The organism is Bacteroides sp. MSK.20.82 (genome assembly GCF_019052485.1).
Taxonomy (GTDB): Bacteria; Bacteroidota; Bacteroidia; order Bacteroidales; family Bacteroidaceae; genus Bacteroides; species Bacteroides thetaiotaomicron.
In genome coordinates this window covers 1-101,878 of record NZ_JAHQUN010000019.1, presented here as the reverse complement: position 1 = coordinate 101,878, position 101,878 = coordinate 1, and the positions used below count along the sequence as shown (strand labels likewise).

The following is a 101,878-nucleotide window of genomic DNA, read 5'->3' as shown; positions in this document are numbered from 1 at the left end:
TTAAGCCTCGTCACGCCGATGGTACTGCGTAACAGTGGGAGAGTAGGTAGCCGCCGTTTTTAGAGAAGCCCTTCAGGTAGAAATACCAGAAGGGCTTTATTGTTTTTTGTCCTTCTGAAATTTGTGACATCATTTTTAACAGCAATAATCCTCATAATACCTATTAAAAAAGTGAATATTTACTGGTAATTTGTATGTTATGAGGATATTTATTTGTATCTTTGTCGCCCGAATTGTAATCTAACGATTTAAAAAAGAGAGAAGCTTTGGGAAAGTTTGATAAATACAAAATTGATTTGAAAGGCATGCAAACAGACTCTGCTAAGTATGAGTTTGTTTTGGATAACCTTTACTTCGCCCACATTGATGGTCCTGAAGTTCAGAAAGGAAAAGTAAATGTTACTTTGACTGTGAAAAGAACCTCTCGTGCTTTCGAACTGAGCTTTCAGACAGACGGTATAGTATGGGTACCATGCGACCGTTGCCTGGACGAAATGGAGCTACAGATCACTTCGTCTGACAAACTGATGGTGAAGTTTGGACATGAATATGCAGAGGAAGGCGACAACCTGATTGTGATCCCTGAAGAAGAGGGAGAAATCAATGTTGCATGGTTCATGTATGAATTCGTTGCACTCTCTATCCCAATGAAGCATGTACACGCTCCGGGTAAGTGCAACAAAGCTGTTACTAGCAAGTTGAGCAAGCATCTCAAAACAGATGCTAATGAAGATAGCGATGAAGTCTTCGACACAGGTGGAGATGATATCGTAGTTGCGGAGGAAATGGAGGAACAAATTGATCCCCGTTGGAATGAATTAAAAAAAATATTAGATAATAATTAAAGTTTTAAGAAAATGGCACATCCTAAGAGAAGACAATCAAAAACAAGAACAGCAAAGAGAAGAACTCATGATAAGGCAGTAGCTCCTACATTGGCTATTTGTCCGAATTGCGGAGAATGGCATGTTTATCACACTGTATGTGGCGCATGTGGTTACTACAGAGGTAAGCTCGCTATCGAAAAAGAAGCAGCTGTATAATTAGTACAGTATACTCAAGACAGCCGAGGGGGAAAACTCTCCGGCTGCTTTAAGTATTATAGTATCGCTAATTTAAAATAGGTTTGATGGAAAAAATAAATGCAGTAATCACAGGAGTTGGAGGATATGTACCCGATTATATCTTGACTAATGAAGAGATATCAAAAATGGTAGATACCAACGATGAATGGATTATGACTCGTATTGGAGTAAAGGAAAGACATATTCTGAATGAGGAAGGATTAGGTAGCTCATACATGGCACGCAAAGCTGCCAAGCAGTTGATGAAGAAGACTGGAGCCAATCCTGACGATATCGATTTGGTTATTGTTGCTACTACTACTCCTGACTATCACTTCCCTTCTACAGCTTCTATTCTTTGCGATAAACTCGGACTGAAAAACGCATTTGCTTTCGATTTGCAGGCCGCTTGTTGCGGTTTCCTGTATTTGATGGAAACAGCTGCTAATTTCATTCGTTCGGGAAGATATAAGAAAATTATCATTGTCGGTGCCGATAAGATGTCGTCAATGGTTAACTATACAGATCGTGCTACATGCCCTATCTTTGGTGACGGCGCCGCTGCTTTTATGATGGAGCCCACTACGGAAGATTTAGGTGTTATGGATTCGATACTGAGAACTGATGGTAAAGGCTTGCCTTTCCTCCATATGAAAGCTGGTGGTTCGGTTTGTCCTCCGTCTTATTTCACTGTAGACAATAAAATGCACTATCTGCACCAGGAAGGAAGAACAGTGTTCAAATACGCGGTTTCAAGTATGTCGGATGTATCGGCTGCAATTGCAGAAAAGAATGGTCTGACCAAAGATACTATTAACTGGGTGGTTCCCCACCAGGCAAATGTACGTATCATTGAAGCTGTGGCTCATCGCATGGAACTCCCGATGGATAAAGTGCTGGTGAACATTGAACATTATGGTAACACAAGTGCCGCTACGCTTCCTCTGTGTATCTGGGATTTTGAAGATAAACTAAAGAAAGGTGATAACATTATATTTACAGCATTCGGCGCCGGATTTACATGGGGTGCGGTTTATGTAAAATGGGGTTATGACGGAAAAAAGGAATCGTAACGTAAGTTACTGAATTATAACACAAAAAACGCATCCTATTTCGATTCGATGCGTTTTTTTGTCTCAACCAATAAAATAAAGAGAAATGCATAAAGCAGGTTTTGTAAACATCGTAGGGAATCCGAATGTCGGAAAGTCGACATTGATGAATGCTTTGGTGGGAGAACGTATATCAATTGCTACCTTCAAAGCGCAGACTACCCGTCACCGAATTATGGGAATTTATAATACGGATGATATGCAGATTGTTTTTTCTGACACTCCGGGAGTATTGAAACCTAACTATAAGTTGCAGGAGTCGATGCTGAACTTCTCAACTTCTGCACTGACAGATGCGGATGTACTGCTTTATGTGACTGACGTGGTGGAGACGCCCGATAAGAATAATGAGTTTATGGGAAAGGTGCGTCAGATGACGGTTCCTGTCCTGTTGCTTATCAACAAAATAGACCTTACGGATCAGGAGAAGCTGATCAAACTGGTCGAAGAGTGGAAGGAACTGCTTCCGCAGGCTGAGATTATTCCTATTTCTGCCGCATCTAAGTTTAATGTAGACTATGTGATGAAGCGTATTCAGGAACTGTTGCCTGATTCTCCTCCTTATTTCGGCAAAGATCAGTGGACGGATAAGCCTGCCCGCTTCTTTGTGAATGAGATTATCCGTGAAAAGATTCTGCTATATTATGATAAGGAAATCCCCTATTCGGTGGAAGTAGTAGTGGAAGAATTTAAAGAGGAAGCGAAAAAAATACATATCCGGGCAGTGATTTATGTGGAACGTGATTCACAAAAAGGAATCATTATCGGCAAGCAGGGAAAAGCATTGAAAAAAGTAGCTACCGAAGCACGCCGGGAATTGGAACGTTTCTTTGGAAAGACGATTTTCCTGGAAACTTATGTGAAGGTTGATAAAGATTGGCGTAGTTCGGATAAGGAACTGCGGAACTTTGGTTATCAGTTAGATTAAGAGTATTCATGCGACTGGGATAGTCGTGAAAAAACAAGGTATTGAGCTATGAATAATTTAGTTGCAATTGTAGGACGCCCTAATGTGGGCAAGTCTACCTTATTTAACCGTCTGACGAAAACTCGTCAGGCAATTGTGAATGAAGAAGCGGGTACAACCCGTGACAGACAGTATGGCAAGTCCGAATGGCTGGGCCGTGAGTTCTCCGTGGTAGATACCGGCGGATGGGTAGTGAACTCTGACGATATCTTTGAAGAGGAAATCCGGAAGCAAGTATTGCTGGCTGTGGAGGAAGCAGACGTTATTCTGTTTGTAGTGGATGTGATGAACGGAGTGACTGACCTGGATATGCAGGTTGCGACTATCTTGCGACGTGCTAACAGCCCGGTGATTATGGTTGCCAATAAGACAGATAATAATGAATTACAATATAACGCTCCTGAGTTTTATAAATTAGGATTGGGCGATCCGTATTGTATCTCTGCTATCACCGGAAGTGGTACAGGTGATTTGATGGACTTGATCGTCAGCAAATTCAATAAAGAGACTTCGGAAATTCTGGATGATGATATTCCCCGCTTTGCTGTGGTAGGACGCCCGAATGCGGGAAAATCCTCTATCGTAAACGCGTTTATCGGAGAAGACCGTAACATTGTAACGGAGATCGCCGGAACAACCCGTGACTCTATTTATACTCGTTACAATAAATTCGGATTTGATTTTTATCTGGTAGATACAGCCGGTATCCGTAAAAAGAATAAGGTGAACGAGGATCTGGAATACTATTCGGTAGTCCGTTCGATTCGTTCGATTGAAAATGCGGATGTCTGTATTTTGATGCTCGATGCTACAAGAGGCGTTGAAAGTCAGGATTTGAATATTCTTTCTTTGATTCAGAAAAATCAGAAGGGACTGGTAGTCGTGATTAATAAGTGGGACCTGATAGAGGATAAAACAGCGAAAATGATGAAGGAGTTTGAAGCGACTATCCGTTCACGTTTTGCTCCCTTTGTGGATTTCCCGATTATATTTGCTTCTGCATTGACCAAACAGCGTATCCTGAAAGTGCTTGAAGAAGCCCGCAACGTGTATGAAAACCGTACGACGAAGATACCGACTGCCCGTCTGAACGAAGAGATGCTTCCGCTGATTGAGGCATATCCGCCTCCATCCAATAAAGGTAAATATATCAAGATTAAATATATCACGCAGTTGCCGAATACACAAGTGCCTTCATTTGTGTACTTCGCCAATTTGCCGCAGTATGTGAAGGAACCGTACAAACGTTTCCTGGAAAACAAAATGCGTGAGAAGTGGAACCTGACCGGTACACCGATCAATATTTATATCCGACAGAAGTAAAAGGTATATTCGTATGAATAAAAAGAAATCGCCCGGCAATATTCCATTGCCGGGCGATTTCTTTTTATTTAAGAGGATTATTCGTCTTTATTTAACTGGAAGTCCTTACGGCGCAAAACGAAACTGTTACTCAGGTATTTTTCACGCACAATCTTGTTTTCTGCCAATTCTTCCGGTGTTCCCTGAAACAGGATCTTGCCTTCGAACAGCAGATAAGCGCGGTCAGTGATACTTAATGTTTCCTGCACATTGTGGTCGGTAATCAGGATACCGATGTTTTTATCCTTCAGCTTCCACACAATCTGCTGAATATCTTCTACTGCGATAGGGTCGACTCCGGCAAACGGTTCATCGAGCATAATGAACTTCGGGTCGATGGCAAGACAACGGGCGATTTCAGTACGACGGCGTTCACCTCCGGACAACTGGTTACCCTTGTTCTTGCGTACCTTCTGAAGGCGGAACTCGGCAATCAGACTTTCGAGCTTGTCTTTTTGATAATCTTTGGGCTTATTGGTCATTTCGAGTACGGAAGCGATATTGTCTTCTACACTCATCTGACGGAATACGGAGGCTTCCTGTGCAAGGTATCCGATACCTGTCTGCGCCCGTTTGTATACTGGAAACTTGGTTATCTCAAGGTCGTCGAGAAAGATTCGTCCTTCATTAGGAGTAATCAGTCCTACGGTCATATAGAATGAAGTCGTCTTACCGGCACCGTTCGGTCCCAGCAAACCCACAATTTCACCTTGCTTCACGTCGATGGATACATGGCTTACAACGGTTCGTTTACCGTACTTTTTAACCAGGTCTTCCGTGCGAAGCACCATCTTGCTTTCTTCCATATTCTAGTTATTTTGCGGCAAATGTAGTAAAAATAAGCTGAAATAATGTACATTTGCAGACAAATAGTGTGAGTTATGATAAAAGCATTGAGAACTGTCGGACGATATATCATACTGATGGGACGTACTTTTTCCCGTCCCGAGCGTATGCGTATGTTTTTCCGGCAATACCTTAACGAGATGGAGCAACTGGGTGTGAACTCCATCGGCATCGTGTTGTTGATTTCGTTTTTCATCGGCGCGGTGATTACTATTCAGATTAAATTGAATATTGAAAGTCCATGGATGCCTCGCTGGACAGTGGGATATGTGACACGTGAAATTATGTTGCTGGAGTTCTCCTCTTCTATTATGTGTTTGATTCTGGCGGGAAAGGTCGGCTCGAACATTGCTTCGGAACTGGGAACAATGCGGGTGACGCAGCAGATTGACGCACTCGAAATAATGGGTATTAATTCCGCCAATTATCTGATACTACCCAAAATAACGGCCATGGTAACTGTGATCCCTGTGTTGGTGACGTTTAGTATTTTTGCCGGTATTATCGGTGCTTTTTGTACCTGTTGGTTTGCCGGTGTGATGAATGCGGTCGATCTGGAATATGGACTGCAGTATATGTTTGTCGAATGGTTTATCTGGGCGGGTATCATAAAATCCCTTTTCTTTGCCTTTATTATTGCAAGTGTTTCTGCCTTTTTCGGCTATACGGTAGATGGTGGTTCCATTGCTGTAGGAAAGGCTTCTACGGATGCTGTGGTAAGCAGTAGTGTGTTGATTCTGTTTGCAGATTTGGTATTAACTAAACTTTTGATGGGATGATTGATATTAGAGGACTTTATAAATCATTTGAAGATAAAACGGTATTGAGTAATATCAATGCGTCTTTTGAGAATGGAAAGACAAACCTGATTATCGGTCAGAGCGGCTCTGGTAAAACGGTCTTGATGAAATGTATCGTAGGCTTGCTTACTCCCGAAAAAGGAGAAGTGCTGTATGACGGACGTAACCTTGTCTTGATGGGGAAGAAGGAGAAAAAGATGCTTCGCAAGGAGATGGGGATGATTTTCCAGAGTGCGGCGCTTTTTGACTCCATGTCGGTGCTGGATAATGTAATGTTCCCGCTGAATATGTTTAGCAACGATACACTGCGTGACCGTACCAAGCGTGCCATGTTCTGTCTGGAACGTGTGAATCTGACTGAGGCGAAAGATAAATTTCCGGGTGAAATCAGTGGCGGTATGCAGAAGCGTGTGGCTATTGCCCGTGCTATCGCATTGAATCCGCAGTACCTGTTCTGTGATGAACCGAACTCCGGGCTGGACCCCAAAACGTCATTAGTTATTGATGACCTGATTCATGACATCACTCAGGAGTATAATATGACGACTATTATCAATACCCATGACATGAACTCTGTGCTGGGAATCGGTGAGAAAGTGATTTATATTTATGAAGGACATAAGGAATGGGAAGGGACGAAAGATGATATTTTCACTTCTACCAATGAACGGCTGAATAACTTTATCTTTGCTTCGGACCTGCTTCGTAAAGTGAAGGATATGGAAGTGCAGAATATGGAAGGCTGACGGAAAAGTAAATAGAAGGACATAAAAAAACTTCTGTCATCAGGTGGCAGAAGTTTCTTTTTTTTCTTAGCTATATTAGCGTCGGCAATTAAGCTCTGGGTCTAGCTTCTTTAACTACCATTGTACGGCCCATGTACTCTGCACCGTTCAATTCTGCGATTGCTTTAGCAGCTGCTGCATCGTCTTCCATTTCGATGAAAGCAAATCCTTTGGATTTACCGGTTTCACGATCCATAACTACTTTAACTGATGATACTGCTCCGTAATCTTCCATCACTTGTTGCAGATCTCCTTCCTTAACACGGTAGTTAAGGTTTCCAACATAAATGTTCATAATGAAAATGATAAAAAAATAAATAAATGAATAAAACTCTCTGGATAGATGGTTACTAATAAAAAGATTAAAACGACAGAGAGTTTACAAATGCGTTTTCGAAACAGAAGTAAAAACCTTGTAATCAAATCGAGAAACTAATGGTCCATCAATCCGCAGCAAAGAAAAGAATAATTTTTGGATTGACCATCTTTTTCTTACTTTTATTTGCAGGCAACGAGAAAAAAACAAGGATGCGTGGCTAGTGAACCGCTGCCTGTCATGCAATTGTCATTTGTATATTCCAAAATAGATGCGAAATAAATCTGCAATGTCTTTTGAAAATTGAAAGATTAGCACTAATTTTGCACCCTCGTTTGAGTTAGAACAAAGTATAAATCAAATAAATAATTGTCAGAATGAACGTTTCATTACAAAACATTGACAAAGTAAGCGCACAGCTTACTGTGAAGCTTGAGAAAGCCGACTATCAGGAAAAAGTAGACAAATCGTTGAAATCATTCCGTCAGAAGGCACAGATGCCGGGATTCCGTAAAGGAATGGTTCCGATGAGCCTGGTTAAGAAGATGTATGGTAAATCAGTGATTGCAGAAGAAGTGAATAAGGTACTGCAAGAAGCTGTTTACAACTATATTAAAGAAAATAAGGTGAACATGCTGGGCGAACCGTTGCCTAACGAAGAAAAACAGCAGGTTATCGACTTCGATACAATGGAAGAATTCGAGTTTGTGTTCGATATCGCTCTGGCACCTGAATTCAAAGCTGAAGTAAGCGCTAAAGATAAAGTAGATTACTATACGATCGAAGTATCGGATGAAATGATCGAAAACCAGGTGAAGATGTATACTCAGCGCACCGGTAAATACGACAAAGTAGACGTTTACGAAGATAACGACATGCTGAAAGGTCTGTTGGCTCAGCTGGACGAAGAAGGTAATACGAAAGAAGGCGGTATTCAGGTAGAAGGTGCTGTATTAATGCCTTCTTATATGAAGAACGACGATCAGAAAGCTATCTTTGCTAATGCAAAAGTAAATGACGTATTGGTATTCAACCCGAATGTTGCTTACGACGGACACGCTGCTGAACTCGGCTCTCTGTTGAAGATCGACAAGGAAATCGCTAAGGATGTGAAGTCTGACTTCAGCTTCCAGGTAGAAGAAATCACTCGTTTCGTACCGGGTGAACTGACTCAGGAAGTATTTGACCAGGCATTTGGTGAAGGTGTAGTGAAGACTGAAGAAGAATTCCGCGCTAAGATCAAAGAAGAAATCGCAGCAAGATTTGTTGCTGACAGCGATTATAAATTCCTGATCGACATTCGTAAAGTGATGATGGACAAAGTAGGTAAGCTGGAATTCTCTGATGCATTGCTGAAACGTATCATGTTGCTGAACAACGAAGAAAAAGGCGAAGAATATGTAGCCGAAAACTACGATAAGAGCATTGAAGAACTGACTTGGCACCTGATCAAGGAACAGCTGGTAGAGGCAAACGATATTAAGGTAGAGCAGGAAGATGTGCTGAAGATGGCGAAAGAAACTACCAAAGCACAGTTCGCTCAATACGGAATGTTGTCTGTACCCGAAGATGTGCTTGATAACTATGCACAGGAAATGTTGAAGAAGAAAGATACTATCAACAACCTGGTAAGCCGCGTAGTGGAAGTGAAGCTGGCTGCAGCTTTGAAAGCTCAGGTAACTTTGGAGAACAAGAACGTTTCTATGGAAGAATTCAATAAAATGTTTGAATAATCGTTCGGTTGAATAGAACATAAAGTCACAGAAACACAGAGTTTTTATAAAATTATAACTCTGTGTTTTTTTGTGTCTCTGTGTTCTTTTTCGTTTCTTTGCACTTACGTTTATTATAAATTTAATTAGAAAGGAACAATAACATGGATGATTTTAGAAAATACGCAACCAAGCATTTAGGAATGAATGGCATGGTGCTGGACGATGTGATTAAATCGCAAGCCGGGTATTTGAATCCCTATATTCTCGAAGAGAGACAGCTGAATGTAACTCAGCTCGATGTATTCTCCCGACTGATGATGGATCGCATTATTTTTCTGGGTACACAAGTAGATGACTATACGGCAAACACGCTTCAGGCGCAGCTGCTCTATCTGGACTCTGTAGACCCGGGCAAGGATATCTCTATCTATATCAATTCTCCGGGCGGTAGTGTGTATGCCGGACTGGGTATTTACGATACCATGCAGTTTATTTCAAGTGATGTTGCTACTATCTGTACAGGTATGGCTGCTTCGATGGCTGCCGTATTGCTGGTAGCCGGTGCCGAAGGCAAACGCTCTGCATTGCCGCATTCACGCGTGATGATTCACCAACCGATGGGCGGTGCGCAGGGACAGGCTTCGGATATTGAAATCACAGCCCGTGAAATTCAGAAATTGAAGAAAGAACTTTATACGATCATCGCCGATCATTCGCACACTGACTTTGATAAGGTATGGGCCGATTCGGACCGTGATTACTGGATGACAGCTCAGGAAGCGAAAGAATACGGAATGATTGATGAAGTATTGATTAAAAAATAAAAATGGCTGATTCAAAGACAAAGAAAAAGTGTAGCTTCTGTGGTCGGTCGGAGAATGAAGTAGGATTCCTGATCACAGGAATGAACGGCTATATCTGCGACAGCTGCGCTACTCAGGCTTATGAGATTACTCAGGAAGCCCTGGGCGAAGGCAGAAAAAGGGCGGGAGCTACCAAACTCAACTTAAAAGAACTGCCCAAACCGGTAGAAATAAAGAAATTCCTCGACCAGTACGTAATCGGACAGGACGATGCGAAACGCTTTCTTTCTGTATCAGTTTACAACCATTACAAGCGTCTTTTGCAGAAAGACAGCGGTGATGATGTGGAAATTGAAAAATCAAACATTATCATGGTGGGTAGTACCGGAACCGGAAAAACATTGCTGGCACGTACTATTGCCAAGTTGCTTCATGTCCCGTTTACGATTGTAGACGCTACGGTATTGACGGAAGCCGGTTATGTCGGTGAAGATATTGAAAGTATTCTGACCCGTTTGCTTCAGGTGGCAGATTATAATGTGCCGGAGGCTGAGCAAGGAATTGTGTTTATCGATGAGATAGACAAGATTGCCCGCAAAGGAGACAATCCTTCTATCACCCGCGACGTAAGTGGAGAGGGTGTGCAGCAAGGTTTGCTGAAATTGCTTGAGGGATCGGTGGTGAACGTTCCTCCCCAGGGAGGCCGTAAGCATCCCGACCAGAAAATGATTCCGGTGAATACCAAGAATATTCTCTTTATCTGTGGTGGTGCTTTCGATGGTATTGAAAAGAAAATCGCCCAACGGCTGAATACGCATGTGGTAGGATATACCGCATCGCAGAAAACAGCAGTGATCGATAAGAATAATATGATGCAGTACATTGCTCCTCAGGATTTGAAGTCATTCGGCCTGATTCCCGAAATAATCGGTCGTCTTCCGGTGCTGACTTATCTGAATCCGCTGGACCGCAATGCACTCCGTGCTATTCTTACCGAGCCGAAAAACTCTATCATCAAGCAATATATCAAGTTGTTTGAAATGGATGGTATCAAGCTGACATTTGAAGATTCTGTTTTCGAATATATCGTTGACAAGGCTGTAGAATATAAGTTAGGTGCCCGTGGATTGCGTTCTATTGTGGAAACAATCATGATGGATGTCATGTTTGAAATCCCTTCAGAGAGCAAAAAAGAGTATAAGGTAACGCTGGATTATGCAAAACAACAGCTGGAAAAAGCGAATATGGCAAGGCTGCAAATTGCTTAATATCAAATAGTAAGGCTACTGAAAATGATTGTTTCTGTTTTTTCTTGAAAATATTAGTCGTATTTTGCTTGGTAATTACGAAGTTGTTTATAACTTTGTTTGGCTCTCTTGCAATGGAGGGCTTTACTTAAAGTTAAACCATGAACTGAATAAAACAACCTAAGTTAAGATGGCAGGGAAGATTAATTTAACAGATGAACTGAAAAAGTATTTCGGATTTAATAAGTTCAAGGGAAACCAGGAAGCAATCATTCAGAACTTGCTTGATGGTAAAGATACCTTTGTGCTAATGCCTACCGGTGGCGGAAAATCTTTATGCTATCAGTTACCTTCGCTCTTGATGGAAGGTACGGCAATTGTTATTTCTCCGCTCATTGCGTTGATGAAGAATCAGGTGGATGCAATGCGTAATTTCAGTGAAGAGGATGGCATCGCCCATTTTATAAATTCTTCATTAAATAAAGGCGCAATAGACCAAGTAAGGTCTGACATCCTTGCCGGAAAAACAAAATTGCTATATGTGGCTCCTGAGTCATTGACAAAGGAAGAAAACGTAGATTTTTTGCGTTCGGTGAAAATTTCGTTCTATGCGGTAGACGAAGCTCATTGTATTTCCGAATGGGGGCATGACTTCCGTCCGGAGTATCGGCGAATTCGTCCGATCATTAACGAAATAGGGAAAGCTCCCTTGATTGCGCTTACTGCAACAGCAACACCGAAGGTACAGCACGATATCCAGAAAAATCTGGGGATGGTGGATGCACAGGTTTTCAAATCCTCGTTCAACCGTCCGAATCTTTATTATGAGGTACGCGCAAAGACCAATAATATTGATAAAGATATTATCAAGTTCATCAAGAACAATTCGGAAAAGTCGGGCATTATCTATTGCCTGAGCCGGAAGAAAGTAGAGGAACTTGCTGAAATTCTTCAGGCAAACGGAATAAACGCGCGTCCTTATCATGCAGGTATGGACTCAATGACGAGAACGAAAAACCAGGATGATTTCCTGATGGAAAAGGTGGAAGTGATTGTGGCTACCATCGCTTTTGGTATGGGAATTGACAAGCCGGATGTACGGTTTGTGATCCATTATGATATCCCGAAGAGTCTGGAAGGGTATTATCAGGAGACAGGACGTGCCGGCAGAGACGGCGGCGAAGGCCAGTGCCTGACCTTTTATACAAACAAAGACTTGCAGAAACTGGAAAAGTTCATGCAAGGAAAACCTGTGGCAGAACAGGAAATTGGCAAGCAGCTTCTGTTGGAAACCGCTGCTTATGCCGAATCTTCCGTGTGTCGGCGTAAGACATTGCTGCACTATTTCGGTGAAGAATATACGGAAGAAAATTGTGGAAATTGTGACAACTGTTTAAACCCTAAAAAACAAGTGGAGGCTCAAGAGTTATTATGTGCCGTGATTGAAGCGATTATCGCGGTGAAAGAAAATTTTAAGGCAGATTATATCATAGACATACTACAAGGTAGAGAAACGTCGGAAGTACAGGCTCACCTACACGAAGATCTCGAAGTGTTCGGTTCGGGTATGGGAGAAGAAGACAAAACATGGAATGCAGTGATCCGACAAGCTTTGATTGGCGGTTACTTGAGCAAAGATGTGGAGAATTATGGTCTCCTGAAAGTGACGGAAGAAGGGCATAAGTTCCTGAAGAAGCCAAAATCGTTCAAGATTACTGAAGATAATGATTTTGAAGAAACGGAAGAAGAAGTACCTGCACGTGGCGGTGGCTCTTGTGCGGTAGACCCGGCTCTTTATTCAATGCTGAAGGACCTACGGAAGAAGCTGTCCAAGAAACTGGAAGTTCCTCCTTATGTCATTTTCCAGGATCCGTCTTTGGAAGCGATGGCTACCATCTATCCGGTGACATTGGATGAACTGCAGAATATTCCGGGCGTAGGTGCCGGAAAGGCGAAACGCTATGGTGAAGAGTTCTGTAAGCTGATCAAACGTCATTGCGAAGAGAATGAAATCGAACGTCCGGAAGATTTACGTGTACGTACGGTTGCCAATAAATCAAAGATGAAAGTGGCTATTATTCAGGCTATCGACCGTAAAGTGGCGCTGGACGATATCGCTCTTTCCAAAGGAATCGAGTTTGGTGAACTGCTGGATGAAGTGGAAGCAATCGTTTACTCCGGAACTAAACTGAATATCGACTACTTCCTGGAAGAAATTATGGATGAAGATCATATGCTCGATATCTATGATTACTTCAAGGAATCTACGACAGACAAGATTGATGATGCTCTTGACGAACTGGGCGATGAATTTACCGAAGAGGAAGTCCGACTGGTGAGAATCAAGTTCATCTCTGAAATGGCTAATTAAAAAAGCGAAAAAAATAGGCGTGCAGGTATGCTGTTTTGAATAAAAACCGTATATTTGCACGCAATAAATTTTTAAACGCACAGCCCTATGTCATTTATTGCTGATAAGATTGTAATGGATGGGTTAACTTACGATGACGTATTGTTGATCCCCGCTTATTCTGAAGTTTTACCGCGCACTGTCGATCTCTCGACAAAGTTTTCAAGAAACATTGAGTTAAAAATTCCTTTTGTGACGGCTGCCATGGATACGGTTACCGAAGCGAAAATGGCTATTGCCATTGCCCGTGAAGGTGGTATCGGTGTGATTCACAAAAATATGTCTATTGAGGAGCAGGCAAGACAAGTTGCCATTGTAAAGCGTGCTGAAAATGGTATGATTTACGATCCTGTTACTATCAAGAGAGGTTCTACTGTCAGCGACGCTTTGGGAATTATGGCTGAATATAAAATCGGTGGTATTCCTGTAGTGGATGATGAAGGTTATCTGGTAGGTATCGTTACTAACAGAGATTTGCGTTTCGAAAGAGACATGACAAAGCATATTGATCTTGTTATGACTCCTAAAGAAAGATTGGTTACTACTAATCAGTCTACCGATCTGGAATCTGCTGCACAGATTCTTCAAAAACATAAGATTGAAAAGTTGCCGATTGTAGGAATGGATGGCAAACTGATCGGTCTTGTTACATATAAAGATATTACAAAGGCAAAAGATAAGCCGATGGCTTGTAAAGATGCCAAAGGTCGTCTGCGGGTAGCTGCAGGTGTCGGCGTTACTGCTGATACGCTGGATCGTATGCAGGCATTGGTGGATGCCGGTGCAGATGCTATCGTAATCGATACGGCTCACGGACATTCTATGTACGTTATTGAAAAACTAAAAGAAGCAAAGAAACGCTTCCCGAATATTGATATCGTGGTAGGTAACATTGCTACCGGAGAAGCTGCGAAGGCTTTGGCAGAAGCTGGTGCTGATGCAGTGAAAGTAGGTATCGGTCCGGGTTCTATCTGTACGACTCGTGTTGTTGCAGGTGTAGGTGTTCCTCAGTTGTCGGCTGTATATGATGTAGCCAAGGCACTGAAAGGTACAGGTGTTCCTCTGATTGCTGATGGTGGTTTGCGCTATTCCGGTGATGTGGTAAAAGCATTGGCTGCCGGCGGATATTGTGTGATGATCGGATCATTGGTTGCCGGAACAGAAGAGTCTCCGGGTGATACTATCATCTTTAACGGACGTAAATTCAAATCATATCGCGGTATGGGTTCATTGGAAGCAATGGAGAATGGCTCTAAAGACCGTTATTTCCAGAGCGGAACTGCCGATGTGAAGAAATTGGTTCCGGAAGGTATTGCTGCTCGTGTTCCTTATAAAGGTACACTTTACGAAGTAGTTTATCAGTTGTCCGGTGGTCTTCGTGCAGGTATGGGATATTGCGGTGCTGCTAATATTGAAAAACTTCATGATGCGAAGTTTACTCGTATTACAAATGCCGGAGTGATGGAAAGTCACCCGCATGACGTGACGATTACCAGTGAATCGCCTAACTATAGCCGTCCGGAATAATTTATATAAACGGTAAACGATTAGCGGTGAACGGTGAACAGGCTGTATGGCATATGTTCGTTGTTCACCGTTTGTCGTTTTTAAATAAAAATCAATGATGAAAAGAAATCTGCTTTTAGGATGGATAAGTCTCTTCGGAGTATTAGCTTTCGCTCAGGAAGATCCCGTAGTGATGCGGATTAATGGGAAAGACATACCTCGTTCGGAGTTTGAATACTCCTATCGCCGGCATGCGGACGGTAATGGTATGAAATTGTCTCCTAAAGAATATGCGGAGTTTTTCATTCAGTCTAAGTTGAAAGTGGAAGCAGCCAGAGCGGCCGGACTCGACACAACTTCGGCTTTTCGCAAGCAACAGGAGGCTTATCGGACAAATTTGCTGAGATCATACCTGCTGGATGATCAGGAAATGGATGGCAATGCCCGTATTCTATATCAGAAGATGAAGGAAAATGTACGTGGCGGACAAGTGCAGATACAGCAAATTTACAAATATCTGCCTCAGACCATTACATCCCGGCATTTACAGGAGGAACAGGCTCGCATGGACTCTATTTATCAGGTGATACAAAATCAGCCGGGTGTGGATTTTGCCCGTTTGGTGGATCGGTTTTCGGATGATAAACGTTGTCGGTGGATAGAAAGTTTGCAGACAACCTCGGAGTTTGAGGAAGCAGCTTTCTCTTTAGCAAAAGGTGAAATATCCAAACCTTTTTTTACTCCGGAAGGGATTCATATTCTGAAAGTCATAGATCGAAAAGAAGTGCCTGCATATGAAGTCGTTAGTGACAGCCTTCTAAATCGTTTAAGGCGTCAGCCGTTGGATAAAGGAACGGAAGCCATCGTAGAACAACTGAAAAAGGAATACCAGTATATTCCGAATATGGAGTCTTTGGAGGAAGTATTGCAGAAAGGTGGAACGGAGCGGACTTTGTTTACCATCGACGGGCAGGCATATACAGGGGAAATGTTTAAGCGGTTTGCTGCATCCCATCCTCAGGCTGTAAAACGACAGTTGAATGGCTTTATAGCAAAATCTCTGTTGGATTATGAGAGTCAGCATATGGAAAGAAAGCATCCGGAACTTCGTTATACTTTGCAGGAATATGCAGAGAAATGTTTGGCTGAGGAAATCGTGCATCAGAAAGTAGATTTACCGGCTGTTAACGACCGGGTGGGATTGGCTACGTATTTTAAGTTTCATTCATCGGATTACCGATGGGAGCATCCCCGATACAAAGGAGTAGTGTTGCATTGTGCAGATAAAAAGACTGCTAAACAGGCTAAAAAGCTACTGAAAAAAGTTCCGGAGAATGAATGGGAGGATATGCTTCGCAAAACATTTAATACATCCGGTGCTGAAATAATTAAAATTGAACAGGGTGTTTTTGCCGACGGAGATAATAAATATATAGATAAATTGGTCTTTAAGAAGGGCGCTTTTGATCCTGTAGTGTCTTATCCTTTTACTATTGCTGTAGGCAAAAAACAGAAGGGACCGGAGGATTACAGAGAGGTAATTGATCAGGTGAGAAAAGATTATAGAAACTATCTTAACGCATATTGGGAGCGGGAATTGAGGGAGTCCGGTAAGGTTGAAATAAACCAAGAGGTTTTAAAAACAGTTAATAATAACTGATGTAACCGATTATTCACTATCTTCGTACCTTAAATAAGTAGATTTGAATTGACAATGCGAATATTAGTCCTCTTACTAATTACCCTTCTCTGTTGTGGAGCGTGCAAAGAGCAGTACGACCACAAAGGCAAGACTGCATTGGTGGAGGTAGATGGTAACTTTTTGTATAAAGAAGATTTGATGTCTGTACTACCGGTCGGATTGTCAAAAGATGATAGTATTCTTTTCGCTGAGCATTACATTCGTAGTTGGGCGGAAGAGATTTTGTTGTATGAAAAAGCAGCGAATAATATTCCGGATAATGTGGATGTAGATAAGCTGGTGGAGAATTACAGGAAAGCTTTGATTATGCATACCTATCAGCAGGAATTGATAAATCAAAAACTGACGAATGATATTTCGGAACAGGAAATAGCGGATTATTATGAGAAAAACAAGGAATTGTTTAAATTGGAATCTCCGCTGATCAAGGGATTGTTTATTAAAGTACCGTTGACGGCACCTCAGCTGAACAATGTTCGCAGATGGTACAAGACGGAAAAACAGGATGCTGTGGAAAGTCTGGAAAAATATAGTTTGCAGAATGCGGTGAAGTATGAATACTTTTACAATAAATGGGTTCCGGTTACGGATGTTCTGGACTTGATTCCATTGAAAGAGGCGTCACCGGAGCAGTATGTAGACAAGCACCGACATGTGGAACTGAAAGATACGGCATTTTACTATTTCCTCAATGTGAGCGATTATCGCGGGGCAGGTGAAGAGAAACCGTATGAGTTTGCCCGGTCGGAAGTGAAGGATTTACTGGTCAATCAGAAACGGGTGAACTTTATGGAACAAGTGAAGAATGACCTGTATCAGCAGGCTGTAAACAAGAAGAAGATTATATACAATTATTAAATACAAAGAATGAAGAAGTTTGTGAACTTTAGATTTATTGTTACCCTTGTCCTGGCAGTATTTGCCAACGTGGTAACTTATGCACAGGACAATGTAATTGATGAGGTAGTTTGGGTAGTAGGTGACGAAGCTATTTTGAAATCAGATGTAGAAGAGGCCCGTATGGATGCCTTGTACAATGGACGCAGATTTGAAGGCGATCCTTATTGTGTAATACCCGAAGAAATCGCTGTGCAGAAGTTATTCCTGCACCAGGCAAAGTTGGATAGTATCGAAGTTTCCGAAGCGGAAATCATTCAGCGTGTAGATATGATGACCAATATGTATATCCAGCAGATTGGTTCTAAGGAGAAAATGGAGGAATACTTCAATAAGACTGCTACTCAAATTCGTGAAACGTTGCGCGAAAATGCCCGTGACGGACTGACAGTACAGAAGATGCAGCAGAAACTGGTAGGAGATATCAAGGTAACTCCGGCAGAAGTACGCCGCTATTTCAAGGATCTTCCTCAGGACAGTATCCCTTATATTCCGACTCAGGTAGAGGTGCAGATTATTACACTGCAACCTAAAATTCCTATTGCTGAAATTGAAGATGTAAAGAGACGTCTGCGTGATTATACAGACCGTGTGACAAAGGGTGAAATTGATTTTTCTACACTGGCACGTCTGTATTCCGAAGATAAGGCTTCTGCTATCAAAGGTGGTGAACTTGATTTTATGGGACGTGGTATGCTGGATCCGGCTTATGCCAATGTAGCATTCAGTCTTCAGGATCCGAAGAAAGTTTCTAAGATCGTAGAATCTGAATTTGGTTATCATATTATCCAGCTTATCGAGAAACGTGGCGACCGTGTGAATACCCGTCACATTCTGTTGCGTCCGAAAGTATCTGAAAAGGAGTTGACTGAGGCTTGTGCCCGTCTGGATTCTATTGGCGATGATATCCGTCAGAATAAGTTTACATTTGATGAGGCTGCCTCTGTGATTTCACAGGATAAGGATACTCGTAATAATCACGGTCTTATGGTGAATACGAATGAGCGTACAGGTATCACTACTTCTAAGTTCCAGATGCAGGATTTGCCTCAGGATGTTGCGAAAGTGGTGGATAAGATGAATGTAGGCGAAATTTCCAGAGCCTTTACGATGATTAACGAGAAGGATGGAAAAGAAGTTTGTGCCATTGTAAAACTGAAAGCAAAGATCAACGGTCATAAAGCTACCATTGCAGAAGACTATCAGGACCTGAAAGAAATCGTGATGGATAAGCGCCGGGAAGAAATGTTGCAGAAGTGGATTCTGAACAAACAAAAACATACGTATGTACGTATTGACCCGAATTGGCAGAAGTGTGACTTCAAGTATCCGGGTTGGGTAAGGAACGATTGATGTTTAAACAGCTTGACTTTATATGCTGAAACAAAACAAAAAAGATAAACAGCAAGACGGGCATAGATGGCTTCTTATAGGCTTTCTATGCCTGTTTGCCGTATGCCTTGTGGCGCAGGTGAAGCCTACCGGACAGACTAAAAAGGCTGAGACTCCGGCTGCGAAAACTCCAAATGGAACGAAGCAAACTGATAAAGATATCAAGAAAGAGCCCGAAAATAAGAAGACGAAAGTATATTTGCTTCATGCCAATCAGGGACAGGCCGACAAGCTTGCCCGACCGGATGTTCAGGTACTGATTGGGAATGTAAAGCTGCGTCACGACAGTATGTATATGTTTTGTGACAGTGCTTTGATTTACGAGAAAACCAATTCGGTAGAAGCATTCAGCAATGTACGTATGGAGCAGGGGGATACCTTGTTTATTTACGGTGATTATCTTTACTACGACGGGATGACACAGATTGCGCAGATTCGTGAGAACGTAAAGATGATCAACCGGAACACGACGCTTCTGACCGATAGTCTGAATTATGACCGTCTTTATGATCTCGGTTATTATTTCGAGGGCGGTACTTTGATGGATGAAGAGAATGTGTTGACCTCGGATTGGGGAGAATACAGTCCGGCTACCAAACAGTCGGTATTCAATCATGATGTGAAATTGGTGAATCCCAAGTTTGTCCTGACGTCGGATACACTGAAATATAATACTTTTTCCAAGATTGCTACCATTCTCGGTCCTTCGAATATCGTAAGTGACAATAATCACATCTATTCGGAACGAGGCTTCTATAATACACTCAGCGAACAGGCTGAATTGTTGGACCGTTCTATCCTGACGAATGAGGGAAAGAAGTTGATTGGTGACAGTTTGTTTTATGACCGGAAAGTGGGATACGGTGAAGCGTTCGATAATATACGAATGACGGATACCATTAACAAGAATATGTTGACCGGCGATTATTGTTTCTATAACGAATTGGCCGACTCTGCTTTTGCTACCAAACGTGCAGTTGCTATTGACTATTCACAAGGAGACAGTCTCTTTATGCATGGAGATACGTTGCAGCTTATTTCCTATAATCTGAATACGGACTCTGTTTTCCGCCTGATGAAAGCTTATCATAAGGTACGTATGTACCGGACGGATGTACAGGGAGTTTGTGACTCACTGGTTTATAATTCAAAAGACTCTTGTCTGACCATGTATACCGATCCGATTCTTTGGAATGAAGGTCAGCAACTGCTTGGCGAGGAGATCAAGATTTATATGAATGACAGTACCATTAACTGGGCCCACATTATCAATCAGGCACTGACGGTGGAGATGAAAGATTCTGTTCATTATAACCAAGTGTCCGGTAAAGAGATGAAAGCCTATTTCGAAAATGGTGATATGCGTCATATTGAAGTGATAGGTAATGTGATGACCGCTTTCTACCCGGAAGAAAAAGACAGTACGATGACCGGATTTAATAATATGGAGGGGAGTGTGCTCCATCTTTATATGAAAGAGAAGAAGATGGAAAAAGGGATGTTCGTAGGTAAGTCCAACGGAACATTATATCCGATGGATCAGATCCCTCCCGACAAGTTGCGGCTATCTACATTTGCCTGGTTTGACTATGTCCGCCCTTTAAATAAAGAAGATATATTCAACTGGAGAGGCAAGAAGGAAGGAGAGACACTGAAACCAACCACCGACCGGAAGCCAAAGACAGATAAGCGAAGTTTAATTAATATGAAGTAATATGGGAATGTTTTTCAATTCGATGAGAAAACCTCGAGGCTTTAATCATCAATACATTTACGTAAACGAGCGGAAAGAAAAGCTTGAGAAGATGGAGGAGAAGGCGAAACGCGAGTTGGGAATGCTTCCGGATAAAGAATTCAGTCCCGAAGATATCCGTGGTAAGTTTGTCGAAGGTACGACGCACCTGAAGCGCAGAAAGGCAAGTGGCCGTAAGCCTGTATCTTTTGGAATCATATTGATTATCATAGCTTTCCTTTTATATTTGTGGCATTATTTAGCGACGGGAAGCTGGTCATTTTAACTACTAAATAAACTATGAGCGATATAATTCATTTGTTGCCTGATTCGGTAGCTAATCAGATTGCTGCCGGTGAAGTGATACAACGTCCGGCATCTGTTATTAAAGAGCTAGTGGAGAATGCGATCGATGCAGATGCTCAAAATATACATGTGTTAGTTACGGATGCCGGTAAGACCTGCATCCAGATTATAGACGATGGAAAGGGAATGTCCGAAACGGACGCGCGACTTTCCTTTGAACGCCATGCGACTTCTAAGATTCGGGAAGCAGCGGATTTGTTTGCTTTGCGTACGATGGGGTTTCGTGGAGAAGCACTGGCTTCCATTGCAGCTGTGGCGCAGGTTGAACTGAAAACACGGTTGGAATCGGAAGAACTGGGAACAAAACTGGTGATTGCAGGCTCCAAAGTCGAAAGTCAGGAAGCTGTTTCCTGTTCCAAGGGAAGTAACTTCTCTGTGAAGAATCTGTTCTTCAACGTGCCCGCCCGTCGCAAGTTCCTGAAAGCAAATTCAACAGAACTAAGTAATATTCTGGCAGAGTTTGAACGTATTGCTTTGGTTCATCCCGAAGTAGCCTTTTCGCTTTACAGCAATGATTCCGAACTGTTTAATCTGCCTGTATCTCCTTTGCGGCAACGTATTCTTGCTATCTTCGGCAAGAAGCTGAATCAACAGTTGCTGAATATAGAGGTGAATACTACGATGGTGAAAATCTCAGGCTACATAGCGAAGCCGGAAACTGCCCGTAAGAAAGGTGCTCACCAATATTTCTTTGTCAACGGGCGTTATATGCGCCATCCTTATTTTCATAAGGCAGTGATGGAGGCTTATGAACAGTTGATTCCCGTTGGCGAGCAAGTTTCCTACTTTATTTATTTTGAAGTGGATCCGGCTAATATCGATGTGAATATTCATCCCACTAAGACAGAAATCAAGTTTGAGAATGAACAGGCTATTTGGCAAATACTTTCGGCATCAGTAAAGGAGTCGTTGGGCAAGTTCAGCGCCATTCCTTCCATTGATTTCGATACGGAAGATATGCCGGATATTCCTGCATTTGAGCAGAACCTGCCTCCTGCACCTCCGAAGATTCATTATAATTCGGATTTCAATCCGTTCAAAGTATCTTCCGGTGGAAGTGGCGGCGGATCATATAGCCGTCCGAAGGTGGAATGGGAAGGACTGTATGGTGGATTGACCAAGGCAAGTAAGATGAATGAGCCTCAGCAGGAACCGGAAATGGATTGGGAAAATTCTCCTTTCGAGGAAGAACCGATGGTTGCTGAAGAGAAAACTATTTCGGCGGTATCTGCCGCTTCCTCCACTTTCTCATCGGCTTCCTCTACTTTATATGCCAATGAATCGGTGATTGAGAAAGGGAATCTGCATTTGCAGTTCAAAGGTCGTTTTATTCTGACTTCGGTGAAATCCGGATTGATGTTGATCGACCAGCATCGTGCGCATATCCGCGTACTTTTTGATCGGTATATGGTGCAGATAAAACAAAAACAAGGTGTTTCGCAGGGAGTGCTTTTCCCCGAGATATTACAGCTGCCTGCTTCAGAAGCGGCTGTCCTGCAAGGAATCATGGATGATTTGTCGGCGGTAGGTTTCGATCTGAGTGATTTGGGTGGCGGTAGTTATGCCATCAATGGCATTCCTTCGGGAATAGAAGGATTGAATCCGGTTGAGTTGGTACGGAATATGCTACATACAGCTATGGAAAAAGGGAATGATGTGAAGGAGGAAATCCAGAATATCTTAGCTTTAACACTGGCGCGTGCAGCGGCTATTGTCTATGGTCAGGTGTTGAGTAATGAGGAAATGGTAAGTCTTGTAGACAGTCTTTTTGCCTGTCCTTCACCAAATTACACTCCGGATGGCAAAACAGTCTTGACAACAATCAAGGAAGAGGACATCGAGAAATTATTCAAATAAAACAAATAAAATCATCATTTCTTAAAACCTTTTAGTTCAGTTCGTGTTATTTAAATAGTTCAACAAAGAAAAGATTATAATAACCACTTAACTATTAGGTATATGAAAAAGATTCTAATGTTGCTGGCTTTTGCCGGCGTTGCGTCTGTCGCTTCTGCGCAGCAAACCGTGACTGTAACTGAATACGATGTTATTCAGGTACAAGATAAACATCAAGTAATAACTAACCCATTCTGGAGCAACTGGTTCTTCTCTGTAGGAGGCGGTGCACAGGTATTATTTGGTAATAACGACCATATCGGAAAATTCAGAGATCGTATTGCTCCGACATTGAATGTGTCAGTTGGTAAATGGGTAACACCCGGTTTCGGATTGCGTATGCAATATAGCGGACTGCAATCCAAAGGATTCACCACCAATGAATCTGCAAACTATGTAGTCGGTGGTCCGAGAGAAGATGGCTCCTACAAACAGAGATGGGACTATATGAATCTTCATGGTGACTTGCTGATTAATCTGAATGCACTTTTCGGTGGTTACAATCCGGATCGCGTATATGAAATTATTCCGTATATCGGTGCCGGTTGGGCTCATTCTTATTCTAAGCCTCATACAAACGCTGCTACCTTCAATGCAGGTATTATCAACCGTTTCCGTTTGTCAAACGCTGTAGATTTGAACCTTGAACTGAGTGCAACAGGTCTGGAAGGTAAATTTGACGGTGAACACGGTGGTAAACCCGATTATGATGGTATCTTAGGTGCTACTCTCGGTGTGACTTATTATTTCCCGACCCGTGGATTCCAACGTCCTGTTCCACAGATTATCTCCGAACTGGAATTGAGACAAATGCGTGATCAGATGAATGCTATGGCAGCCGCAAATATGCAGTTGCAGCAACAGTTGGCCAATGCACAGCAGCCTGTAGTGGAAGAAGCAGAAGAAGTCGTTGTAACAGATGCCAACATTGCACCGCGTACCGTATTCTTCAAGATTGGTTCAGACAAATTGTCTCCACAAGAAGAAATGAACTTGTCATATCTTGCCAGCAAGATGAAAGAATTCCCGAACATGACCTATACAATCAACGGATATGCAGACTCTGCAACCGGTACTCCTTCTATCAACCAGAAGTTAAGTCTGGAACGTGCACAAGCTGTTAAGGACCTGTTGGTTAAGAAATATGGCATCTCTGCAGACAGACTGTCTGTTGCAGCAGGTGGTGGTGTCGACAAGTTCGGTCAACCGATTCTGAATCGTGTTGTATTGGTAGAATCAGCTCAATAATACATTTGATATTGTAATATAGATACGGCTGTTAAGTGGGCCGTATTTATGAAAGGAAAGACTTGCTCAGGTAAAGATATCCCTCGGATACTTTACTTGGGCGAGTCTTTTTGTTTCCGATGATTTGCATATCCTATAATTTTTTGCGAATATTGCAATCAAATGCATTGGTCTTAGACATAAGTTTCTTACTTTTGAACAAGGATTCCGGTTTTTATGATTGTTACTATGAAATGTAGATACCTTCTATCTTTAGTCTTTTTATTGCATATATGGGTATGCAAGAGTAATGTTATAGATAATAGTGTCTATGATTATGGTCTCACGTTTCTGGCTCATTCTACCAATCAGGATCAGCGGACCAATCTGGATCTTACTCCTGCGGCTTCTTTGTCTTTTCCCGAGGACGGTTTCTCGGTGGGATTCGATATAAAGTTGAGAAATGAGCTGTATACTTATGGTTATGTTGTACGGGTCATAGCAGATGATTCTTCTTGCTTTGATTTTATCTCCTACCTGCTTTATTCCCGGTTTAATATTGTATTGACTGACAAAGACCGGGTGATCAAGAATACAGAGATTGCAGATTCGGTAAAGATTGTAGCAGATAGATGGATACACGTCAATCTGCAATTTACCAAAGACCGGATTCATATTGCTGCAGACGGTATCCAGGCGGAAATCAATCATTCCCTGAGCAACTTTAAGGATATCAAGATCTATTTCGGAGGCAGCAAGCATCCCCGTTTCTTCTCTACAGATGTACCTCCTATGACCATTCGTAATATAGAACTTGCTGATATTCAAGGTAAACTACTTTATAAATGGGAATTGGCTGCTCATGATAAAGATGTGACTTACGATAGTGTCAGAAATAAACAGGCTTTTGTACGTAATGGCGTCTGGGAGATAGATAAACATACTAAATGGGCGGCATTAGCTTCGTTGAATGTGCACCATATTAATCCGCAGGTGGCTTATGACGATGTGTCGGGACGTTTTTTCATAGCAGGAGGCGGTCAGTTATTTGTTTACGATGTGAAGGCGAATCGTATTGATTCGATTGCTTATAAAGGACATCCTTATATAGGAGCTTCCAGCCAGATGATTTTTGATGCCAAACGAAACAGGCTCTTGTCTTATACACCGGATTTCAACAATTTGAATGTCTATGAGTTTGACCGGAAATGCTGGACATTAGAAACTCCGGTAATGATTGATACCCGCCAGCATCATAATCGTATTATCAATCAGAAAAGAGATGAACTGATTGTTTTTGGTGGCTATGGAAATCACCGCTATAATTCACAGTTGAGCAGAATAAACCTGTCTGATCCGCAGGGGTGGTCGATCAGTTCCCTTGATTCCTGTCTGTTTCCCCGCTATTTAAGTGCGATGGGGGCGGAGAATGAGGACTACTTATTGATCATGGGTGGTTATGGCAACCAGTCGGGTAAGCAGGAAGAATCTCCGGGAAACTTTTATGATCTTTACCGGTTGAATTTGAAAACAGGTAAATGCGCTAAGTTATGGGAGTTTGTGAATGACAGGCAGCACTTTACTTTCGGTAATTCAATGATTATCGATACACCGTCGAATAGTGTATATGCTTTGACATATAATAATGACCGGTATAATACTTTTGTTTATTTGAGCCGGTTTGATATACATACCAGACAACCGGTTCAGGAAGTGATGAGTGATTCCATTGTTTATAACTTCCTCGATATTCATTCTTATTGTGATATGTTTCTACATAAAGAGACATCTTCTATTTATGCCGTGGTGTTGCAGGAAAAAGAGCCCGGAATATCTAAAGTCGAATTTTATAAACTGGCATTTCCACCTTTGTCCAAGGAAGATATTTTGCCTCATCAGACTGGCGGAATGAAGCCGGTGGTATTGATATCTGGTATTTTGGCAGGACTACTGTGCCTGATAGGAGGAAGTATATGGTTATTGCATAGTAAGAGAAAGAGAAAAGTGAATGTGTCAGTCGGTCCGGTTGCTACGGAAGAAGTAAAAGACAGATTGGTCGAAGAAGAACCGACTGAACAAAAAGTATCTTCGGTTTTATTACTGGGCGGATTTCAGGTCTTTGATAAGCAAGGCGGTAACATCACGGGAGATTTTACGCCTACTCTTAAGCAATTATTCTTGTTTTTACTGCTGAATACCATCAAGAACGGAAAGGGAACGACTTCTCAATGCCTGGATGAAACCTTCTGGTTCGATATGAGTAAGTCCAGTGCATCGAATAACAGAAACGTGAATATCAGAAAGCTAAGGCTGATCATAGAGAAAATCGGAGATATCAATATTGCCAATAAGAACGGCTATTGGTATCTGAATCTGGGGAAAGACGTGACCTGCGATTATCAGGAAGTGATGAGATTGCTGGATCAGATAAAAGATACCATTACGGACAAAAAGATAATCAATAAAATCATATCCCTGGCGAGTGCCGGCGCATTGCTCCCTAACGTCAGTGCCGAATGGATTGACGAATATAAGTCAGCCTACTACGTTCTGTTGACGGAAATACTGCTTTCTGTGGTCAACCGTCCCGATATAAAAGAAGATTCCAGGCTTTTGCTGAAAATATCAGATGTAATTCTGCTTGTTGATAATATAGACGAAGACGCTATCCGCACTAAATGCAGAGTCTTGTATCAGATGGGGCAGAAAGGTTTGTCCAAGCAAAGTTTCGATAAGTTCTGTATTGAATATGAACGTTTGCTGAATGCCAAGCCTGATTTCTCTTACGATGATATTATAAATTCACTCTAAATTAATCCTCTATTAATAATTTTCCGCTACTTCCTGTTGGTCGGTGGCGAGGTATGCCTTCATCGGTGCCGGAGCCTGTTCTCATCGGTGCCGGAAGTAGGTCTCATCGGTGCCCGAAATAAATCCTTGCGGAGTAAGGCACTCATTATACCATCAAATAATAATTGTTTTTTTATCATGAAAACATCATTGATAACTAGATACTTATGCGAAAAGGATGAAATGCTTTATCGCTATTAATCTAAAATTAATATGGCATTAAGGACTGGAATTCTATATTTGCTTCAGAAACGGACGGGATATCCTCCACTATGTTTCTGATGACTTGAGCGGATCAAACTATAACCTTATAAAATGATGGAAATATGAAAAACGACACTTCTTAATTACTGCTTGGACTTACTTGTCAGAGAAAGTTTTCTTGAGATGAAAACGGTTTGAATTAATTAATGTTAATCTATAAATTATGAAAACAGGAAAGAGCAAAGATCATTTGCAAAGAGTTTTTTTAAGGTTCCTTTATTTGATAATGGGGAGCATCCTTTCTTTGGATTCTGTTATGGCGCAGGAAAAACTGAAAGTTTCCGGGCAGGTGACAGACAATAAAGGAGAAGCCATTATCGGAGCCTCAGTGAAAGTACTGAAAACGGGTACGGGGACTATTTCTGATATGGATGGTAAGTTTACTATTCAGGTTCCTGTGGGAGCTGAACTGGAGATAGGATATGTCGGCTATAATCCGAAGAGAGTGAAAGTGGTGAATAAAAACTTCGTAACGGTAGTTCTTGAGGAGAATGTGGTAGCATTGGGCGATGTAGTTGTTGTCGGATATGGCATTCAGAAAAAGGAAAGTCTGACGGGAGCTATCGGAAACCTGAAAGTAAATGATATCGTAAAGACCAAGGCACCTAGTTTGGCACAGGCTATTCAAGGAAAAGTAGCCGGTCTGCGGATCAGACAGGAAAATGGAGAGCCGGGTAAGTTCAGTTCCAATATCAATGTCCGTGGCTTCGGAACTCCTTTGTTTGTGATTGACGGAGTGGTGAGAGACGGTTCCAGCGAATTTCAACGGTTGAATCCGGAAGATATTGAAAGCATATCTTTTCTGAAAGATGCTACTGCCTCTATCTATGGTATGAATTCGGCGAATGGTGCCGTGATTGTTACCACCAAGAAAGGGGCTACAGGCAAACCGCGTATTACGTTGAACGCCAATGTCGGCATTACTTCTCCTACCAATGTGCCGGAGATGGCCAACGCCAGACAATATATGACCATGCGAAATGAGGCGGAAATCAATGCAGGCAGACCGGCTTATATCACAAAGGACGAATTGACCAAATGGCAGCAAGGTGCTCCCGGTTATGAGAGTGTAGACTTGTATGATGCCGTTTTCAATAAGCACGCCACACAGTTCCAGACGACTCTGTCCCTGGAAGGTGGTACCGACAAAGTAAGTTATTACGGTAGTTTCGGTTATGCCACCGATAACAGCTTGTTGAAGAATAACGCATTGACTTATGATAAATATACATTCCGTTCCAATGTCAGTCTGAAGATTACCAAAGACCTGACAGCCAGTATCAATCTTGGCGGACGTTATGATACCACCAACCGTCCCTGGTTTCCTTTCTATGATATATTTAAGAGTACGCGTGTAAATCCGCCGACTACTTCTATCTATGCCAATGACAATCCGGATTATTATAATAACTTCTCTTATGTTCCTAATCCGGCAGCTATGATCGATGCCGATTATACCGGCAGCGCTAAAGAGCGGAATAAGAACTTGCAGACACAGTTTGCATTAGAGTATAATATTCCTTATGTAAAGGGGCTGAAGGTGAAAGGTACTTTTATCTACGATTACAATAACTACGGATATAAGGCTACGCGGAAAGGTTTTAAGACATATACCTATGGCGAATATACGGGCGAGTATACAGCGGCAGATGCCAACTATCCGGCTTTGCTTCAGGATAATCGCAGAGAATCGGAACGGGTGGATATGCAGTTTCAGACAAACTATAACAGAACGTTCGGCAACCATACCATCGGAGCTACTTATGTCTTCGAAAGACGCGAAGAGAAAGCAAACTGGATGAATGGTGAGCGCAAGTTTGACTTTTTCACAATCGGTGAACTGGACAATGCACGCGAATCTGACCAGAAAGTATCCGGTTCCTCGGAACACCAGGCTTATCTTTCTCATATCGGGCGTCTGACCTATGATTATAAAGGCAAATATCTGGCAGAGCTTGCTTGCAGATACGACGGTTCTTATCGATATGCTCCGGGCAGCAGATGGGCATTCTTTCCGTCCGCTTCCGTAGGATGGAGAATTTCGGAAGAGAGCTTTATCAAAGACAACTTCAAGTTTGTCGATAATCTGAAACTTCGTTTCTCTGCCGGTCGTTCGGGGCAAGATGCCGGTGATCCGTTCCAATACTTCTCCGGTTACACGTTGAACAGTGGCGGATATGTATTCAGCCAGGGAAATTATACCAATGGAGTAGCTTCTCCTGTGATGATCAATAAGAATCTGACCTGGATTAAAGTGAATATGTATAATATTGGTATTGACTTTTCAATCTTTAACCGGCTGATCGCAGTAGAGTTTGATATTTATCAGCGTGACCGCAGCGGCCTGTTGGCCGACCGTTACGGTTCTCTTCCCAATACGTTCGGTTCCAAGTTGCCACAGGAAAACCTGAACGGCGACCGTACGAGGGGTATTGAATTTACATTGACTCATACCAACAAAATCGGTGATTTCCACTACAGTGTATCCGGTAACTTTAACTTGGCGCGTACCCAACGCCGTTATATAGAGAGCGGTCCTTACAAGAGCAGTATGGAAAGATGGAGAAACCAGTCATCCAACCGCTGGGGAGATTTTATCTGGGGGTATCAGACGGACGGACGTTTCCAGAACTTTGACGAGATTAATACATATCCGATTCAGAATGGGGATAACGGAAATTCCAAGGAACTTCCCGGTGACTACATCCTGAAAGACGTAAACGGTGACGGAGTGGTGAATGATCTGGACAAGACCCCTTTATTCTGGTCCGGCAGCCCGTTGATTCACTATGGTTTCAATGTGGAAGCATCCTGGAAGAACTTCGACTTCTATGCTCTTTTTCAAGGTTCTGCCCTGTACACGGTGCAGTTTGACGAGGTATACGCAAAGATGCTCTGTTTCAAGGGTGGCAATACCCCCGAATACTTCTACGACCGTTGGCATCTGTCCGACCCGTATGATGCGAACAGTGAATGGGTACCGGGAGAATGGCCGGCCATCCGTCTGGAGCAGGACATGGGATCGTTCTATACGAGGGATTCGCAGATATGGCGTAAGAACGCTTCTTATCTGAGACTGAAAACAATTGAGATCGGCTACACCTTCAGTCCCCGACTGATGCATAAACTGGGTATCGGTAGTTTAAGAATCTATGCGAACGGAAATAACCTGTTTACTGTCTGTGACCCGTTTGTAAAGGCATTCGATCCGGAAAAGATTGAAGGAGACTATAGTGCCGGCTTGAATTATCCTCTGAATAAGAGCTTTAACTTTGGATTGACCTTGAACTTTTAAAGAAGATGATTATGAAAATATATAGTTATTTATTATTGGGAGCTATGTTCCTGCTGGGCGGATGTAGCGATTTGCTTGATATCGATCCGAAGAATAAAATTCCGGCGGATGAATTGTTCTCTACTCCGGAAGGAGTACAGGCACATATGGCCAATCTGTACGGTCGTTTGCCTATCGAAGATTTTACCTATTCACCGAATCGCGGCTTCAATGTGGGAGTCGGTACGGATGTGAATAATGCCGGTTTTATGGCTGCTCATTTCTGTGATGAGGCTATCCATCCGGAGTACAATGACTTTGGAGAAGAGTGGTTCGATTATTGGGAAGACGGTTATAAACTCATTCGTGATTTAAACAGTCTGTTGGTTACTATTCCTACATTGACCAGTATTACCGAACAGCAAAAGAATGAGATCAATGCGGAAACTCATTTCCTGAGAGCTTATACCTATTTTGCCTTAGCCAAAAGATACGGTGGGGTACCTATCATTAAAGAACCGCAGGAGTATAACGGTAATATCGAAGAACTGCGTGTCCCCAGAAATACGGAGAAAGATACTTGGGACTTTGTCTTGGAAGAATGTGACCAGGCAGTATCGCTTTTTGGAGATGCGAATGAAAATGATGTGCTGAGAGCGAACAAATGGGTAGCATTGGCACTGAAGTCAAGAGCAGCTCTGTATGCAGCTTCCGTTGCCAAGTTTACTCATCAGCCTTATGTCTCTTTCTCTGGTCCGGCTGTTGACCAGAAGCTGGTAGGTATAGAAGTTATATCGGCTGATCATTATTATGATGAATGTATATCAGCTTCACAGGAAATCATGAATAGTGGTAAGTTCGGTCTTTACAAACCTTCCCCCGCTACTCCGGAAGAAGCGACAACCAACTATCAAAAGTTATTTGAACAACCTTTCCAATGTCTGGACGGATTGAAAGAGCCTATCTTCATGAAGGCCTATGCTGCAAATACCATTCTGGCACATAACTATGATGTCTGGTTCAGCCCCCGTCAGATGATCCTCGACCCGAATCTCTATCCCGGTCGTATGAATCCGACACTGGATTTTGTCGACTCTTTCGAAGATTATACGGATGACGGAACCGGAACACCCAAGCCGATCAGCACTCGTGTGGATGGAAATGAAAGTGATTATAATGGATTTAACTTATCCACCCGATACCTGTCTTTCCCGATAGATAAACCTTACCAGGCATTTGCCGGTCGTGATGCCCGTTTGAGTGCCATGGTGTTATTCCCGGGACAGAACTTCGGAAGTACGAAGATCATTATCCAGGGTGGTCTGGTGAAAGCTGACGGTTCCGGTTATCATTATAGGACTCAGGCTTCGGAGAAGGGACAGGATGGTCTGATCTATTATACTTACGGAGCGGAGAAAAGCACGGAATATTCAGGATTCGATCCGACTTTGGGACATTATACCCGCAGCGGATTCCTGTTTAAGAAGTTCTTGCAGATAGAAAGTCCGGTTGAGCAGGCATGGAGTAAAGGTACACAGCCTTGGATCGATTTCCGTTATGGGGAAATTCTTCTCAACTATGCAGAAGCTGTTATCGAAAAGACAACCTCTACTTCTGCTGAAAAACAGGCTGCACAAGACGCTTTGAATGCGGTCCGCAAAAGAGCGGCTCACAAAGATGACATTGCATTGACTCAGGCGAATGTTCGCAAAGAACGTTTTGTCGAGCTGGCATTTGAAAACAAACGCAGATGGGATTTGTCGCGCTGGAGAACTTTCCATAAGGAATTTGAAAACCGGGTGAGAAAGGGACTTGTACCTTTCCTTGACCTGCGGACAAATCCTGCGCATTATGTATTTGTACGTGTCAATCCGTTGGGCATTGAATCAAAGACCTTTGATTATAGCTGGTATTATAAGAGTATTCCGGGTACGGGGGCTAATGGTCTGGTACAGAATCCTTAATTAGTATATTCTAAAATATAGATTAGATATGAAAAAGCTTCTATTTTTATTATGCGTTGTAGTAGCAGGCAGTATGTTTTACTCTTGTGAAAAAGATAATCTCGAAGGGCCGGATGCAATCTTTGCCGGCGAACTGAGAGACCGGAAGACCGGAGAACTCATTCAACAGGAGATATCGGACGGTTCCCGCGTTTATTTCATCGAACAGGGGTGGGGAGATAATCCTCCTGTTCAGAATATGGTCGTTAAAAAAGACGGAACGTTTTATAACGGTATGATTTTCTCCGGTGACTATAAAATCATCCTGAATCGTGGGAACTACGTTCCTTTGGATACTCTGGATATGAAAATAAAGCCGGGAAAGAATTATCAGGTCTTCGAAGTGAATCCTTATCTGCGGATCATTGAACCGGAAATATCTGTGATCGGAAGAAAGGTAGTGGCGAAATTCAAACTGGAGCAGGTGACCAGTAACGAGGTCTATCGTATTTCGTTGTTTGCACACTCTCACATCGATGTATCCAACAAACTGAATATTGTCAACCGGACAGAAGAACTAAACCGTTCCATTACTGATGGTGAGGCTTTCGAATTGTCTATCAATCTGGAAGACTACACTTCCACGCTGGTTCCGGGCAAGAGTTATTATTTCCGGATCGGTGCACAGTCTCACGGAAGTGAGACAAAGTACAATTATTCGGCATCTGTACAGTTGGATATTTAGCATAAAAACGGAAAAGCCATGAGAAAGTATTTACAGTTGGTATTCCTTGCGGTCTCTGTCTTTTGTTCAGAGATATTGTTGGCAGAATCTCGTGATCCGGTCCGGATACTGGATTTGAGAACGCTCAATGAACTTGATCTGAAAGAACAGGAGAAGGCGGAGCAACTATGGGACATTATGCATACGACAGCTACCTTGCAAGGCATTGTGAATCGGAATAGTCCGAGATTGTACATTCGCTATGTCAAGAACGGGCAGGGAGAGAATGTCGATGATTATTGGTGGAATAAATACCGTCAGGCAGGACAGTGGCTGGCGGGACGTGATACGATAGCTTACACGGAACTGTCGGATGTCGTGACCGTTTTCAGAAAAGAAATACGCGGAGTGGTTGTTTATGACTCAAAAGTAGCATCTACCAGTAATATTGCTTCATCTGTGGCAGGAATCGAGAATCTGATAGCTGTGCGCTATGACATATCTCCCAATAGTCTCTATACCCGTTTGGTACTGCAAGGACCGAAGCTGGCTGTGAAATGCTGGCTGGTGAACAAAGATGGTTCTTCTCTTTTCACGGGCAAAGGAAGGATTGCCGGAACCGGTCAACCTTCGACAGGATCTCTGAAAATCGATCCCTATGTATGGTTTATAGAGAAATACCTGAAGAAAGGGTTATGCAATACGGAGTACGCCGCTTATTACATCGACCAGTTCTGGCGTACCGATCCTACCCGGACGGTAACGAACCATCACCAATTGACCAATCATGACTTTTTTGTCAGCAAGAAAGCTTTTTTCTTTGACCTTTCTCCTTGGGGAGACGAGCCGGCAACGGATGATCCGACACAAGAAGAAGGACTGGACTTGCAGATACTGAAAACTTTTCTGCAAGAAGCCTATAAGCAAAATAAAGGAGAGAAATTCTGCTATATCGGAGGTTTCCCGAGCTGGATTTATAAATATACGCAGCATGCTGGAGGAAAGCATGAAGATGTAGCTACCGAGTGGGAATTTTCCCGTATTATCAGTGCTTATAATGCCTTTAAGGATGCCGATGCCATCGGACTGGGAGCATTGGCTAACTCCTCCTTCTGGCAACATTTTCCTCTTCAGGAAAAGTATCCCCAAAAGTGGGTGACACATCAGGAACTGATGGACAGAGGCTATCTGAACCGTGACGGAACAATCAACTTTCAGGGACGGAACTTTATCCTCTTCTATGTAGGCGATTATGATTCCTCCTCCTGGATTGCTCAGACTACCCCTTTCCTGTGGGACGAACCTAGCCGGGGAGAAGTGCCTTTGATGTGGTCTGTCAGTCCTGTACTTGCAGAACGCGTTCCGATGGTGATGCATAATTATCGGGTGACGGCTACTCCGAATGATTATTTTGCCGCTGCTGACAATGGTGCCGGATATTTAATGCCGGGTATGTTGCAAGAGCCTCGCTCGGTGTCCGGATTGAAAAGCGGATTGAGTGCATGGGCAAAGCATTGCAGCAAATATTATCAGAAGTGGGGATTGACCATTACAGGATTTGTGATTGACGGCGAAGCCCCCGGACTGGATTCAGACGGATTGGACTGTTACGCATCGTTCAGTCCGAATGGAATAGTTCCGCAGAAGATGCCTTTGACATTGCTGCACAATGATATGCCGGTGATCCGGGCAGATTATGATATTGTAGATCATGATTACCGCAGGGCAACGGATGTGATTGTGGAAAGAGTGGAGAAACGTCCGGTTCCTTTCCATTGGTTCAGAGCCATATTGAAGTCACCTTCCTGGTATAAAGGGATTTGTGATGAGTTGAAACAGCGGCATACGAATATTGAATTGCTGGATGCACCGACATTTTTTGAACTCTATCGTATCTATCTGAAGCAGCATCCGGATGCTGCTGCCGGAAAGATAACGATGAACTAACCTGATTAATGAACAGACATATTCATATAGAATGATGATGAACAGATTGAATATAAAAAGAACAGTCGGCTCCTGTTTGATGGCGATGGCGTTTTTTTCGTGTACCCATACGGATCAGACGCCCACGAAAGACTTTGTCGATTATGTAAATCCATATATCGGCAATATCAGCCATCTGCTGGTGCCTACTTACCCAACCGTACATCTGCCGAACTCGATGCTCAGGGTCTATCCGGAAAGGGGAGACTATACATCGGACAGGGTAAACGGCCTTCCGGTCGTGGTGACCAGTCATAGAGGCAGCTCGGCTTTTAACCTGAGTCCGGTGCAGGGAGAGGTATCCCGACCGATTGTATCTTACTCCTATGATTTGGAGAATATTACCCCCTATAGTTATTCCGTATACCTGGATGAGGCTGATATACAGGTTGAGTATGCCCCTTCACATCAGGCTGGTATTTATCATATCAGTTTTGGGACGGAAGGTGATAATGCTCTGGTGGTGAATACGAAGAACGGAAAGCTGGTCGCTGAAGAAAAAGGAGTCAGTGGCTATCAGGTTATTGACAACACTCCTACCAAAATCTATCTGTATCTCGAAACCAGTCAACTACCTTTACGCAAAGGGGTACTGGCAGATGGAAAAGTTGATATGGAAAGTAAGGAAGGCAGTGCCATCGCTTTGTATTATGGAAGCGAGAAGAACCTGAATCTACGTTACGGAATTTCCTTTATCAGTGCCGAGCAGGCAAAGAAGAATCTGCAACGTGACATCACCACCTATGATGTAAAGGCGGTGGCGGATGCCGGACGCAGGATATGGAACAAGACATTGGGCAAGATTGTGATAGAAGGCGGTTCGGAAGACGAAAAAGAAATCTTCTACACTTCCCTTTATCGTACCTACGAACGCATGATCAATCTTTCGGAGGACGGGAAATATTACAGTGCTTTCGATGGCAAGATTCATGAAGATGGCGGAGTACCTTTTTATACAGATGACTGGATATGGGATACTTACCGGGCTACACATCCGTTGCGTATCTTGATAGAACCGCAGAAGGAACTCGATATGATTCGTTCATATATACGGATGGCAGAACAGTCGGACAGAAGATGGATGCCTACCTTCCCCGAGGTGACCGGAGACAGTCACCGGATGAATGGCAATCATGCAGTGGCAGTTATCTGGGATGCTTATTGCAAAGGATTGAAAGACTTTGATCTGGAGGCTGCTTATGAAGCCTGCAAAGGAGCGATTACAGAAAAAACGTTGTTGCCCTGGCTGAGATGTCCGTTGACGGAGCTCGATAAGTTCTATCAGGAAAAAGGATTTTTCCCTGCACTGAACCCTGGCGAAGAAGAAACTTGCAAGGCTGTTCATTCGTTCGAGAGACGACAAGCGGTTGCGGTTATGTTGGGTAACTGTTACGATAATTGGTGTCTGGCACAGATAGCCAGAACATTAAACAAGACCGATGACTATAAGAAGTTTATGAGGATGTCTTATACGTACCGGAATGTTTATAATGCGGAAACGGGTTTCTTTCATCCCAAGAACAAGGACGGAAAGTTTATCGAACCGTTTGACTATCGTTATTCGGGAGGACAGGGGGCACGTGGCTATTATGGTGAAAACAACGGTTGGATCTATCGTTGGGATGTGCAGCACAATCCGGCGGATTTGATTGCCTTGATGGGTGGACAGGCTTCATTTATCGAGAGATTGAATCAGACATTCAATGAACCGTTGGGGCGGAGCAAGTTTGATTTCTATCATCAGTTGCCGGACCATACCGGTAATGTCGGCCAGTTCTCTATGGCAAATGAACCTTGTCTGCATATTCCTTATTTGTATAACTATGCCGGTCAGCCGTGGATGACACAAAAAAGGATTCGCGTTTTGCTGAACCAGTGGTTCCGTAATGACTTGATGGGCGTTCCCGGTGATGAAGACGGAGGTGGAATGACCGCATTTGTGGTATTCTCCATGATGGGCTTTTATCCGGTAACTCCCGGTTCTCCAACTTATAATATCGGCAGTCCGGTATTCCAATCCGCAAAGATGGAGGTAGGTGACGGACATTATTTTGAGATCATAGCGGAGAATTATGCGCCGGACCATAAGTACATCCAGTCGGCTACCTTGAATGGAAAGCCGTGGAATAAGCCGTGGTTCAGCCATGCGGATATTCAAAACGGCGGACGTCTGGTTTTGCAGATGGGAGATAAGCCCAATAAGAAGTGGGGGATAGCTTCGGATGCCGTGCCGCCCTCTTCAGAGAGTTTGCCGGAATAAAGTCAGAATAATAATATTAAAATCTAAAATATAACACAATGAAAAAGATGATTGTACTCACCAGTCTATGGTCGTTTTTATTTATCTTTTCCTTTTCAATGTTCGGTTGCAGCGAGGATGACGATGAATTTGGAACAACGGCCGAAAGAGGAAATGAAGTCCGTACTCCCCGTGTGGAGGAGATCAATGGAAAAGCAGTGGTCACCTGGATTGATCCTTATATTACGGATATCAAGGAGGTGCAGGTAAAGGATTTGCAGACTAATGAGCAACAGACGGTTGCCAAAGGAGTGCAGAGCGCGGAATTTGCGATTACGGACAATAGCCTGTTGTCTTACCGATATGAAATGAAAGTTGTCAGAACGACCGGAGAGATGTCTGCCGGAGTGACTGCCCGTCTGGTGAAGAACTGGGCGCAAAAGCTGCATCCTTTGATGGATTATCATAGTGATGCGACTCCTCAAAGTGGTATGTTCTTTAAGAATCAGCCGGTGGCGAAAGTGAATGTATTCGATATTCGTGATGACGAAAATATATCGAAGCTGACCACTGCTGTCATGCAGGGAGTGATTAACCAGGAACAGGCACTGACTTATCTGATCTGGTTACAGCAGGATTTGACGCAGCTGGATGATGCCGAAGTGCAGTATGAGATGCAGCCTTTGGCGAATACTTCCCGCAACAGAGGCTTTGCGGCATTATATAATATGTATAAAGACCGCTTCAACTGCCTGGTAGTCTGGGATGAGAATCAGCCTTGGTCATGGAGTATGGCACAGATGATTTCGTCACAGGAGAAAGGCATTCCGGTTACGGAATCCATGAGAAAGTTTATAGAGGACGAGCTGGGAATAGGAAATCTGGAAGTTAGGGATATACGTAACCAATGGTCGTCAAAGGCAGAAGCTTATGGCTGGGCGATAGCGCACTATGCCGACAAATGCCATCCGAAGCTAACTTTCTCCGGTGGATTGCGGAGTGATTATAAAGATAATCCGTGGAGAATGTACGATTACGTAGCTGCTTCTAAAGGCTTTGTCTTCTGGTTGGACGACTCTAATGGAGATGACAAACAGATCATGGATAATATCTTCAATAGCGGATCTTATCCGGTGGGTTCTTCGGTATTTGGTTATGGAATGAATGCCAATGGCGACGAACTGAACAAGATTACCAACATCCATAATGCAGGATTTGTAGTGAGTGACTATTATGCGAATGGCAGTTATTGGTGCAGTTTCCCGAGCAAAGCCTTCCAGCAGCGTAAAGGGATAGCCGGAGAAGTGAAGCCGGGTAAGATATATGTCGCTATCAGTCTGAGTGACGGAGACAATATTCAGTTTGATGCAAATTCTCTTTATCAGATATTCAAGGAAGGAAAGCGCAGAGGCGAAGTTCCCGTAGGAGTGACTTTGGCGGCAGGCTTACAGGAATTGAATCCGAAGCTACTTGAATTTTACTATAAGAATATGACTCCGAACGATGAATTGACGGCAGGGCCTTCCGGTTTCCAGTTTATCTATGGTGATTATTATGCGCAGAGCGGTAAATATGCGGAATGGCTGGAAATGAACAAGAAGTGGTTATCCACTGCCGGTTTCCACACGGCGCATCTCTGGAATACAGACGAGCAGATGTATTTCGAACAATACATGAAGAGCAAGGCTGTCGATGCGATTATGGACGGATCTAACCGGACACATACCACAGGCTCATCTTACAAATTGGTAGATGGCGTGGTGCGTATTGATCAGGGGACTATGTGCCGCAATAATGGAGACGTATACCGTGATCTGATGTCTGTATCTCCCAGCCCGCGGCGTCCTTTATTCCGGCATGTCTATCTGTTGACCAACTATTACGGATTTGAAGGAAATAAAGTGGTAGTGTACGAGAGACTGATCAAGGAACTCGAACGGGTTGAACAGGATTGTCCGGATACGTATGAATTTATGCTCCCGATGGATTTGGCCGCTTCTATCAGGAAGTACATAGAAGAAGGCGGTATTTATTAAAGGAATTATAAACGAATCTAAAACAAATGAGATATGAAAAATAGATATAGTATCCGGTTACTGGTTATAGTCTTTCTTTCGGCTTTCGCTATGGGTATCTGCTACTCATGTTCGGATGATGACGGAGAAGGAGTGAAGGTATATGAGTATCGTGAACAGATAGGCAAGAAGATAAAAGTGTTGACCGACCTGCAGGCTGAATCCCAGTTCGGGCTTCGGGAAGGAATGTATCCTGAAACAAGCCGGGCGATTCTGGAAGATGCGATAGCCAAGCTGAAAGATTTCCTTCAGACGATAAAAGAAGCGGGAGTGGCGGAAGCTCAGATTCCCGAAGAGACAGCCAGACTGCTGAAAGAATCGGACGAAAAGATAGCTGAGTTTAAAGCGACTGTCCGGACGGAAGACTTACTGGTTCCGGCAGAGCTGGAAGTAAGCGGAAAGAATGGCGGATATATTGACTTTGGCGCTCATCCGGAGTATTCCACATTCGGTGAAGTTGGCAAGCAGGCATTTACTGTTGAGTTTTGGGTAAAGCTGAAGGATGTAGAAGGCTTCTTCTATCTGATCTCTACCTTTACGGATGATGATACGAACAATCACGAGCGCAAAGGCTGGTGCGTGAATAGCTACAACTATGGTGGCAACAACATGCGTATGACATACGGAATGGGCTTTAATGACCTGATGGAACCTGCCTTCGGATTTACCACCATTAATGAGTGGGTACACTTGGCTGTGGTGACGGATGAAACCGGAGTAGACGGCGAGATGAATGGAGGCAGACCTGTCATGACCAAAATGTATATGAACGGTGAACTGAAACTGTCGACCACTTCTCATCAGGATGCTTCCAAACCATACGCTTCTAACGACAGCAATGTCCCGATGGTGGCATTTGGCGGCATGAGTGCTACAGGCAACCGTATCGGTGATAAAGGTGCTAACGGAAGTATGAAACATCTGCATATCTGGCGTGCCGCCAAGACTCAGGATGAAATCCGCCGGTTGATGGAGCATCCGGAGAATGTGACGGGCGAAGAGGACGATTTGGTTTGCGGATGGACTTTCGCGAAGATGGCGCTTGACGACCAGGAAATTAAAGACTTGACCGGAAAGTATACGGCAAAGCTGGTCGGAGACTATAAGTGGATTGAATTAGAATGATACGAAACAGAAAATACAGGATAGATATGAAAAATAACTATTTATATAATTGGGTAGTGATAGTGTTTATGATGCTTCAGATGCTGGCATTTACTTCTTGTTCTGATGATGATGACAATAGCGGCTGGCCGACGGAAACGGACAAGACCGAAATCTTCATAGAGCGCTTCAGTACATTGGTGACTAACCTGACTGCGCTGCGGGATGGAGCTACATATGGCGAACTGAAAGATAACTATCCGGTATCCAGTAAAGCCATGCTGGATGATGAGATTGCTTATCTGGAGGAAACGATCGCTAAACTGAAAGAAGGAAACAAAAAGTTGGCTGACAGTGAAGCCGACCGCATTATCCGTGAAGCTAACCAGATAGAGAAGAACTTCAGAGCGACCAGACGTACCGAAGACTTTTTACCGATTTCCGCTGAACTGTTGGTCAACGGAAAGAATGGCGGATACATTGATTTTGGTGTTCATCTGGAGTATTCAGCTTTCGGCGAGCAGGGGCAACAAGCATTCACAGTCGAGTTCTGGGTGAAGCTGACAGATGTGGACGAATATCTCAATAGCTTTGTATTCTTGCTTTCCACCTTTACGGATGATGATACGAAAGATCACGAGCGTAAAGGATGGGCGGTAAACAGTCACTTCGGCAGATTACGTATGACGTATGGTATAGGCTATAGTGACTTGTTTGAACCGGGCTTCTCGTTCAGCACACTAAATCAGTGGGTTCATGTGGCAGTTGTCACTAACGAGAACGGAGTGGACGGAGAAATCAGAGACGGAATCCCGGTGATGACTAAGATTTACGTCAACGGTCAGTTGATGTTGTCGGAAAGAGGCCGGGATGACCGTTTGCCATATACTTCGAATGATAAGGAAGTGGCTATGGTTGCCTTTACCGGACTTAGCGCAACAGCCAACCGTATCGGAGAAAAGAGCACCAATGGATGTATGCGTCATCTGCATATCTGGAAATCGGCGAAGACACAGGCCGAAATACAACATCTGATGGATACTCCGGAATCCGTGACTGGAAGCGAATCGGATCTGGTATGCGGATGGACATTGAATAAGACTGTTTCGGATAACAATAACATCAAAGATCTGACGGGCAAATTCTCAGCCAGGCTGATCGGAGATTTTCAATGGGTAGAGAATAGATAATTGTTTTACGAACCGGGTAGTTCCCAAGGCCGTCGGATAGCTGGCTTTGGGACTACTTTCTTAAACAAACGAACATGAGGAAAGAACTTGTTTTTGTTTTATTGGCATTATTTCTGTGTGCCGGCTGTAACGGTAACAAAAAGAAAATGAACGGTGAACACGATTTGGATGCGGCAAACATTACGTTGGATGACCATACGATCAGTTTTTATTATAATTGGTATGGAAATCCGTCAGTGGATGGAGAAATGAAGCACTGGATGCACCCGATAGCCCTTGCTCCGGGACATTCGGGAGATGTCGGTGCCATATCCGGACTTAATGATGACATCGCCTGTAATTTTTATCCGGAGCTCGGAACGTACAGCAGCAATGATCCTGAAATCATTCGGAAACATATCCGGATGCATATAAAAGCGAATGTCGGTGTACTGTCTGTCACTTGGTGGGGAGAAAGCGATTATGGCAACCAAAGTGTGTCTCTCCTGCTGGATGAGGCTGCAAAAGTAGGGGCAAAGGTGTGCTTTCATATAGAGCCTTTTAATGGACGCAGCCCGCAAACGGTAAGGGAGAATATTCAATATATAGTGGATACTTATGGTGATCACCCGGCTTTTTACCGTACGCACGGCAAACCTCTTTTCTTTATCTATGATTCTTATCTGATCAAACCTGCCGAGTGGGCGAAGTTGTTTGCTGCCGGGGGAGAGATAAGTGTGCGTAATACCAAGTACGACGGTCTTTTTATTGGTCTGACATTGAAGGAAAGCGAGTTGCCCGACATTGAGACAGCGTGCATGGATGGCTTTTACACTTACTTTGCCGCAACAGGTTTCACAAATGCTTCTACTCCGGCCAACTGGAAATCCATGCAGCAATGGGCAAAGGCACATAATAAATTGTTTATTCCGAGTGTCGGTCCGGGATATATTGATACCCGGATTCGTCCTTGGAACGGAAGTACCACCCGAGACCGTGAGAATGGAAAATATTACGATGATATGTATAAAGCTGCCATAGAAAGCGGTGCTTCTTATATTTCGATTACGTCTTTCAATGAATGGCATGAAGGAACTCAGATAGAGCCGGCTGTCTCAAAGAAGTGCGATGCTTTTGAATATTTGGATTATAAACCATTGGCTGATGATTACTATTTGATAAGAACTGCCTATTGGGTAGATGAATTCCGGAAAGCAAGATCTGCTTCGGAAGATGTTCAATAATATGCTATATCTTGTCGGTTTTGCCCATTTGTAATTAAAATGTTCTATATTTGTGATACATAACTCAAATATAGAACATTATGGGTGAACTTTATGGCACATGTGCATTGCTTGCTGCAGTGTTGTTTTTTGTTCTGCTGCAAAAGTTTGAAAGCCGGTTCGGCAAGGTAGACAAAGAGCTTGGCGAGATAAAGAAACGAATGGACGACCTGCTCAAAGCTCAGGAGAAAATGGCTTCCGGCCCTGTAAGGGCCAAAGAGGATGTAACGGCAGAGACTTTGGACAATACGGATATACTGCCTTATGTAACAGAAGAATTGCCCGATTCGACAGTGACAGCCTTGAAGGAAGAGAAAGCTGTCGAAGAAAAAGCTGTTGAAGGCATACAGCCCATTATGGCGGAAACTACACCGCAGAAATTAAACGCTTCCCTTGAAAAAGAATCTGCTGAGGCCACTTTGCAGGAAACTTCTCCAGAGGCTCCTCTCGAAATACCGTCTGTTTCCAAACGGAAGCAGGTTAATTATGAAAAGTTTATCGGTGAAAATCTTTTCGGTAAGATTGGTATTCTTGTATTCGTCATCGGAGTCGGCTTCTTCGTAAAATATGCCATTGATAAAGACTGGATTAACGAAACATTGCGTACCGTACTTGGTTTCCTGACCGGCTCCGCATTGCTGGTGGTTGCCGAACGCCTGCAAAAGAAGTACCGCACATTCAGTTCCTTGCTTGCGGGTGGCGCCTTTGCCGTTTTCTATCTCACAGTCGCCATTGCCTTTCATTTTTATCACCTTTTTCCTCAGACGGTTGCTTTTACTATTCTGATAGCTATAACGCTGTTCATGTCTATCCTGTCCATTCTGTATGACAGGCGCGAACTGGCTATCATCTCACTTGTCGGGGGATTTCTGGCACCTTTCCTTGTTAGCACCGGGAATGGTAACTACTTGGTACTGTTCACTTATATGAGTATCTTGAATCTTGGAATGTTCGGACTGTCCATCTATATGAAATGGGGAGAACTTCCGGTGATTGCATTTGTTTTTACTTATGTGGTAATGGGAATCTTCCTGTTGACAGGCTTTACTACAGGATCGACACATATTTCCGTCCATCTCTTCATCTTTGCGACGCTGTTTTATTTCATCTTCCTCCTGCCGATATTATCGATACTCCGGATAGAAGCCGTGAAAAAGAACAGGGGATTGCTGCTGGTCATCATAACCAACAATTTCATTTATCTGTTATTAGGAATCCTGTTCCTGCGTAATATGGGACTGCCGTTTAAATCGGAAGGATTACTGAGTTTATTGATCGCTATCATCAATTTAGTTTTAGTCATCTGGCTACGGATGAGCAAGAAAGATTATAAGTTCCTCATTTATGCGATGTTGGGACTGGTACTGACATTTGTCTCCATCACTATACCTATTCAGCTGGATGGAAATTATATCACGCTGTTCTGGGCAGCGGAAATGGTGCTGCTGTTATGGCTTTACGTAAAATCGAAGATTGGAGTATACGAACGTGCAACACAGGTATTGATGGGACTGACCCTTGTTTCATATCTGATGGATATATATAATGTACTGATGACCTCTTCCTCCTCCGAAACCATTTTCCTGAACAGTTCTTTTGCTACTTCCCTGTTTGTCGGTCTGGCCACCGGAGCATTCGCTTTACTGATGGGGCGTTACCGTTCTCTCTTTACCGAAGCCCGTTATCTGAGATACACTCCCTGGAATTCGATCATGCTTCTTGCTGCTGCCGCCATCCTCTATTATACATTTATGGCAGAGTTTGCCTTGCACTTGGCAGGAGCTACAAGAAGCGGAATGATGCTGGCGTTTACTTCTGCTGCCATCTTTATCCTTAGCTATACTTTCAAAAAGCGCTTCCCGATAAAACAATACACAATCCCTTATCTGACAGCTATGGGAATGAACGTGCTGATCTATGTGATCAATATATGGGGAGACCAGTGGGTATACACGAGCCTGACTCCTGCTTTGCTCCGATGGTTTGCGGCAGCGTTTGTTATAGCTAATCTGTACTACGTTGCCCGTCAATACTATACATTAATAGGATTGAAAACTCCTTTCACCGTTTATCTGAATGTCTTGGCGCTCTTCCTTTGGCTGACGATGGCACGTTCTTTCCTCCTGCAAGCAGGAGTAGAAGATTTCGATGCCGGCTTCTCCGTTTCACTGAGTATCGCAGGATTTATTCAAATGGCACTGGGTATGCGTCTGCATCAGAAAGTACTGCGAATCATCAGTCTTTCAACTTTTGGAATCGTCCTGTTGAAGCTGATTCTGAAAGACTTATGGGCAATGCCAACAATCGGTAAGATCATTGTATTTATCATTTTAGGATTGATCCTGCTGATCCTCTCATTCCTTTATCAGAAACTAAAAGACGTACTCTTTAAAAATGATGAAGATGAAACTGATTGAGCAGACTATATAATAAAGTAAAGGCTGCCTGTTCGAAAGTGGACGGCAGCCTTTACTTTATTATATTCGTCTTTATTATCTTTATTCCTGTGAAGCCGCGAAGCGTTTCACCTGCTCTTCAATCAGTTCTTTGTCATCGAAATAGTTGATCTTCATAGCCTTCTTCACATCCGCCAATGTTTCGGCAGCGGCAGCTCTGGCTACTTCGCATCCTTTTTGTAGCATCTCGTAAACGGCAGGAATATCCTTGCTGAACTCTTTACGACGATTGCGGATCGGTTCCAGTGTTTCCTGCATGATAGCGTTCAGGAAGCGTTTTACCTTCACATCACCCAGTCCACCGCGTTGATAATGCGCTTTCAGTTCATCCAGATTCGGATAATCCGGCAGATAGCGTTCGAAGTGTTCCGGACGGCAGAAAGCATCCAGGTATGTAAATACGGTATTACCTTCAATCTTGCCCGGATCCTGTACGCGGAGGTGTCCCGGATCGGTATACATACTCATGATTTTCTTCTGAATTTCTTCCGGTTCTTCCGACAGGTAGATACAGTTGCCGAGTGATTTACTCATCTTGGCTTTGCCGTCCGTTCCCGGCAGACGCAGGCAGGCAGCGTTGTCCGGCAACAGGATTTCCGGTTCTACCAGCGTTTCGCCATAGATATAGTTGAAACGGCGGACGATTTCACGAGCCTGTTCGAGCATCGGTTCCTGGTCTTCACCGACGGGGACGGTGGTTGCCCGGAAGGCAGTAATGTCCGCAGCCTGACTGATAGGATAAGTGAAGAACCCTACAGGGATGCTTGCCTCAAAGTTACGCATCTGTATTTCTGATTTCACAGTCGGGTTACGTTGTAAGCGGGATACGCTTACGAGGTCCATATAGTAGAAACTAAGTTCGCAAAGTTCCGGAATCTGTGACTGGATGAAGATGGTAGCCTTGGACGGGTCTATTCCACATGCCAGATAGTCAAGAGCAACCTCAATTACATTTTGACGTACCTTCTCCGGATTATCTATATTGTCCGTCAACGCTTGTGAATCGGCAATAAAGATAAACATCTTACTATAATCACCTGCATCTTGCAGGTCAACTCTGCGCTTCAATGAACCTACATAGTGTCCGATATGAAGTCTCCCGGTAGGGCGGTCACCGGTGAGTATGATTTTTTCTTTTCCCATTGTTGTTACCTTATTATAATAGATTTAGCGACAAAGATAAGGATAAAAAATGAAAGATGCGTCAAAATGGAGCTACTTCGTTACTAATGCTTACTATTGCTGGCTTTTGGTATCAGATGGCAGGGGGACGGTGCCTGTTTTCACAGCAACAAAGCAAATAAAAGAGAATATTCTTCTTCAAATTCTTTGTAGTTTTAGAAATATGTCGTTACTTTGCACAAATTTTGAAATCGACAATGAATCAACAAGAAATAAGAAGTAAGTATTATCTACATTCGGATGTTTTCCACCCGGAATCAACAACCTTCTTCTTTTTTCTCCAAAAACGATATTTTAGTTCTTTGGTAATGCGTTAATCCTTTTACGAGGGTAACGCATTTTTTTTATTGGCAAAACTTAGAAATAACAACTTACTATAACAACAAAAGAAATGGAAAAGGAAATCAAGAAAGTTCTCGTTTTGGGTTCTGGAGCACTCAAAATCGGACAAGCCGGAGAATTTGACTACTCAGGCTCACAAGCACTGAAAGCTTTGAAAGAAGAAGGTATCAGCTCAGTATTGGTAAACCCGAACATCGCAACCATTCAGACTTCTGAAGGAATTGCCGATAAAGTGTATTTCCTTCCCGTAACTACTTATTTCGTAGAAGAGATTATCAAGAAAGAACGTCCCGACGGCATCCTGCTGGCATTTGGCGGACAGACTGCATTGAACTGCGGCGCCGAACTGTACACACAAGGTATTCTTGATAAATATGGAGTGAAAGTACTCGGTACATCGGTAGAAGCTATCATGTACACGGAAGACCGTGACCTGTTCGTGAAGAAACTGGATGAAATCAATATGAAGACTCCGGTAAGTCAGGCGGTAGAAAGCATGGAGGATGCCATCGCTGCTGCCCGCAAGATCGGTTATCCGGTGATGGTACGTTCGGCTTACGCGTTGGGAGGTCTGGGTAGCGGTATCTGCGCTAACGAAGAAGAATTCCTGAAACTGGCCGAAAGCTCTTTCGCCTTCTCCAAGCAGATCCTGGTAGAAGAATCTCTGAAAGGCTGGAAAGAAATCGAGTTCGAAGTGATCCGCGACGCGAACGACCACTGCTTCACTGTAGCCAGCATGGAAAACTTCGACCCGCTGGGTATCCACACCGGTGAATCTATTGTAGTAGCTCCGACTTGCTCATTGGACGACAAAGAACTGAAACTGTTGCAGGAACTGTCTACGAAATGTATCCGTCACCTCGGCATCGTAGGTGAATGTAACATCCAGTATGCGTTCAACTCAGATACGGACGACTACCGTGTGATCGAAGTAAATGCTCGTCTGAGTCGTTCTTCCGCGCTGGCATCCAAGGCTACCGGTTATCCGCTGGCATTCGTTGCCGCCAAGATCGCATTGGGTTACTCACTCGACCAGATCGGTGAAATGGGCACTCCGAACTCTGCATATCTTGCTCCGCAACTGGACTACTATATCTGTAAAATCCCTCGTTGGGACTTGACGAAATTCGCCGGTGTATCCCGCGAAATCGGTTCAAGCATGAAGTCGGTAGGTGAAATCATGTCTATCGGCCGCTCTTTCGAAGAAATCATCCAGAAAGGTCTTCGTATGATCGGACAAGGCATGCACGGTTTTGTCGGTAATGACGATGTACACTTCGACGACCTTGACAAAGAACTTTCACGTCCGACAGACTTGCGTATCTTCTCTATCGCACAAGCTATGGAAGAAGGATATTCCATCGACCGCATCCACGAACTGACTAAGATCGATCCTTGGTTCCTCGGCAAGCTGAAGAACATTGTTGACTACAAGGCAAAACTGTCTACATATAATAAGGTGGAAGATATTCCGGCTGACGTGATGCGCGAAGCTAAAATTCTTGGTTTCTCTGACTTCCAGATTGCCCGCTTCGTACTGAACCCGACCGGCAACATGGAAAAGGAAAATCTGGCAGTACGCGCTCACCGTAAAGCCCTGGGCATCCTTCCGGCAGTAAAACGTATCAATACGGTTGCTTCCGAACATCCGGAACTGACTAACTACCTGTATATGACTTATGCAGTAGAAGGTTATGATGTAAACTATTATAAGAATGAGAAATCAGTAGTCGTACTGGGTTCGGGCGCTTACCGTATCGGTAGCTCGGTTGAATTTGACTGGTGCTCGGTGAACGCCGTTCAGACTGCCCGCAAACTGGGTTACAAGTCTATCATGATCAACTACAACCCCGAAACGGTTTCTACTGACTACGATATGTGCGACCGTCTGTACTTCGACGAACTCTCTTTCGAACGTGTACTTGACGTGATCGACCTTGAACAACCGCGCGGTGTGATCGTATCCGTAGGCGGACAGATTCCGAACAATCTGGCTATGAAGTTGTATCGCCAGTCAGTTCCTGTACTGGGTACTTCTCCGGTTTCCATCGACCGTGCCGAAAACCGTAACAAGTTCTCGGCAATGCTCGACCAGCTTGGCATCGACCAGCCGGCTTGGATGGAACTGACCAGCCTTGAAGAAGTGAAGGGATTTGTAGAAAAAGTAGGTTATCCGGTATTGGTTCGTCCTTCTTACGTACTCTCGGGTGCGGCTATGAACGTTTGCTACGATGACGAAGAGCTGGAAAACTTCCTGAAGATGGCTGCCGAAGTATCTAAAGAATATCCGGTAGTTGTTTCTCAGTTCCTCGAAAATACAAAGGAAATTGAGTTCGACGCGGTAGCTCAGAACGGTGAAGTGGTTGAATACGCTATTTCCGAGCACGTAGAATTTGCCGGTGTACACTCCGGTGACGCTACACTGGTATTCCCAGCACAGAAGATTTACTTTGCAACTGCCCGCCGCATCAAGAAGATCAGCCGTCAGATTGCTAAAGAACTGAATATCTCCGGTCCGTTCAACATCCAGTTCCTTGCCCGCAACAACGAGGTGAAGGTAATTGAATGTAACCTGCGTGCTTCCCGTAGCTTCCCGTTCGTATCTAAGGTGCTGAAACGCAACTTTATCGAAACAGCTACCCGCATCATGCTGGATGCTCCGTACAGCCAGCCGGACAAGACTGCGTTCGACATCGATTGGATCGGTGTGAAAGCTTCTCAGTTCTCTTTCTCCCGTCTTCACAAGGCTGACCCTGTTTTGGGCGTGGATATGTCTTCTACCGGTGAAGTAGGTTGTATCGGCGACGATTTCTCTGAAGCATTGCTGAACGCAATGATCGCTACAGGATTCAAGATTCCGGAAAAGGCGGTGATGTTCTCTTCCGGTGCTATGAAGTCTAAAGTAGATTTGCTGGATGCGAGCCGTATGTTGTTTGCCAAGGGATATCAGATTTATGCTACTGCCGGAACGGCTGCATTCCTAAATGCTCACGGTGTAGAAACGACTCCGGTTTACTGGCCGGATGAAAAACCGGGTGCTGAAAACAACGTGATGAAGATGATCGCTGACCATAAGTTCGACTTGATCGTCAACATTCCGAAGAACCACAGCAAACGTGAGTTGACGAATGGTTACCGTATCCGTCGTGGTGCTATCGACCATAACATTCCGTTGATCACCAATGCCCGTCTGGCAAGTGCTTTCATCGAAGCATTCTGTGAACTGAAACTGAGTGATATTCAGATTAAGAGCTGGCAGGAATATAAATAAACTGCTTTAGCTGTATATATATTGAGGAGACTCTCTCTTTGGCATACCAAAGAGGGAGTCTCTTCTTTTGTAGATATGACTCTTCTTTTTGTTTGTTGTCTGCGGTGTAATGAGTCGTAAGATAGTGCTAATGTTCTCTTCAGCTCCTTATATACTTGCTTTTTCCTATAAGGAAAGTAGGAATAGAGTGCCGTTCTCTTTAGCTCTTCACGGCCGTGAACAGGTCTGCTCATGTCCGTGATCAACTCTTGTCACGACTGTGAACAATGCTTGCCACGGCCGTGAACAACTAAAGAGATCGGTGTCTTAATGAAACAATAAAGGCACTATAAGAGAAAGATACCGGTAGTATACGGTATTTGTTGCATAGGATCAGGACTCGGATGAAGTAGGCTTGATGGGGAGATAGCAGTAGGTGAGATGAACAGTGAGATTGGGAGGGAAGTGACAATAAAATGTATGAATGCAGCTATTGTCACCGTATTATCACCGCTTATTATCACCGATGATATGTTTATAATCAGTTAGTTAACTTCGAAAAGTGATAAGTGACAATAAAAAAGCGTTTTATTGCTTAGGGAAGAAACGTTTGTGTAGCTTTTGGTTATACAGGTTTGAATTGATTCGTAACGGTTCAAAAATGAATGAAACAGTAGTATCTCCATTGGGGGCACCCCCATTTTAAGATACTATTACTATCATTTTGCTCAAATCCGTACGTAAATGAAATGAATGATTGTGCTTCTTCCAGAAGCGGATTACACAGATTGATACGGTTTTTGGTAGATTGTACCGCTAAAAAAATGTGAAATCTGTGTAATCCGTATCTAAATCTTATGGTTTGCTTACGCAATAATTGTATACTTTCAGATTCTGTACCTTACTATTAAAGTTTCCTGCTTTCTCCAGCGGGAAAACTAGTGTACGTACATAGTTCATTGAATCTTTTCCCGCATTAAAGTAAAGTTTCTGCGTATTCATTTCATCAACCACTTTACCGTTGACTCTCAGCGTTGTACTGCAATTGTCTCCTTCTATCTGAATTGTTGCTTTTTCTCCTGGATTCACTTTGTAGGGGAAGGTATTCAGATAGCCGTCGCGTGCAAATCCCATCATCCCCCGAATAGGGTCTGACAGATAGAATACGGCGTTAGGCGAACGGAACAATTCGGTTCCTTCACTTTCTTTTGCTCCGGTAATGTCGAAACTGACAGTGTAATTATAGCCAATTTCCGGATAATCGGAAGTGCTGCCGGGAGCGACTGTGGAACGTTCGTATACCAATTCCGGCTTTTTGCCGATTCTTGCCAGTTGGTTGACTCCGGGCGCTTCGCTGAGGAGGGCACGTTTTTCATTGAATGTTTCATAAGGAATGCCTGTTTGAGCGCCTGTCCACATCTTTACAGAGAGTGTTTGCAGGGGCGAGAATATACGGTGATGGATGTCTTTCACCGAGATACCGTTGCCGACATGGTCGTTCCAGATGGCAAACATACCGCCAAGAATGGAAGGATGTTTTTCGTCGAATACAGCTTTGCCGATATGGGCGGGTGTCCACTCCTTATATAAGTATGGTTCGTTGAGGTAATCATAATAGTAGCCGGCTTTCGGAACGATATATACCAGTCCGTCCGGAATACTGATCAGTTGATATCCGTCTTTGATCATGGTTGCCGGATCGGCGTATCCGTTGTACCAAGCATTCATGACGACATTTTCTGATTTGACGGGCGTATCGCCTTTGGCATGGCTGAGCGCGCCCCATACAACTGCTTGCTTGCCGAAACCTTCCACAAAACGGATGTAATGGTCGGTGAAAGCACGGAATTTTTCTACCACGTCTTTCTTCGCGTTCGAGTATTCGTCTGTACCGATATGTACACGCTTGCCTACGAATACCGGATTGTCGCCCTCCAGATATTCTTTGAACAGAGCATCTACGAATTCGTAAGTTTCCGGCTTGAATAAGTCGAGGTGATCCATGCCGTACTCCTTGCTTCCGATTTCCGGTTTGTAATGGGTGAGAGCCAGTGAGTGGGCGGGAACGTCAATTTCCGGAATGATTTCCACGAAGTTGGATACCGCCTGTTTCTGGAAGTCGATAAATTCTTTCTTGGAGTACGAGCCGTCACGGGCTGTCAATCCCGGATAAGTCTCTGATTCCAGCCGGAAGGCAGCGTAAGTCTTGTCCCAGTTGTGTTCGAAGTATTGCTTGAATCCATTATCGTTCAGATGGACTTGCAGGGTGTTCATTTTGTAGTAAGCCATGATTTTCACCAAGTCCTGCAGATAAGCCATCGGAATGAACTTACGGCCACAGTCTATCATGAAACCGCGAAGCGGATAATCGGGATAATCACGAATCGTTCCTTGCGGGAGTGAGCGTTCCTGATTTTGTTCCGCCAGTTGCAGGAGTGTGCGTGTGCTCCAGTAAAGACCGGTCGGGGTGGGAGCGGAGATGGCTACACGGTCGGTTATCTTGATGGCGTAACCTTCCTCACCGAGCTTCTTGTCTGCCGACAAGGATAGGACGAAATCGCCGGGCGTGGCTTTGCCTTGTGCTACGCTTAATGTCTGCCCGAACATCTGTTGATAATCGTCGGCAAACATCCGGGCTATTCTCAGTAATTCGGGATTTTGGGAAGTGCAGACGATTCGGGCGTCTTTTCCCGGGGTGAAGTTACCGTCTTTTCCCGTCCATTGTTTGAGTTCGGGGACAACAAACGGTTTCGGGTTGACAGCGGCACGGGTTAAGCTACCCGTCAGACAAAAGATGACCAATAAGGCCAGAACTTTCAAAGATACAAACTTGTTTCTCATAAGGGGGATTTTTGTGTTTTTGTTAATTAATAAATGATTATAGTTAATTATTGGCTGAAAGTAGGCATAATTTGGATATCTGTCAACAAGTGAAGCTATTTATTTTTTATTTTTGTGTTTTTCAAAATGATTAAACCCGATTCAGAATGTTAGTACTTCTATCTTGTGCCAAGACGATGAGTGCGGTGTCGAAGGTGAAAGTCCCTTTGACTACGATCCCCCGTTTTCAGAAGGAAGCGGCGGAAATAGCGTTGCAGATGTCCCAGTTTTCTGTAGACGAATTAGAACGTCTGCTGCGTGTAAACGCAAAGATTGCTGTGGAGAATTATAAACGTTATCAGGCTTTTCATGCGGAAACCACTCCGGAATTGCCTGCTTTGCTGGCGTATACCGGCATTGTATTCAAACGGCTGAATCCGAAGGACTTCTCTGCAGAAGATTTCGGGTATGCGCAGGAACATTTGCGGCTGACTTCTTTCTGTTACGGTCTGTTGCGTCCTTTGGACGTGATTCGTGCTTATCGGCTGGAGGGGGATGTCGTATTGCCGGAATTGGGGAATCAGACTTTGTTTTCTTATTGGCGGTCGCGTCTGACGGATACGTTCATAGAGGACATCCGATCGGCAGGAGGAATCTTGTGTAATCTTGCCAGTGACGAGATGAAAAGCCTGTTTGACTGGAAGCGGGTGGAGAGCGAAGTCCGTGTGGTCACTCCCGAATTTCATGTCTGGAAGAATGGAAAGCTGGCTACGATAGTGGTGTATACCAAGATGTCCCGTGGCGAGATGACACGTTTCATATTGAAAAATAAGATCGGAAATCCGGAGGAACTGAAAGGATTCTCGTGGGAAGGGTTCGAGTTTGACGAATCGCTTTCGGATGAAAGGAAATTGGTATTTATTAATGGGATGGGAGAATAAGGAATATGACAGAAGTAGAGAAGATGCGTAGCAGCCAGTTGGCTGATATGTCCGCGCCGGAGTTGCAGGTGCGTTTTGAGCATGCCAAGAAGTTGCTGGCGATCATGCGCGGGTTGAGCACGTACGATGACGGGTACAGAGAATTGTTGGAAGAACTGGTGCCGGGTATTCCTGAAACTTCGGTGATCTGTCCTCCTTTCCATTGCGATCACGGAGACGGGATAAAGTTGGGCGAACACGTGTTTGTCAATGCCAACTGTACTTTTCTGGACGGAGGGTATATCACAATCGGTGCCCATACGCTAGTCGGTCCTTGCGTACAGATTTATACACCGCATCATCCGATGAATTATCTGGAGCGTCGCGGTTCGAAAGAGTATGCTTATCCGGTTACGATCGGCGAGGATTGCTGGATTGGCGGCGGTGCTGTCATTTGTCCCGGTGTGACGATTGGCAACCGTTGTGTGATAGGAGCGGGAAGCGTCGTGACGAAAGATATTCCTGACGACAGTGTTGCAGTCGGGAATCCGGCGCGCCTTATCCGTAAGCAGGCTTGACCGGGAATCTTATTTCCCGGATTTGAGTGTTCCCACATTGTTGGCTTTATCTTGTTCTGTTTAGTGGACAGGCTTGGAGAAGGGAAAGTTGCATGAAAAAAACTTTTTTCATTATTTGCTGATAATCAGTTGGTTTTTATTTTTGATAAAAAGTTTCTTGAAAAATAATATGCAAAATGTTTGGAGGTTTCAAAAAAAGCCGTACCTTTGCATCGCTTTTGAAACGGAAGTGTACGGGCGCTTAGCTCAGCTGGTTCAGAGCATCTGGTTTACACCCAGAGGGTCGGGGGTTCGAATCCCTCAGCGCCCACAAAGAATACCGAAACACTTCCGTCAACAAAAGGGCGCTTAGCTCAGCTGGTTCAGAGCATCTGGTTTACACCCAGAGGGTCGGGGGTTCGAATCCCTCAGCGCCCACGAAATAGAAGTCTTACGAAGAAATTCGTGAGACTTTTTTTATTTCTTACCGCTTTTATACAAACTTTCTTTATCCTTTTGCCTTATAACTCAGGAAAAAGAGTTAATTTTGCAGTCTGATAATTATCTAAGAAAACGTATGGAACTTGATGTATTAACGGCCATATCTCCGATTGATGGTCGATATAGAGGCAAAACTAAAGCTTTGGCAGCTTATTTCTCTGAATTTGCACTGATTAAATACCGTGTACAGGTAGAGGTGGAATACTTTATCACCTTGTGCGAACTTCCTTTGCCGCAGTTGAAAGGAATCGATAGCAGCGTGTTTGAAACTTTACGGAATATCTACCGTAACTTCTCGGAAGCAGATGCGCAACGCATTAAAGATATCGAAAGTGTAACCAACCATGATGTAAAAGCCGTAGAATATTTCCTGAAAGAAGAATTCGATAAGCTGGGTGGAATGGATGACTATAAAGAATTCATTCACTTCGGACTGACTTCTCAAGACATTAATAATACGTCTGTGCCTCTTTCTATCAAGGAAGCTTTGGATAAAGTCTATTATCCGCTGATCGAAGAACTGATTGCACAACTGAAAACGTATGCAACAGAATGGGCTGAAATCCCGATGCTTGCCAAAACTCATGGGCAACCGGCTTCTCCGACTCGTTTGGGTAAGGAAGTGATGGTATTCGTTTACCGCCTGGAACGTCAGCTGGCTATGCTGAAAGCATGTCCGATCACTGCAAAATTCGGTGGCGCTACCGGAAATTACAATGCTCATCATGTAGCATATCCTCAATATGACTGGAAACAATTCGGTAATCGGTTTGTTGCAGAGAAACTGGGACTGGAGCGCGAAGAATATACCACTCAGATTTCGAACTACGATAACTTGTCTGCTGTCTTTGACGCGATGAAACGTATCAACACCATAATGGTGGATATGAACCGTGACTTCTGGCAGTATATTTCTATGGAATACTTCAAGCAGAAGATCAAAGCCGGTGAGGTAGGATCAAGCGCGATGCCGCATAAAGTGAATCCGATCGACTTTGAAAATGCGGAAGGTAATTTGGGTATCGCAACTTCTATTCTGGAACACCTGGCTGTGAAACTGCCTGTTTCCCGTTTGCAGCGTGACCTGACAGACTCTACGGTGCTCCGTAATGTAGGCGTGCCTTTCGGTCATATCGTGATTGCTATTCAGAGTTCACTGAAAGGACTTCGCAAACTGTTGCTGAACGAACCGGCTATTTACCGTGATTTGGACAACTGCTGGAGCGTAGTGGCTGAGGCAATCCAGACGATTTTACGCCGCGAGGCTTACCCGCGTCCGTATGAAGCATTGAAAGCTTTGACCCGGACCAACCAGGCTATTACAGAAAGTTCTATTAAAGAGTTTATCGAAGGCTTGAACGTAAGCGAAGATATTAAAAAAGAGTTAAGAGCAATTACTCCGCATACATATACGGGACTTTAATTGTTTACTTATACAATAAACGTGTTTTTTTAATAGGCCGTGAGGCCAAAGTCTAATTTTATTCGAATAAAAAAATGAGCACAGAAAACGAAGAATGGCGCGAAAATTCTTACAATGAGGAGAATACAGGTGCCGGCCGTGATGGTAACAAGTCTTACAACAGAGAAGGTGGAGAACGTCCGTATCGTCCTTCTTACAACCGTGAAGGTGGGGATCGTCCGTATCGCCCGCGATTTAATCCGAATAGTGAAGGTGGAGAGCGCCCACAGCGTTCTTATGGTGAACGTTCTTATGATCGCCCCCAACGTCCTTCTTACAATCGTGAAGGTGGAGACCGTCCGTATCGTCCTCGCTTCAATAGCAACAATGAAGGAGGCGAACGTCCGCAACGTCCTTACAACCGCGAAGGTGGTGAACAACGTTCTTATGATCGTCCTCAACGCCCTTCTTACAACCGTGAAGGTGGAGACCGTCCGTATCGTCCGAGATTTAATCCGAACGGCGAAGGTGGCGATCGTCCGCAGCGTCCTTACAATCGTGAAGGTGGCGAGCAACGCTCTTATGGCGACCGTCCGTACCGTCCCCGTTTTAACAGTGGCGAAGGTGGCGACCGTCCTCAGCGTCCTTATAACCGCGAAGGTGGTGATCGTCCATATCGTCCCCGCTTCAACAGTGGTGAAGGTGGTGGCTACCGTAATAACAACGGTGGTGGCTATCGTCCGAGATTTAACAATGACCGTTCGCAGGGTGGCTATCGTCCGCGTCCGCGTACCAGTGATTACGATCCGAATGCTAAGTATAGCATCAAGAAGCAGATTGAGTACAAGGAACAGTTTGTTGATCCGAACGAACCGATTCGTCTGAATAAGTTCTTGGCTAATGCCGGTGTTTGCTCACGTCGCGAAGCTGATGAGTTTATCACAGCAGGTGTGGTTTCTGTAAACGGTGAAGTAGTAACTGAATTGGGTACAAAGATCAAACGCTCGGATGTGGTGAAGTTCCACGATGAACCGGTAAGCATCGAACGTAAGGTATACGTACTGTTGAATAAGCCGAAAGATACGGTTACTACATCGGATGATCCGCAGGAACGCCGCACGGTAATGGATCTGGTAAAAGGCGCTTGCAACGAACGCATTTATCCGGTAGGGCGTCTTGACCGCAACACGACTGGTGTACTTCTGTTGACAAATGACGGTGACCTGGCTTCCAAGCTGACACACCCGAAATTCTTGAAAAAGAAAATATATCATGTTCATCTGGACAAGAACCTGACAAAAGCAGATATGGATCAGATTGCAGCCGGCGTACAGTTGGAAGACGGTGAAATCCATGCAGATGCTATCAGCTACACAGATGATTTCAAGAAAGACCAGGTAGGTATCGAGATTCACTCCGGCAAGAACCGTATCGTTCGCCGTATTTTCGAATCACTGGGATATAAAGTAGTAAAACTCGACCGTGTATTCTTTGCCGGACTGACCAAAAAAGGTCTGCGCCGCGGAGACTGGCGTTACCTGTCGGAAGCAGAAGTAAACTACCTCCGCATGGGGTCGTTTGAGTAATATATAATATTGTATTAAAAAAGTTTTATGGAAAAGATTGGTAGAACAAAAATTGTTGATCTGTTGAAGCGCGAAGATATTGGCGCTATGGTCAATGTGAAAGGATGGGTTCGCACCCGCAGAGGTAGCAAACAAGTTAACTTTATCGCACTGAATGACGGTTCTACAATAAATAATGTGCAGATCGTAGTAGATCTGGCTAATTTCGATGAAGAGATGCTGAAACTGATTACTACCGGGGCTTGTATTAGCGTGAACGGAGTAATGGTGGAATCTGTGGGTTCCGGTCAGAAGGTGGAAGTGCAGGCTAAAGAAATCGAAGTGCTGGGTACTTGCGACAATACATATCCATTGCAGAAAAAAGGTCACTCCATGGAATTCTTGCGCGAGATCGCTCACTTGCGTCCGCGTACCAATACCTTTGGTGCAGTGTTCCGCATTCGTCACAACATGGCGATTGCTATTCACAAGTTTTTCCATGAAAAGGGATTTTTCTATTTCCATACACCGATTATTACAGGTTCCGACTGTGAAGGTGCCGGACAGATGTTTCAGGTAACTACCATGAATCTGTATGACTTGAAGAAAGACGAAAGAGGTTCTATCTCTTATGATGACGACTTCTTCGGCAAGCAGGCAAGTTTGACAGTATCCGGTCAGTTGGAAGGTGAATTGGCTGCCACTGCTTTGGGCGCTATCTACACATTCGGTCCTACTTTCCGTGCCGAAAACTCCAATACTCCCCGCCATTTGGCAGAGTTCTGGATGATTGAGCCGGAAGTTGCGTTCAACGACATTGCCGATAATATGGACCTGGCAGAAGAGTTTATCAAATATTGTGTGAAATGGGCGTTGGATAACTGTGCGGATGATGTGAAGTTCCTGAACGATATGTTCGATAAGGGCTTGATTGAACGTCTGCAAGGTGTATTGAAGGATGATTTCGTTCGTTTGCCTTATACGGATGGTATCAAGATTCTGGAAGATGCCGTTGCGAAAGGTCACAAGTTCGAATTCCCTGTTTACTGGGGGGTAGACTTGGCTTCCGAGCACGAACGTTATCTGGTGGAAGAACACTTCAAACGTCCGGTGATTCTGACTGATTATCCGAAGGAAATCAAAGCCTTCTATATGAAGCAGAACGAGGATGGGAAGACAGTACGTGCAATGGACGTTCTTTTCCCGAAGATCGGTGAGATCATTGGTGGTTCTGAACGTGAAGCGGATTATAACAAGTTGATGACTCGTATTGAAGAAATGCATATCCCGATGAAGGATATGTGGTGGTATCTGGATACCCGTAAGTTCGGTACTTGTCCTCACTCCGGTTTCGGACTCGGTTTTGAACGTCTGTTGCTGTTTGTAACAGGTATGTCAAATATCCGTGACGTGATACCGTTCCCGCGTACACCGAGAAATGCTGATTTCTAATATTTCGGTATATTTATGTAAAACTCGCATAATCTTTTGATTGTGCGAGTTTTTTTATGCATTTGATTGTTACTTTCTCAAAATAAATCTTTATATTTGGACATGCGCATTCAAGAGTGTTAACTAAAATCATATTGTCATGAAAAAACTCTATTTCTTTACCATGCTTTCAATCATGTTGTTAGCGGTAACAGGTGCGACGGCCCAAAAGAAAACCAAATTCAAACCGGCCGATTTGAAAGGGATCTGGCAGTTGTGCCATTATGTATCAGAATCTCCCGATGTTCCGGGATCGTTGAAACCCAGTAATACATTTAAGGTATTGAGTGATGACGGCAGAATCGTGAATTTTACCATTATTCCCGGTTCTGATGCGATTATCACAGGATATGGTACATATAAACAGTTGACCGATGATTCTTATAAGGAGAGTATCGAGAAGAATATCCACCTTCCGATGCTCGATAATCAGGATAATATTCTGGAGTTTGAAATAAAGGATAATGATTATTTGCATTTGAAATACTTCATCAAGAATGATCTGAACGGAAACGAACTGAATGCCTGGTATTATGAGACCTGGAAACGGGTGGAGATGCCGGCTAAGTTTCCGGAAGATATTGTGCGATAAATGAGATTGCAATATAGATTCTTTGTTGTTTTTTGACCTCCCCGGTGTAAATCCGGAGGAGGCCTTTTTATTTTCTGTTCCTTATTTGTAAATATAGTAAGTTCCCCTTGTCATACAACCCGATAAATCCAAAAAAAACTGGAAATAGTTTGCCAATTCAAAGAAAAGCCGTACTTTTGCAAGCCGATTATTATCACAAAATGATAAGAGATTAATTCATAGCAAGTTAGTCCTCCTTTGTCCGGGGAAGGCTGATATGTGGTGAAGAAAATTTTTAGTAGTAACATTTAAAAAACAAAATTAGAGTGGATACTTTAAGTTACAAGACCATTTCTGCAAACAAAGCGACCGTAACCAAAGAATGGGTTATCGTTGACGCTACAGACCAAACTTTAGGTCGTCTGGGAGCAAAAGTTGCAAAATTGCTGAGAGGAAAGTACAAACCAAACTTTACTCCTCACGTAGACTGCGGTGATAACGTTATTATCATCAATGCAGACAAAGTAAAACTGACTGGTAACAAATGGAATGACAGAGTATATTTGTCATATACAGGCTACCCTGGTGGTCAGAGAGAAATGACTCCTGCCCGTTTGATCACTAAACCGAACGGTGAAGAGAGATTACTGAAAAAAGTAGTGAAAGGTATGCTTCCTAAGAATATCCTGGGAGCTAAATTGCTGGGTAACCTGTATGTATACGCTGGTAGCGAACACAAACATGAAGCTCAGAGCCCGAAAATGATTGATATTAATTCATATAAATAAGATATAATGGAAGTAGTAAATGCATTAGGCAGACGTAAACGTGCAATTGCACGTGTATTCGTAAGCGAAGGTACAGGAAAGATTACTATTAACAAGAGAGACCTTGCAGAGTACTTTCCATCAACTATACTTCAGTATGTTGTAAAACAACCATTGAACAAGCTGGGTGCTGCTGAGAAGTATGACATCAAAGTAAACTTGTGTGGTGGTGGCTTCACTGGCCAGTCTCAGGCATTGCGTTTGGCAATCGCTCGCGCATTGGTTAAGATGAACGCTGAAGATAAGGCTGCACTTCGTGCTGAAGGCTTCATGACTCGTGACCCACGTTCTGTAGAGCGTAAGAAACCGGGACAGCCGAAAGCTCGTAGAAGATTCCAGTTCAGCAAGCGTTAATGTGCTGCCTGACCGAGGAATATGTTTAGTATCTAAACTACTGGGACTCTGCTCATAGACTACCCAGCGGTTGGTTTAGAAAAAACAAAAAAGAAAGTAAACGATTTAAAGAAAAAACAAGATGTCAAGAACAAATTTTGATACTTTATTGGAAGCCGGTTGCCACTTCGGACACCTTAAGAGAAAGTGGAACCCTGCAATGGCTCCTTATATTTTCATGGAACGCAATGGTATTCACATCATTGACCTCCACAAAACAGTTGCAAAAGTAGACGAAGCTGCTGAAGCTTTGAAACAGATTGCCAAATCAGGCAAGAAAGTTCTTTTTGTTGCTACTAAAAAACAAGCAAAGCAGGTTGTAGCTGAGAAAGCTCAGTCTGTTAATATGCCTTATGTAATCGAGCGCTGGCCGGGTGGTATGTTGACCAACTTCCCGACTATCCGTAAGGCTGTGAAGAAGATGGCTACTATCGATAAATTGACTAACGATGGTACATATTCTAACCTTTCTAAGAGAGAAGTTCTTCAGATCTCTCGTCAACGTGCAAAATTGGACAAGACTTTGGGTTCTATCGCTGACTTGACTCGTCTGCCGTCTGCATTGTTCGTTATCGACGTAATGAAAGAAAATATCGCAGTTCGTGAAGCTAACCGTCTGGGTATCCCTGTATTCGGTATCGTTGATACTAACTCTGATCCTACAAACGTTGACTTCGTAATTCCTGCTAACGATGACGCTACTAAATCAGTAGAAGTTATCCTGGATGCTTGCTGTGCTGCAATGATCGAAGGTTTGGAAGAAAGAAAAGCTGAAAAGATCGATATGGAAGCTGCTGGTGAAGCTCCTGCAAACAAAGGCAAGAAGAAATCAGTAAAAGCAAGACTCGACAAGTCTGATGAAGAAGCTATCAATGCAGCGAAAGCTGCTGCCTTCATCAAGGAAGACGAAGAGGCTTAAATATATAAATGTGCCAATTTGCTAGCGTGCAGGCGTGTGGTAGTTACCTCATCCTGCATTGTATTGGCAGATTGGCACATTTTTTGTTTTGAAAATTATTATTCATTTAAATAAAGGAAATTATTATGGCTGTAACTATGGCTGATATTACCAAGCTGCGCAAAATGACCGGAGCTGGTATGATGGATTGCAAGAATGCATTAACAGAAGCTGAAGGCGATTACGACAAGGCAATGGAAATTATCCGTAAGAAAGGACAAGCTGTTGCTGCTAAGCGTTCAGAACGTGATGCTTCTGAAGGTTGCGTTTTGGCTAAGACTACCGGTGACTATGCCGTTGTCATTGCTCTGAAGTGTGAAACTGACTTTGTGGCTCAGAATGCTGATTTTGTGAAACTGACTCAGGATATTCTTGATCTTGCTGTGGCTAACAAATGCAAGACATTGGACGAAGTAAAAGCTTTGCCGATGGGTAACGGTACTGTACAGGATGCAGTGGTTGACCGTAGCGGTATCACAGGTGAGAAAATGGAGCTTGATGGTTACATGACTGTAGAAGGAACAAGCACTGCTGTTTACAATCACATGAACAGAAACGGTCTTTGCACCATTGTTGCTTTTAACAAGAACGTTGACGACCAGTTGGCTAAGCAAGTAGCTATGCAGATTGCTGCCATGAATCCGATTGCTATTGATGAAGATGGCGTTTCTGAAGAAGTAAAGGAAAAGGAAATTGCTGTTGCTATCGAGAAAACAAAAGCTGAACAGGTACAGAAAGCTGTAGAAGCTGCTTTGAAGAAAGCTAACATCAACCCTGCTCATGTAGATAGCGAAGAGCACATGGAAAGCAATATGGCTAAGGGCTGGATTACAGCTGAAGATATAGCTAAGGCAAAGGAAATTATTGCTACCGTTTCTGCTGAAAAGGCTGCACATCTGCCGGAACAAATGATTCAGAACATCGCTAAGGGTCGTCTGGGCAAGTTCTTGAAAGAAGTTTGTCTGCTGAATCAGGAAGATATTATGGACGCTAAGAAGACTGTAAGAGAAGTATTGGCAGCTGCTGATCCTGAACTGAAGGTTCTTGACTTTAAGCGCTTCACTCTGAAAGCTGAATAATTTATCTCAAAAAGATAATAGAGAAGGGCGGAACTTTGATGGTTTCCGCCCTTTTTCATTATCCTCCGACCCCTTTGGTCTTTGTATATCCTTCTTTTATCAGCAGGTCTATCACTTTCTGCTTGAAATCTCCCTGTACGATGATTTCTCCGTCTTTGGCCGAACCTCCGACTCCGCATTTACTTTTTAGCATTTTTCCGAGTTCTTTTTGGTCATTCTCTGTTCCAACGAATCCGGTGATGAGTGTAACTACTTTGCCGCCACGGTTTTTTCGGTCGAGAGAAACCCGAAGGTTCTGTTTGCTCTTGTCCAGCGTCACTTGTTCCTGATCGTCATCCATGTCATAGTTGAAATCAGGATTTGTAGAGTAGACCACGTTCAATCTATCTTTCCAATCATTATTTTTCATATACTTCAACTTTTATTGTGTCAAAAGTAATATTTTGTGGGGAACTTTGCAATCTTTTGTTTACTTTGGCGTCTAATAATAAAACGAAATAAGACTAATAAACAGAAAATGATGAAACAATCCATAGCGTTTGCTCTCATATGTTCTTTTACTATTTCTCTTTGGGCACAAACATTTAAAGGCAGAGTAGTTGATCTTGCAGGAAATCCGATCCCCTATGCGGCACTCTATCTGAAAGAACTTAAAACAGGCTTCACTACCGATGATAACGGCTGTTTTCAGACCTCGCTCCCGGCGGGACAATATACCTGTGAGGTTTCTTCTTTAGGTTTCGCCGGACAAACATTCTCCTTTTCCATATCTGCCGGAGATGTGGAAAAGAATATTGTGCTCTCCGAACAAATATATAGTCTGCGGGAAGTGAATGTGGTGAAAGGTGCGGAAGATCCGGCCTATTCCGTAATGCGTAAGGCGATTGCGAATGCTCCTTATTACCGGACACAGGTGAAGGGATTTAGAGCCGGAACCTATCTGAAAGGCACAGGAAAAATGAAGACTATTCCCGCAATTCTAAAGCTGTCGAAGGAAGTCAGGAAAGAGTCGAAAGAGTTTCTGGGCAAGTTGTTTGTGATGGAGGAACAGCGAGTGGTGACTTTCAAGGCACCCTCTACTTGGGAAAATCAGGTGAAGGCCTATTCCAATTCATTTCCCGAGGAGATGGAGGTCAGAATCGGTCTGACCACTATTAACTTTTACGAACCTACTATCTTCGATAAAGTATCACCGCTAAGTGCCGGAGCATTCTCTTATTACCGTTTTAAACTGGAAGGTTGCTATAGTGAAGGCAACCATCTGATCAATAAAATAAAAGTCATCCCCAAGCAAGACAGTCCGCGTCTGGTGTCCGGAGATTTGTATATTGTGGAAGATCTCTGGTGCGTCTCTGCGGCTGAATTTTCTATCCGTATGAGTGGCCTGAAAGCTACGGTCAAGGCAACTTGTAAAGAAGTTCAGCCTTCTGTTTTCCTGGCTACCTCCACAAGTATGTCCTGTGAAATCAAAATGATGGGATTTTCTGCAGAGGCTTCCTATCTGGCAGCAGTACATTATACGAATGTGGAAATAGCAGACCGTCAGCAAGTGATGAATGGGGCTTCTGATGCCTCACCGAAACAAAACAGGAAGCAGCAGAAGCTTGTAAAGCAGATAGAAGAACTGTCGACGAAGGAGGACTTGACTTTGAGTGAAGCCTATAAGCTATCTAAGCTGATGGAAAAGAACATTGCCGAATCCGATACTGCACGTTCTCCGCATAAATATGAACGTAAAGTGAGAAAGAGAGAAGTGAATATAAAGACCGATTCGCTGGCGGACAAAAAGGATTCGCTTTATTGGGCAGCTGTCAGAAGTGTTCCTTTGCGTCCGGAAGAAATACAGAGTTATATTCATAAAGAAAAGTTATCCCTCTCCAAAGACTCCCTTCAGGAGAATGATTCGGCTAAAACAACAGTTGGGAAAAAGATCATTCAAACATTCCTGATGGGTGAAACCTATCGTACTTCAGACAAGAAAGCATGGATTGGCTGGAAAGGCTTGCCTTCCTATGTGCCTGAGTATAATTTTGTAGATGGCTTCTGGCTGGGAGCTAAGTTTGAAACAGGGTTGAAATTATCGGAGGTCTCTACTTTGCAATTCACTCCTTCTGCTTATTATGCCACTGCCCGTAAAGCGGTAGCAGGGCAAAGTGAACTCTCCTTGAGTTATGCTCCGAGGCGACGGGGATATCTGGAACTGTCCGGCGGAGTTCTTTCTGCCGATTATAATGGAGAAAGTGGAGAATCCCGTCTGATAAATACCGTTGCCTCTTCTTTCTTCGGGCGGAATGATGTGAAACTCTATGAGAAGCGTTTCCTGTCTTTCCAAAATAAGATCGAACTGGCGAATAGTTTGTTGCTTTCTACCTCGCTTTCCTGGCAGCGACGACAGATGCTGGAGAATCATATACACCGGAGCTGGTTCAAGAAAGAAGCGGAGTCGAATATTCCGGACAGCCGGGCATTCTATCCGATGCCGGAAAATGAATTATTGAAAGCTTCCTTTGCCTTGGAATATACACCGGCTCATTATTACCGGATGTACAGAGGAAAGAAAGTATATGAAGAATCCAAATGCCCTACCTTTACATTGCGTTATGACCGTGCTTTCCCGTTGAAAGGGGCTTTGCCTTCTCCGTCCTATCACTTGGCGGAGTTTTCGGCCAGGCAGAGCATAGAGTTCGGAATGTTTAATACACTAGACTGGGCTGTTAATGCCGGAACATTCTGGAATAAGAGCGGTATGCAATTCCCCGATTTCAAGCATTTTGCGACCACAGGTTTGCCGGTGACGGAACGCTCGTTTGATACAGGATTCTCTTTGCTGGATAATTATGCATACTCTACCAATACCCGTTGGGTACAAGCTAATATTTCCTGGTACACACCCTGTCTGTTGCTGAAATTTCTTCCTTTTCTGAAAAAGAAGAACCTCGATGAAGCGCTGCATCTCCGTACACTTGTGGAATACGACCGCCGTCCCTATTCGGAAATCGGTTACTCCATCGGATTCATGAAACTGGCACGGTTAGGCGTCTTCCTTGGCTTCGACAGTTTGAAATACCGCTCGGCGGGAGTTTCCGTCAGCATTCCGTTGTCAACGTTTGCGGGAGAATAGCACCTGTGTAGAAATAGTATGAATCATTCTTGCAATTCCGAAAAAAAACGTATTTTTGTCAATCTTATAACCTGAATAAATAAAAGAAATGGCCGAGAACCAAAAGATACAGCAGATAGATTGTACGAAAGTGCCGGAGCCTACTTTGCGCAGACTGCCTTGGTACTTGTCGAATGTCAAGTTGCTGAAGCAAAGAGGCGAACGTTTTGTCTCTTCTACGCAGATATCTAAGGAAATAAATATTGACGCTTCACAGATAGCAAAAGACTTGTCGTATGTGAATATCTCCGGGCGTACACGTGTAGGGTACGAGGTCGATGCGCTCATTGAGGTTTTAGAGCACTTCCTGGGGTTTACGGAGATACATAAGGCTTTTCTTTTTGGAGTCGGCAGTCTGGGAGGCGCACTTTTGCAGGACTCCGGTCTGAAGCATTTCGGGCTTGAGATTGTGGCTGCTTTTGATGTAGACCCGACTTTGGTCGGCACTAACCTCAACGGGATTCCTATCTACCATTCGGACGACTTTCTGAAGAAGATGGAAGAATATGACGTGCAGATTGGCGTGCTGACCGTTCCTATCGAGATTGCCCAGTGCATCACAGATATGATGGTGGACGGGGGAATCAAGGCAGTCTGGAACTTTACCCCGTTCCGTATCCGTGTACCTGAGGACATCGTGGTACAGAATACATCCCTTTACGCTCATCTGGCGGTGATGTTCAACCGCCTTAATTTTAATGAAATCAAATAATGAAGATTATTGCCGTAGGAATGAACTATGCCCTGCACAATCAGGAGCTGGGACATACATCCGTAAATAAAGAACCGGTTATTTTCATGAAGCCCGATTCGGCTATTCTGAAAGATGGCAAACCGTTCTTTATCCCCGATTTTTCGAATGAAGTACATTATGAGACGGAGCTTGTAGTACGCATCAACCGTTTGGGAAAGAATATTTCTCCCCGTTTTGCCAGTCGTTATTATGATGCATTGACGGTAGGCATTGACTTTACCGCCCGTGACCTGCAACGGAAATTCCGCGAAGCGGGCAATCCGTGGGAACTTTGCAAAGGTTTCGACTCTTCTGCCGCTATCGGCACCTTTGTTCCGGTAGACCGCTACAAAGATATCCAGTCTCTGAATTTCAATCTGATGATTGACGGCAAGGAAGTGCAGCGCGGCTGTACAGCCGATATGCTTTTCAAAGTTGATGGCATCATTGCCTACGTCAGTAAGTTTGTGACTTTGAAGATTGGCGATTTACTATTTACGGGCACGCCTGCCGGAGTAGGGCCGGTCAGTATCGGTCAGCACTTGCAGGGATATCTTGAAGGAGAAAAGCTGCTTGACTTCTACATACGTTGACCCGTGTATTCTTTATTTGACTCATTTATTAAATAGCTTATGAAAATAAGAGTAGGTTTTGGCTTCGACGTACATCAGTTGGTCGAAGGTCGTGAATTGTGGCTGGGCGGTATCCGTCTGGAACATTCCAAAGGGTTGTTGGGACATTCGGATGCTGACGTATTGCTGCATACGGTTTGCGATGCCTTGTTGGGAGCCGCCAATATGCGCGATATCGGTTATCATTTTCCGGATACTGCCGGAGAGTACAAGAATATCGACAGCAAGATTCTTTTGAAAAAGACAGTGGAACTGATTGCGACCAAAGGATACCGTGTCGGGAATATCGATGCGACTATTTGCGCGGAGCGTCCCAAACTGAAAGCCCATATCCCTTTGATGCAGGAAACGATGGCAGCCGTCATGGGAATCGATGCGGAAGATATCTCGATCAAGGCAACTACGACGGAGAAACTCGGTTTTACCGGACGGGAAGAAGGCATTTCCGCTTATGCTACTGTGTTGATAGAGAAGGACTGACAAAGCAGATTACTAACCCCCTTAAACAATAAATAGTATGAATCGAACTTTAAAATTATTCTTAGCACTGGTCTCTTTGTGTATGACCGTCTTCTGCTTCGCCCAAAAGAGCGAATTACGCTTCAATAAAGACGGTAAATTTAAAATCGTACAGTTCACCGACGTCCATTTCAAGTATAAGAATCCCGCTTCCGACATAGCATTGGAACGTATTAATCAGGTACTCGACGAAGAACAACCTGATTTTGTAATCTTCACCGGAGATGTCGTTTATTCTGCTCCGGCAGATAAAGGTATGTTGCAGGTGCTGGAACAGGTATCGAAGCGTAAGCTGCCGTTTGTTGTCACTTTCGGCAATCATGATAATGAACAGGGAATGACGCGGGAACAGCTATATGACATCATCCGTCAGGTACCCGGCAATCTGATGCCGGATCGTGGCTCGGTCCTTTCTCCGGATTATGTCTTGACCGTGAAAGCCTCTTCCGATGCGAAGAAGGATGCAGCCGTCCTGTATTGCATGGACTCTCATTCTTACTCCCCGCTGAAGGATGTGAAAGGTTACGCATGGCTCACGTTCGATCAGGTCAACTGGTATCGTCAGCAGAGCGCAGCCTATACAGCACAGAACGGCGGGAAGCCATTGCCGGCACTTGCTTTCTTCCACATTCCTGTGCCGGAATACAATGAAGCAGCTTCCGACGAAAATGCCATCCTGCGCGGAACCCGCATGGAAGAAGCCTGTGCTCCGAAACTGAATACAGGCATGTTTGCTGCCATGAAAGAGTCCGGAGATGTGATGGGAATATTCGTGGGACATGATCATGACAATGATTATGCAGTGATGTGGAAAGGAATCCTGTTGGCTTACGGTCGTTTCACAGGCGGAAATACAGAATACAATCACCTGCCGAACGGTGCCCGTATCATCGTGCTTGATGAAGGCGCCCGCACGTTCACTTCCTGGATTCGTCAGAAAGACGGTATTGTCGACAAAGTGACCTATCCGGCAAGTTTCGTCAAAGACGACTGGACCAAGCGTTAACTATTGCCAGCTTCACATTGCTGAGGCGGGTATATTTGGAACCGTAGCTTTCGAACAGGCGTGACACCCGCGCCGATGCTACATATATAATTTCTCCCGGGCGATATTCATGCTCTATTCCGGATAGAGTGCATGATACCGTACTGGGAGTTTTTGATGGGATGCTCATCGTCACCAGGTTGCCGCTGGCGTCGTTCAGAGTCAGTATCTGCTTGACGAAAAATTGCGGAGTCGTTCCGTATACTCTTGTTTTATACGGATCGTCTTCCAGGCGTACCCGCATGACTTTCAACTTTAAGTCCGTCAGCTTCTCGTTCACTTCTCCTAGATAGCGGCTTTTTCGGCGTACCTCTTTGCTCTTCCGCAGCATCACGTCCAGATGTACCGAATGATATGCCTGCGCTATTTTGACGAAACGCTCCTGTTTGGGAATCTTCGGAGTAAACTTATAGGCGATCCAGCTTAGATAGGCAGGATCGACTTTGAGGATTTCGTGCAGGAAGTGTCCCCTGTATTTGCCGAAAAAGATGAGGTCGTCACCGTTGCTCTGCATTCTCTTCTCGTTGTAATCCATCAGGATGAGGCACCGTCGCGAATAATAAAACATGGTGCTTGCTATCCGCAGGGACTCGTTGATATCCGGAGATAAATCGTGTATATAGAGAATCGATTGCTTTTCGGGCAGGGGAGAGTAGAGCCAAAGGGAATAGTTGGGCTTTCCCGGTCGGGGCAACACCACCAGATAAACCCCTGCCTCTTTAAAGGAGGCTCTGCCTCGGTTGTATTCATTCAGTTTGGCATACAATAAGGCTTGCTCGCTTTCGGAAATTCCCGGTAATTTTGGATTAGCCATAATTGTTCTCGCTTTTGGTATAATTCAAATATACTGATTTTCTTTCAGAAAAGCAAGCCTTGGCGGGAGTTTCTTCGAATAAAGCCTGTTGGTGAAGTTAACTCGTTTCCGATTCAGATTTGAATCAACCGCTGATTCGCATTAATAGCTAATAAAGCGAAAATAAAAATTAAGTCCGAAGATTATTCTTCTCATAACATCATAAGGTGTTCAGATCAATGACACAAAAAGAGAAAGGTAGTATTGTAGCAATAATTCATCGATTTACCTAGAAAATAAAGAATCTTTCAAAATCAGCACCCACATCTATACGAAAGACTTTGACTAATTATGCGGTAACAGCCAATCATTTATTAATAAATTCTTTCATCGTTTATTATAAACGTCCTCCAAGTTTATTATAAACTCTAATTTCGTTATTCCTGCAATAAACATCCATTTTAAGCAACAAAAAGGGCTGCAATTCCCATAAGGAATCGCAGCCCTTAGCTTGTATCAGACTATCCAACAAGCATTACCCGGAGTGGGAATGCCTGCAATCTGTTATTATATAATACTTATTATTGCTCATTTTTCGTCTATATTATCAATGTTATTGAATTTGCTTCCGGTTTACACTTACAAAGATACAACATTAAAAGCGGTTTGTCAAGTCCTCCATGCTTCTTTCATACATCTGATTACAAATCATACGGATTTGCGCCGAATGATAGTCAGTAGTATCTTGAATCATTTTTAAACCGTTTTGAATAATTAAAGAGACAGTAGGAAATGATTGTCTGATGATGGCAATGGGGCTGTTGCCTGTTCATTCATTAGGGGACACAAACTTTTCATTTCCTTTTTTATGGCTGTCTGACTATAATCTTGTACTTTTGTATTCTTCTAATGATTGGAAATTCGGATGAAAGAACGAAATAAAAGAGTATTGGTTGGCATGAGTGGCGGTATAGACAGTACCGCTACCTGTCTGATGCTACAAGAGCAGGGATATGAAATAGTAGGAGTCACGATGCGTGTTTGGGGAGACGAGCCTCAGGATGCCCGCGAACTGGCTGCACGAATGGGAATTGAACATTATGTGGCTGACGAGCGTATACCTTTTAAGGAGACCATCGTGAAGAACTTTATCGATGAGTACAAGCAAGGACGTACCCCGAATCCGTGCGTGATGTGCAACCCCTTATTTAAATTCCGTGTACTGGCGGAATGGGCCGACAAGCTGGACTGCGCCTACATTGCGACCGGACATTACTCCCGGCTGGAAGAGCGGAGCGGGCACATCTATATTGTAGCGGGAGATGATGATAAAAAAGATCAGTCCTACTTCCTATGGCGGCTGGGGCAGGATATACTGAAGCGGTGTATCTTCCCGTTGGGCGACTATACGAAAATAAAGGTGCGTGAGTACTTGGCGGAGAAAGGATATGAAGCTAAGTCTAAGGAAGGCGAAAGTATGGAAGTCTGTTTCATTCAGGGAGATTACCGTGATTTTCTGCGCGAGCAATGTCCGGAACTGGATACGGAGATCGGTCCGGGATGGTTTGTCAACTCCGAAGGAGTGAAGTTGGGACAGCATAAGGGAGCACCTTATTATACCATCGGTCAGCGGAAAGGACTGGAGATAGCCTTGGGAAAGCCCGCTTATGTGCTGAAAATCAATCCGCAGAAGAATACAGTGATGCTGGGAGATGCCGAACAACTGCAGACGGAATATATGCTGGCGGAACAAGACCGGATAGTAGATGAGCAAGAATTGTTCTCTTGTGAGAATCTTGCGGTGAGAATCCGTTACCGCAGCCGACCGATACCTTGTCGGGTGAAACGCCTCGAAGACGGACGCTTGTTGGTGCGTTTCCTTGAGACGGCTTCGGCTGTTGCCCCCGGTCAGTCTGCCGTGTTCTACGATGGACGGCGGGTACTTGGCGGTGCGTTTATCGCTTCGCAGCGGGGGATCGGACTGGTGATCATAGAGAATAAAGACAAATTGTAGAATAAAATAAATAGAGAGATTTAGATGAAAAGATTAGTATTAGCGGCATTGATCCTGACTACAGCGGTGGGAGCATCTGCTCAATTTACCTCTACCGATACCTTGAAATATCGGATCAGCCTCACAGATAAGGCTGCAACCACTTATTCCATCCAGCAACCGGAGGAGTTCCTTTCCAGAAAATCCATCGACCGCAGGTTGAGACAGAAGCTGGCTATCGACTCTACCGACTTGCCGGTATGCAAGAAGTATGTAGATGCCATACGAAAGAAAGGCGTCCATGTGCTTGTCACCGGAAAATGGGATAATTTCGTTACAGTCTCCTGCAATGACAGTATGCTGATCGATGAAATAGCCAAACTGCCTTTTGTCCGTTCCACCGAGAAAGTGTGGCAGGGAAAAGTGTCGGCAGTTACCAAAAGAGATTCGCTGATCAATGATCCGCAGCGTTCGGACAGCCTGTATGGGCCCGCTATCACTCAGATTGAAATGAGCCGAGCCAACCTTCTCCACGATGCCGGATTCAAGGGACAGGGCATGACGATTGCCGTTATCGACGCCGGATTTCATAATGCGGACAGAATCGAAGCGATGAAGAATATCCGCATACTCGGGACACGCGACTTTGTGAACCCCGAAGCGGACATCTATGCCGAAAGCAACCACGGTATGTCAGTACTGTCTTGTATGGCAATGAATCAGCCGAATGTCATGGTCGGCACCGCACCGGAAGCCTCCTACTGGTTGCTTCGCAGTGAGGATGAGGCTTCCGAGCATTTGGTAGAGCAGGATTACTGGGCGGCAGCCATCGAATTTGCCGATAGTGTGGGCGTGGATGTTGTGAATACCTCACTGGGTTATTATACCTTTGACGACCCGACCAAGAACTATCGTTACCGTGACCTGAACGGACACTATGCACTGATGTCAAGGGAGGCTTCGAAGGCGGCAGATAAGGGTATGGTCCTCGTTTGCAGTGCCGGTAACTCTGGCAGCGGCTCATGGAAGAAAATCACTCCTCCGGGCGATGCCGAGAATGTACTGACTGTGGGTGCTATTGATAAGAAGAAGTTACTGGCCCCGTTCTCTTCTGTCGGCAATACTGCCGACGGACGTGTGAAACCGGATGTCGTAGCAGTCGGCCTCAAGGCGGATATAGTGGGCACAGACGGTAATCTTCGTCTGGCCAACGGAACCTCTTTCTCTTCTCCTATCATGTGCGGAATGGTAGCTTGCCTGTGGCAGGCCTGCCCGAGGTTGACCGCCAAAGAAGTGATCGAACTGGTGCGCAGCGTAGGCGACAGATCCGATTTTCCGGACAACATCTACGGTTATGGCATTCCGGATCTCTGGAAAGCATACCAAATGAGCAAAGAATAACGAACGGTCCGCTATTCTTCGTTGTTAGGCTATATCAAATTCGCATCTCATTATAGAAATGTGTCATTCATTTATCGTTAATTATGCCTATGGATTCTCTTTCCCTACTAGAGCTAAACGCGCTTGTCCGGCGAAGTCTGGAGCAATGCCTGCCCGATGAATATTGGATACAGGCAGAACTGAGCGATGTCCGTTCCAACACTACCGGACACTGCTATCTGGAGTTTGTGCAGAAAGACCCGCGCAGCAACAATCTCGTAGCCAAGGCACGGGGTATGATCTGGAGTAATATCTACCGCTTGCTGAAACCTTACTTTGAGGAAACTACTGGACAGTTATTTGCTTCCGGCATCAAAGTCCTGGTGAAAGTAACAGTCCAGTTTCACGAACTCTACGGTTACAGTCTGACTGTTCTCGATATCGACCCTGCCTATACGCTGGGCGATATGGCCCGCCGCCGTCGTGAGATACTCATGCAACTCGAAGAAGAAGGAGTACTGACTTTGAATAAAGAATTGGAAATGCCGGTTCTTCCTCAACGTATAGCGGTCATTTCCTCTGCCACCGCAGCCGGATACGGAGATTTCTGTCATCAGTTGCAGCACAATTCTGGCGGATTCTTTTTCTATACCGAACTGTTTCCGGCGTTGATGCAGGGCAATCAGGTGGAAGAGTCCGTATTGGCTGCATTGGATCGCATCAATGACCGGGTGAACGAGTTTGATGTAGTGGTTATCATACGAGGCGGAGGGGCGACTTCGGATTTATCCGGTTTTGATACGTACCTCTTGGCGGCCGCTTGTGCCCAGTTCCCGTTGCCCGTCATCACCGGTATCGGTCACGAGCGGGACGATACGGTGCTCGACTCTGTGGCACATACCCGGGTGAAGACTCCGACGGCTGCTGCCGAACTTCTGATTCACCGGATCACCGAATCGGCAGATCATCTGGAAGAGTTATCCGCCCGTCTGCAACAAGGGGCGTATGCCCTGCTCGAACAGGAAGGACGGAGGCTGGAAATGATTCAGACCCGCATCCCGAACCTTGTTCACCGAAAACTTACAGATGCCCGCTTTGCCTTGCTGGCAGCCGGAAAAGACTTGGCGCAAGCCACTCAGACCCTGTTGTCCCGTCATCGTCACCGACTGGAACTTTTGCGGCAACGTGTGGCGGATGCTTCTCCCGACAAACTGCTGAGTCGTGGATATAGCATCACGCTGAAAGACGGAAAAGCGGTCACGGATGCCGCTTCGCTGAACCCCGGAGACCAGTTAGTGACCCGTCTGGCTAAGGGAAGTTTCACTTCCGAAGTCCGGCTCGATGAGCATTATTATTCATCTTAAATACAATAAATATGGCAGCTAAAAAAGAAACATACTCTCAGGCAATGGAGCGTCTTGAGAAGATAGTCCGTCAGATAGACAACAACGAACTGGATATCGACACTTTGAGCGAAAAAATAAAAGAAGCCAATGAAATTATTGCCTTTTGCACCGAGAAACTGACAAAAGCGGATCGGGAAGTCGAAAAATTGTTGCAAGAAAGGCGGCAGTCTGAATAATAAAAGTTATTTTTGCGAATCAAAGCGTAAAATAAACTAATACATAACGATATGAAAGAAATAGACTGGGCGAATCTGTCGTTCGGATACATGAAGACAGATTACAATGTGAGAATCAATTTCCGTAACGGCGCATGGGGCGAACTGGAAGTCAGCAGTGATGAACATCTCAATCTGCACATGGCAGCTACTTGTCTGCACTATGGTCAGGAAGCTTTTGAAGGTTTGAAGGCTTTCCGCGGCAAAGACGGTAAAGTACGTATCTTCCGTCTGGAAGAAAATGCGGCACGTCTGCAATCTACTTGTCAGGGCATTCTGATGGCCGAACTGCCGACCGAACGTTTCAAGGAAGCGATTCTGAAAGTTGTAAAGCTGAACGAACGTTTCATTCCGCCTTATGAAACCGGTGCTTCTCTATACATTCGTCCGTTACTGATCGGAACAAGTGCCCAGGTAGGCGTACATCCTGCCGAAGAATATATGTTCGTGGTATTTGTAACTCCGGTAGGGCCTTACTTCAAAGGTGGTTTCTCTACCAATCCGTATGTGATTATCCGCGAGTTCGACCGTGCCGCTCCTCATGGAACTGGTATCTACAAGGTAGGCGGTAACTATGCGGCCAGTCTGCGTGCCAACAAGAAAGCGCACGATCTGGGCTATTCCTGCGAGTTCTATCTGGATGCAAAAGAAAAGAAATATATCGACGAGTGCGGCGCAGCCAACTTCTTCGGAATTAAAGATAATACGTACATTACTCCGAAGTCATCTTCTATCCTGCCTTCGATCACCAACAAGAGTCTGATGCAGCTGGCAGAAGACATGGGCATCAAGGTAGAACGACGCCCGATACCGGAAGAAGAACTGGAAACGTTCGAAGAAGCGGGTGCTTGCGGTACAGCTGCGGTAATCAGTCCGATTCAGCGTATCGATGACCTGGAGAACGGAAAATCATACGTTATCTCTAAAGACGGCAAGCCGGGACCGATCTGCACGAAACTGTATAATAAGTTGCGTGGCATTCAGTACGGTGACGAACCGGATACACATGGTTGGGTGACGATTGTAGAATAATTGATCTTTAAGTATAATCTCTTTTAATTGCGTAATTACTATGTTAAAACAAAATTCAGAGTTGCGTGCTCAGGCACGTGAAGCCCTTCGGGGTAAGTGGCCTATGGCAGCCGTTGCTGCTCTTATTTATTCGGCTATCGCCGGTGGTTTGTCTTCCATTCCTTTTATTGGATGGATCGGTTCTTTGTTGGTCGGACTGCCTGTTGCATACGGTTTTGCTATTTTGATGCTGGCTGTATTCAGAGGAGCGGAAGAAGTTGATTTGGGAGTGCTGTTTGCTGGATTTCAGGAATATAGTCGTATCTTGACTACTAAACTGCTGCAGGCTGTTTATACTTTCCTGTGGTCATTACTGTTGCTGATTCCGGGTATCATTAAGCATTATTCTTATGCGATGACGGACTATATTCTGAAAGACGAACCTGAATTGTGTAACAATGCTGCCATTGAAAGAAGTATGGCAATGATGGAAGGCAACAAGATGAAATTGTTCCTGCTTGATTTGAGCTTCATCGGTTGGGCTATCCTTTGCCTCTTTACTTTCGGTATCGGATTCTTCGTTTTGCAACCCTACGTGCAAGTATCTCACGCTGCTTTCTATGAAGATTTGAAAGCTCAGCAAGGCGGTATTAATATCAATGTAGAAGTAACTGTAGAAAGCTAATAAGCGAATAAATATCATTCTATAGAATGGAGTACGGAGCAATCTGTACTCCATTTATTTTTGTAGTTTACGCCAAAAGTAAGTACCTTTGCGTTCTAATCAGTAATGAGATGGGAAAGAATAAATTAGAGAAGTTTGCCGATATGGCGAGTTACCCGCACGTGTTCGAATATCCTTATTCGGCGGTGGATAATGTGCCTTTTGACATGAAGGGAAAATGGCATCAGGAGTTTTTCGGAAATGATCATCCGATTGTGCTCGAACTGGGCTGCGGACGGGGTGAATATACCGTCGGACTGGGCCGGATGTTTCCCGATAAGAACTTTATAGCAGTTGATATCAAAGGCTCCAGAATGTGGACAGGCGCCACGGAGTCCTTGCAGGCAGGAATGAAGAATGTCGCTTTCCTGCGTACAAATATCGAAATCATCGAACGTTTTTTTGCAGCAGGTGAAGTCAGCGAAATCTGGCTGACCTTCTCCGATCCGCAGATGAAAAAGGCTACCAAGCGGCTGACCTCCACTTACTTCATGGAGCGCTACCGTAAATTCCTGAAACCGGATGGAATCATCCATCTGAAAACCGACAGTAACTTTATGTTCACTTATACAAAGTACATGATAGAAGCCAATCAGCTTCCTGTCGAGTTTATCACCGAAGATTTGTATCATTCGGATTTGGTAGACGATATTCTGAGTATTAAGACTTATTATGAACAACAGTGGCTCGATCGTGGTTTAAATATCAAATATATCAAGTTCCGTCTTCCGCAAGAGGGAGTTTTGCAGGAACCGGATGTGGAAATTGAACTTGATCCGTACCGTAGCTACAACCGTAGCAAGCGGAGCGGACTGCAAACGAGCAAATGATAAGTAATAAGTGACAAGTAATAAGTAACAAGTAATAATAGTAATTGGGTGGAACTATCAATTTTCCACTCTCAATTCTGAACTAATTATGACTCTTTATCCGAAATTAATATTGGATGCGCTGGCAACGGTGCGTTATCCCGGTACGGGAAAGAATTTGCTGGAAGCGGAGATGGTCGCCGATAATCTCCGCATTGATGGCATGGCGGTTAGCTTTTCATTGATATTTGAAAAACCGACCGATCCGTTCATGAAATCAATGCTGAAGGCTGCTGAAACAGCTATCCATACATATGTATCACCGGATGTGCAGGTAACTATTACAACGGAAAGCAAGCAGGCAGCCCGTCCGGAAGTGGGCAAACTGCTTCCGCAAGTAAAGAATATAATCGGTATCTCTTCCGGTAAGGGAGGGGTAGGCAAATCTACCGTATCCGCAAATCTGGCGGTGGCTTTGGCTAAGTTGGGCTACAAGGTCGGTTTGCTTGATGCTGACATTTTCGGTCCTTCCATGCCGAAGATGTTCCAGGTGGAAGATGCCCGTCCGTATGCGGAAAAAATCAATGGACGTGACTTGATTATTCCGGTAGAGAAATACGGTGTAAAACTGCTTTCTATCGGTTTCTTCGTTGATCCGGATCAGGCTACACTTTGGCGTGGCGGTATGGCGAGCAACGCATTGAAGCAGCTGATTGGCGATGCCGATTGGGGGGATCTTGATTATTTCCTGATTGACCTTCCTCCCGGCACAAGTGACATTCATCTGACTGTTGTCCAGACGTTGGCAATGACGGGGGCAATTGTTGTTAGTACTCCGCAGGCGGTAGCGCTGGCGGATGCCCGCAAGGGAATCAATATGTTTACGAATGATAAAGTGAATGTGCCTATTTTAGGACTAGTTGAGAATATGGCTTGGTTTACGCCTGCCGAACTGCCGGAGAATAAGTACTATATCTTTGGTAAGGAAGGAGCCAAGAAACTGGCGGAAGAAATGAATGTGCCTCTGCTAGGTCAGATTCCTATTGTACAAAGTATCTGCGAAGGTGGGGACAATGGTACTCCGGTGGCGCTGGATGAAGATACGGTAACCGGTCGCGCTTTCTTGTCATTGGCTGCCAGCGTAGTTCGTCAGGTAGATCGCCGGAATGTGGAGATGGCTCCGACTAAGATTGTAGAGATGCATTAATAAGTGCTCTTATTCTATTTATTCTAAACACAAAAGAGGCTGGTTTAAACCAGCCTCTTTTGTGTTGTTTATCGTAGTCTAAACATGATAGGGATAGTATATTTCACGGAAACAGGTACTCCATTATTTTCTCCCGGTTCCCATTTGGGCATATTGCTGATGATGCGGAGAGCTTCTGCATCCAGCGTTGGAGAGACACTGCGTACCACTCGTGCATCTGTTATCTGACCATCTTTTCTCACAATGAAAGTCACAATGACTCTTCCTTCTTCTTTTTGTTTGGCTGCGTTTTTCCAATACGTAATGTGCTGTTTCAGATACTGATCCAGTTCTCCTTGTTCTTTGGGAAACCTCGGCATCTTTTGTGCAGTCATAAAGACCTTGTCGGTAGTACTGTCAGGTTGTTGTTCTCCTGTTGCTTTGGTGGTAGCTGCAGGGGTTGGGTGAAAATTAATTGGAAGGGTAAACTTTACGTTGACCACTTTTCCATCTTTTTTTCCCGGTGTCCAGGTTGGCATAGCTGTGATGGCTTGAATAGCTTGTTTATCCAGTTCCGGATGTAAACTGCGGACTACGGCTACACTGGTGATTTCTCCTTTTTTGCTGATGACAAATTGAGTAATCACACGTCCTGCTATACCAAGTTTCTGCACTTCTTCCGGGTATTGAATGTTTTCTCCCAGATATTTGAATAAGGCTTGGGTGCCTCCGGGAAACTTAGGCATTTCGTCTACTGCTTCATAGATTGTTTCATCTTTATCTTTGTTGTTATCGTTAATGATTAACGAATCAACATTTGAAGTGAACGCTTCCGTTGGTTGCACTTTAGCTTCCGCATAATGGCAGAAACCGAGACTGAACGCGATTAGTGCTAAGAGGAAAGGACGTTTCGTTCCGTTCGCTCTTGATAGTTGTTGGTGTTTCATTTTGTTGTATGCTTTTTAGTTAATTGTTACTCTTTGATTAGATGATCTTACTTTTCCAATGCTTTCATCAATTGTTCTTTCATGGTGTCCACTCCGGGGAATCCGGTTTGTTTATAAGTGATGTTTCCTTCTTTGTCAATAACAAAGTAAGTAGGAACGCCCCGGATACTGAACTTCTCACGCAGATAGCTCCACTGTTCATCCGTCACACGGAAATGTTCTCCGTGAATGTCAGGAATCATGTTTTTCCAGGTTCCCAGTGGAGACGTTTCACCTGTGATGTAAAGGTAGATAATGTCTTTGTCTTTCAGTTCTTCTTTCATCGGGAGAATCTGTTTGTTGGCAGACCGGCATGGACCACACCATGTTGCCCAAAAATCAACTAACAGCGTATGTCCCCGGAATTTGGAGATAATGGAGGGGAATAAATCTTCATTCGAAACTTCTCCTGTCTCATTAACGGTGAATCCTGTTTTCTTCTTGTTGATTTCTATTTGTTTCAGCAGGTCGTTGTTCATAGCCAGAGCCATGTCGTTGTATGCTGCGGGCATCGTTGACAGTTCTGCCTTTTGCTTATCGTTAAGTGGATTGAGATCTCTCATGGAGACTCCAATCATCTGTGCCTTCAGATTTTGTATTAAGTAACTGGCAGCTGTATGATTGCTCAGACTCTTAAGAATCTTATCATCTATACCTATACGGCGTATGATGTCAAACAGTATCGGGTATCTGCTGTTGTAACAGGCTTTAGGTGAAAGGATATACGTGAAGTCCTGAAGACTTTCATAATATCCTTGCGGAATATCAATCTTAGTCTCGGCATAGTATTTATTTGCTTTTTCTCCTTCCAGCCCATTCGTCATGATATGAGCTAATTTCAAGTTCCTTTCAGTTTCGATAATCTTTAGTGCGGCAGACAATTCGAGGTCTGTATTAATAATCTCCTTATATGCAGGGCTTCCTTTCGACTGTGTGATTTGTTTTCTGAACTCAGGGAGTCGGGCAAGTATTTGAGCTTTATATTCTTCAGCTGTTTTACCATTCAGCTTTTTAATCTGTTGTTGGTATTCTTCATAACTATTACCTTCAGTGAAACTGAAACTCATAGGATGATCAGCCAGTTCTTGCTGTACTCCGGCTAAATAACCTCCGTAATAGATTTCTTTTCCGTATGGCTTTTCTGCTTGGCGGAGATGTGACTGCTTGCGGGCATTTTCGCGAAGATTGATAACGACCGAAGTGGTTTCTCCCGGTGCTAATAAGTAGCTGACAGCTCCAAAAGGAAACCTGATCATGCATGGGGTGACCATGAAGACATTCATCTCATGATAAAACGTTCCGTCATCCTGGATGCGGATTTTTCCTTCCTGAGCTTCGTCTCTTATTACATCTTGAAAATAAAGACTGCCTTTGTTGGGCATCCCTTTTTGGTAGTCAAGGATTCTTCCTTTGAGAATTGCTTTGGCGTATTTAACGACTGGTTCGGGCAGCGTCGTTTTATGGTCTGCTTTGGTGACTGTAACGTCTTTAGGCAGTTTGAACTTGCTGAATGTTTTCTTGTCCAGCTGTATGCCCCATATCTTATATGCTCCCTCAAAGTCTCCTTCAGAGAAATCCAGGCAAGTCACGTTTTGAGGAATGGGTGGGAAAGTTAATTGGAATTCGGCTTCGCCGGATTCGGGCATCCAGAACTCTTTGTCCAGTGTAATGCCGATTCCCTTCCGGACAGGGTATAGGTTGCCATTGTTGTCTTTCAGTACACTGCCGGTTGCGATCTTTATCCAGTATTTGGGCCGATAGAAAGCTTTGATATACACAGTGGTGACTGTGTCACTCATGACAATTTTGTCTATCTCTATACTTGAGGAACTCTGAGCTAAAAAGGGAGGACGTTCTACGATTCTGTCTTTAGCTTGTGTCATACAAAGTATGCTTAGCAGCAAACTTATCATTAATGCGAATCTTTTCATACGATTAGGCTTTTATCTCCAACAAATGTAATCATATTATTGTAATTATCTATGCGAAAACAGAAAAAGGAGCAGAATCGTTTACGATTGCTCCTTTTTTCTGTTATTTACTTGTTAGGGGAATAATGATATTTTCGGTTTTGCTTATTGAAGTCGGAATGTAATAGGGAATGTATATTCTACGGCAACGGCTTGTCCGTTCTGTTTTCCCGGTTCCCACTTAGGCATACCCCGCACTACACGAATCGCTTCAGCGTCCAACCATGCCGACGCGCCTTCTAATATTTTTATATTCGACACGTTACCGTCTTTTCCGATGACAATCTGGACCAGCACTTTTCCTTGTTCCTTATTCTGCTGGGCCATAGTCGGATATTTTATATTTTTGGCTAAGTAGCGCATTAATCCCTCCTGTCCTCCGGGAAATTTAGGCATCTCGTCTACGACTTTGAAAGTTGGTTCATTATTGGGTGTGGCTTCTTTAGGACCATAGCCCACCACTACGACCTCTTCAAACTTTTCTATTGCTACTGCTTCGGGTGTTTCTGCCGGTTTTGCAGGTTCCGGACCGGACAGACGGAAAGTTACGGGAACCGTAAATCTTACGTTCACAGCTTGTCCTCTTTGCTTGCCGGGTTTCCAATTAGGCATGGCAGCAATCACTCGTTCAGCTTCCTTGTCAAGATAGGGGTCTACGCCTCGAACTGTTTTAACGTCGGAAATACTACCGTCTTTTTTGACTACGAACATCACAATCACACGTCCTTGCTTTCCATTTTCATGAGCTGTTGCCGGATATTTGATGTTCTTGGCGAGATATTCCATCAATGCTGATTGTCCACCGGGGAAGTCGGGCATTTCTTCTACAACTTCAAATACGACAGAATCATTTACAGTAGCACTTTTAACGGGTGCCGGAGGGGGAGGAGGAGCTACCTCTTTTGTTTTCTGCATTCCTTTTTTATCCTGTAATGTCGCTACTCCCGTCATTCCATCGGGAAGTTCCGGACCATTGGCGAGTTCGGTTTGCGAAACACCTTGTTCTTCCGGTGCTGCCATCATTTCTTTGGCAAATTCTTTCGTTGTACGAGCTACTACTTCGATGTTGCTGATAATCATCAACAGGGCAGCCAAGGGAAGGAACATCAGATATTTAGTCCTTCCTATTTCTTTGGTTCTTCGTTTATTCATCATTTTGATACGATTTTTAAGTGGTAAAACATTGAAACTATTAGATAAATTTGCTGCAGCCTTGTGATGTGCCAGTCCCAGCAAGTGGTACTGGTATGATTTACTATCATGTCCCGTCTCTAATACCCGGTGATCTGCCATGTATTCCAGATTACCTCTGACTTCCCGTTTCATCAGCCAGACGAAGGGATTGAACCAGCAGAAAGTACACATAATCTCGCTGACGAGTACATCTGCTGAGTGATATTGGCGGGCATGAGTCTCTTCATGCGTGATTATTTCGCTGATCTCGGATTCTGTATGCGATTCCGGATGTATGAATATCCAGTGGAAGAAGGAAAAGGGGCCTGTACCTTTCTTTAATATGTGTACACGTGATCCTTGTATCGTGCTTTTCGGGCATAGGAAATGCAATCGTATGATACTGCCCAGCTGGATCAGGAAGCGTAGGGCAAGAAGTAATACACCGGTCCAGTAGATAAATCCCAGAATTTGTGGGATTAGCTCCTGCCAGTTGGCCGTTGTTTCCTGTGGTGCCTCGATGATTTGCTCCGGAAGTATGATCGTAGCATAAAGATCTGCCATTGCCACCATCGGCTCCTGCTCCTTTATCCACTCTTGAATATTCAGTAAGGGATAGAGCAGAGAGATGCCAAAGAAGCATAACAGAGCGGTCCGTCGCCAGTGGAAGAAGGTGTCTTTATGAAAAAACAACCGATAGAAAGCGTAGAACAATGCGATGGCTACGTTTATCTTTAAGAAATAGGCAAGTTCCGGAGTCATATCGATAAAGTTTCAGTTTATTTTTCTTTTCCTTTCTCTATCAGTTCGATAATGTCCTTAAGGTCATCCGTAGATATCTTCTGGTCCTTTGCAAAGAAAGAAACCATTTCCTTATAGGAGTTCTCGAAATAGTTGCGGACAACTCCACTCATGAAGTGGCGTTTGTATTCATTTTCACGAATAGAGGGAGTATATTGGTAGGTATTCCCTATATGTTTCGATTTAACGTATCCTTTCCGTTCGAGATTTTTCACGATGGACGCAACGGTGGTATAAGGTGGTGCCGGTTGCGGAAACTTGGATACGATGTCCTTTACGAAACAGTCTTGTAACTCCCAAATGTAGATCATTACTTCTTCTTCTTGTATAGTTAACTTTTCCATGGAGATGATGTTTAATTACGATTCTTTCGCAAAGCTACGAATATTTCGTAATAAAGCAATAGCTAGTCGGTTAAATATTGTAAATGCCTGTTTGGAATGGGGTGATTTGCGGGTAAAAGCCCCTAATTCTCGTAAGCATGAAAATAATGTGGATAAACGTTATATTCATCCAAATAAGCAATCTTTAGGACATTTAGGTGAACAAAAAGCCTATCGTGGCTTTTTTATATAAAATAAATGAAATACTTTTGTAGAGTATAATAGAACGTATGTTAATAAAAGGAGAGTGCGTTTCAACACAAAGCAAAGCTTGAAAGATTCCCCGTACTCGATAATGAAGCTATTAACTATGCAGCCCGGAGGGAGGAGGGAGGCAAACTAAAAAAATGACTGATATGAAAAAAGGTTTGATTTTTGTGCTGTTTGCACTTGTTTCTATCGTTTCTTATTCTCAGATTTCCTGGAATGCTAAGGTAGGTATGAACATGAGTAATTTCACAGGAGACGCTGATACGGACATGAGAGTAGGTTTTAATGTTGGAGTGGGAATGGAATATCAGTTTACTGATATGTGGTCTATTCAGCCTTCGTTGATGTTTACTCAGAAAGGTGCAAAACTGGGTGATATCAAGGCTAATCCGATGTACCTGGAACTGCCGGTAATGGCTGCTGCAAGATTTGCTGTGGTAGACGGACAAAATGTAGTTGTAAAAGCCGGTCCGTATCTGGCATGCGGTATTGCCGGTAAATACAAGATGAATGGCGTTAAGGAAGATTTCTTTGGTGACAACAGCGGAGGTAAAAGATTTGACTTCGGACTTGGAGTGGGTGTTGCTTACGAAATCAACAGATTCTTTGTCGACCTGACCGGAGAATTTGGTTTGACTAAAGTGTATGATGCCAGTGGCTCTCCTAAGAACATCAACTTCTCTATCGGAGTAGGTTACAAATTCTAATTGAATTATATTCTCTTTATAATACCATTCATAAAGTCCTCTGCCCAATAGATGGAGCGGAGGACTTTTTCATTTCCTCCCATAAAGAAATTTCTCTTCCTATAAAGAAAAACGATGTATACTTCCGAAGAAGCACACATCGTACTAAACTCTCTCTCTTAATTGTCTCAATCGGTCATCTGTTTGGCCAGATTCTCTTTTTCTTTCAGTTCTTTATATCTCTCTATGGCGTGTTTCCGGCTCATCAGTATTTGCCAGCGGTATACCCAGCAAGTGGTGAGGAAATAAACGCCTGCTTGTATCCACAGTGCCTTGTATTCAAAGGCGACCTCGCTTAAGGTAGCTCCCATATTATTGATCTTCACAAAGCCGTTGATGCCGAATGTGGACGGGAAAATGTAAGAAACATATTTCCAGAACGGAGGAATGGCGGCTCCCGGCCACGAGATACCGGAAATAAACAGCAGCGGTACGGAAGTGAATACAAAAATCAGCATACAGGTTTCCCGGTTGCGAATGGCGATGGAGGTGGTCATTGCAAAGAAAATGCAAGCTGCCAGATAGGGGGCGACAAATAATACCAGTGAACCGGGTTGCCCGATTTGGTTGAGGCTGAATAGTCTTGGCACGATATGCAGCACGTAAAATGATACCAGTACATACACAAGGAAGTAACTTAGCCCCTTGCCAAGTACAATTCGCAACGTTCCGTTATAATGCCGGTTGATGGGGACAAGGTCTTTAAACCGGTTGTTTTCCCGGGCAGTTCCTGCTGCCAGTCCGATTCCGAGCAATAGTGTCTGCTGTATGATCAGTACCAATACGGCAGGAATCAGGAAAGCGGCAAAACCGGCTGTAGGATTAAAGATGGAAATCTCTTCATATTCTATCGGATAACCGGTGATTTCGTCCTGTCGCCCGGTCGTGTTCCCGCTACGCGCGATCTTTATATCTTTATTCATATCCAATGATACGGCCGTATTGGCGATCAGCATGGATTTATAGTACAGCAATCCGCTCATGTCGCAATAGATACTGACTTGCGTCTGTTTCCCTTTGGCGATGTTGTCGCTGAAATCAGATGGTATATAGATGATGCCGTATGCAAGCCGGTTCTTCAGCATTTGCTTGGCTTCTTCCATATCGGCACAATAGGCAACAATCTGAATGTCCGGTGTGGCATCCACTTTCCGGAGATATTCGCGGCTCAGGGATGAATGAGAGTCATCGACTACAACGGCCGGAACTTCTCGTACCACTTCATTGTCATAGATAAAGCTGTACAGTAACGGATAGCCCAGTGGGACGAGGATAAAGAAAATCAGTACCCCCTGGTCGCGGAAAGTTGTCTGAAACTCGCGCTTCCAGATATAAAACAGGTCGTTGATGCCTTGGGCTATCTTGTCTTTAAATTTTATATCTTTCATCAGGGTATGTATTTATAGTAAACCAATGCTTCTTTCAAGCGGTGAACCACAAAGAAGGGAAGCATCATGAATATTAATAATGCCATATAGTTGGACCATGAGTAAGCCATGCTGTATCCGTTGAGCGCCTGATCTACATAAATCAGGAAATAATGACGTAACGGAAACAGGTTGCTCAAGGCCTGCAAAACAGGATTCATTGCCATCACCGGAAAAGAAAAACCGGAGATGGAGAATGAAATCACTCCCCACAAGGAGGCAAAACTTAATCCGAGGCGGAGTGTAGGCAGTGTACCTATCATGACGATGCCGCAACACTGGGATGCCAATACAAGGCAGAGCGTGGCGAATATCATCGGGAAGATGCCACTGTTGCAGGGGAAATGCAGAAAACCATACAGGTATACATTATAGAATATCCCCATTATGAAAAAGACCACCGTATGCGGAAGCAGTTTGCCTGCCAAAGCAATGTAAATGGAATTGTTACTCATTCGCAACCATTCACGGGCAGTGCGGTCTTTGATTTCTACACCGATAGAATAAACGGTGACCATGAAGATGAGCAGCATGAGTACTCCCGGTATCAGTGTATTGCACAGGTATACCGAATAGTTCAGCCACGGATTGTTCAGTGGATGCGTGTCGATCACGATCGGTTGCAGGAAACCCATTGCCTGATCTTCCGTAGCCCCTTTGGCGTACAGTACGCTCCTTGCCGCAGAGCCGGCGGTGAGTTCTCCCATCATTTTCATGTCTCTGAATAGTAAAGAACCTGCAATCAGATAGGAGTAATTGGTGTAGAAAGAGATTTTGGGCTGCCGTTGGCTTTGTGCCTCTGCCGACAAGCCTTTCGGGATATAGAAGAAACCGTAGATCTTGCCTTCCTGCACAGCGATACGCGCGTCCGTCACATTGCTGTAATGAGCTACGACACCTGTTTGCGAGAAAGCATCCAGATTGCGGACAATGTTGCGTGAAGTAGATGAGTCATCCATGTCTACCACGCCCGCCGGAAGATTCTGCGGAAGTCCCGAATCCATCAGGGTTGTGAAAAATAGGTAGCAGAATAATGGAGCGATGACCATGCAAAAGAGATAGAGCGGGCGTGATACTAACCGCCTGCACTCCCTCTGCATGACTTGCCATAAGGCTACATATTTCTTCTTTCTCTCTTTCATGATTATTTATTAATGATAACGGACATACCCGGACGAAGATTCTCCACTTTTTCCATCGGAGAAGCTTTTACCTCAAATGTCTTCAAGTCGAACTGGCCGGTAGTCTTGGTTGCCTTCCAGGCAGCGTAAGTACCTAAGTCTTTCAGATAGTATACTTTGAGTTTGACTGTTTTATTATCCAGCGCGGGAACAACAGCTTCAAATTCTGCTCCCATAGTCAGGTTTTTGAGCAAGTCTTCGCGTACATTGAAAGTCACCCACATGTCATTGAGCTCGGCTATGTTCATGATAGGAGCACCTGTGCCTACCAGTTCGCCTACTTTCGGGAAAATCTCGGAAACTTCTCCGGCAGCCGGAGCAATCAGATAGGTTTCCTTAATGTAAGATTCTACTTCGGCAACAGCTCCTTTGGCACGGTTCACCAGCGCTTCGGCAGCCATCTTGTCTTCACGTTCCGCACCGTTCTTTGCCATAGTATATTGTGCTTTGGCAGCTTTCTCGGTAGCGATGGCAGCGTCACGTTGTGCGGTAACCTCGTCCAGCTTTTGTGCGGGCATCACTCCTTGTTCATACAGGTTCTTGACTCTCTTATATGATTTTTCGGCAATCGTAACACCTGCCTGAGCTTTCTGCCACATTTCATAGGCTGCCTGAATCTGTTCCTCACGTGCACCTTTGATTGCTTTTTCGTTTTGTGCCTGAGCGGCAGCTTCGGCGGCACGTGCCTGTTCCATTTTAGCCACTACATCGGGGGCTTCCAGAATAGCCAGTGTATCTCCGGCATTTACGCTTTGTCCTTCTTTCACACGAAATTCCAGTATACGTCCCGGAACTTTGCTTGAAACGCGGTATTCGGTAACTTCAGCCTGCCCCTGAATAATCTCAGGACCTTTGCGGAGCATGAAAAAGCCAACGACTGCAACGATTGCAATAACTCCCAGTAAAGTAAGAAATGCAAGCAGCATATTGCTGTTTTGTGATTTTATAGGTGCCATATTATTGATGAATTTTAAATTACGAATAATAAATTGATTGAATACCTCAGTCTTTAATTGTCAATTGTCCATTGTCCATTATTTCAGCGTTCCCAAAGACTTCTTCAGATAAATCTCCGTCAGCTTCACGTCGATTTGTGCGTCAATCTTTTCCGATTGGGCGGACAGCCATGCCGTTTGTGCTTCCAGGACATTGCTGGTGGCAATGACCCCTTCTTTGAAGCCTAACGTGGCATAACGGAGATTTTCGTCAGCCTTTTCCATATTCTTGGTTGCCATTACCAGTTTTTTACTGGCTTCCTTTACTTTAAAAGCGGACTGGTTGACTTGCAATTCGATCTTTTCTCTCGCATCCTGAAGCTGATATTGTGCGATTCGTGCTTCTGCCTTGGCGGCTTTGGTCTTGTAAATGCCTTCCCCCCAATGCCAGATAGGTATCTGTACCATAACGCCCACATTCCACATTCCTTTGAATTTGTTCTCAAAGCTGTTGAATACGGAAGGATTGGTCACCATATAATTTCCCATCAACGCAATGGACGGAAGATGTTCGGCGCGGGTAACATTTATTTTCTGTTTATAAATCTGAGTAGCCAGTTCAAGGCTGCGTATCTCTGGACGGTTGGCGTAAGCGGTGGACATGTCGAAGTGGGTCTCCGGTGTGAGCAGTGGAATGTCCTCCATATTTTCGTCTGCCAACGTGATAGGAGAGCTGAGATCAATGCCACATAGTTGACACAACAACATTCGGGCCAGGCTTAATCCGTCTTCCACTTTAGTCAGTGTCATTTCCGCTTCGTTGACTTTCACACGCACGGACAAACCGTCGGCTTTTGTGGCAACTCCTTCGGCAATCATCTTTTCCACATCGCTGTCCAGCTGCTGCAAAAGTTTGAGATAGCCTTCGGCCAGTTTTTTCTTGTTCACTAAGGATATGACTTGCCAGTAAGCCTGGTCAGTGCTCATGATAACCTCCTGCATGCCTCCTTGATGTTGCTGTTGCGCTAACTCTTCGGCATACTTTGTGATTTTGTTATATGCACGGATTTTGCCGCCCATGTATAATGGCTGTGTCAGCGTGATGGCACCTGCATATACATTTCTTGTATCTGTGCGGAGCGCATCCACCAGTGAATTTCCTGCCTGGTCGAGGGCGGGCAAGGCAGCTCCTAACTTTTCACTTAAAGAAGCGATAAGCGGTCTCAACTCTGGGTGTGCGGTAGCAATCTCTGTGGCCGTCTGTTGTATCGGACCGGCCAGATTGGTCCCCAATCCCGAAAGCGCCGCTTTCTGGTCATTGTTCAATAATGAAAATTCTTTTTGATTTCTCATGTAAGTTCCCGTAGCCGAGAAACTGGGCAGGTAGTTGGTAAATGCAGCTTTGTGCTGATAATGAGCGGCATTTATTTTTTCATTGCTTATCAACAGATCTTTGTTGTTGGCAAGAGCTAATGCGCGGCAACTATCTAGGCTTAGGAAGCTTTGCGCTTTTACTATAAAAGTCAGGCTCAACAGAATTGTCAGAAGAAATAGTTTTTTCATCGCATCTTACATATTAATAAGGTGATACTTCTTTTTTAAATAACCCCGTTATCATATAAATTGTTTATTGAGATAGTTCATTTTTTTATACTTGTTGACTTAAACAATAATTGCATAAACAACGATGCAAATGTATGTGCTTTCTGTGAAAACGCAAAATGAATTAGCTTTTTTTAAATGCTTCTCTTTGGAAAATATGCTATACTTGCATTTTGAAACATGATAAACATACTATAATGTTATTAAATCTGACAGAAGAACAAATCGCTCAACTCGCTCCGGACGCTGCGTCTGTCAAAGCAGGAAAAGGGCTGGCGAACCGGACTAAGTGGGTACTTCTGGAGCATAGTGACCGCGCCATCTGGGGACACTGCCAAGGAAGTGGAAAAACGCCTTATCAAACAGTCGTTGATACAAAGAATATTGCATTCAAATGTTCTTGTCCCAGCCGTAAGTTTCCGTGTAAACATGGGGTGGGGCTTTTATTTATGTATGCTTCCCATGCTGATCTTTTTAAGGAAGCGGAGGAACCGGACTGGGTAACGGCATGGCTCTCCAAACGTGAAGAGAAGGCGGAGAAGAAAGAACGGAAAGAGAAATCGGAAACTCCGGTGGATGAAGCGGCACAGGCCAAGAGGCAGGCCGTGCGCCATCAGAAGGTATTGGCCGGAATGGATGATCTTCAGATCTGGATGAAAGACTTGCTCCGCAACGGGCTGCTGAATATCCCGGAAAGAGCACATACACTATTTGAACCCATATCCCGCAGGATGATTGATGCGCAGGCCGGCGGATTGGCGGGCAGGTTACGATCGCTACAGGAAATCAATTACTATACAGACAGTTGGAAATATGAGCTTACCGACAAATTGAGTAAACTGTATCTTCTGACAGAAAGTTATAAGAATCTGGATTCTCTTTCTGCTGAGTGGCAAACGGAAATCCGTACTCAGGTAGGATATCCGCAGGCGAAGGAAGAAGTGATGTCCGGCGTACCGGTGGCAGACCAATGGATCGTTTTGCATACCAGAAGCCGGAAGATAAATGAGCTGCGGACAGAAACTTTCTGGTTGTACGGGAAGTCCAGTCACCGTATGGCCCTCTATTTAAACTTTCTGGCTCCCGGAGCGTTGCCGGAATTTAATCTGGTTCCCGGTGGTGTCTATGAAGGAGAGTTGTATTTTTATCAGGGTGTTGGTGCCTTGCGTGCCCTGCCCAAAAACATGAAATGGCTGGATAGTACCTTCCTGCCTTCATTGTGTGCCGATATACCGGTTGCCATGCAATCTTACAGAGCAGTTATACAGACTCATCCGTTTGCGGAGGAAGTTCCTCTCTTGGTGGACAATGTCAGGCTGGTAACAAGCGGAAATACGCACTATCTGCAGGATGCCGGAGGTATGGCCGTTCCGGTGCATATCGAAGAGACTGCACGTGTTGACATACTGGCTATAACAGGCGGAAAACCCTTCTCGGCTTTTTTGCTGGCAGACGCCGTTTCCTGTGAATTGAAAACAATCTGGTATCAATCTGAATTTTATTTTTGGAAAGATGAACTTAACTGATCATATCATCAATGTGGCATTGCTTGGCACTGCCACCCGTGAACTGATAACGACTGATTTTCCGGAAGAGTTGCAAGAAACTCTCCGCGACATTCAGGTGAAAGCAGAGGATGCGGAAGCTCTCTTCTATCAGCAGTCCGCTTTGGGCTTTGCCTTTGCACGTGCCGGAGTGGAAGCGCAATCCATTGCAGGAGTTGTCAATGTGACAGAAGCTCCGGAAGAAGACAAACCTTACTTCCTCCGTGAAGTGGGAGAGTTGCTTACTTCCCTGTATCTCAATAAAAATCAGTCTCTTTTGCTGTATGCTTACCGGAAAGCTGCCGACAAAGGAAAATTGATCCCTCCTGCCTATCTGCAAACTTTATTGCGAAGAGCTTTTGACCGGAATAATCCCTACAGGTATGAGGAACAGCACTGGCTGTCTCTGCTGACAGGGCAAAGAGGACGTTGGCTTCTTCCGCAAATGGGATTTCCCGTATGGGGAGAATCCGGTAATGAAACTTGGGAAACCGCCTCTCACGAAGAACGGAAACGAATGTTGTCCAATCTGCGGAAAAATAGTCCGGAGCAGGGGCTTGCCTTATTGCAGACCGAACTGAAGAATGAGTCGGCTGCCCATCGGGATGAACTGATTCAGTGTTTGCGGTGGGGGTTGAGTAAATCAGACGAAGCATTCCTGCAAGAGATCGTGGCGACCGACCGGAGCAGTAATGTCAAAGAAACGGCCCGGCGATTATTGTGTAGTCTGCCGGACTCCGAACTGGTGAAAATATACGAAGAATTATTGCGGGGGAAATTACATTTCAATTTCCTTTTGGGATGGTCGTATGATAAGATTGAATTTACCCCTGAAATGAAGAAATTGGGACTTGAAGAAGTGAGTTCCAATAAAAACGAGAAGGATGATCGTTTCTTGTTACGCCAGTTGGCGGAACGTGTTCCATTAAGTTTCTGGAGTGAGTTTTATGACTGTGCGCCGGAGAAGGCTGCCGGCAAACTGGCGAAGAACCCTCCTTTTCAGAAACTGTTCGACCTGTCGAAACCAATCCTGAATTTCAGCGACTCCGGTTGGGCATATCATACCTTGAAGGAGAATGCGGATGAAAAAATGGCGGACGCGTTGATGGGTTTATTGCCTTCCTTCCAACGGGAGGAAATAGCTTTTCAGTCGGACAGAGGCGGCTATATTCCGGATAGCTGGTTCAACGAAGACGGCATCGGATGGGGAATGAAATTCTCCACCCGTGTATTCCAGCGGATGCTTCGGAATAATTACTATCTTCCTAAGGAGACAGCCGAACAACTGGCATTATATTTCCCGTCCGAGATGAGAAAACCCATCGAACAGACAGCGCTTGCAACGGCCGCACAGGAGAATAATACCTCCACTCGTTTTTGCCGGTTGATGATGGAATACATGGATTTGAAGCAGAGAATAGATACCTTATTAAATAATGACTAATAAAAACAGAAAGAAGATATGAGCACTTTATTAAGACAACATGCTGAACAGCAATTTGCAGAAGAACTTCACGAGTTGAAACAGAATGAAACAAATCCCGTTCCGGAGAATTGGGAGATGTCTCCGCAGTCAGTGGTTACCTACCTGATGGGCGGTAAATTGAAAAACGGGTTTGAAGTTTCTCCTAAATATATAGGTAACCGTCGTCTGATGGAAATAGCTGTGGCAACCCTTGTCACCGACCGTGCGCTGCTGCTTTACGGACTGCCCGGAACTGCGAAAAGCTGGGTGAGCGAGCATATTGCCGCTGCTATTTCCGGTGATTCCACTTTGATAGTGCAGGGTACGGCCGGCACCGGTGAAGAAGCGATCCGTTACGGATGGAACTATGCCCGTTTGCTGGCGGAAGGTCCGAGTGTGGGGGCATTGGTGCAAACTCCGGTAATGAAAGCTATGCAGGAAGGTAAGATAGGCCGTATTGAGGAGCTGACACGCATCGGTTCCGATGTGCAGGATACACTGATCACCATTCTTTCTGAAAAGACATTGCCCATCCCGGAGCTGAATACAGAAGTACAGGCAATCCGCGGTTTCAATATCATCGCTACTGCTAATAATCGGGATAAGGGGGTCAATGATCTGTCAAGCGCCTTGAAGCGCCGTTTCAATACGGTCATTCTTCCCTTGCCGGATTCTATTGATGAAGAAATAGATATTGTTCGCCGACGGGTAGAGAGCTTTGAGAAAGTAATGCAGCTCCCGGCTGAAAAGCCTGCTCTGGAGGAGATTCGCCGTGTCGTTACTATCTTCCGTGAACTTCGTCAGGGTGCTACTGCCGACGGTAAGACGAAATTGAAGACTCCGAGCGGAACGCTTAGCACGGCAGAGGCTATTTCGGTGGTAAACAACGGACTGGCGATGGCAGGTTATTTCGGTGACGGAGAAATTCATGCTGAAGATCTCGTATCCGGTATTTTGGGTGCAGTGGTCAAAGACCCCGTACAGGATAAAGTCGTTTGGCAGGAATATATGGAAACGGTCGTGAAGAATCGGGACGGCTGGAAAGATATTTACCGTGCTTCAAGGGATATGATTTAAAAAGAAAGGAAGAAATGGCTATTCATTTACTAGGCATCAGGCATCACGGTCCCGGCTCGTGCCGCAATGTGCTGAACTACTTGCAGGAACTGCAACCGGATCTGATTCTGGTAGAAGGTCCGGCAGAAGCTGAAGCGCTGCTGCCCTGTGTGGAAAATCCGCAGATGACGCCTCCGGTAGCTTTGCTGGCATACCAGCCGGACGAGCCTCAGAATGCAGTGTTCTACCCTTTTGCGGAGTTCTCGCCCGAGTGGCAGGCGATGCGTTATGCCGTACAGAACCGGATACCTTTCCGCTTTTTCGACTTGCCCCTGATCTATTCGCTGGCTCTTCGGGCACAAAAGACCTCTGAACAGGAGACGGAAACGACCGCTGAAGTCGCAGAAGCCGGCGACCCGTTCGACTGGCTGGCTCATGCCGCAGGATTTACCGATGGTGAATCCTGGTGGGAAACTATGATTGAACACCGGCAAGAACCTGCCGATATTTTTCAGGCGGTACAAGAGGCTGTGACTGCTCTTCGGGAAGAACTTCCGGGGCACACCTCTCCGCGTGACCTGATACGTGAAGCGTGGATGCGTAAAATGATACGTGCGGCACAGAAGGAGAATTTCGAACGTATTGTCGTCGTCTGTGGTGCATGGCATGTACCCGCACTGGACGATATGCCCAAAGTAAAGGACGATAATGAACTACTGAAGGGACTTCCCAAAGTAAAGGTAGAATGTACATGGATTCCGTGGACGTATGACCGGCTTGCTTTCCGCAGCGGGTACGGTGCGGGAATCGAATCTCCGGGCTGGTATCATTATCTCTGGCATCATCCGGAGGATGATGGCACGCTTTGGGTGAGCCGGATCGCCTCCCTGTTGCGGCAGAAGAATATGGATATCTCGGTAGCCCATGTTATTGAAACCGTCCGTCTGGCACAGGTGACGGCTGCTTTGAGAGATCTGCCTTATCCTTCTCTGAATGAATATAACGAAGCTGTCACTACGGTGATGGGCTTCGGAGATGATATTTTGTTGCAGATTATCAAAGAAGAACTGATCATCAGCAACCGCTTGGGAAGTGTACCTGATGACGTTCCCAAAGTGCCTCTGCTGGTAGACGTGGAGAAAATACAAAAACGTCTGCGTGTTCCGTTCACCGCCGAGATCAAAGAACTGATATTAGACCTCCGCAAGCCGAATGATCTGGAGCGAAGTATCTTCTTCCATCGCCTGCAACTGCTGGGCATTGACTGGACTATCCTCGGACGGATAGACGGGAAAGGTACTTTCAAGGAAAAATGGACCTTGTATCACAAACCGGAACAAATCATCCAAATCATTGAACGGGCTATCTGGGGAAACACGGTGATGGAAGCTACGCAGAAATATCTGTTGAAACAGATGGCGGAGATTCAGCATATCCCGGAACTGACAGCTTTGTTGAGTACGGTCCTCCCTGCCGATCTTCCGGCGCTGGTGGAAGCGATGACCGTACAGTTGGACCGTCTTTCGGCTGCTTCTACCGATATTCTGGAAATGATGGAGGCGGTCCCCGATCTGGTGAATATCGTCCGTTACGGAAACGTGCGTGACCTTGATTTCTCGAAGGTCGGTGATATGCTCGAAGCCATGATTGCCCGTATTCTTGCGGGTGGTGTATTGGTGTGTATCAATATTGATGAAGAGGCTGCCGGTGATCTTCTGAATAAATTGGTTGCCACGGACTATGCGCTCTCCATTCTGAATCGGGAAGAACTGAACCTGATGTGGCGCAATTTCATCGGTCAGGTACGTTCTTCTGCCAATGTGCATCCGTTGTTGTCCGGTTATGCTACCCGTCTGCTGAATGACAAAGGGGAAATCTCCGCAGAGGAGATGGAGACGACACTCAGTTTTTATTCTTCCGTTGGCAATGCTCCGGCAGATATGGCATACTGGTTCGAAGGCTTTTTACGTTCATCCGGTTCGATCCTGTTGCTGGACGACCGTCTCTGGAATTTGGTGAATAACTGGGTATGTTCGCAGGACAAAGAAACATTTATGGAACTGTTGCCTGTATTAAGGCGTACTTTCAGCGAATTTACCTCTGCCGAACGCCGTAAGCTGGGTGAGAAAGCCCGTCGTACGGATTCTACGGGCACCTCATCTGCCGTAGGAGCTTCGGTAACGGAGAATGAGTGCCTGAATCGGGAAGAAGCAAAGAAGGTAATCCCCGTGATTCGTCAATTATTGGGACTGGAAACAAAGTAAAGGAAAGAAGATGGAAGAAGAATTACTGAAAAGGTGGCGTCTGATACTGGGCGGCGATGAGGCTGACGGTACAGGCGTGACATTGAATCTGGAAGAACAGCGGATAGACCATTCTCTGGAAGCTGTATATGATAGTGACAGAAGAGGGGGGCTGGGTTCCTCGGCTCCCAAAGTAAGCCGATGGCTTGGAGATATCCGTGAGTTCTTTCCACAGACAGTGGTACAGGTGATTCAGCGGGATGCTATAAAACGTCTGAATCTGACTAGTCTGCTTACCGAAAAAGAAATGCTGGAAACGGTCGTCCCCGATGTTCATCTGGTTGCCACCCTGATGTCGTTAAGCCGGGTGATTCCCGAAAAGAATAAGGAGATGGCACGCCAGGTAGTCCGCAAGGTGGTTGAGGAGTTGCTTCGCAAACTGTCGGCTCCTACGCAACAGGCGGTAACCGGTGCTTTGAACCGTTCCAGCCGTCGCAGGAACCCGCGTTACAATGAGATAGATTGGAAAACGACCATTACCAAGAACCTGAAAAACTACCAACCGGACTATAAGACGATTATTCCCGAAATCCGTATTGGTTACGGGCGTAAACGGAAAGCGATGAAAGACATTATCCTGTGTCTGGATCAAAGCGGTTCTATGGGGACGTCGGTCATTTATTCCGGCATATTCGGTTCTGTGTTGGCATCCATTCCGGCGGTATCTACCCGTATGGTGGTTTTTGATACGGCAGTCGTTGATCTGACGGATGATTTGCAAGATCCGGTGGATCTGCTTTTCGGGGTACAGCTCGGGGGAGGAACCGATATAGCCCGTGCGCTGACTTATTGTCAGGGAGTCATTACCCGTCCGCAGGACACGGTGATGGTGTTGGTGACTGACCTTTACGAAGGAGGAGACTCCAGAGAAATGAGAAAGAAATTTGTCTCGTTGGTCAATAGCGGTGTGCAGTTGATTGTTCTTCCGGCGTTGAACGATGACGGTGCTCCGTCCTACGACAAGGGGCATGCTGAGTTTCTCGCTTCCATAGGAGTGCCGACATTTGCCTGTACTCCGGATAAGTTTCCGGACCTTATGGCGGCTGCTTTGAGTAAACAGGACATTGGAATGTGGGTTTCTCAGAATGTAAAGAGTGAATGACAGCTATTGGATAGAAAAGAAAGAAGGCTGTCCCTCATAGCGAAGGACAGCCTTTCTTAGCTTATATAAATGTAAGGGGATTGCTAATTACAGAGCACCTACTTCTTTCAAAGCGGCGTTTGTTCCGTGAACAGCTTTTGCGCTGGCAGCGAACTTAGCTTTTTCGTCAGCGTTCAGATCCAGTTCAACGATCTTTTCGATACCGTTCTTGCCAAGGATTACAGGAACACCGATGCAAATGTCTGATTCACCGTATTCTCCTTCCAGATATACTGAACAAGGGATCATCTTCTTTTGGTCGTGAAGGATAGATTCAACTACGAATGCTCCTGCTGCCCCCGGTGCATACCATGCAGAAGTACCCAGCAACTTAGTCAGAGTAGCACCACCTACCATAGTAGCAGCAGCCACTTCGTTCAGTTTTTCTTCAGAGATGAAGTTAGTTACAGGCATACCTTTGTAAGTAGCGAAGCGAGTCAAAGGAATCATAGTAGTATCACCGTGACCACCGATAACCATACCTTCTACTTCGTTGGCGTTGCAGCCCAAAGCCTGAGACAAGAAATATTTGAAACGAGAACTGTCCAGTGCGCCACCCATACCGATGATGCGGTTCTTCGGCAAGCCCAGAGCTTTCAATGACAGGTAAGTCATTGTATCCATCGGGTTAGAGATAACAACAAGGATTGCATTGGGAGAATATTTCAAGATGTTTTCTGCCACTGATTTAACGATACCAGCGTTTACACCGATCAGTTCTTCGCGAGTCATACCCGGTTTACGAGGAATACCTGAAGTAATTACAACAACGTCAGAGTTAGCAGTCTGAGCATAGTCGTTAGTGCAGCCTACTACAGTTGTGTCGAAACCCAACAGTTGAGCTGTCTGCATCATATCCATTGCTTTACCTTCTGAAACGCCTTCTTTAACGTCCAGCATTACTACTTCGTCTGCTACTTCATTGAAAGCAAGTACATTTGCACATGTAGCACCTACGTTACCTGCGCCTACTACGGTTACTTTTGACATAATACTATATATTTAAAAAGTTGATAATTTATTTCATGCTTTTTAGCGCGACAAAATTACAACGATAATCCTAATTAAAGAAATTTTTCCGTAATAATTTTCGTTAAAGAAAATGCCCAAGACTATGTTACTCTGTTACGAAATGATTACTTTTGTGCCCGTTATCGATTAACAATTGGAACTATGAACAAAAAAAGCCTTCTTATTGCAGCTGTAGCTGTTTTGGTGATAGCGATTATCGGCATCACTTATTTGTTGTTTACTGAAAAGAAAGCCAATCGCGAGCTGGTACAGGAATTTCAGTTGGATAAGGAAGATTTGGAGAATGAGTATAGCCAGTTTGTGCAAAAGTATGATGAGTTAAAGTTTACGGTAACTAATGACTCTCTCGCACTGTTGCTGGAGCAGGAGCAATTGAAAACTCAACGATTGCTCGAAGAACTCCGTACCGTGAAAAGCTCGAATGCAACGGAAATCCGTCGTTTGAAAAAGGAGCTTGCCACTTTGCGTAAGATATTGGTAGGCTACGTCAATCAGATAGACTCACTGGACAGAATCAATAAACGTCAGCAACAGGTGATTGCAGACGTTACTCAGAAATACAACACTGCTTCACAGCAAATCAGTACACTTTCCAAAGAAAAGGAGAATCTGGATAAGAAGGTGACACTGGCTGCCCAGCTCGATGTGACCAATATCCGTATCGAACCGCGCAATAAACGGGGGAAGGTTGCAAAGAAAGTGAAAGACATCGTGAAGCTGGCTATCAGCTTTACAGTCGTGAAGAATATTACGGCAGAGAATGGCGAACGTACCATCTATATACGTATCACCAAACCGGATAATGACGCACTGACCAAGAGTGCATCCAACACTTTCTCTTACGAAAACCGTACACTGACTTACTCCATCAAAAAGTATATCGAATACAACGGTGAGGAACAGAACGTGAATGTATTCTGGGATGTAGAAGAGTTTTTGTATGCCGGAAACTATCGTTTGGATATCTTCGAGGGCGGTAATCTGATCGGCTCTCAGAAGTTTACGCTGGACTAACCGATATAAAATCAAGAAAAAAATGCGCCAATAAGCAGTAAAAGGCTTTTTGGCGCATTTTTCTATTAGAAAAAGGTTAACTTTGTGAAAACTAATAGAATAATGCGTATGAAAAAGCACTTGACTCAGCTACTACTATCATTACTGTTTCTGGTGGTGACAGCCATGACTTGCGATGAACAGGATTGGGCTGAACCGATAGACATTTCCTGCACTTTGAAAGAAGTGGAGTTATATCATTGGGATAATGCAGGTGAGAAACCTAAGGAGGCTGTTGATAACAAAGTTCTCAAAGAAGCTTATATGATGGAGATTCGTCTGCTGACAGATGCGGGGGAAAAAGATCCGGAATCTCATGACGCCGATCATTATCTTCGCCATGTATTATCGGATGGCATCAAAAAGATTCAGATATTTACGGAAACAGCTTTTAATGAAGAATTTCCCACAGGGGCAGAAGTCACTTCCTGCTTTTATGACTATCCGAAGACGTTTGTTAAAGATCAGCAGACAGATTTTACTGTTAATGGAGGAGTTATATCCATGATAGATGAAGTAAATAAGATATATAAGGCGTTATTGACCATTCCCCAATCAGGCGGAGAGTTCCGTTTTCGTGTAGTGCTGACAATGGAAAGCGGTGAAACGGTTGAACGGCTGAGCGATCCGGTTACTTTCTATTAAATCTGCTGTCTATGAAGAAAATACATTTATTAGCCATGCTATTGTTTACTGCATGTGTTGTGCCTGTATCGCAGGCACAGGAAAGTCTGTTTCTTAAAGATCCATCTACCAAGAATAAGTTGCTGCAGTTAGACTTGGATGTGGGAACCAACTTTGACCTGGCTTATCGGGGGAAGGGAAATATGTTCACTGCAATGTCGGATCAGAAATCTGTATTTCCTGCTATCAGCCTTCGTTTGCAACATTTCTTTTCGCGTAAATGGGGATGGTATACGAATATCCGTTTGGGGATTCCCGTGAAATATAGGCGGGATTGTTATACTGAATTAGCCCATGCAGTCGAAGCGGATTACTATGTGAATAATCTCATACCGGGAACGCAAAAACCGGACGTTAATCCCTGTCTGGATTTTGGTGTTGCTTATCGCTTTGAAAATTCCCATTGGGCTTTTTATCCTCGTTTGGGGATTGGTGTGAATAGCATTTCCTATCAGCGTGTTTGTGCGGAACTAAAGAAAAAAGGAGGAAATGAATTATATAGAATAGAGTATAGAGGGGATGATGAAAGTAATTATGGCAGTGAGAGTATTGATGCTTTTATTCTTTCGGCAGGTATTACTGTCAACTATAAGCTCAGTCGAAATTGTTTTTTACTGTTGAATGTCAATTATATACAGCCATTGGGGAGATTTACTTATCGTAAATATGTAACAGACCTTTATACGGGAGAAAAGGTGGAGAGAGGAGTCTATAAAAGTTCTACATTCGCCCGTGATCTGAATGTAAGTGTCGGATTCGGATTCCCTTTTTATCTGGGAAGAAAGACTAATAGAAAATCACTGCATAGAGAAAGAACCAGGCAGCTGATGGAACAGAAACGGAAAGCATACGGGTTGTTTCCGGGAAATAAGTAGCCATTTAATCATTTCTTTGCAGTGATGAGCGAATCGAATTTAGCCTTTATACAATGTTTGAAAAAGAAAAAACTCTGCCATCCGCAACAATTGGATTAACATTCTTATGATATACTTACGTGTCAGCTAGTCTCTCTATTAAAATAAAAAACTATAAATTGCTGTCATTTGTCACTTTGTTGGGGGTAATATCTTGAATATGAGTGATTAATGAGGTGACGGCAGTAGGTGACGGCAGTGTGACGGCAAATTTTGCTGTCACACTGCCTTGTTTTCAATGTGTAGTGTACTGAATAAGTTGACACTTCAAAAATCGAAAATAAAGATGAAATATT

Annotated in this window: 79 protein-coding genes and 2 tRNA genes; 66 read left to right on the top strand and 15 right to left on the bottom strand. The window is 44.3% G+C overall.

Annotation, left to right across the window (positions count from 1 at the left end):
• The first annotated feature begins 266 nt into the window (after window positions 1–266).
• The 5 genes from KTR07_RS16190 to der all read left to right on the top strand — a co-directional run bounded on the left by KTR07_RS16190 (window position 267) and on the right by der (window position 4,466).
• Window positions 267–845, top strand: a complete 579-nt coding sequence (locus KTR07_RS16190) for a DUF177 domain-containing protein (protein WP_008764107.1) — start codon at window positions 267–269, stop codon at window positions 843–845.
• Window positions 846–857: 12 nt separating this feature from the next.
• Window positions 858–1,043, top strand: coding sequence for a 50S ribosomal protein L32 (rpmF, locus tag KTR07_RS16185; RefSeq protein ID WP_002562387.1), 186 nt, complete (start codon window positions 858–860; stop codon window positions 1,041–1,043).
• Window positions 1,044–1,129: 86 nt separating this feature from the next.
• Entirely contained in the window at window positions 1,130–2,137 is a 1,008-nt protein-coding gene (locus KTR07_RS16180) for a beta-ketoacyl-ACP synthase III (protein WP_008760764.1), read from the top strand.
• Between the two features lie 85 nt (window positions 2,138–2,222).
• Entirely contained in the window at window positions 2,223–3,104 is an 882-nt protein-coding gene (gene era, locus KTR07_RS16175) for a GTPase Era (RefSeq protein ID WP_008760765.1), read from the top strand.
• A gap of 48 nt (window positions 3,105–3,152) precedes the next feature.
• Window positions 3,153–4,466: a ribosome biogenesis GTPase Der gene (gene der, locus KTR07_RS16170; RefSeq protein WP_008760766.1), complete on the top strand. Its 1,314-nt coding sequence runs from the start codon at window positions 3,153–3,155 to the stop codon at window positions 4,464–4,466.
• Between the two features lie 77 nt (window positions 4,467–4,543).
• Here the strand turns inward: der and lptB are convergent, their stop codons facing one another.
• Window positions 4,544–5,311: an LPS export ABC transporter ATP-binding protein gene (gene lptB / locus KTR07_RS16165; protein ID WP_008760767.1), complete on the bottom strand. Its 768-nt coding sequence runs from the start codon at window positions 5,309–5,311 to the stop codon at window positions 4,544–4,546.
• 75 nt (window positions 5,312–5,386) lie between these two features.
• Between lptB and KTR07_RS16160 the strand changes: the two genes are divergently transcribed.
• Window positions 5,387–6,130: an ABC transporter permease gene (locus KTR07_RS16160; RefSeq protein WP_008764108.1), complete on the top strand. Its 744-nt coding sequence runs from the start codon at window positions 5,387–5,389 to the stop codon at window positions 6,128–6,130.
• Window positions 6,127–6,897, top strand: coding sequence for an ABC transporter ATP-binding protein (locus tag KTR07_RS16155; RefSeq protein ID WP_008764109.1), 771 nt, complete (start codon window positions 6,127–6,129; stop codon window positions 6,895–6,897). The genes KTR07_RS16160 and KTR07_RS16155 overlap by 4 nt, the downstream gene beginning before the upstream one ends.
• A gap of 88 nt (window positions 6,898–6,985) precedes the next feature.
• Here the strand turns inward: KTR07_RS16155 and KTR07_RS16150 are convergent, their stop codons facing one another.
• On the bottom strand, window positions 6,986–7,231 hold the full coding sequence (locus tag KTR07_RS16150; protein WP_004297160.1) for an RNA-binding protein: 246 nt from the start codon (window positions 7,229–7,231) through the stop codon (window positions 6,986–6,988).
• A 398-nt stretch (window positions 7,232–7,629) separates the two neighbouring features.
• Between KTR07_RS16150 and tig the strand changes: the two genes are divergently transcribed.
• The 23 genes from tig (at window position 7,630) to KTR07_RS16035 (ending at window position 45,473) form a co-directional block, all read left to right on the top strand.
• Window positions 7,630–8,985, top strand: a complete 1,356-nt coding sequence (gene tig / locus KTR07_RS16145) for a trigger factor (RefSeq protein WP_008764110.1) — start codon at window positions 7,630–7,632, stop codon at window positions 8,983–8,985.
• A 143-nt stretch (window positions 8,986–9,128) separates the two neighbouring features.
• The gene (gene clpP / locus KTR07_RS16140; protein WP_004297164.1) at window positions 9,129–9,791 is read left to right on the top strand and encodes an ATP-dependent Clp endopeptidase proteolytic subunit ClpP; all 663 of its coding nucleotides are present in this window, start codon (window positions 9,129–9,131) and stop codon (window positions 9,789–9,791) included.
• A gap of 2 nt (window positions 9,792–9,793) precedes the next feature.
• Window positions 9,794–11,038, top strand: coding sequence for an ATP-dependent Clp protease ATP-binding subunit ClpX (gene clpX, locus KTR07_RS16135; RefSeq protein ID WP_008764111.1), 1,245 nt, complete (start codon window positions 9,794–9,796; stop codon window positions 11,036–11,038).
• Between the two features lie 169 nt (window positions 11,039–11,207).
• Entirely contained in the window at window positions 11,208–13,388 is a 2,181-nt protein-coding gene (gene recQ / locus KTR07_RS16130; protein ID WP_008764112.1) for a DNA helicase RecQ, read from the top strand.
• Window positions 13,389–13,475: 87 nt separating this feature from the next.
• Window positions 13,476–14,954, top strand: coding sequence for an IMP dehydrogenase (gene guaB / locus KTR07_RS16125; protein WP_008760772.1), 1,479 nt, complete (start codon window positions 13,476–13,478; stop codon window positions 14,952–14,954).
• 94 nt (window positions 14,955–15,048) lie between these two features.
• The gene (locus KTR07_RS16120; protein ID WP_011108995.1) at window positions 15,049–16,593 is read left to right on the top strand and encodes a peptidylprolyl isomerase; all 1,545 of its coding nucleotides are present in this window, start codon (window positions 15,049–15,051) and stop codon (window positions 16,591–16,593) included.
• Window positions 16,594–16,647: 54 nt separating this feature from the next.
• Complete coding sequence (locus tag KTR07_RS16115) at window positions 16,648–17,493, top strand: peptidylprolyl isomerase (protein WP_008760774.1); 846 nt, start codon at window positions 16,648–16,650, stop codon at window positions 17,491–17,493.
• 9 nt (window positions 17,494–17,502) lie between these two features.
• Window positions 17,503–18,885, top strand: a complete 1,383-nt coding sequence (locus KTR07_RS16110; protein ID WP_008760775.1) for a peptidylprolyl isomerase — start codon at window positions 17,503–17,505, stop codon at window positions 18,883–18,885.
• Window positions 18,886–18,907: 22 nt separating this feature from the next.
• Window positions 18,908–20,638 carry an OstA-like protein gene (locus KTR07_RS16105; protein WP_008764125.1) on the top strand — a complete coding sequence of 577 codons (1,731 nt, stop codon included), beginning with the start codon at window positions 18,908–18,910 and terminating at the stop codon, window positions 20,636–20,638.
• Between the two features lies 1 nt (window position 20,639).
• Window positions 20,640–20,942, top strand: coding sequence for a hypothetical protein (locus KTR07_RS16100; RefSeq protein WP_008760777.1), 303 nt, complete (start codon window positions 20,640–20,642; stop codon window positions 20,940–20,942).
• Window positions 20,943–20,956: 14 nt separating this feature from the next.
• The gene (gene mutL, locus KTR07_RS16095; RefSeq protein ID WP_008760778.1) at window positions 20,957–22,879 is read left to right on the top strand and encodes a DNA mismatch repair endonuclease MutL; all 1,923 of its coding nucleotides are present in this window, start codon (window positions 20,957–20,959) and stop codon (window positions 22,877–22,879) included.
• 102 nt (window positions 22,880–22,981) lie between these two features.
• Window positions 22,982–24,166: an OmpA family protein gene (locus KTR07_RS16090; protein WP_055216327.1), complete on the top strand. Its 1,185-nt coding sequence runs from the start codon at window positions 22,982–22,984 to the stop codon at window positions 24,164–24,166.
• A gap of 228 nt (window positions 24,167–24,394) precedes the next feature.
• Entirely contained in the window at window positions 24,395–26,956 is a 2,562-nt protein-coding gene (locus KTR07_RS16085; RefSeq protein ID WP_225710285.1) for a hypothetical protein, read from the top strand.
• A 466-nt stretch (window positions 26,957–27,422) separates the two neighbouring features.
• On the top strand, window positions 27,423–30,554 hold the full coding sequence (locus KTR07_RS16080; RefSeq protein WP_217315461.1) for a TonB-dependent receptor: 3,132 nt from the start codon (window positions 27,423–27,425) through the stop codon (window positions 30,552–30,554).
• Window positions 30,555–30,565: 11 nt separating this feature from the next.
• On the top strand, window positions 30,566–32,497 hold the full coding sequence (locus KTR07_RS16075) for a RagB/SusD family nutrient uptake outer membrane protein (RefSeq protein ID WP_008764128.1): 1,932 nt from the start codon (window positions 30,566–30,568) through the stop codon (window positions 32,495–32,497).
• Window positions 32,498–32,525: 28 nt separating this feature from the next.
• Window positions 32,526–33,221, top strand: a complete 696-nt coding sequence (locus KTR07_RS16070) for a DUF3823 domain-containing protein (RefSeq protein WP_008764129.1) — start codon at window positions 32,526–32,528, stop codon at window positions 33,219–33,221.
• An 18-nt stretch (window positions 33,222–33,239) separates the two neighbouring features.
• Window positions 33,240–35,147 carry a GxGYxYP domain-containing protein gene (locus tag KTR07_RS16065; protein ID WP_008764130.1) on the top strand — a complete coding sequence of 636 codons (1,908 nt, stop codon included), beginning with the start codon at window positions 33,240–33,242 and terminating at the stop codon, window positions 35,145–35,147.
• A 31-nt stretch (window positions 35,148–35,178) separates the two neighbouring features.
• Window positions 35,179–37,446, top strand: a complete 2,268-nt coding sequence (locus KTR07_RS16060; RefSeq protein ID WP_113748848.1) for a GH92 family glycosyl hydrolase — start codon at window positions 35,179–35,181, stop codon at window positions 37,444–37,446.
• Window positions 37,447–37,484: 38 nt separating this feature from the next.
• Window positions 37,485–39,461, top strand: a complete 1,977-nt coding sequence (locus tag KTR07_RS16055; RefSeq protein ID WP_008760786.1) for a GxGYxYP domain-containing protein — start codon at window positions 37,485–37,487, stop codon at window positions 39,459–39,461.
• Between the two features lie 33 nt (window positions 39,462–39,494).
• Window positions 39,495–40,625, top strand: a complete 1,131-nt coding sequence (locus tag KTR07_RS16050) for a DUF4972 domain-containing protein (RefSeq protein WP_217315460.1) — start codon at window positions 39,495–39,497, stop codon at window positions 40,623–40,625.
• A 26-nt stretch (window positions 40,626–40,651) separates the two neighbouring features.
• On the top strand, window positions 40,652–41,794 hold the full coding sequence (locus KTR07_RS16045; RefSeq protein WP_217315459.1) for a DUF4972 domain-containing protein: 1,143 nt from the start codon (window positions 40,652–40,654) through the stop codon (window positions 41,792–41,794).
• 74 nt (window positions 41,795–41,868) lie between these two features.
• Window positions 41,869–43,017, top strand: coding sequence for an endo-alpha-mannosidase (locus tag KTR07_RS16040; RefSeq protein WP_011108998.1), 1,149 nt, complete (start codon window positions 41,869–41,871; stop codon window positions 43,015–43,017).
• A gap of 80 nt (window positions 43,018–43,097) precedes the next feature.
• A complete protein-coding gene (locus KTR07_RS16035) occupies window positions 43,098–45,473 on the top strand; it encodes a DUF2339 domain-containing protein (protein WP_195567811.1) in 2,376 nt (791 codons plus the stop codon).
• 81 nt (window positions 45,474–45,554) lie between these two features.
• On the opposite strand, the gene trpS is transcribed toward KTR07_RS16035, so the two are convergent.
• Complete coding sequence (gene trpS / locus KTR07_RS16030) at window positions 45,555–46,655, bottom strand: tryptophan--tRNA ligase (RefSeq protein ID WP_008760790.1); 1,101 nt, start codon at window positions 46,653–46,655, stop codon at window positions 45,555–45,557.
• Window positions 46,656–47,085: 430 nt separating this feature from the next.
• Between trpS and carB the strand changes: the two genes are divergently transcribed.
• Window positions 47,086–50,307: a carbamoyl-phosphate synthase (glutamine-hydrolyzing) large subunit gene (gene carB, locus KTR07_RS16025; RefSeq protein ID WP_008760792.1), complete on the top strand. Its 3,222-nt coding sequence runs from the start codon at window positions 47,086–47,088 to the stop codon at window positions 50,305–50,307.
• Between the two features lie 834 nt (window positions 50,308–51,141).
• Here carB and KTR07_RS16020 read toward each other — a convergent pair.
• Window positions 51,142–53,127: a family 20 glycosylhydrolase gene (locus KTR07_RS16020; RefSeq protein WP_061473946.1), complete on the bottom strand. Its 1,986-nt coding sequence runs from the start codon at window positions 53,125–53,127 to the stop codon at window positions 51,142–51,144.
• 146 nt (window positions 53,128–53,273) lie between these two features.
• Between KTR07_RS16020 and yaaA the strand changes: the two genes are divergently transcribed.
• From yaaA to tsf, 12 genes are all read left to right on the top strand, one after another.
• Entirely contained in the window at window positions 53,274–54,047 is a 774-nt protein-coding gene (gene yaaA, locus KTR07_RS16015) for a peroxide stress protein YaaA (RefSeq protein ID WP_008764139.1), read from the top strand.
• 5 nt (window positions 54,048–54,052) lie between these two features.
• Window positions 54,053–54,604: a sugar O-acetyltransferase gene (locus KTR07_RS16010; protein WP_008764140.1), complete on the top strand. Its 552-nt coding sequence runs from the start codon at window positions 54,053–54,055 to the stop codon at window positions 54,602–54,604.
• A gap of 235 nt (window positions 54,605–54,839) precedes the next feature.
• A tRNA-Val gene (locus KTR07_RS16005) sits at window positions 54,840–54,914 on the top strand.
• Between the two features lie 32 nt (window positions 54,915–54,946).
• Window positions 54,947–55,021 (top strand) — tRNA-Val (locus KTR07_RS16000).
• 139 nt (window positions 55,022–55,160) lie between these two features.
• Entirely contained in the window at window positions 55,161–56,507 is a 1,347-nt protein-coding gene (purB, locus tag KTR07_RS15995; protein ID WP_008764141.1) for an adenylosuccinate lyase, read from the top strand.
• A 74-nt stretch (window positions 56,508–56,581) separates the two neighbouring features.
• Window positions 56,582–58,072, top strand: a complete 1,491-nt coding sequence (locus KTR07_RS15990) for a pseudouridine synthase (RefSeq protein WP_008760797.1) — start codon at window positions 56,582–56,584, stop codon at window positions 58,070–58,072.
• 27 nt (window positions 58,073–58,099) lie between these two features.
• A complete protein-coding gene (asnS, locus tag KTR07_RS15985) occupies window positions 58,100–59,503 on the top strand; it encodes an asparagine--tRNA ligase (protein ID WP_008760798.1) in 1,404 nt (467 codons plus the stop codon).
• A gap of 139 nt (window positions 59,504–59,642) precedes the next feature.
• Window positions 59,643–60,134, top strand: coding sequence for a DUF4488 domain-containing protein (locus KTR07_RS15980; RefSeq protein ID WP_008760799.1), 492 nt, complete (start codon window positions 59,643–59,645; stop codon window positions 60,132–60,134).
• Between the two features lie 305 nt (window positions 60,135–60,439).
• A complete protein-coding gene (rplM, locus tag KTR07_RS15975) occupies window positions 60,440–60,901 on the top strand; it encodes a 50S ribosomal protein L13 (protein ID WP_008760800.1) in 462 nt (153 codons plus the stop codon).
• A 6-nt stretch (window positions 60,902–60,907) separates the two neighbouring features.
• A complete protein-coding gene (rpsI, locus tag KTR07_RS15970; protein ID WP_008760801.1) occupies window positions 60,908–61,294 on the top strand; it encodes a 30S ribosomal protein S9 in 387 nt (128 codons plus the stop codon).
• Window positions 61,295–61,415: 121 nt separating this feature from the next.
• Entirely contained in the window at window positions 61,416–62,252 is an 837-nt protein-coding gene (rpsB, locus tag KTR07_RS15965; protein WP_008760802.1) for a 30S ribosomal protein S2, read from the top strand.
• 125 nt (window positions 62,253–62,377) lie between these two features.
• Window positions 62,378–63,370: a translation elongation factor Ts gene (gene tsf / locus KTR07_RS15960; protein WP_008764142.1), complete on the top strand. Its 993-nt coding sequence runs from the start codon at window positions 62,378–62,380 to the stop codon at window positions 63,368–63,370.
• A gap of 58 nt (window positions 63,371–63,428) precedes the next feature.
• On the opposite strand, the gene KTR07_RS15955 is transcribed toward tsf, so the two are convergent.
• On the bottom strand, window positions 63,429–63,779 hold the full coding sequence (locus KTR07_RS15955; RefSeq protein WP_008764143.1) for a translation initiation factor: 351 nt from the start codon (window positions 63,777–63,779) through the stop codon (window positions 63,429–63,431).
• A 111-nt stretch (window positions 63,780–63,890) separates the two neighbouring features.
• On the opposite strand from KTR07_RS15955, the gene KTR07_RS15950 reads away from it, so the two are divergent.
• The 5 genes from KTR07_RS15950 to KTR07_RS15930 all read left to right on the top strand — a co-directional run bounded on the left by KTR07_RS15950 (window position 63,891) and on the right by KTR07_RS15930 (window position 69,420).
• Complete coding sequence (locus tag KTR07_RS15950; protein WP_181981973.1) at window positions 63,891–66,491, top strand: DUF5686 and carboxypeptidase regulatory-like domain-containing protein; 2,601 nt, start codon at window positions 63,891–63,893, stop codon at window positions 66,489–66,491.
• A gap of 88 nt (window positions 66,492–66,579) precedes the next feature.
• Window positions 66,580–67,242 (top strand): redox-sensing transcriptional repressor Rex, encoded by a 663-nt coding sequence (locus tag KTR07_RS15945; RefSeq protein ID WP_008760805.1) that lies wholly within the window; start codon window positions 66,580–66,582, stop codon window positions 67,240–67,242.
• A complete protein-coding gene (locus tag KTR07_RS15940) occupies window positions 67,242–67,856 on the top strand; it encodes a fumarylacetoacetate hydrolase family protein (RefSeq protein ID WP_117981647.1) in 615 nt (204 codons plus the stop codon). Before KTR07_RS15945 ends, KTR07_RS15940 begins: the two co-directional genes overlap by 1 nt.
• A 39-nt stretch (window positions 67,857–67,895) precedes the next feature.
• Entirely contained in the window at window positions 67,896–68,375 is a 480-nt protein-coding gene (gene ispF / locus KTR07_RS15935) for a 2-C-methyl-D-erythritol 2,4-cyclodiphosphate synthase (RefSeq protein WP_008764145.1), read from the top strand.
• Window positions 68,376–68,412: 37 nt separating this feature from the next.
• Complete coding sequence (locus KTR07_RS15930) at window positions 68,413–69,420, top strand: metallophosphoesterase family protein (protein WP_008764146.1); 1,008 nt, start codon at window positions 68,413–68,415, stop codon at window positions 69,418–69,420.
• Here KTR07_RS15930 and KTR07_RS15925 read toward each other — a convergent pair.
• A complete protein-coding gene (locus tag KTR07_RS15925) occupies window positions 69,395–70,273 on the bottom strand; it encodes a hypothetical protein (RefSeq protein WP_008764147.1) in 879 nt (292 codons plus the stop codon). The genes KTR07_RS15930 and KTR07_RS15925 overlap by 26 nt on opposite strands.
• Window positions 70,274–71,177: 904 nt before the next feature.
• Between KTR07_RS15925 and mnmA the strand changes: the two genes are divergently transcribed.
• The 8 genes from mnmA (at window position 71,178) to KTR07_RS15885 (ending at window position 78,997) form a co-directional block, all read left to right on the top strand.
• On the top strand, window positions 71,178–72,266 hold the full coding sequence (gene mnmA / locus KTR07_RS15920) for a tRNA 2-thiouridine(34) synthase MnmA (RefSeq protein ID WP_061473354.1): 1,089 nt from the start codon (window positions 71,178–71,180) through the stop codon (window positions 72,264–72,266).
• A gap of 24 nt (window positions 72,267–72,290) precedes the next feature.
• Complete coding sequence (locus KTR07_RS15915) at window positions 72,291–73,646, top strand: S8 family serine peptidase (RefSeq protein WP_008764149.1); 1,356 nt, start codon at window positions 72,291–72,293, stop codon at window positions 73,644–73,646.
• Between the two features lie 89 nt (window positions 73,647–73,735).
• Entirely contained in the window at window positions 73,736–74,989 is a 1,254-nt protein-coding gene (gene xseA, locus KTR07_RS15910; RefSeq protein WP_008764150.1) for an exodeoxyribonuclease VII large subunit, read from the top strand.
• 11 nt (window positions 74,990–75,000) lie between these two features.
• Complete coding sequence (xseB, locus tag KTR07_RS15905; RefSeq protein ID WP_008760813.1) at window positions 75,001–75,207, top strand: exodeoxyribonuclease VII small subunit; 207 nt, start codon at window positions 75,001–75,003, stop codon at window positions 75,205–75,207.
• Window positions 75,208–75,258: 51 nt separating this feature from the next.
• A complete protein-coding gene (locus tag KTR07_RS15900; protein WP_004305537.1) occupies window positions 75,259–76,278 on the top strand; it encodes a branched-chain amino acid aminotransferase in 1,020 nt (339 codons plus the stop codon).
• A gap of 40 nt (window positions 76,279–76,318) precedes the next feature.
• Complete coding sequence (locus KTR07_RS15895; RefSeq protein ID WP_008760815.1) at window positions 76,319–76,942, top strand: DUF975 family protein; 624 nt, start codon at window positions 76,319–76,321, stop codon at window positions 76,940–76,942.
• A gap of 110 nt (window positions 76,943–77,052) precedes the next feature.
• Window positions 77,053–77,811, top strand: a complete 759-nt coding sequence (gene trmB, locus KTR07_RS15890) for a tRNA (guanosine(46)-N7)-methyltransferase TrmB (protein WP_032840567.1) — start codon at window positions 77,053–77,055, stop codon at window positions 77,809–77,811.
• An 88-nt stretch (window positions 77,812–77,899) separates the two neighbouring features.
• The gene (locus KTR07_RS15885) at window positions 77,900–78,997 is read left to right on the top strand and encodes an Mrp/NBP35 family ATP-binding protein (protein ID WP_008764152.1); all 1,098 of its coding nucleotides are present in this window, start codon (window positions 77,900–77,902) and stop codon (window positions 78,995–78,997) included.
• Window positions 78,998–79,065: 68 nt separating this feature from the next.
• On the opposite strand, the gene KTR07_RS15880 is transcribed toward KTR07_RS15885, so the two are convergent.
• The 4 genes from KTR07_RS15880 to KTR07_RS15865 form a co-directional block, all read right to left on the bottom strand.
• Window positions 79,066–79,923 (bottom strand): energy transducer TonB, encoded by an 858-nt coding sequence (locus tag KTR07_RS15880; protein ID WP_008764153.1) that lies wholly within the window; start codon window positions 79,921–79,923, stop codon window positions 79,066–79,068.
• Window positions 79,924–79,970: 47 nt separating this feature from the next.
• A complete protein-coding gene (locus KTR07_RS15875; RefSeq protein ID WP_181981972.1) occupies window positions 79,971–81,893 on the bottom strand; it encodes a TlpA disulfide reductase family protein in 1,923 nt (640 codons plus the stop codon).
• Window positions 81,894–82,037: 144 nt separating this feature from the next.
• Window positions 82,038–83,867, bottom strand: a complete 1,830-nt coding sequence (locus KTR07_RS15870) for a M56 family metallopeptidase (protein WP_011109009.1) — start codon at window positions 83,865–83,867, stop codon at window positions 82,038–82,040.
• Window positions 83,868–83,884: 17 nt separating this feature from the next.
• Window positions 83,885–84,250: a BlaI/MecI/CopY family transcriptional regulator gene (locus tag KTR07_RS15865; RefSeq protein ID WP_008764156.1), complete on the bottom strand. Its 366-nt coding sequence runs from the start codon at window positions 84,248–84,250 to the stop codon at window positions 83,885–83,887.
• On the opposite strand from KTR07_RS15865, the gene KTR07_RS15860 reads away from it, so the two are divergent.
• The gene (locus KTR07_RS15860; RefSeq protein ID WP_011109010.1) at window positions 84,249–84,482 is read left to right on the top strand and encodes a hypothetical protein; all 234 of its coding nucleotides are present in this window, start codon (window positions 84,249–84,251) and stop codon (window positions 84,480–84,482) included. The two genes, KTR07_RS15865 and KTR07_RS15860, sit on opposite strands and share 2 nt — an antisense overlap.
• A gap of 163 nt (window positions 84,483–84,645) precedes the next feature.
• Window positions 84,646–85,206 (top strand): porin family protein, encoded by a 561-nt coding sequence (locus KTR07_RS15855; RefSeq protein ID WP_070751130.1) that lies wholly within the window; start codon window positions 84,646–84,648, stop codon window positions 85,204–85,206.
• 167 nt (window positions 85,207–85,373) lie between these two features.
• Here KTR07_RS15855 and KTR07_RS15850 read toward each other — a convergent pair whose 3' ends face one another.
• From KTR07_RS15850 to KTR07_RS15835, 4 genes are all read right to left on the bottom strand, one after another.
• Window positions 85,374–86,633: an ABC transporter permease gene (locus tag KTR07_RS15850; RefSeq protein ID WP_117981650.1), complete on the bottom strand. Its 1,260-nt coding sequence runs from the start codon at window positions 86,631–86,633 to the stop codon at window positions 85,374–85,376.
• The gene (locus tag KTR07_RS15845; protein ID WP_008760823.1) at window positions 86,633–87,814 is read right to left on the bottom strand and encodes an ABC transporter permease; all 1,182 of its coding nucleotides are present in this window, start codon (window positions 87,812–87,814) and stop codon (window positions 86,633–86,635) included. Before KTR07_RS15845 ends, KTR07_RS15850 begins: the two co-directional genes overlap by 1 nt.
• Window positions 87,815–87,816: 2 nt before the next feature.
• Window positions 87,817–88,809, bottom strand: coding sequence for an HlyD family secretion protein (locus KTR07_RS15840; protein ID WP_011109013.1), 993 nt, complete (start codon window positions 88,807–88,809; stop codon window positions 87,817–87,819).
• Between the two features lie 78 nt (window positions 88,810–88,887).
• Window positions 88,888–90,351 (bottom strand): TolC family protein, encoded by a 1,464-nt coding sequence (locus KTR07_RS15835; protein WP_008764161.1) that lies wholly within the window; start codon window positions 90,349–90,351, stop codon window positions 88,888–88,890.
• Window positions 90,352–90,587: 236 nt separating this feature from the next.
• Between KTR07_RS15835 and KTR07_RS15830 the strand changes: the two genes are divergently transcribed.
• The 5 genes from KTR07_RS15830 to KTR07_RS15810 are packed head-to-tail and all read left to right on the top strand — an operon-like array spanning window position 90,588 to window position 97,860.
• Complete coding sequence (locus KTR07_RS15830) at window positions 90,588–91,916, top strand: SWIM zinc finger domain-containing protein (RefSeq protein ID WP_117981651.1); 1,329 nt, start codon at window positions 90,588–90,590, stop codon at window positions 91,914–91,916.
• The gene (locus KTR07_RS15825; protein ID WP_117981652.1) at window positions 91,903–93,378 is read left to right on the top strand and encodes a DUF5691 domain-containing protein; all 1,476 of its coding nucleotides are present in this window, start codon (window positions 91,903–91,905) and stop codon (window positions 93,376–93,378) included. Before KTR07_RS15830 ends, KTR07_RS15825 begins: the two co-directional genes overlap by 14 nt.
• Before the next feature lie 18 nt (window positions 93,379–93,396).
• Complete coding sequence (locus KTR07_RS15820) at window positions 93,397–94,476, top strand: AAA family ATPase (protein ID WP_008760828.1); 1,080 nt, start codon at window positions 93,397–93,399, stop codon at window positions 94,474–94,476.
• A 14-nt stretch (window positions 94,477–94,490) separates the two neighbouring features.
• On the top strand, window positions 94,491–96,719 hold the full coding sequence (locus tag KTR07_RS15815; protein WP_117981653.1) for a DUF5682 family protein: 2,229 nt from the start codon (window positions 94,491–94,493) through the stop codon (window positions 96,717–96,719).
• Between the two features lie 10 nt (window positions 96,720–96,729).
• Window positions 96,730–97,860 carry a VWA domain-containing protein gene (locus tag KTR07_RS15810; RefSeq protein WP_010536536.1) on the top strand — a complete coding sequence of 377 codons (1,131 nt, stop codon included), beginning with the start codon at window positions 96,730–96,732 and terminating at the stop codon, window positions 97,858–97,860.
• 87 nt (window positions 97,861–97,947) lie between these two features.
• On the opposite strand, the gene mdh is transcribed toward KTR07_RS15810, so the two are convergent.
• A complete protein-coding gene (mdh, locus tag KTR07_RS15805) occupies window positions 97,948–98,889 on the bottom strand; it encodes a malate dehydrogenase (protein ID WP_008760830.1) in 942 nt (313 codons plus the stop codon).
• 183 nt (window positions 98,890–99,072) lie between these two features.
• Here mdh and KTR07_RS15800 point away from each other — a divergent pair, with 183 nt between their 5' ends.
• The 3 genes from KTR07_RS15800 to KTR07_RS15790 all read left to right on the top strand — a co-directional run bounded on the left by KTR07_RS15800 (window position 99,073) and on the right by KTR07_RS15790 (window position 101,543).
• A complete protein-coding gene (locus KTR07_RS15800; protein ID WP_008764168.1) occupies window positions 99,073–99,945 on the top strand; it encodes a hypothetical protein in 873 nt (290 codons plus the stop codon).
• A 108-nt stretch (window positions 99,946–100,053) separates the two neighbouring features.
• Window positions 100,054–100,629 carry a DUF5034 domain-containing protein gene (locus tag KTR07_RS15795; RefSeq protein WP_229072757.1) on the top strand — a complete coding sequence of 192 codons (576 nt, stop codon included), beginning with the start codon at window positions 100,054–100,056 and terminating at the stop codon, window positions 100,627–100,629.
• A gap of 11 nt (window positions 100,630–100,640) precedes the next feature.
• Complete coding sequence (locus tag KTR07_RS15790; RefSeq protein WP_113748840.1) at window positions 100,641–101,543, top strand: hypothetical protein; 903 nt, start codon at window positions 100,641–100,643, stop codon at window positions 101,541–101,543.
• Window positions 101,544–101,878: the final 335 nt, after the last annotated feature.

Excerpts from the sequence above, each read along its gene's own strand:
- rpmF (WP_002562387.1), top strand. The coding sequence starts at position 858 with ATGGCACATCCTAAGAGAAGACAATCAAAAACAAGAACAGCAAAGAGA.
- KTR07_RS16180 (WP_008760764.1), top strand. The coding sequence starts at position 1,130 with ATGGAAAAAATAAATGCAGTAATCACAGGAGTTGGAGGATATGTACCC.
- era (WP_008760765.1), top strand. The coding sequence starts at position 2,223 with ATGCATAAAGCAGGTTTTGTAAACATCGTAGGGAATCCGAATGTCGGA.
- der (WP_008760766.1), top strand. The coding sequence starts at position 3,153 with ATGAATAATTTAGTTGCAATTGTAGGACGCCCTAATGTGGGCAAGTCT.
- lptB (WP_008760767.1), bottom strand. The coding sequence starts at position 5,311 with ATGGAAGAAAGCAAGATGGTGCTTCGCACGGAAGACCTGGTTAAAAAG.
- KTR07_RS16160 (WP_008764108.1), top strand. The coding sequence starts at position 5,387 with ATGATAAAAGCATTGAGAACTGTCGGACGATATATCATACTGATGGGA.
- KTR07_RS16155 (WP_008764109.1), top strand. The coding sequence starts at position 6,127 with ATGATTGATATTAGAGGACTTTATAAATCATTTGAAGATAAAACGGTA.
- KTR07_RS16150 (WP_004297160.1), bottom strand. The coding sequence starts at position 7,231 with ATGAACATTTATGTTGGAAACCTTAACTACCGTGTTAAGGAAGGAGAT.
- tig (WP_008764110.1), top strand. The coding sequence starts at position 7,630 with ATGAACGTTTCATTACAAAACATTGACAAAGTAAGCGCACAGCTTACT.
- clpP (WP_004297164.1), top strand. The coding sequence starts at position 9,129 with ATGGATGATTTTAGAAAATACGCAACCAAGCATTTAGGAATGAATGGC.
- clpX (WP_008764111.1), top strand. The coding sequence starts at position 9,794 with ATGGCTGATTCAAAGACAAAGAAAAAGTGTAGCTTCTGTGGTCGGTCG.
- recQ (WP_008764112.1), top strand. The coding sequence starts at position 11,208 with ATGGCAGGGAAGATTAATTTAACAGATGAACTGAAAAAGTATTTCGGA.
- guaB (WP_008760772.1), top strand. The coding sequence starts at position 13,476 with ATGTCATTTATTGCTGATAAGATTGTAATGGATGGGTTAACTTACGAT.
- KTR07_RS16120 (WP_011108995.1), top strand. The coding sequence starts at position 15,049 with ATGATGAAAAGAAATCTGCTTTTAGGATGGATAAGTCTCTTCGGAGTA.
- KTR07_RS16115 (WP_008760774.1), top strand. The coding sequence starts at position 16,648 with ATGCGAATATTAGTCCTCTTACTAATTACCCTTCTCTGTTGTGGAGCG.
- KTR07_RS16110 (WP_008760775.1), top strand. The coding sequence starts at position 17,503 with ATGAAGAAGTTTGTGAACTTTAGATTTATTGTTACCCTTGTCCTGGCA.
- KTR07_RS16105 (WP_008764125.1), top strand. The coding sequence starts at position 18,908 with ATGCTGAAACAAAACAAAAAAGATAAACAGCAAGACGGGCATAGATGG.
- KTR07_RS16100 (WP_008760777.1), top strand. The coding sequence starts at position 20,640 with ATGGGAATGTTTTTCAATTCGATGAGAAAACCTCGAGGCTTTAATCAT.
- mutL (WP_008760778.1), top strand. The coding sequence starts at position 20,957 with ATGAGCGATATAATTCATTTGTTGCCTGATTCGGTAGCTAATCAGATT.
- KTR07_RS16090 (WP_055216327.1), top strand. The coding sequence starts at position 22,982 with ATGAAAAAGATTCTAATGTTGCTGGCTTTTGCCGGCGTTGCGTCTGTC.
- KTR07_RS16085 (WP_225710285.1), top strand. The coding sequence starts at position 24,395 with ATGAAATGTAGATACCTTCTATCTTTAGTCTTTTTATTGCATATATGG.
- KTR07_RS16080 (WP_217315461.1), top strand. The coding sequence starts at position 27,423 with ATGAAAACAGGAAAGAGCAAAGATCATTTGCAAAGAGTTTTTTTAAGG.
- KTR07_RS16075 (WP_008764128.1), top strand. The coding sequence starts at position 30,566 with ATGAAAATATATAGTTATTTATTATTGGGAGCTATGTTCCTGCTGGGC.
- KTR07_RS16070 (WP_008764129.1), top strand. The coding sequence starts at position 32,526 with ATGAAAAAGCTTCTATTTTTATTATGCGTTGTAGTAGCAGGCAGTATG.
- KTR07_RS16065 (WP_008764130.1), top strand. The coding sequence starts at position 33,240 with ATGAGAAAGTATTTACAGTTGGTATTCCTTGCGGTCTCTGTCTTTTGT.
- KTR07_RS16060 (WP_113748848.1), top strand. The coding sequence starts at position 35,179 with ATGATGATGAACAGATTGAATATAAAAAGAACAGTCGGCTCCTGTTTG.
- KTR07_RS16055 (WP_008760786.1), top strand. The coding sequence starts at position 37,485 with ATGAAAAAGATGATTGTACTCACCAGTCTATGGTCGTTTTTATTTATC.
- KTR07_RS16050 (WP_217315460.1), top strand. The coding sequence starts at position 39,495 with ATGAAAAATAGATATAGTATCCGGTTACTGGTTATAGTCTTTCTTTCG.
- KTR07_RS16045 (WP_217315459.1), top strand. The coding sequence starts at position 40,652 with ATGAAAAATAACTATTTATATAATTGGGTAGTGATAGTGTTTATGATG.
- KTR07_RS16040 (WP_011108998.1), top strand. The coding sequence starts at position 41,869 with ATGAGGAAAGAACTTGTTTTTGTTTTATTGGCATTATTTCTGTGTGCC.
- KTR07_RS16035 (WP_195567811.1), top strand. The coding sequence starts at position 43,098 with ATGGGTGAACTTTATGGCACATGTGCATTGCTTGCTGCAGTGTTGTTT.
- trpS (WP_008760790.1), bottom strand. The coding sequence starts at position 46,655 with ATGGGAAAAGAAAAAATCATACTCACCGGTGACCGCCCTACCGGGAGA.
- carB (WP_008760792.1), top strand. The coding sequence starts at position 47,086 with ATGGAAAAGGAAATCAAGAAAGTTCTCGTTTTGGGTTCTGGAGCACTC.
- KTR07_RS16020 (WP_061473946.1), bottom strand. The coding sequence starts at position 53,127 with ATGAGAAACAAGTTTGTATCTTTGAAAGTTCTGGCCTTATTGGTCATC.
- yaaA (WP_008764139.1), top strand. The coding sequence starts at position 53,274 with ATGTTAGTACTTCTATCTTGTGCCAAGACGATGAGTGCGGTGTCGAAG.
- KTR07_RS16010 (WP_008764140.1), top strand. The coding sequence starts at position 54,053 with ATGACAGAAGTAGAGAAGATGCGTAGCAGCCAGTTGGCTGATATGTCC.
- purB (WP_008764141.1), top strand. The coding sequence starts at position 55,161 with ATGGAACTTGATGTATTAACGGCCATATCTCCGATTGATGGTCGATAT.
- KTR07_RS15990 (WP_008760797.1), top strand. The coding sequence starts at position 56,582 with ATGAGCACAGAAAACGAAGAATGGCGCGAAAATTCTTACAATGAGGAG.
- asnS (WP_008760798.1), top strand. The coding sequence starts at position 58,100 with ATGGAAAAGATTGGTAGAACAAAAATTGTTGATCTGTTGAAGCGCGAA.
- KTR07_RS15980 (WP_008760799.1), top strand. The coding sequence starts at position 59,643 with ATGAAAAAACTCTATTTCTTTACCATGCTTTCAATCATGTTGTTAGCG.
- rpsI (WP_008760801.1), top strand. The coding sequence starts at position 60,908 with ATGGAAGTAGTAAATGCATTAGGCAGACGTAAACGTGCAATTGCACGT.
- rpsB (WP_008760802.1), top strand. The coding sequence starts at position 61,416 with ATGTCAAGAACAAATTTTGATACTTTATTGGAAGCCGGTTGCCACTTC.
- tsf (WP_008764142.1), top strand. The coding sequence starts at position 62,378 with ATGGCTGTAACTATGGCTGATATTACCAAGCTGCGCAAAATGACCGGA.
- KTR07_RS15955 (WP_008764143.1), bottom strand. The coding sequence starts at position 63,779 with ATGAAAAATAATGATTGGAAAGATAGATTGAACGTGGTCTACTCTACA.
- KTR07_RS15950 (WP_181981973.1), top strand. The coding sequence starts at position 63,891 with ATGAAACAATCCATAGCGTTTGCTCTCATATGTTCTTTTACTATTTCT.
- KTR07_RS15945 (WP_008760805.1), top strand. The coding sequence starts at position 66,580 with ATGGCCGAGAACCAAAAGATACAGCAGATAGATTGTACGAAAGTGCCG.
- KTR07_RS15940 (WP_117981647.1), top strand. The coding sequence starts at position 67,242 with ATGAAGATTATTGCCGTAGGAATGAACTATGCCCTGCACAATCAGGAG.
- ispF (WP_008764145.1), top strand. The coding sequence starts at position 67,896 with ATGAAAATAAGAGTAGGTTTTGGCTTCGACGTACATCAGTTGGTCGAA.
- KTR07_RS15930 (WP_008764146.1), top strand. The coding sequence starts at position 68,413 with ATGAATCGAACTTTAAAATTATTCTTAGCACTGGTCTCTTTGTGTATG.
- KTR07_RS15925 (WP_008764147.1), bottom strand. The coding sequence starts at position 70,273 with ATGGCTAATCCAAAATTACCGGGAATTTCCGAAAGCGAGCAAGCCTTA.
- mnmA (WP_061473354.1), top strand. The coding sequence starts at position 71,178 with ATGAAAGAACGAAATAAAAGAGTATTGGTTGGCATGAGTGGCGGTATA.
- KTR07_RS15915 (WP_008764149.1), top strand. The coding sequence starts at position 72,291 with ATGAAAAGATTAGTATTAGCGGCATTGATCCTGACTACAGCGGTGGGA.
- xseA (WP_008764150.1), top strand. The coding sequence starts at position 73,736 with ATGGATTCTCTTTCCCTACTAGAGCTAAACGCGCTTGTCCGGCGAAGT.
- xseB (WP_008760813.1), top strand. The coding sequence starts at position 75,001 with ATGGCAGCTAAAAAAGAAACATACTCTCAGGCAATGGAGCGTCTTGAG.
- KTR07_RS15900 (WP_004305537.1), top strand. The coding sequence starts at position 75,259 with ATGAAAGAAATAGACTGGGCGAATCTGTCGTTCGGATACATGAAGACA.
- KTR07_RS15895 (WP_008760815.1), top strand. The coding sequence starts at position 76,319 with ATGTTAAAACAAAATTCAGAGTTGCGTGCTCAGGCACGTGAAGCCCTT.
- trmB (WP_032840567.1), top strand. The coding sequence starts at position 77,053 with ATGGGAAAGAATAAATTAGAGAAGTTTGCCGATATGGCGAGTTACCCG.
- KTR07_RS15885 (WP_008764152.1), top strand. The coding sequence starts at position 77,900 with ATGACTCTTTATCCGAAATTAATATTGGATGCGCTGGCAACGGTGCGT.
- KTR07_RS15880 (WP_008764153.1), bottom strand. The coding sequence starts at position 79,923 with ATGAAACACCAACAACTATCAAGAGCGAACGGAACGAAACGTCCTTTC.
- KTR07_RS15875 (WP_181981972.1), bottom strand. The coding sequence starts at position 81,893 with ATGAAAAGATTCGCATTAATGATAAGTTTGCTGCTAAGCATACTTTGT.
- KTR07_RS15870 (WP_011109009.1), bottom strand. The coding sequence starts at position 83,867 with ATGACTCCGGAACTTGCCTATTTCTTAAAGATAAACGTAGCCATCGCA.
- KTR07_RS15860 (WP_011109010.1), top strand. The coding sequence starts at position 84,249 with ATGGAGATGATGTTTAATTACGATTCTTTCGCAAAGCTACGAATATTT.
- KTR07_RS15865 (WP_008764156.1), bottom strand. The coding sequence starts at position 84,250 with ATGGAAAAGTTAACTATACAAGAAGAAGAAGTAATGATCTACATTTGG.
- KTR07_RS15855 (WP_070751130.1), top strand. The coding sequence starts at position 84,646 with ATGAAAAAAGGTTTGATTTTTGTGCTGTTTGCACTTGTTTCTATCGTT.
- KTR07_RS15850 (WP_117981650.1), bottom strand. The coding sequence starts at position 86,633 with ATGAAAGATATAAAATTTAAAGACAAGATAGCCCAAGGCATCAACGAC.
- KTR07_RS15845 (WP_008760823.1), bottom strand. The coding sequence starts at position 87,814 with ATGAAAGAGAGAAAGAAGAAATATGTAGCCTTATGGCAAGTCATGCAG.
- KTR07_RS15840 (WP_011109013.1), bottom strand. The coding sequence starts at position 88,809 with ATGGCACCTATAAAATCACAAAACAGCAATATGCTGCTTGCATTTCTT.
- KTR07_RS15835 (WP_008764161.1), bottom strand. The coding sequence starts at position 90,351 with ATGAAAAAACTATTTCTTCTGACAATTCTGTTGAGCCTGACTTTTATA.
- KTR07_RS15830 (WP_117981651.1), top strand. The coding sequence starts at position 90,588 with ATGTTATTAAATCTGACAGAAGAACAAATCGCTCAACTCGCTCCGGAC.
- KTR07_RS15825 (WP_117981652.1), top strand. The coding sequence starts at position 91,903 with ATGAACTTAACTGATCATATCATCAATGTGGCATTGCTTGGCACTGCC.
- KTR07_RS15820 (WP_008760828.1), top strand. The coding sequence starts at position 93,397 with ATGAGCACTTTATTAAGACAACATGCTGAACAGCAATTTGCAGAAGAA.
- KTR07_RS15815 (WP_117981653.1), top strand. The coding sequence starts at position 94,491 with ATGGCTATTCATTTACTAGGCATCAGGCATCACGGTCCCGGCTCGTGC.
- KTR07_RS15810 (WP_010536536.1), top strand. The coding sequence starts at position 96,730 with ATGGAAGAAGAATTACTGAAAAGGTGGCGTCTGATACTGGGCGGCGAT.
- mdh (WP_008760830.1), bottom strand. The coding sequence starts at position 98,889 with ATGTCAAAAGTAACCGTAGTAGGCGCAGGTAACGTAGGTGCTACATGT.
- KTR07_RS15800 (WP_008764168.1), top strand. The coding sequence starts at position 99,073 with ATGAACAAAAAAAGCCTTCTTATTGCAGCTGTAGCTGTTTTGGTGATA.
- KTR07_RS15795 (WP_229072757.1), top strand. The coding sequence starts at position 100,054 with ATGAAAAAGCACTTGACTCAGCTACTACTATCATTACTGTTTCTGGTG.
- KTR07_RS15790 (WP_113748840.1), top strand. The coding sequence starts at position 100,641 with ATGAAGAAAATACATTTATTAGCCATGCTATTGTTTACTGCATGTGTT.